Consider the following 114,287-nt stretch of genomic DNA (forward strand, 5'->3'; position numbering starts at 1 on the left):
GGCTCGCGGCCGCGCACAGTCGATCACCGACGAGCGCACACCCTATCGACCGGACGTGCGGCGTACGTCGCCGAGATCGGCCCCACCGGGCAGGCGCACGGGCGCGCGTCGAGGCGGGCCGATTCGCTTCTCCGGTATGACCTTTCCACTCACACGAGCGGCGCCCTGGAGAAACCGCTGATCACGTCCACGAAGAGGTCGCCCCACCCACCGTAGGTGCCGGCTTCCGCCTGACCGGCGGAAGCTGGTTCTCGTACTGCGACGCCACCATCGTGACGTCGGCGGGAAGTCTCGACATCGACCACATGGTGCCGCTCGCCGAAGCGTGGGGCATCGGCGCATCGGCGTGGAACCCGCAGCGCCGCGAGCGTACGCAAACGACCAGGGCGCCGCGGCCTCGCTCGTCGCCGTCATCGCTCGCTCCAACCGCAGCACGGCCGACCAGGACCCACTCGCCGACATACCGACCCGGGCCGCCGCTCCCGTCGCCGGGGCGGGAGCGACGACCGTGGGTAAAGTGGCGGCATGTACACGCGGGGGCGCAGGCTCAGATTCACGGCGGTGTCGGCGATGGTCGTGCTGGCCCTGACCGGCTTCTCGTCGGGCTGCGGTCACGGGAGCCGCAGTGATGACAGTGGAGGCCCGCACGGCAGTTCGTCCAGCGGCTCGTCCAGCAGTGCCGCGTATGACTCGGGGGCCAGTACCGGTGGCAGCGGTGGCGATACGCCCACTCACCGTTCCACCCCCACGCCCTCCCCCAGCGAGACCGCCCCGCCCTTGAAGGACGGAACCGCGGTCCTCATCAGCTGCGCGAGCCCGGACGACCCGTACGCAACAGTCGAAGTCAGGAATCCGAACGGACGCGACGCCGTCTTCACTGTGAAGATCAACTTTAAGGACGAGCGCGGATCCACCATGATCGACACCGGAGATCAAGTGTCGGTGCCCGCGAAGGACACAACAACCTACCGCGTGGCCATGGCCAGCACAGGGCGCCTGGACGAGATCGCTCGTTGCGAGGTCAATCCACGGGCCACTGCCGACCGGTGACGGCCACCGGGCTCACCCCGTCCGGCAAGCGCCTGGGCACGGTAAGAACCAGCTCCGCAGCAAGGCCGTGGTGATCGTCCACGACGGCCGCTAGGGGGTGTCGTATGGCTCACCGGGCGGACCAGAGGAAGATGCCAGCGATGTGGAGTCCGGCCAGGTAGATGCTGGCGCTCGCCACCGACACTGCCCAGGCCAGGTCCTCATCGGCGTCGGCCTGGGCCATCAGCGTGGTGAAGACCCGTTCCCAGGTGCAGTGCCCACTGCACATCAGTCGACGGCATGACGTGACAACGACAAGCAGCGCTGCCAGACGCTGCCCTTAGCTAGGTGGTGTGGGGGCGAGGCCAGGGGCGGCGTGTCCCGCGCTCTCCTCACTGCGAGCCCTCCCTCATTGCCAGTCCTCCGGGCGCTCCACCTGCTCCAGCCGCAGCACCGGGCCCGTACGGCTGTAGCGGCGGATCTGCGGCAGGGGCGGGTAGTAGGCGTGGACGGAGATGGCGTGCTGGTCGGGGGACTCGTTGAGGACCTCGTGGACGTGGTGGCGCCCGAAGGCGCGGCCCTTGCCGGCCGGCAGTCGGCGTTCCCGGTCGACGTCGTCCGCCAGTTCCAGGGTCCGCCAGCCGTCGGTGGGCAGCCGCGCGGCGAGCGAGTTCTCCTTCAACTCACCCCGCGCGGTGAGGAAGGCGCCCACCGACTCGGCGTGGTCGTGCCAGCCCGTTCCCGTGCCGGGCGGCCAGCCGATCAGCCAGGCCTCGCTGCCGCCCGGCCCCTCGAGGCGCACCCAGGTGCGGCCTTCGGGGTCGAGGGGGAGTGAGGAGATCAGCTCGGCGTCGGCGGCCGTCTGCTGGACGAAGGCGAGGAGGTCCGCCTGCGTGGGCGGGGCGGCCGGACCGGCCACGGAGGGTGAGACGGATCGAGAGGCGGAGGCAGCCCCGGAGGCAGAGGCAGCCCCAGAGGCAGCCCCGGAGACAGAGAGAGACACGGCACCGTCCTGAAGAGGGTTCGCTGGAGCGCGCGACGGCAGAAGGGCGGCGCGCGCGGGAAGGAAGGGATGCGAATTCAGCAGGACGTGCGACACACGCAGCCCGCGTAGCGGACGAGGTCCATATGGACCCTCCGCCACAGGCGCACATCGGTGTCGGTCATGCTCCGGAGTACAGCACGACGTTGCAGGCCGGTCAACTCGCTGTCACCATGTGGACCACAGGGTGACAGCCTGTGCGGTTGGCTCCCCTCCTTCGCCTACTTCGCCCCGGAACCCGCCGTGGCCGTCGCCCTCACCGGGCCGCCCAGCGTCGCCTCCGCCGCCGCGTACAGGTCGGCCGGACGCACCCCGCTCAGCGCCGTCACCAGGTGGCCGTCGGGCCGGATGAGCAGGACGGTGTGGGCGGCCGCGCCCGGGTAACTCTCCGCGACCAGAAGCTCGGCGGGATGCGGCAGCGCCGTCACCGCCGCCGAGAGCCGGGGCATGATCCCCGCGGACACCCAGTGCCTGCGCTCCCACACCCCCGTGCCCGGTGCGATCAGAACGACGAGCAGCGCGCCGCGCCCGAGCCGGTCGCGCAACTGCACGAAGGAGCCGTCCTCCGCCGTCACCCGTACGTCCTCGACCGGGGCGCCGGGCGGAGTGTCCACGGGGACCTCCGCCTCCAAGGGCGCGGGCGCGAGCGGGGAGTCGGCGTACGTACCGGGCGTGCCCAGGGGACCGCGCCCGAGGTGACCGTCGGTGAGCAGCGCGTCGTTCCCTCGGGCCGAGCCGGGGACGTACGCCCGCAGGCCCCCGCCGCCGCGCAGCAGGGGCAGCGCCTGGTCGGCGGCGCGCAGCCGGGCGGAGACGAGCGCGCGCCGCTCCGTCTGGTAGCTGTCGAGGAGTGCCTCGTGCGGCCCGTGGTGCCAGGCCGCGGCCAGCTTCCAGGCGAGGTTGTCGGCGTCCCGGAGGCCCTCGTCGAGGCCCTGGGTACCGAGCGTGCCCAGCAGGTGCGCCGCGTCCCCGGCGAGGAAGACCCGGCCCTCGCGCCAGCGGCGGGCGAGCCGGTGGTGCACGGTGTGGACGCCGGTGTCGAGGAGCTCGTACGGCGGGGTCGGACCCTCGCTCCAGCCCGCCAGCGTCTCGCGGACGCGGGCGACCAGCAGCTCGGGCGTGACCAGGTCCTTGCCGGGCGGGAGCAGCCAGTCCACGCGCCAGACCCCGTCCGGGAGCGGGCGGCCGGTGATCTCGCCTGCGAAGGGAACGGACGTCCGCCACGGCGGCATCCGGTGCAGCAGCGCCTCGTCGGTCCAGGGAAGTTCCGTGCGCAGCGCGGCGACGGCGTGCCGCTCCACTGCCGTACGGCCGGGGAAGCGGATGTCCAGCAGCTTGCGCACGGTCGAGCGGGGACCGTCGCAGCCGACCAGGTAACTGCCGCGCCACCAGGTGCCCTTGGTGCCGCGGGTGTGGGCGTTGATGCCTGAAGGTTCCTGCTCGATCGTGTCCAGGCGGCTGTCCACCGCGATTTTGACGAGCCGTTCGCCGGCGAGGGCCGCGCGCAGTGCCCCGGTCACCACGTGCTGGGCGATGTGCAGGGGCGCCGGATCGGTGTCGTCGAACATGACCTCGCGCATCACCTGCCTGCGCCGCATCGACCGCCATCCGGCCCAGCGGAGGCCGGCCTCTCCGAGCGGGACTCCGGTCAGCCGCTCCAGCAGGGCGGTGGTGTCCTCGCGCAGGACGACCGTGCGCGCGAGCCGCGGCTCGTCCTTGCCCGGCCCCTCGTCGAGCACGACCGAGGGCACCTCCTGACGCGCCAGAGCCAGCGCGAGCGTGAGCCCGACGGGGCCCGCTCCGACGATGATCACCGGATCCACGGTGTGGCGCCCCCTGCCTGTGGTGTCGTCATCGGGGACATGGGTGAGCAAAGGGTTGGAGCAGGGTGCACGATCACAGAACGTATGCAACCCATTGCCGGTTCCCGCGTCAAGCGACGGACGGGCCGGTGTCTACGCGGCGCTTCACGAGTGCCACGGGTGAATCCACCCCTCGTCGCGCCTCGGCGCCGCCCCTGGACGCTTTCGGGAGCGGAGAAGCGAAAGCGGTACTTCGAATTCCGATTTAATAACCTACCGTGATGCAAAGCGAGTTCGCCGACCCGTGCGCAATTGTCACTCAGTGACTGAATTGCATACCAATGGCCGCCGTGTCGCATCGGCGGGTTCGAGGGTTTCTTTAAAACATCATTGCCATAAGCACAGCCGTTCCATAGGATCACTTCCGTAGGCCAAGCGCGCGATTGTGCCTACAACGGGGTGGCCTCTCGTCGCACTTTCTTGTGCGGGCAAGGCCTCCGGGTCAGACCAATCCGGACACAAAAAGGGGAAACAAATGCTGAAGAAGATGGCAGGCAGTCTGGGGGGCCGGCTCCTCGGTCGTCTGGTTCCGTCCACCACCGCGGACGCCGACCAGTTCGAGTGCACCTACGAGTACCGGTGCGTCTTCCCGTACTGCGGTTCGGTGCGCCTCTCCAGGCAGCGTCGTCAGGTGTGTGCCGAAAGCACCGGCGGTCCCAGCAAGGGCCCGTGGGAGCGGATCGGCTGCTGCTGACCGGCTCCAGCTCCTCCTGATATACGGTTCGGTCGGCCTGCGGGGGGAATCCGCAGGCCGGCCGAACCGGCCATGAGGCCCTCCTGTGATGCGTTGGAATCGAACACCTCAATGACCTATGTAGAACTCGGGCTGCGGCTGTCTCTCGTGGGCGTTTTCCTGGCATCAGGACTGGCAAAGGCTCGTACGATCGATGACGTCGTCCTGATGTGGACAAGACTCTTCGAGCGCGTGTGGCCGGCGAAGAAGGGCTGGGCCCCGCAATCGGCGTGGGGACTCGTCGTCGTCGAAGTGACGACAGGAATTGCCCTCCTGTTCCAGGGAACGACTCGGGTCTTCTCACTGCTCCTCGCCGTCGGCCTGCTCGCGGGCTTCACCGTGCTCGCCCTTTTCTCCGCGCGCAATCTCATCAAACTTCACTGTGCATGCTTCGGCCGGGCCAGTACGCCCCTGGGCTGGCGCCATGTCTGGCGTAATTCCACTCTTCTGGCCTTCGGTGGCACAGCTCTTTTCCTCGCACCTGACAACGCCGGGAAGGCGCTGAATGTCGGGGGAGTGGGTGTTTCTGTGGCAGCGGCTGTCGTCGTGACACTCATCGCCTTCTTCTACGACGAGATAACAGATCTACTCAGTGGCAACTGGTAGTGGCCGGGCGTTGCTGAGTGAAAACGAAAACGGGGTGTTCCTGACATGGGGTTCCTGGTCGCGGCCGTTGTGCTGCTCGGCGCATTGACCGTATTGAATCTCTTTTTGACCATGGCGGTCATGCGTAGGCTCAAGCAGAAGGATTCCGGCCCCGCTCCGGACGGGTCGGACATTCCTGATCTTCCGATCGGTAGCCGCATCCCCGACTTCCGTGCCGAGTCGACGTCAGGAACCGTCGTCGCCACCGGGGACCTGCTCGGCTCGGAATCCGTCTTCGCGTTCTTCGACACCGGCTGCGCGGTGTGCAAGACGACCATCCCGAAGCTGATCGACCACGCGGATGCCCACGGACTGAAGGCCGATCAGGTGATCGCCGTCGTCGGCGGCCGGGAGTCCGCCGCCGCTTATGTCGACGGACTGGAAGGGGCCGCGACGGTCATTCTGGAGGACTCACTCGGGCCGGTCGCCTCGGCCTTCTCGATTCCGGGCTTCCCTGCCTTCGTGGTCGTCGACGGCGACGGCCGGGTGGTCCGCGCCGGGACGCAGAGCTCCCTCACCGCGAAGGCCTGATGTGGCCATCCGGTCTGCTCTGCGGTTTCTGAGCGATGTCCGCACCCTGGCCGGCCGTGCCGTGCACGCCCTCGGACTGACGTGGCGGGCGGGACCGGTCACGATGTCGCTGTACCTCGTGACCATCGTGGCGCAGGGCACCGTGCCCGCCTGTCTGGCGCTGCTGACCAAGTGGCTCATCGACGGTGTCCAGCACGCGACGAGCGGCGAGAGCGTGCCGGCGCCCGTGCTCACACCTCTGCAGGCGGTTGTCTGCATCGGCGTGCTGACCGCCGTCCAGGCCGCCCTGCCGCCGATCGGGGAGTACCTGAAGTCACGGCTGCAGCGCGGCGTGAGCCTGCTGGTGCAGTATCGGTTGTACTCGGCCGTCAGCCGGTTGGAGGGGCTCGCCCGATTCGAGCAACCGGAGTTCCTCGACCGGCTGAGGATGGCGCAGCAGGCCGCCGTGACCGCGCCCGAGCAGGTCGTCGCCTCCTGTTTCGGACTGCTCCAGGCCGGCCTGACGGTCGTCAGCTTCCTGGGCGTCCTCGTCGCCATCAGCCCGTTGATGGCGCTCGTCACGGTGCTCGCGGTGCTCCCGGCGCTTTTCCTTCAGCTGTCGATCAGCCGCCAGCGCTCCGACATGATGTGGGAGATGAGCCCCCGGACCAGGCGGCAGCTCTTTTATCAACGCCTGCTCTTCGACTTGGACGCGGTGAAGGAAACCCGCCTCTTCGGGACCGGCCGATTCCTGCTGGAGCGCATGCGTGATGAAACGAAGGAGATCAACCGGGCCGAAGAACAGCTCGACCGCAAAACGGTCGCGCGGCATGTTCCCCTGTCCACGCTCAGCGCTGTGGTCGCGGCCTGCGGTCTCGTCTGGATCGTCATGGCGGCGACCAGAGGTGAGTTCAGCATCGGTGATGTGTCCGCGTTCATCGCCGCGGTCGCGGGTGTGCAGAGCGCACTCGGCGGCGCCATCGCCGATGCCACTGCCGCCTATCACTCACTCCTGATCTTCGGGCACTACCAAGAAGTGAGCAACGGTGAGTCCGACCTGCCGAGACCCGCTGAGCCGCGAGAACTCCCGTCGCTGCGGCGCGGTATCCGGCTCGAGGACGTCTGGTTCCGTTACCGGGACGACGGACCGTGGGTACTGCGCGGCGTCACGCTGACCATTCCCTACGGCCACTCACTCGCCCTGGTCGGTCTCAACGGAGCCGGCAAAAGCACGCTCGTGAAGTTGCTGTGCCGCATGTACGACCCGACGAAGGGGCGCATCACCTGGGACGGTGTGGACATCCGTGATGTCGAGACGGCCGATCTGCGCGACCGCATCAGTGCTGTCTTCCAGGATTTCACCTGTTACGACCTGTCCGTATCCGAAAACATCGCCATCGGCGATCTGAAGTTCCTCGACGATCAGCAGGAAATCCGTGCGGCTGCCGAAGAAGCAGGAATCCACGCCCACGTCGCCGGCCTTCCCCGCGGCTACCAAACCATGCTGTCGAGGGTCTTCTATCAGGAAGACGAGTCGGGTGAGCAGGAGCATGGCGTCACGCTGTCCGGCGGGCAGTGGCAGCGTATCGCCCTGGCCCGGGCGCTGATCCGCAGCAGGCGGGACCTGCTCATCCTCGACGAGCCCAGTTCGGGTCTGGACGCGGCTGCCGAGCAGGAAGTCCATGAGCAGCTGCGGAAGTACCGAGCCAATGCCACGAGTGTGCTCATCTCACATCGTTTGGGCAGTGTTCGGCATGCCGACACAATCGTCGTCATCCAGCACGGACAGGTTGTGGAAGAGGGCACCCATGATGATCTGATGGAACAGCACGGGGAATACTCGCGACTCTTTTCCCTTCAGGCGTCGGATTACGTGGATTCCACGGCTTGACGAGAGAGACGGTGATGAGGGGTGCTCTGGTTGGTGGTCGTCGCAATGTCCCTGCTGGTGGCCGCGATCGGTGTCTTCTGGATTCAGCGCAGCTTTGTCGCGGTCACAGTGAACGGCCTCAGTATGAGCCCCACATTCGAGACCGGAGACCGGGTGCTGATCCGCCGCGGCACTCGGGGGCTGCGAAAGGGGCGCATCGTCGTCGTGGTACGCCCCGACATCGAAACGGGGTGGGGGAGGAAACCTCTGGTGGACCGCGATGTGCAAGTCCATCGCTGGTATATCAAGCGTGCCGTCGCACTGAGCGGTGAGCGGTATCCGGAACAGGTGAAGAAGGACGGCGTGGTGCCGGACGGTCACATCATGGTGATCGGAGACAACCCACGCAGCGTCGATTCCAAACAGCACGGTCCGTGCCCCACACACCAGATACTGGGGGTCGTCGTACGCAGGCTGGCGCGGTCGACGGCTACATGAATGCGCTCGGGGACTTGATCGACTTCGCTCATGCGACCGTCGCACGACAGCATTGAGCCCGGCAGTCGGAGGGACTGCCGGGCTCCACGCGTTGAGGGTTGAGGCGGGGCTTCAGCGACGCGTTGGTCAGGACCCCTTGTGCAGGTCCTCGTGCTCGCCGGGAGCAGCCAGTTCGTCGACGGCGCCGGCACCGACCACCGCACCGGTGGACTTCCGGCCGCGCCGCAGCCGGGCCTCCAGCCAGGCGGCGAAGGTCGTGAGGGAGAAGTTGAGCGCGATGAAGATGACGGCCACCACCGTGAAGCTGGCGATGGTGTTGCCGTAGTAACCGATCATCGTGTTGGCCGAGGACAACAGCTCGGGGAAGGTGAGCACAGCGCCACCGAGCGCGGTGTCCTTCACGATCACCACGAGCTGGCTGACGATGGCCGGGAGCATCGCGGTGACCGCCTGCGGCAGCAGGATGACCCGCATCACCTGCCCCTTGCGCAGGCCGATGGCCATCGCGGCCTCCGACTGGCCCTTGGGCAGGGAGAGGATGCCCGCCCGGACGATCTCCGCCAGGACCGCGGCGTTGTACAGCACGAGTCCGGTGACGACCGCGTACATGGGGCGGTCGTCGGGGTCGACGGTGAAGTACTGGGCGAACAGGGCGTTCCCGAAGATCATCAGGACCAGCACCGGGATGGCCCGGAAGAACTCCACCACGGCGCCGGCCGGCACACTGATCCAACGGTGGTCCGACAGGCGGGCGATGCCGAAGACGGCGCCGAGCGGCAGCGCGATGACCATGGCGAGAGCCGCGGCCTTGAGAGTGTTCTTCAGACCGGGCCAGATGTACGTGGACCAGGCCTCGGTGCCGCTGAAGAACGGCTTCCACAGAGTCCACTCCAGCTGGTTCTTCTCGTCGAGGCTGGTGTAGACCCACCACGCCACCGCCGCGAAGGCGGCCACGAAAATCACCGTGAGGAGCACGTTGCGCCGCTTGGCACGCGGCCCCTGGGCGTCGTAGAGAACGGAACTCATCGCTTTACCGCCACCTTCTTGCCGACCCAGCCGAGGATCAGTCCGGTCGGCAGCGTCAGGCACACGAAGCCGAACGCGAAGACCGCGGAGATCAGGATGAGCTGGGCCTCGTTCTCCACCATCGTCTTCATGAGGGTCGCCGCCTCGGCGACGCCGATCGCCGCTGCCACCGTGGTGTTCTTGGTCAGCGCGATCAGCACGTTGGCCAGCGGACCGACGGAGGATCGGAAGGCCTGCGGCAGGACGACCAGCCGCAGCACCTGGGAGAAGCTGAGACCGATGGCGCGGGCGGCCTCTGCCTGCCCGACGGGCACCGTGTTGATGCCGGACCGAAGCGCCTCGCACACGAAGGCCGAGGTGTAGACGATCAGCCCGAGCACCGCCAACCGGAAATTGACCGTATCGATCTTGTCCGAGCCGAGGCTGACCTCCAGGGTGTTGTGCAGCCCCAGCGAGGTGAACAGGATGATCACCGTCAGCGGGATGTTCCGCACGATGTTCACGTAGGCGGTTCCGAAACCGCGCATCAGTGGCACCGGGCCGACGCGCATGGCGGCCAGCAGGGTGCCCCACACCAGGGAGCCGACGGCGGCGAGCAGAGTGAGCTGCACCGTCGTCCAGAAGGCCCCCAGCAGGTCGTAACCCTCAAGAAAGTCGAACACGATCTCCCGTGCTTCCGCGTGTAGGGACGCCCCGGTGTGCCGTCCCCGGGGACGGCACACCCCTCAGGCGATGCTTCAGCTCTTGACGTCGCCGATCTTGGGCGCCGGCTCGGACTTGTATTCCGCCGGACCGAAGTTCTTCTCCACGGCCTGCTGCCAGGACTTGTCGGCGACCATCTCCTCAAGGGCCTTGTTGATCTTGGCCTTGAGGTCGCTGCCCTTCTTCACGCCGATGCCGTAGTTCTCGTTGGACATCTTCAGGCCACCGAGCTTGAACTTGCCCTTGAACTGAGCCTGGGCGGCGTAGCCGGCGAGGATCGAGTCGTCCGTGGTCACCGCGTCGATGGCGCCGCTCTGCAGACCACTCAGGCAGGCGGAGTAGGTCGGGTACTTCTGCAGCTGGGCGTCGGGCGCCAGCTTGTCCTTGATGTTCTGCGCGGACGTCGAGCCGGTCACCGAACACAGCTTCTTCTTGTTCAGGTCCGCCGCCGACTTGATCGAGTTGTCGTCGGAACGCACCAGGACGTCCTGGTGCGCCAGCAGGTACGGGCCCGCGAAGTCGACGAGCTTCTCGCGCTTGGGGTTGATCGAGTAGGAAGCGGCGATGAAGTCGACGTCACCGCGCTGGAGCATGGTCTCGCGGTCCTGGCTCTTCGACTCCTTCCACTCGATCTGGTCCGCGCTGTAGCCCAGCTTCTTGGCGACGTACGTGGCGACGTCGACGTCGAAGCCCGAGTAACCCTGCGGCGTTTTCTGGCCGATGCCGGGCTGGTCGAACTTGATGCCGATGGTGATGGTCTTGCCACCGCCGGAGGAGCCGGAGCCGCTGTCGTCCTTCTTGTCGGAACCGCACGCGGTGGCGGTCACGGCGAGGGCGAGTACGGCGGCCGAGGCGGCGGTGACCTTGCGGAGCTTCATGGTGAACATCCTTTGAGTGATGACGATCCGGTCCGTCAGGAGCGGGTGACGCAGGTCGACAGGGGCGCGAGGTGCGCTGTCAGTGGTGCAGGATCTTCGACAGGAAGTCCTTGGCACGGTCGCTGCGCGGGTTGCTGAAGAACTGGTCGGGCGCGGCCTCTTCGACGATGCGGCCGTCCGCCATGAACACCACGCGGTTCGCGGCCGAACGTGCGAAGCCCATCTCGTGGGTGACGACGACCATGGTCATGCCGTCCCGGGCGAGCTGCTGCATGACCTCGAGGACCTCGTTGATCATCTCCGGGTCGAGCGCCGACGTGGGCTCGTCGAAGAGCATGACCTTCGGGTCCATGGCCAGGGCACGCGCGATGGCGACGCGCTGCTGCTGGCCGCCGGAGAGCTGCGCGGGGTACTTGTCGGCCTGGGTGCCCACGCCGACCCGGTCGAGCAGGGAGCGAGCCTTCTCCTCGGCCTGCTTCTTGTCGGCCTTGCGGACCTTGATCTGGCCCAGCATCACGTTCTCGAGCACGGTCTTGTGCGCGAACAGGTTGAACGACTGGAAGACCATGCCGACGTCGGCACGCAGCCGGGCCAGCTCCTTGCCCTCCTGGGGCAGGGGCTTTCCGTCGATCGAGATCGCCCCGGAGTCGATCGTCTCCAGGCGGTTGATGGTGCGGCACAGAGTGGACTTACCGGACCCGGAAGGTCCGATGACCACGACGACCTCGCCACGCGTGATCGTCAGCTCGATGTCCTGGAGAACGTGCAACGCGCCGAAGTGCTTGTTGACGCTCTTCAGGACGACCAGGTCGCCGGTAGGGGCCGCGTCCTCCTTGGCCACCGATACTTTGGTCATCGCTCTAAGGCTCCGTCCTCCTCGGTTTCGCAGGACAGTAGTAACCCCGTACGACCAGCGTCATTACATCTGAGGGGAATCTGAGCATCACGATCCGATAGCAATCGGACACGTGTCGTAGCACTTGTGACCTGGGCGCAACCCGTGCGCATATCGGCCGGGTAACGGAAGTCTCCCGGAACCGGAACCCACTTGACGACGTCGTCGTCAATCAGCGTGACTTCGAGAGTGCACGCGCGCGCGTGCACGCGTTTTGTACATAACGACACCATACGGCTGATGAATCGGAGGGGGCCGGGATGCGACTGCTCCTCGTCGAGGACGACAACCACGTCGCCGCGGCTCTGTCCGCGATCCTGAAGCGGCACGGCTTCGAGGTCACCCACGCCCGCAGCGGCGAGGAGGCCCTCCAGGCGCTGGTCCCGGAAGGCCCCGGCTTCGGCGTCGTCCTCCTCGACCTGGGCCTGCCCGACCAGGACGGTTACGAGGTCTGCGGCAAGATCCGCAAGCGCACCGCCACTCCGGTGATCATGGTCACCGCGCGGTCCGACGTGCGCTCCCGCATCCACGGCCTCAACCTCGGCGCCGACGACTACGTGGTGAAGCCGTACGACACCGGGGAACTGCTCGCCCGGATCCACGCCGTCAGCCGGCGCACCCTCCACGAGGACCCCGCCGCGGCCGTCGACACCGCGCTGCGCCTCGGCTCCGTGCTCATCGAACTGCCGACGCGCCAGGTCACCGTGGACGGTTCGGTCGTCCAACTGACCCGCAAGGAGTTCGACCTTCTCGCCCTCCTCGCCCAACGCCCCGGCGTGGTCTTCCGCCGGGAGCAGATCATCAGCGAGGTGTGGCGCACCAGCTGGGAGGGGACCGGGCGCACCCTGGAGGTGCACGTCGCGTCCCTGCGCGCCAAGCTGCGCATGCCGGCCCTGATCGAGACCGTGCGGGGCGTGGGCTACCGGCTCGTCGCCCCGGCTGCGTAAGGTCGGTCCGGCCCGATCGGGTCGGAGGGAAGGCAACGGCGTCCGATGAACACAGGTGAGCGGGGATAGGGCGGAAACGGCTTGCGCACACGTCTGCTTCCGCTGCTCATCGTCCTGATGGCGGCCGTGCTGCTCGCCCTGGGGGTCCCGCTGGCCGTCAGCGTGGCCGGGGCGCAGCAACAGAAGGTGGTCGTCGACCGGATCGACGACACCGCGCGGTTCGCCGCCCTCGCCCAGTTCGTCACCGACACGCCGAGCGAGTCCGCCGGCACGCCCACGGACGAGCGCCGCGAGACCCTGAGCCGCGAACTGATCAGCTACTACGAGGTCTACGGCATTCGCGCCGGTGTCTTCTACCGCAGCGACACGCCCATGGCTCACGCGCCGACGGACTGGTATCTCCCCGAGGAGGGCGAGGTGCGGGACGCTTTCGACGAGGCGTTCCTCAGCCGTCGTAGCCATGACCCCAAGCAGGTGTGGCCCTGGCAGCGCGGCCGTCTCGTCGTCGCTTCGCCCGTCATCCGGGACGGTGACGTCGTCGCGGTCGTCGTCACCGACTCGCCCACGGGACAGATGCGTTCGAGGATCCTGCAGGGCTGGCTGGTCATCGGGGCGGGTGAGATCGCCGCGATGCTGCTGGCCGTCGGCGCGGCCCTCCAGCTGACCGGATGGGTGCTCAAACCCGTACGCGTACTGGACGCGACGACCCATGACATCGCCACCGGGCGCCTGAAGTCCAGGGTCGCGGTGGCGAGCGGGCCGCCGGAACTACGGCGGCTGGCCCGGTCGTTCAACGAGATGGCGGACAACGTCGAGGACGTGCTGGAGCAGCAGCGCGCCTTCGTCGCCGACGCCTCGCACCAGTTGCGCAACCCGCTCGCGGCGCTGCTGCTGCGCATCGAACTGCTCGCCTACGAACTCCCGGAGGGCAACGAGGAGATCGCGTCCGTCCAGAACGAGGGCAAGCGACTGGCGCAGGTGCTGGACGACCTGCTCGACCTGGCGCTGGCCGAGCACACCGAGGCCGACCTGCGGGTCACCGACATCGGCGCGCTGACCGCCGAGCGCGTCGCGGCCTGGGCACCCACCGCCGAGGCCAAGGGTGTCCGTCTGGTGGGCGACTGCCCGCCCACCACCGCCTGGGCCGACCCGGTCACGCTGTCCAGCGCCCTGGACGCGGTGATCGACAATGCCGTGAAGTTCACGCCCGAGGGCCAGAGTGTCGAGGTGGGCGTCGCGTCCAACGGCACGACCTCGACCGTCGTCGTCACCGATCGCGGGCCGGGCCTCACCGACGAGGAGTTGGCCCGCATCGGCGACCGCTTCTGGCGCAGCGGCCGCCACCAGAACATCAAGGGCTCCGGACTCGGTCTCTCCATCTCGCGGACCCTGCTCGCGGCGGGCGGTGGGTCCATCACGTACGACCACAACGAACCGCAGGGGCTGCGGGTGACCGTGCGGGTGCCGAGGTCGGCGCCCGTGGCGTGAGCGGGGGCGGGTCCTTCGAGGCGGCCGCGGTGCTCCTACGGCTTCACGGAGCGGTAGTAGCTCCGGGCGCCCTTGTGCAGTTGGAGCGGGTCGGTGTAGATCGCCGTGCGCAGATCGACGAGCTGTGCGGAGTGGACGTGCTGTCCGATGCCGTCCCGGCTCCTGATCACGGTCCGGGTCACCCATTCGGTGAGCCGGGGGTCCATGTCCGCGCGCGTGATCAGCAGGTTGGAAACCGCCATGGTCGGCACGGCGACGCCGTTCTGGATGGTGGGGTAGGCCGACTCCGGCATGTTGGTGGCCCGGTAGTACCGCGTGGCGTCGCCCTGCTTGTGGAGCTTCGCGACGACGGAGGCCTCGATCGGCACGAACCGGAAGGAGAAGCTGTTGGCAAGCGTTCTCACCCCGGCCGTCGGCAGGCCCCCCGACCAGAAGAACGCGTCGATCTCGTCCCGCTGCAGCCGGCCCGGCGCCGTGCCGATACCGTCGCCCTCCGGCTTGATGTCCTTCTCCGCGTCGATGCCCACCGCGCCGAGCAGCCGGTCGGCGATCAGCCGTACACCGGACTCGGGCGGCCCTATCGCCACCCGCTTGCCCCGCAGGTCCGCGAGGGACTTGATGGCGGAGTCGCGTGGCACGACGAGCTGTACGTAGTCGTCGTAGAGACGGGCGACACCGCGCAGTTTGTCGGCGCCGGGCCCGTGCTTCAGCTCGTACGTCTCCACCGCGTCGGCCGCCGTGATCGCGAAGTCGGCCTCGCCGGCCGCCACGCGCGCGACGTTCTCCTGCGAGCCGTCGCTGGTCTGGAGCTTCACCGTCAGATCTGGCATGTCCTTGCCGAGCTCGTTGCGCAGCCGCCGGCCGTAGTCCTGGTAGACGCCGCGCGGTGTCCCCGTCATGACCGTGATCGTCCCGCTCGGCGGGTCCTCGCCCAGCGGCAGCAGCCACCACAGCAGCAGTCCGAGGGCGACGAAACCGGCGGCCGCACCCTGCAGGGCCCGGCGCCTGCCGATGCGGGGGAAGGATCTGGACATGGGCGCGATCCTGCCAGCCGGGGCGGGCTGCTGACCAGGGGAGGCGGGTCTCACCCGGCCCCGGCGGTGCGACGGCACTGTCACAGGCGCTCGCTACAGTCGGGGGCATGAGTTCCTCGCCGACCTCGCCGACCTCGCCGACCTCGCCCCCCTCGCCCGCGTCCCTGGTCCGTCAGTTCCACCTCGCCTTCGGGCTCGACGCCCGCAGTACGCCCACCGAGGTGTCCCCGGCTCTCGCCGCCCACCGCGGGGAGTTGCTCGCCGAGGAGGCCGCGGAGGTCGCCGAGGTGTCGGTGGACGGCCCGCTCGACCGGCTCGCGCACGAACTGGCCGACGTGGTGTACGTGGCGTACGGCACGGCCCTGGTCCACGGGATCGACCTCGACGCGGTGATCGCCGAGATCCACCGCTCCAACATGACCAAGCTGGGCCCCGACGGCCGGATAGCCCGCCGCGCCGACGGCAAGGTCCTCAAGGGGGAGCACTACGAGGCACCGGACGTGTCGGCCGTACTGCGCCGCCAGGGGTGGGTGGGCGACAGCGCGCGGTGAGACGCGGCGGCGGGCGGTGGCCGACGAGGCGACGCCGCCCGCCCCCGCGTGTGGTCAGTCCTTGACGGAAGCCTCGGTTGGTCAGTCCTTCACAGAGGCCTCGGTGCGTGAACCGGCTGATTCCGTGGGCGGCGGAGCAGGGGTCGCCGCGTCCGTCGTACCGGCCGCGCGTCGCCGTGCCCACCAGGCGGCGAGCGGCTCCGTGTATCGCGCGGTCAGCGGGCCCACGACGACGAGGATCAGCACGTAGGCGGTGGCCAACGGTCCCAGGGACGGCTCGATGCCGGCCGTGACGGCGAGACCGGCGATGACGATCGAGAACTCGCCGCGTGCCACCAGCGCGCCGCCGGTACGCCACCGGCCCTTGACCGAGATCCCTGCCCGCCGTGCCGCCCAGTATCCCGTGGCGATCTTCGTCGCGGCGGTCACGACGGCCAGCGCGAGGGCGGGCAGCAGGACGGGAGGGATGCTGGCCGGGTCGGTGTGCAGCCCGAAGAAGACGAAGAACACCGCGGCGAACAGGTCGCGCAGCGGGCTCAGCAGGGTGTGCGCGCCCTCGGCGACCTCGCCGGACAGCGCGATGCCGACCAGGAACGCCCCCACCGCGGCCGACACCTGGAGCTGCTGGGCGACCCCGGCGACCAGGATCGTCAGGCCGAGGACCACGAGCAGCAGCTTCTCCGGGTCGTCGCTGGAGACGAACCGTGAGATGACCCGCCCGTAACGCACCGCCACGAACAGCACGAGGCCCGCGACGCCCAGCGCGATCGCCAGGGTCACGCTGCCCGCGGCGAGACCGACACCGGCCACCAGCGCGGTGACGATGGGCAGGTACACCGCCATCGCCAGGTCCTCCAGGACGAGGACGCTCAGGATCACCGGGGTCTCGCGGTTGCCCACCCGGCCGAGGTCGCCGAGGACCTTGGCGATGACCCCGGACGACGAGATCCAGGTGACGCCCGCCAGGACCACCGCGGCCACCGGGCCCCAGCCCAGCAGCAGCGCCGCGGCGGCGCCGGGCAGGGCGTTGAGCGCGCAGTCGACCAGGCCGGACGGGTAGTGGGACTTGAGGTTGGAGACCAGGTCGCTCGCCGTGTACTCCAGGCCGAGCATCAACAGCAGCAGGATCACGCCGATCTCGGCGCCGATGGCGACGAACTCCTCGCTCGCGCCGAGCGGCAGCAGTCCGCCCTCACCGAAGGCCAGACCGGCGAGGAGGTAGAGCGGGATGGGCGAGAACTGGAAGCGGGCGGCGACCCGGCCGAGCAGGCCGAGGCCGAGGATGATGGAACCGAACTCGATCAGCAGGACCGCGGAGTGCACGCGATCACTCCCGCCCGAGTATCGCGGCGGCCGCGTCGACACCCTCACGGGTGCCGATGACGATGAGGATGTCACCGCCCGCCAGGCGGAAGTCCGGCGCCGGCGACGGAATCGCCTCCGCCCGGCGCAGCACCGCCACCACCGACGCCCCGGTCTCCGTACGCATCCGGGTGTCGCCCAGCACCCGCCCGTTCCAGCGGGAGGTCGCGGCCACCTCGACGCGCTCCGCGACCAGTCCCAGGTCCGTGGTGTACAGCAGGCTCGCGCTGTGGTGCGACGGCTTCAGCGCGTCGATCAGCGAGCCCGCCTCGGCGCCGGTCAGCCGCAGCGACTGGGCGCAGGAGTCGGGGTCGTCGGCCCGGTACACGCTCACCGTGCGGGTCCCGTCCCGGTGCGCCACCACGGACAGGTGGCGGTGTTCGCGCGTCACGAGGTCGTACTGGACCCCGATACCCGGCAGCGGCGTCGCCCGGAGGCGTGGAGCAGACACGTTTCTTCCCCTTGCTCGTCGTTCATGTGACCGTCGTTCACGTGACGCGCCGTCCGTCGACGCGTCGTTCATGTGACGCGCCGTCCGTCCGACGCGTCGTTCATGTGACGCGCCGTTCGTCCGACGCGTCGTGCGTCCGACGCGCGGTCGATACGACGCGTCCTTCATCGGGTGCCCGGAGTCGCCATGCTGCCATCCCCCCCGTACGGTGACGACATGGGTGTTGTGACGGATGGACGGGGTGGGCGGGCGGAGGAGAGGCTGGTCAGGGCGGTGCCATGGACGAGATCGGCGAGGGCGGAGAAGGGAGGGACCGGGCACGTGTCGCTGTTCTGGCGGATCTTCTCCCTCAACGCCGTCGGCCTGGTCGTGGCCGCGGCCCTGCTCCTCGGCCCGGTCACCGTCTCGACACCGGTTCTGCCGGCCGAGGCGCTGGTCGTCGTCGTGGGTCTCGCCGCGCTGCTGGCCGCCAACGCGGTCGTGCTCCGCGTCGGACTCGCACCGCTCGGGCGGCTGGGCCGCGCCATGGCCACGGCCGACCTGCTGCGCCCGGGAACGCGTCCCGTGGTCGCCGGTCCGGTGGAGACGGCCGAGCTGATCACGACGTACAACGCGATGCTGGACCGGCTCGAGACGGAGCGCGCCGCCAGCGCCGCCCGGGCGCTGTCCGCGCAGGAACGTGAACGCCGGCGCATCGCGCGGGAGTTGCACGACGAGGTCGGCCAGACCCTCACCGCGGTCCTCCTCCAGCTCAAGCGCGTGGCCGACCGGGCCCCCGAGACCCTGTGCGACGAGGTTTCCCAGGCGCAGGAGGCCACCCGCGCCGGCCTCGACGAGGTCCGCCGCATCGCCCGCCGCCTGCGCCCCGGCGTGCTGGAGGAACTCGGCCTGCTCAGCGCCCTGCGCTCGCTCGCCGCGGAGTTCTCCGCACCCGGGCTGACGGTGCGCCACGACCTCGCGGGGGACCTGCCCGCGCTGACCGGGGAGACGGAACTGGTGATCTACCGCGTGGCCCAGGAGGGCCTCACCAACACGGTCCGGCACGCCGGCGCCGACCGTGCCGAACTCCGGCTCGGGACGGTCCCGGGCGGCGTCGAACTTCTCGTCCGTGACAACGGCAGGGGCCTCGACGGCGCGAGCGACGGCGCCGGCCTCACCGGCATGCGCGAACGCGCCCTCCTGATCGGCGCGGCGCTCACCGTGGAACCGGCACCGGGACGGGGCACGGACGTACGCCTGCGCATACCGACCGGGGGCGGACGATGAACCCGTGCGCCACCCGCATGTCCCCGCGGACCCGCATGTCTCCACCGACCCGCATGCCCGCACGGACCCGCGTGTCCCCGCGCACAGCCGCCGGGAGCCCGCTGTGACACCCGACTCCCCGATACGCGTCCTGCTCGCCGACGACCACACCCTCGTACGCCGAGGAGTGCGCCTGATCCTCGACGGGGAACCGGACCTGACGGTCGTGGCCGAGGCCGGGGACGGGGCGGAGGCCATCGAACGCGCCCGGGCCGGGGACATCGACCTGGCCGTCCTGGACATCGCCATGCCCCGCACGACCGGACTGCAGGCGGCCCGCGAACTCTCCCGACGCCTGCCCGGCCTGCGGATGCTGATCCTCACGATGTACGACAACGAGCAGTACTTCTTCGAGGCCCTCAAGGCCGGCGCCAGCGGCTACGTCCTGAAGTCCGTCGCCGACCGCGACCTGGTCGAGGCGTGCCGCGCGGCCGTACGCGACGAGCCCTTCGTCTACCCGGGCGCGGAACGCACCCTCGTCCGCTCCTACCTGGACCGCCTCCACCGCGGCGACGGCCTGCCCGAACGCGCCATCACCGAGCGCGAGGAGGAGATCCTCAAGCTCGTCGCCGAGGGCCACACCTCCCGCGAGATCGGCGGGCTCCTCCACATCAGCGCCAAGACGGTCGAACGCCACCGCGCCAACCTGCTCCACAAACTCGGCATGCGCGACCGCCTGGAACTGACGCGGTACGCGATACGCGCGGGCCTTGTGGATCCCTGAGTCTCACCATCCGGCGACGTCGTCCCCCGACGGACGCGTCGCCCCGGTGTCCGCCAGACACGCGAGATACAGCGCCATCGTGGCCCGATGCTCGCGCAGGGGCCGCCCCGTGAGCTGCTCGATCTTGTTCATCCGGTAGACGACGGTGTTGCGGTGGATGTGCAGGGCCGCGGAGGCGCGGACGAGGTTGAAGCCGGACTCGCACCAGGCGGTGATCGTGTCGCGCAGCGCCGGCCAGTCCGGCTGGGCGCGCAGCTCGGCGGTGGTGAGGTCGAGCAGGCGGTTGCGGGCCGACTGGCTCACGGCGGCCATGACCTGGTGGACGCGCAGGTCGGAGATCAGATGGACGGGGGAGTGGCCCGGCAGCCGGGCGCCCAGGCGGAGCGCGTCGCAGGCGTCCTGGTAGGAGTCGTGCAGGGAGCGGACGGAGGTGCCCGGCTCGCCGACGCCGGCGTGGGCGGTGAGACCGTCCTGGGCGGCGATGACGTCGGTGATCCGTCGGCAGTCGGCGGCCAGGGAGGCGGGGGAGGCCTGTGCCGGGAGCCGGTGCAGGACGCCGATCCAGCCGGGGGCCGTGCCCGCGACGATGTCCTGGGGGTCGGCGAAGACCTCGCGGACCGTGCGGATCAGTTCCGAGCGGATCAGCGCCATGTCCCGGGTGGGGGCGCCCGGGCGCCGGGCGGCACCCTCGGGCACGGTCACCTCGAACGCCACCGCGACCCGTCGCAGCCGCAGGTCGAAGCCGAGTTCGGCGGCCCGGAACACCAGGAAGTCGCTCTCGACGACCTGGGGGTCGTACGAGGCGATGTCGGTGAGCAGTTTCTCAGCGGCGCGCTCCGCGAGCAGGCGGGAGCGCAGCATCACGGACTCCCGCAGCAGGATCTCCGTCTGGCGTTTGACCAGGAGCCCGAAGCGGCGCACCTGGGCGGGGGTGCCGGTGATGCCGACGGTCCCCACCGCCTGCCCGTCGGTGATCAACGGCAGGGTGACCCCGGGGCGCACACCCCGCAGCAGCTGCGCCTGGGACGCGCTGTGCGTGGCGGGTTCCTTGGTGCGGATGACCTCGACGGACGCCTCGTGGAAGGTGCCGACGCGGCTGCTGTCGCCGCTTCCGATGACCATGCCGTCCCCGTCGGTGATCAGCACGTTGAAGCCGATCACGGCGGAGGTGTCCGCGGCGATCTCCTGCGCGAGGGACGGGCTCAGCACGGCGTCCTCCTGTAAGGGGAACCAGGGTGAAACGGGCTGGGGCTGGACGCACCGTACAGGTGATCGAACGGTTTCGGCCCCAACTTCGTACGAAGTGACCGGTGACGCCCGGCGGGCGGGTCCCTAGCGTTTGGGCCCATCACATCCCCGCCGGGGGCACAGCGCGGTGAAACGGCGGGTTCCTTCAGCACCAGGACGGAAGGCCCAAGCCGATGATCCGTGTGCGTTCCCTCGTGTGCAGTTCGTTCGCGATCCTCCTGCTCTCCTCGGTCGCCGCCTGCGGTTCCGGCGGCGGCGACAACGCCCCGAAGAACGTGTCGGCGAGGACCGCGGCACTGGGCACCCTCACGCCCGGCGTGATCAAGGTGGCCGTACAGCCGTACGCCCCCTACACCAGCGTCCAGGGCGACAAGATCGTCGGCCTGGACGGCGACATCCTCACCTACGTCGCCAAGAAGCTCGGCCTCACCATAAAACCCCAGGTCACGGACTTCGCCGGGATGCTCGCCGGGGTCCAGTCCCGTCGGGTGGACATCACCATCGGCGGTGTCGCCTGGAGCGCCGACCGGCAGAAGCAGGGCCTGTTCACCGACCCGCCCTACTACTCGCCCCCCGCGATGGCCGTGCGCGACGGCAAGACGTACAAGACGGTTGACGACCTCAAGGGCCTGAACCTGGGCACCGTCGAGGGCTACGTCTGGGTCAAGTCCATCCAGTCCGTGCCCGGCGCCAAGCTGCACGCCTACCCGGACGCCACCGGCGTCTTCGACGACCTCGGCGCGGGTCGCGTCGACGTCGGTTTCCTCGACCCGCTGATCATCATCGCGGCCCAGAAACAGCGGCCCGAGCTGAAGATCAGCACGGAGTACCTGACGCCCCCGACCGCCGCCCAGGTCAAGGCCGAGCCCGCCTACCAGTACTTCCAGCCGTACCAGACCGGCTTCTACCTCCCGAAGCAGGCGACCAAGCTGGAACAGGCGATCTCCGCGCAGATCGACGCCATGTACAAGAACGGCGAGATGGCGAAGCTCGTCGAGAAGTACGGCGGCGACCCGGAGCAGTTCCTGAAGCCCGCCGCCGACGTCGCCACCGCCCGCCGCGGCGTGGACCGGCCCCAGGACTGGACACCGCCGTCCGTCGGACAGTCCGGGCAGTCCGGTCAGTGAGGGGATGACATGTCCGGTCTCTATCTGTCCGCCGTCTTCCAAGTCCCCTGGTCCGACTACCGCGGCGACCTCGTCGACGCCCTCGGCCGCACCCTCTCCTACACGGCCGTCAGCTTCGTGGGCGCCGTACTGCTCGGCCTGGCCGTCGCGCTGCTCAGGCTGAGCCGCGCGTGGCCCGCGCGTGCTCTCGCCGCCGTCTACACCGAGGTGTTCAAGAACGTCCCCCTGCTGGCCATCATCTTCCTGACCTACTTCGGCCTGGCCTCCACCGGGATCCGGCTCGACGTGTTCACCGCCGGCTGCCTCAGCCTCGTCGTCTTCTACGCCGCCTACCTGTCCGAGATCTTCCGCTCCGCGATCAGCGGTGTGCACGCCGGACAGACCGAGGCCGGACAGGCGCTGGGCCTCGGCCGGGTCGGCATCTTCGGGCACGTCGTCCTGCCGCAGGCCGTCCGGCAGGCCCTGCCCGGCACCAACACCATGCTCGTCGACCTGCTGAAGTCGACCTCCCTGCTCGTCACCGTCTCCGCCGCCGAGCTGATGTCCGAGGGGCGGCTGATCACCTCGGCCACCTTCCGGGCGCTGGAGGTGTACCTCGTCATCTCCGCCCTCTACTTCACGCTCTGCTACCCGCTCTCCCAGCTCCTGCTGCTCCTGGAGCGCAAGGTACGGGCGGGCGTCCCCCTGTCCCCGTGGCGACGACGGCGGATGCGGGCGGCCCGGGAACTCCTCGCGGCCGAACTCGGCGCGGGTATCACAACGGACACCGAGCGGAAGGAGGCGGCGGCATGACCGAGCCCGTCACCAAGGCGGCGGCCGCCCCACCGGCCCGCACGGACGCGGTCGTACGCATCCAGGGGCTGCGCAAGTCCTTCGACGGCCGACTGGTGCTCGACGACGTGAACCTGGAGGTCGGCCGCGGCCGCATCGTGAGCGTCATCGGGCAGAGCGGTGGCGGCAAGACCACCCTGATGCGCTGCGTCAACCTGCTGGAACTCCCCGACCGGGGCACGGTCGAGGTGGCCGGCGAAGTGGTGCACAGCGGAGGCCGCACCGTCTGCCGCGACCTGCCCCGGCTGCGCCGCACCGTCGGCATGGTCTTCCAGCGCTTCCACCTGTTCCCGCACCTCACCGCCGTCGAGAACGTCGTCCTGGCCCAGCGCAAGGCCGGCGTCCCCGAGCGGGAGGCGCTGGACGTGGCCGTCGCGCTGCTGCGCCGGGTCGGCGTGGCCCATCGCGGCCTCGCCCGGCCCGACCAGCTCTCCGGCGGGGAACAGCAACGCGTCGCCATCGCCCGGGCCCTCGCGCTCAGGCCCGAGGTGCTGCTCTTCGACGAGCCCACGTCCTCCCTGGACCCCGAGGCCACCCGGGAGGTCCTGAGCGTGATGCGGGAACTCGCCGCGGACGGCATGACCATGCTGCTGGTCACCCACGAACTGCCCTTCGCCCGTGAGGTGTCCGACCACGTCGTCTTCGTCGACGGCGGCCGCATCGTCGAGGAGGGCGCCGCGCGGGACGTCCTCGACCACCCCGCCCAGGCCAGGACACGGGAGTTCCTCTCCTCCTACGGGTCTGCGTCATGACCGCCGCACTCGGCGGCGAGGGGCCGGTCGTCGTGGTCGGGGGCGGCGTCGTGGGGCTGTGCACGGCGTACTACCTGGCGGAGGCGGGCCTCCCGGTGGAGGTCGTCGAACGGCGCGGCCTTGCCTCGGGAGCGTCCCGGGGCAACGCGGGCTGGATCTGCCTCAGCCACTCCACACCGGTCCCCGCCCCGGGCGTCCTGCGCTACGCCCTGCGCTCCCTGGGGCGCCCTGACTCACCGCTGTACCTACGGCCCCTGCCCGACCCGGCGTTCGTACGGTGGCTGTGGCGGTTCTGGCGCAGCAGCACACCGGCCGCCTTCCGACGCGGCTACGCGGCGATCGCCGAGCTGAACCACGACACCTTCGACCTCTTCGACGGCCTGCGCGAGGCCGGGGTGGACACGACCCTCACCCGCCCCGGCATGGTCCACGCCTTCCTCTCCGCGGCCGAGGCCCGCCACCACCTGGCCCTCCAGCGTCAGATGGCGGACGGCCGCTACCCGCTTCCCGACGACATCGTCACGGGCGACGAGGCCCGACTCCTGGACGACGCGCTGTCGCCCCGGGTGCGCGCGGCCTACCTCGTCGAGGGGGAGGGCGTCGTCGACCCGGAGGCCTTCGCCCGCGGCCTCGGTGACGCGCTCACCGCGGCGGGGGTGAAGGTCCGTGAGAACGCGGAGACCCTCGGGTTCCGCACCGCCGGGGGGCGCGTCACCGCGGTCCGCACCACACAGGGCGACCTGCCCTGCGCGGCGGTCGTCATCGCGGCCGGCACCCGCTCCTCGCAGCTGCTGGGCGCCCTGGGACATCCGCTGCCCCTCCAGGCAGGCAAGGGCTACAGCTTCTCGGTGGACCTCGACCCCGCGCCCCGCCACACGCTCTACTTCGGCGAACGCAGAACCGTGGCCTCCCCGCTCGGCGCGACCACGCGCATCGGCGGCACGATGGAGCTGAGCGGCAACAACAACCGCCTGGACTGGCGCCGCGTCGTCGCGGTCGCCCTCGCCAGCCGGCACTACCTGGGCCGCTGGTTCGACGACCCCGACGACCTGGTCGGTCTGATCCGCGATCCCTGGGTCGGGGGGCGGCCCTTCCTCCCCGACGGGCTCCCGGTCATCGACCGCGTCCCCGGACACGGCAACGCCTTCGCCGCCACCGGCCACGGCATGCTCGGCGTCACCCTGGGCCCGGTCACCGGCCACAAACTCGCCGCGTACGTCCGCACCGGCCACCGCCCCCGTGCCCTCACGCCGTTCCGCTTCGAACGAGGGCGCTGGTGACTTGGGGTGGCCCCGATCGGATGCGGGCGACCGATGAGTTTCCGGCGGGCTCGCGGTCCCCCCTACGTAAGGAACCACACCCGGGAGGCGATCATGTTCGGTTCGACGAAGGCGTTCAGCGGGTTCTCGGTGGACGACATCGACGCGGCCAGGAAGTTCTACGCGGAGACGCTCGGGCTGCGGGTGTCCGAGGAGAACGGTCTGCTGACCCTGCACATCGCGGGCGACCGGAACGTCCTGGTCTACCCCAAGCCCGACCACACCCCGGCGACGTTCACGATTCTCAACTTCCCCGTCGACGACATCGAGGCGGCGGTCGACGAACTGAGCAGGAGGGGCGTGAGCTTCGAGCGCTACGACCAACTCAAGGCCGACGAGAAGGGCATCTTCCGCGGCGGCGGCCCGCTGATCGCGTGGTTCACCGACCCGGCCGGCAACGTGCTCTCGGTCATCGAGGTGTCCGCGTAGGCCATCCGCGCAGCAGAGAAGGGGAACCCCGGCGGGACCGCCTACGGTGGAGACATGAGCGAGATCGTCGTCTACGAACTCGACCAGCCGGCGGCCACGCGGCCCACCCCCGGAACACCGAGCGGCGCGGAGCGGCCCGTCCGCAGGGTGCACGCGGCACCCGCCGCCCCGGGCACGCCCGGTACGACGGGACCGCGGACCCTCTGCGGCAAGGACACCTTCGCCATGGAGACGGTTACTGACTGGAAGCCCTCCGAACACCCCGGAGGGCCCTGGTATCCGGCGGAACACGCGTCCGTGGTCTGCTCCGACTGCGACGCCGTGATGGAGATCTGACCAGGTTCGCGGGCCATCGTGCCCCGCTGCGACAGGTCGGTGACAAGCGGTGACGGAGGGCTCGGGAGACTGGGCGGAGGCCTGCTCGGGACCGCCTACTCTTGAGGAATGACCAGCAGCAGCGACCGGAGTCTCGTGGTGGACGTTCAGGGAACCAAGACGTACGAAGTGCGCACCTACGGGTGCCAGATGAACGTCCATGACTCCGAGCGATTGTCCGGGCTGCTCGAGGACGCCGGGTACGTGCGCGCGCCCGAGGGGGCGGACGGTGACGCGGACGTCGTCGTCTTCAACACCTGCGCGGTCCGCGAGAACGCCGACAACCGGCTGTACGGCAACCTCGGCCGCCTCGCCCCGATGAAGTCGAAGCGTCCCGGCATGCAGATCGCCGTCGGTGGCTGTCTCGCGCAGAAGGACCGCGACACCATCGTGAAGAAGGCGCCCTGGGTGGACGTCGTCTTCGGCACGCACAACATCGGCAAGCTGCCGGTGCTGCTGGAACGCGCGCGCGTGCAGGAAGAGGCGCAGGTCGAGATCGCCGAGTCGCTGGAGGCATTCCCGTCGACGCTGCCGACGCGCCGCGAGAGCGCGTACGCGGCCTGGGTCTCCATCTCCGTCGGCTGCAACAACACCTGCACCTTCTGCATCGTCCCGGCGCTGCGCGGCAAGGAGAAGGACCGCCGCACCGGCGACATCCTCGCCGAGATCGAGGCCCTGGTCGCCGAGGGCGTCTCCGAGATCACCCTGCTCGGCCAGAACGTCAACGCCTACGGCTCCGACATCGGCGACCGCGAGGCGTTCAGCAAGCTGCTGCGGGCCTGCGGAACGATCGAGGGCCTGGAGCGCGTCCGGTTCACCTCCCCGCACCCGCGTGACTTCACCGACGACGTCATCGCCGCGATGGCCGAGACGCCGAACGTGATGCCGCAGCTCCACATGCCGCTCCAGTCCGGCTCGGACACCGTCCTGAAGGCGATGCGCCGCTCCTACCGCCAGGAGCGCTACCTCGGGATCATCGAAAAGGTCCGCGCCGCCATCCCGCACGCCGCGATCACCACCGACATCATCGTGGGCTTCCCCGGCGAGACCGAGGAGGACTTCGAGCAGACCCTCCACGTGGTCCGCGAGGCGCGGTTCGCGCAGGCCTTCACCTTCCAGTACTCCAAGCGGCCCGGCACCCCCGCCGCCACCATGGAGAACCAGATCCCCAAGGAGGTCGTCCAGGCGCGCTACGAGCGTCTCGTCGCCCTCCAGGAGGAGATCTCCTGGGACGAGAACAAGAAGCAGGTCGGCCGCAAGCTCGACCTCATGGTCGCCGAGGGCGAGGGCCGCAAGGACGGCGCCACCCACCGCCTCTCCGGCCGCGCCGCCGACAACCGCCTGGTCCACTTCACCAAGCCGGAGCAGGAGGTGCGCCCCGGCGACATGGTGACCGTCGAGGTCACCTACGCCGCCCCGCACCACCTCCTCGCCGAGGGCGCGGTCCTCGACGTGCGCCGTACGCGCGCGGGGGACGCGTGGGAGAAGCGACACGTCGAAAAGGCAGCGACGGCGCCCGAGCCGGCCGGAGTCATGCTGGGCCTGCCCAAGGTCGGCGTGCCCGCGCCGCTCCCGGCCGCCACGGGCAGCGCCTGCGGCTGCGACTGAGGTCCCCTCCGGGGCTGCCGCCGGTGCCGGACCGGACCTGCGGCTTTCGGTTCGGTTGCCTGCGGGATCGCGTACGGGGTTACCCTGCCGATCATGCTTGTCGCCGCCGCAGTCTGCCCCTGTCCGCCCCTTCTCGTGCCCGAGGTCGCCGCGGGGGCCGCGCCCGAGCTGGACGCCGCGCGTGCCGCCTGCACGGACGCGCTCGGGGTGCTGGCCGCCGCCCAACCCGACCGGCTCGTCGTCGTCGGCCCCGCCGAGGAGAGCCGACGCGGCACCCACCCGGAGGGCGCGCGGGGCTCGTTCCGCGGTTTCGGCGTGGACCTGGACGTACGGCTGGGCCGGGACGACCCGGGCGGCGCGTCCGAACGCGAGCTGCCGCTCTCGCTCGCCGTGGCCGCGTGGCTCCTGGAACGCACCGGCTGGTCCGACGCCCCGATCGAGGGACTCGGCGTCGGCGAACCCCTCGAGCCCGAGCGGTGCGCCGAGGTCGGCCGGGAGATCGGCGCGCGTGCCGGACGGGTGGCCCTGCTGGTGATGGGCGACGCCAGCGCGTGCCGGACGTTGAAGGCGCCGGGCTACCTCGACGAACGTGCGGCACCCTTCGACGCGGAGGTGGCGCGGGCACTGGGCGCCGCCGACATCGAGGCCGTCGCGGCACTGGACCCCCACCTGGCCCAGGAGCTGAAGGCATCGGGGCGCGCCGCCTGGCAGGTGCTCGCGGGAGCGGCGGAGGGCGCGGAACTCTCCGGCGCGCTCCTGTACGAGGACGCGCCCTACGGCGTGGGGTACGTGGTGGCGGCCTGGTCGTAGCGGGTCCGGCGCGCCCCGACACCGGAACGGCGGACGGCCGCGAGCCCCGGTGGGTCGCGGCCGTCCGCCGATCGATGTGTCGTTCAGGAAGTCGGCGGTGGTGAGTCCGGCGGTGTGGTGGCGCCGCCCCTCGTCGTGTCACCGTCCTTGTGCGCGAGCCGGTCCATGGCGCCCTTGGCCTTGACGGTGCCCGTCTGGATCTTGCCGCTGTGCTTGTGCTTGGTCTTGTCGTCGACGACTTTCGCGGCCTTGTCGAGGCCGTGGTGCACTCGCCCCTCGTGGCGCTGCGCGAGGTCGGAGACCTTGCCCTTGGCCGGGCCGAGCTTGGCCTTCATGCGGTGGAACAGACCCATGGCTCGCCTTCCCACGCGGGGACCGTCAGGTACGGGCGCCCTCGTCGGTCTCGCTGTCGGCCGCCTCATCCGCCGACTGCTGCTTGGGGATCTCGACGCCGTCGGTGGCCGGGACCGCCGGGGTCTCGGAGGCTTCCTCCGAAGGGCCCTCGGACTCGGACCCGGCCTTGTCCTTGGCCGGCTCCTTCGCCCCGGTCGGCCTCTGCTCGCCGGCTTCGGCCTTCTCCTCCGTGGACTCGGCCGCCGTAGGGGCCGCCTGAGCCTCGGAGGTCTGCGCCTCCTCGGTCGACATCGCCTCCGTGACCTTCGACTCCTCCGAGGCCTTCGACCTCCGGAAAAGTCGCGCAAAAACGCCCATATCAACTCCATACGTTACTCGTGCGGACGAAGTCCCGCGTCGCCCGGTGCGTTCGGTTGCGCCGCCGGGGTCGCCGCCCCTGCGAACCGGCGGCGGGAAACCTCGCAACGGGCAACGACCTCGGGCCCGTGCCGTCACGTAACTCGTTCGAGGCAGTGCGTGACGTTTGGGAGACTGGTGCGGTGAGCAGTGCACCCCCCACCCCCCGTGTCATCGCCGTCGTCGGACCCACCGCGGCCGGAAAGTCCGATCTGGGCGTATTCCTGGCCCGGCAACTCGGCGGCGAGGTCGTCAACGCCGACTCCATGCAGCTCTACCGAGGGATGGACATCGGAACCGCCAAGCTGACGCCCGAGGAGCGCGGCGGCGTCCCGCACCACCTCCTGGACATCTGGGACGTGACCGTCACGGCGTCCGTCGCCGAGTACCAGCGGCTCGCCCGGGAGCGGATCGACGCACTGCTCGCCGAGGGCCGCTGGCCGATCCTCGTCGGCGGCTCCGGCCTGTACGTCCGCGGCGCCGTCGACAACCTCGAGTTCCCCGGCACCGACCCCGAGGTCCGGGCCCGGCTGGAGGAGGAGCTCACGCTCCGCGGCTCCGGCGCCCTGCACGCCCGCCTGGCCGCCGCCGACCCCGAGGCCGCGCAGGCGATCCTGCCCAGCAACGGCCGCCGGATCGTCCGCGCCCTCGAAGTGATCGAGATCACCGGCATGCCCTTCACCGCCAACCTCCCCGGCCACGACTCCGTCTACGACACCCTGCAGATCGGCGTCGACGTCGCCCGCCCCGAGCTCGACGAGCGCATCGCGCGCCGCGTCGACCGGATGTGGGAGGCCGGACTGGTGGAGGAAGTGCGCTCCCTGGCGGCGCACGGGCTGCGCGAGGGGCGTACGGCCTCGCGCGCGCTCGGCTACCAGCAGGTGCTGGCCGCGCTGACGGGGGAGTGCACGGACGACGAAGCGCGCGCCGAGACCGTCCGTGCGACCAAGCGCTTCGCGCGCCGCCAGGATTCGTGGTTCAGGCGCGATCCGCGGGTGCACTGGTTGAGTGGGGCGGCGGCGGATCTCACGGAACTTCCTCACCTCGCTCTGGCATTGGTCGAACGACCGGTTACAGCCTGATCACGTCATGGCATCGGGACGCTCAGGCCGCCATTCGTGCCTCCGGTGCCGTGCCATCATCGAGCTTCGATCGACCAAGTGGAGTCCGAGTTGGGAGGGCGCGTGGCGATGGAGGCCGGCCCTCGCGACACCGCACAGGACACCGAGCCCGTCACCATCAGTGGTGGTGAACTGGAGCCGGAGGACGTGCGTCTGAGCCCTGACGGGCCCGACGACACCCAGGGCGGTGTGACCGCCGACGGTCCCGAACCCGAGGAGATGTTCGTCGGCGGGCCCGAGGTCGAGGTCGAGCTGCGCCCGCAGCGCCGACTGCGGATCTGGCAGCTCGCGCCCATCGTGGCCCTGGCGGCGATCGGCTCCCTGATGTTCGCCTTCCCGCTGGCCTTCGACTTCGGCGACAGCGGCGCCGTGATCGCCATGCTGGGGCTGCTGATCAGTTCCTGTGCGGCCGGCTGGGGAATGATGGCCGCACGCCGCGTTGGTTACACGTGGCCCGGCCTGCCCCAACGGGGCTCCGGACGCCGCCCCGACTGGCGGGTCGTGCTGGCGTACGTCGTCCTGGTCGCCGCGGTGGTCGTGCTGGCCGTGTGGCGTGTGGCCCGGCTGCGCTGAGCGCTTGGCTCCGTCCGGCCCGTACGGCTGCCGTTCCCGTCGCACTCCCTGGGGTTGCCGCCCCTGTCGTACCCGCCCCGTACGATCGAGGCATGAGCACGCGGATCGCCTTCCTCAAGGGGCACGGCACCGAGAACGACTTCGTGATCGTCCCGGACCCCGACAACGCCATCGACCTGCCGCCCGCCGCCGTCGCCGCCCTGTGCGACCGCCGCGCGGGCATCGGCGGTGACGGACTGCTGCACGTGGTGCGGTCCGCCGCGCACCCCGAGGCCAGGGAGATGGCGGCCGAAGCGGAGTGGTTCATGGACTACCGCAACGGCGACGGCTCGATCGCGGAGATGTGCGGCAACGGCGTGCGCGTCTTCGCGCGCTACCTCCAGCACGCCGGGCATGTCACCGAGGGGGACATCTCGGTCGCCACGCGCGCAGGCGTGAAGAGCGTGCACATCGCCAAGACCGCATCCATCAGCGGCTCCGCCGCGGGTGACGTCACCGTCGGCATGGGCCGGGCACGCCTCCCCGAAGGGGACGTCACGGTGAGCGTCGGCGAGCGCAGCTGGCCCGCGCGGAACGTGAACATGGGCAACCCGCACGCCGTGGCCTTCGTCGACGACCTCGACCACGCCGGTCACCTGTACACCCCGCCGCCGTTCAGCCCGGCCGCCGCCTACCCGGACGGGGTGAACGTCGAGTTCGTCGTCGACCGCGGCCCGGCCCATGTCGCGATGCGCGTGCACGAGCGCGGCGCCGGTGAGACCCGCTCGTGCGGCACGGGCGCGTGCGCCGTCGCGGTGGCCGCCGCCCGCAGGGACGGTGTCGACCCGACCGCCACCGGAACCCCGGCGACGTACACCGTGGACGTCCTCGGCGGACGCCTGGTGATCACCGAGCGGCCCGACGGCGAGATCGAGATGACTGGTCCCGCGGTGATCGTCGCCGAAGGTGAGATCGCCCCCGAATGGCTGGAAAAAGCGGTTGTTTGACCGGGGCGGCGGCTTGGGATCCCAGGTTCCGGCGCCCCTGAGGTACAGCAAGACGACCTCCGGGCCCCGGACGAGGGTTCGACAGGGCGTAAGGTCTCAAGTCATATGGCGCAAAAGCGTAAACATCAAAACCGTCGCTCGATTGGGTGATCCGTTTCACGCTCGGCGAGAGGCGGTCAGTCGCACGTGATGGGCTCGGTAGCATCAAGCACCGGCCCGGACGGGGGAATCGTTGCCATCCCCTGAGCCGTGTCCGCCATGGGGCACCCCGTTCGCCGGTCCACGCAGCCGGAGGTGCCCATGAGTGCGGAGGCCACGAATCCCGCGAGCCCAGGCCCGGTAGCAGGCGCGATGACGCCGGCCGTGCCCCGACGCAAGGCCCGCGCCAGGATCGACCTGCGCCGCCTGGGGCGGGTCGCGCTGCTCGGCGCGCCCTCCCGTGACCGGCTGCCCGACGCGATCGGCCATGTCGTCGAGGCCCACCGCGCCCACTATCCGGACGCCGACCTCGAACCGCTGCGCCGCGCCTACGTCCTGGCCGAGTCCTCGCACCGCGGTCAGATGCGCAAGAGCGGTGAGCCGTACATCACGCACCCGCTCGCCGTGACCCTGATCCTCGCCGAGCTCGGCGCCGAGACGACCACCCTGACGGCGTCCCTGCTCCACGACACGGTCGAGGACACCGACGTGACGCTGGATCAGGTGCGGGAACAGTTCGGCGAGGAGGTCCGCTACCTCGTCGACGGCGTCACGAAGCTGGAGAAGGTCGAGTACGGCGCGGCCGCCGAGTCCGAGACCTTCCGCAAGATGCTCGTGGCCACCGGCAGCGACGTCCGCGTGATGTCGATCAAACTCGCCGACCGGCTGCACAACATGCGCACCCTCGGCGTGATGCGCCCCGAGAAACAGGCCCGCATCGCCAAGGTGACCCGGGACGTCCTCATCCCGCTCGCCGAACGGCTCGGCGTCCAGGCGCTCAAGACCGAACTGGAAGACCTCGTCTTCGCGATCCTGCACCCCGAGGAGTACGAGCACACGCGCGAGCTGATCGCGGAGAACGCCTCCCGCGCGGACGACCCGCTCGCCGAGTTCTCCGAGGCGATGCGCGCGGTGCTGCGCGACGCCGACATCCCGGCCGAAGTCCTGATCCGTCCCCGCCACTTCGTCTCCGTCCACCGCGTGTCCCGCAAACGCGGCCGGCTGCGCGGAGCGGACTTCGGGCGCATTCTCGTGCTGGTGAACGAGGACGCGGACTGTTACGCCGTGCTCGGAGAGCTTCACACCTGCATGACGCCGGTCGTCTCGGAGTTCAAGGACTTCATCGCCGTCCCCAAGTTCAACCTCTACCAGTCGCTGCACACCGCGGTCGCCCGGGAGGACGGCCAGGTCGCGGAAGTCCTCATCCGGACCCACCAGATGCACAAGGTCGCCGAGGCCGGCGTCGTCGCGCTGGGCAATCCCTACGCTCCTCCTTCGGAGGAGCAGACCGTGTCGAGCGACGGCGAGCGCATCGACCCCACGCGCCCCGGCTGGCTCTCCCGCCTCCTCGACTGGCAGAAGGCCGCCCCCGACGCCGACACCTTCTGGTCCACCCTCCGCGAGGACCTCGCCCAGGACCGCGAGATCACCGTCTTCCGGCCCGACGGCGGCACACTGGGCCTGCCCGAGGGCGCGACCTGCGTGGACGCCGCCTACGCGCAGTACGGCGAGGACGCGCACGCCTGCATCGGCGCGCGGGTCAACGGTCGCCTGGCGACGCTCAGCACCGTCCTGAAGGACGGCGACACCGTCCAGCTCCTCATGGGCCAGGACCCTGCCTCCGAGCCCTCCAGGGAGTGGCTGGAGCACGCCCACACGCCCGCCGCCCGGATCGCCATCCAGCGCTGGCTCGCGACGCATCCGGCGCCGACGGGGACGGACACGGAGGAGACCGCGTCGGATCCGGACGCGACGCCGGCCCCGGCGCACGCGACGGCCGGGACACCCTTCAGGACGACCGAGGCACCCGACGGCTCCGCCGCGCGACCCGGCACCGCGAACGTCGTCGTCGACCAGCCGGGCGCCACCGTCAGGCTCGCCGGCTGCTGCACGCCCGTACCGCCGGACGAGGTCACCGCCTTCTCCGTGCGCGGGGGCGTGGTGACCGTGCACCGCGTGGAGTGCGCCGCGGTGGCGCGGATGAAGAACGCGGGGCGCGCGGAGGTCGGCGTGCGCTGGGGGGACAGCTCCCAGTGCCGGGTCACCCTGATCGCCGAATCGTTCGGCCGCCCCCACCTGCTGGCCGACCTCACCGAGGCCATGGCCCTGGAGGGCGCCGAGATCGTCTCGGCCACGGTCGAACCCCCGAGCCAGCAGCGCGTGCGCCACACCTACACCGTGGAACTCCCCGACGCGGCGCACCTCCCGGCCCTGATGCGGGCCATGCGGAACGTACCGGGCGTGTACGACGTGGGCCGGGCGCAACATCACGCGGCGATGTCGTGAGCGCGTAAGGGCGTGGACGTGGGTGTGTGCCGTCGTGGACCCGCAGCGCGGAGCAACCCTTTCGGGTGGGCCGGGCGCGCGTCGTCACCGTGAGGCACGCGCGCGCTGGTAGCCGTGGTCCATGCCGTTCACCCCTCGCATCCAGCGCACCCAGGCCCGCCGGAACCACAGGCACCTGAAAGCAGCGCTCCTCGCCTCCGCCGTCTCCGTCTGCCTCGTCGCCGCCAGTGCCCCCGTGGCCCCGCTCGGCGTCGGCGACCGGCTCTTCCCGCACCTCGGCAACCCCGGATACGACGTCGCGTCCTACGACCTCTCGTTCACCTACCCGGGCGCCAACGACAAGCCGCTCCAGGCCGTCACCACCATCGACGCCCGGACGACCACCGAGCTGGAGCGCGTCAACCTCGACTTCGCCCACGGCAAGGTCACCTCGGTGGAGGTCGACGGGGAGTCCGCCTCCTTCGCCGGAGCGGGTGAGGACCTGGTGGTGACGCCCGTTCGGCCGTTGGCGGAGGGGAGCCGGCTGCGGATCACCGTGCGTCACACCAGCGACCCCGTGTCCGCCAAGGACCGCGACGGCGGCTGGGTGCGCACCGCGGACGGCCTCGCCATGGCCAACCAGGCCGACGCCGCCCACCTGGTGTTCCCGTGCAACGACCACCCCTCCGACAAGGCGATGTTCACCATCCGGGTCACCGCCCCCGACGGCTACACGGCCGTCGCCAACGGGCTGCCGGCCGGCGTCGACCGGGACGGCGGAGCCACCACCTGGACGTACCGCACCCAGCACCCCATGGCCACCGAGCTCGCCCAGGTCTCCGTCGGCCGCTCCAGCGTCCTGCACCGCAGCGGCCCGCACGCCCTGCCCGTACGGGACGTCGTGCCCAGGAAGGACCGCAAGGCCCTCGAGCCGTGGCTGAAGAAGACGCCGGACCAGATCGCCTGGATGGAGAGCAAGGTCGGCCCGTACCCCTTCGAGACGTACGGGCTGCTCATGTCCGACGCCTCGACCGGCTTCGAGCTGGAGACGCAGACCCTGTCGCTCTTCGAGAAGGGGCTGTTCACCGAGCCCGCCTACCCCGCCTGGTACGTCGAGTCGATCATGGTGCACGAGCTGGCCCACCAGTGGTTCGGCGACAGTGTCAGCCCGCGCACCTGGTCCGACCTGTGGCTCAACGAGGGGCACGCCACCTGGTACGAGGCCCTCTACGCGCAGGAGAAGGCGAAGAAGCCGATGGAGGCGCGGATGAAGGCGGCGTACGGCGCCTCCGACCGCTGGCGCGCGGCAGGCGGACCGCCCGCGGCGCCCAAGGCGCCCGACCCCGGCCACAAGATCAGCATCTTCCGGCCGAACGTCTACGACGGTGCCGCCCTCGTCCTGTACGCCCTGCGCCAGGAGATCGGCCACAGGTCCTTCGAGCAGCTGGAGCGGGCCTGGGTGAGCCGCCACCGGGACGCCACGGCGAGCACGGCCGACTTCGTGGCGCTGGCCTCCACCGTCTCCGGACACGACCTGCGCGGGTTCTTCCAGGACTGGCTGTACGCCGAGAAGACCCCGCCCATGCCCGGCCACCCCGACTGGAAGCCGGTCGCCGCCAAGAAAGCACACGCCAAATAACACGGTGACGAGACGCCCCGTCCCGTGCGACCATCTTCAGGTCGGCGCGGCACGGGACACGGGAATCTCCCGGGGTACTCGTGCGTTGAGCACAATGAACCGCCGCATCGGAATCCCCATCGACGTAAGGACCCAATGACCTCCTCTTCTTCCCCTTCCCAGGACACCAAGCGCTTCGCGCACGCCTACCCCGAAGGTCTTCGGGCCGATGCCCTGATGGAAGAGGACGTCGCCTGGAGCCACGAGATCGACGGAGACCGGGACGGCGACCAGTTCGACCGCTCCGAGCGCGCGGCACTGCGCCGCGTCGCGGGCCTCTCCACCGAGCTCGAGGACGTCACCGAGGTCGAGTACCGCCAGCTCCGCCTGGAGCGGGTCGTGCTCGTGGGCGTCTGGACCTCGGGGACCGTGCAGGACGCGGAGAACTCCCTCGCGGAGCTCGCCGCCCTGGCGGAGACCGCGGGCGCACTCGTGCTCGACGGCGTGATCCAGCGCCGCGACAAGCCCGACGCGGCCACCTACATCGGTTCCGGCAAGGCCGACGAGCTGCGCGACATCGTCCTCGAGACGGGCGCGGACACCGTCATCTGTGACGGTGAGCTCAGCCCCGGCCAGCTGATCCACCTCGAAGACGTCGTCAAGGTCAAGGTCATCGACCGTACGGCCCTGATCCTCGACATCTTCGCCCAGCACGCCAAGTCCCGAGAGGGCAAGGCGCAGGTCGCGCTCGCGCAGATGCAGTACATGCTGCCGAGGCTGCGAGGCTGGGGTCAGTCGCTGTCGCGTCAGATGGGCGGCGGCAAGGGCGGCGGCCTCGCCACCCGTGGTCCCGGTGAGACCAAGATCGAGACGGACCGGCGTCGGATCCGCGAGAAGATGGCGAAGATGCGCCGGGAGATCGCGGAGATGAAGACCGGCCGCGAGATCAAGCGCCAGGAGCGCAAGCGCCACAAGGTGCCGTCGGTCGCCATCGCCGGCTACACCAACGCCGGCAAGTCCTCGCTGCTCAACCGCCTCACGGGCGCGGGCGTGCTCGTCGAGAACGCCCTGTTCGCGACCCTCGACCCGACCGTGCGCCGGGCCGAGACCCCGAGCGGCCGGCTGTACACGCTGGCCGACACCGTCGGCTTCGTCCGGCACCTGCCGCACCACTTGGTCGAGGCGTTCCGCTCCACCATGGAGGAGGTCGGCGAGTCCGACCTGATCCTGCACGTGGTGGACGGCTCGCACCCGAACCCGGACGAGCAGCTGGCCGCCGTGCGCGAGGTGATCAGGGACGTCGGCGCCACCGACGTACCCGAGATCGTCGTGATCAACAAGGCCGACATGGCCGACCCGCTGATGCTCCAGCGGCTGCTGCGGATCGAGAAGCGCGCCATCGCCGTCTCGGCCCGCACCGGCCTCGGCATCAAGGAGCTGCTGACGCTCATCGACGACGAGCTGCCGAGGCCGTCGGTCGAGATCGAGGCGCTCGTGCCGTACACCCACGGCAAGCTGGTCGCCCGTGCCCACGACGAGGGCGAGGTGATCTCCGCCGAGCACATCGCGGAGGGCACGCTGCTCAAGGCGCGGGTGCACGAGGAGCTGGCGGCGGATCTCGCGCCGTACGTCCCGGCGCCGGCTGTCTGATCCAGCAAGCGTGAAGCCCCCCTCCGCCGGTCGCGGAGGGGGGCTTCGGCAGGTCAGGCGTGGGTGTCACCGACCGCCGTAGGTCTTGCTCATGTTCTCGTAGAGCGCCTCGGCGCCCCGGCCCAGCTGCGGGCCCGCGAGCCAGGTGTTGTCGGCCGGGCCGATGGAGGTGTTGGAGACCAGCTTGGTCTTGCCGTCCACCACCCGGAACCAGCCGCCGCCGGAGGAACCGCCGGTCATCGTGCAGCCGATGCGGTACATGGTCGGCAGGCTCGTGCTGAGCGACAGCCGGCCCGGCTGGTCGATGCACCGGAACATCTTCAGACCGTTGTACGGCGGCGCCGCCGGGTAGCCCCAGGCGCCCATCTTGGTGACCTCGGCGGCGGACGGCGCCGAGAAGTCCACGTCCAGCGCCCCGCCGAGCGTCTCCTCCAGTGACTTGGACCCGTGCTCCGGCTTCACGTGCAGCACGGCGTAGTCGTACGCGGCACCCGCGCCGCCCGTCTCCGAGCCGCCCTGGATCCACTCGTTCGAGGTCGACGCCCAGTCGGCCCACCAGTTGCCGTAGGGAGATATCTCCCTGGTGGTGGCGTTGCGCAGCTGCGCCTCGGACTTGCCGAGGTCGTTGAAGGCGGGGACGAAGACGATGTTGCGGTACCAGCCGCCCTCGCCACCGGCGTGCACGCAGTGGCCGGCCGTCCAGACGAGGTTGGACTTGCCCGGGTGGTTCACGTCCTTGATGACCGTGCCGGAGCAGACCATCGCGCCCTCGGGCGAGTCGAAGAAGACCTTGCCGACCGGGGCCGCGTTCTCGTGATACGGCGTCTTCTCCGCCGCGGCCTTCACAGGGGCCGGCTCCGGGTCACTGACGCCCTGGTCGGCCGCCGCGTCCTTCGTGGAGACCGTCTTGTTGGCCTCCTTCGCGGATGTCATCCGGTCGGGCTTCCAGAGCCCCTCGATCACCGGGTTGACGAAGTCCTTGGCCTCACTGAGCCACTTGTCCTTGTCCCAGTCCTTCCAGCCGCCGTTCGCCCACTTGTCGACATCGATGCCGTGCTCCTTGAGCTTGCCCGCGATGTCGGCCGGGACCTTGACCTTGCCGTTGCCGGCGTCGGCGGCCTGGGAGGTGGTGGCACCGGGCTTGTCGCCGGCCTTGTCCTCGTCACCGCCGCCACAGGCGGTGGCGGTGAGCGCCAGGGCCGCGACGAGGCCGGTGGCGGCGAGGAGGGTGTGCCGCCGGCCGCGCGTGGGCGCGACGGGCGTACGTGTGGAACGCATGGTGCGAATTCCCCCGTTGGAACGCGTGAATGTCATGTGCTTGTCAGGTGGAGAGAGGCCTCCGGGCGGAGACCGCCGGAAGCAACACCCCACTATGCCCGGCGAATTCGGGACGAACAGCGGTGAGGTGGTGAAGGTTCCCGTGAGACACGGGCTCCCGTCGGCCGCCTCACCGCCGCCGGACCGCTACTTGGCGAACTTGTCGCTGACCGAGTCGTACACACCCTTGGCCACGTCACCCAGCCGCGGGCCCGCGAGCCAACCCGCGTCCACCGGGCCGATGGAGGTGTTGGACACCAGCGCCGGCTTGCCGTTCGAGCCCGTGGCGACCCAGCCGCCGCCCGACGAACCTCCGGTCATCGAGCAGCCGATGCGGTACATCGTCGGGTCGGACGTGGTGAGCGAGAGCCGGCCCGGCTTGTCCTGGCACTGGAACATCGTCTCGCCGTCGTAAGGCGGCGCCGCCGGGTAACCGGTCGCCGTGATGCTCTCGACCTTCGGCACCGCGGGGGCCTTGAAGTCCACCGGCAGCGCCGAACCGACCGTCTCCTCCAGCGACTTGCCGTTGCCGCCCTTCTCCGGCGTCACATGCAGGACGGCGTAGTCGTACGAGGCGCCGTCGCCGCCCGTCTGCCCGCCCTGCTCGATCCACTGCTGAGAGGTCTTCGCCCAGTCACTCCACCAGACGCCGTACGGAGCGACATCTTCCTGCGTGGCGTTCTTCAGCTGCGCGACCGTCTTCGCCGAGTCGTTGTACGACGGCACGAAGGCGATGTTGCGGTACCAGCCGCCCTTCTTGCCCGCGTGCACGCAGTGGCCCGCCGTCCAGACGAGGTTGGACTTGCCGGGGTGGGCCGGGTCCTCGACGACCGTCGCCGAGCACACCATCGTGCCCTCGGGGGAGTCGAAGAACACCTTGCCCGCCTCGGGGACGTTGGCGTGGTACTGGGCCGGAACGGCCTTCGCCTGCACCGGCGCCGGTTCCGGGTCGGTCACACCCTGGTCGCCGGAGATGTCGCTGTCGTCGACACTCTTGTCCGGGTCCTCGGCCTCACGCATCCGGTCCGGGTCCCACAGGCCCTCGATGATCGGGTTGACGTAGTCCCTGGCCTCGCGCAGCCAGTCGTCCTTGTCCCAGTTCTTCCAGGCACCGTTCTTCCACTTGTCGAGGTCGATCCCGTGCTCTTTGAGCTGTTCCTTGATGTCGTCCGGGATCTTGATCTTCCCGTCACCGGTGCCCGCGGCGGCGGTGGCGGAGGCCTGGCCGTCCGCGTTCGCGTCGTCGCCCGACTCGCAGGCGGTGGCGGTGAGCGCGAGCGCCGACGCGAGGGCTATGGCGGTCAGCACGGGGGAGGTGCTGCGGCGCGCGTTCCTCCCTCGACGAGCGGTGGACGACGGCCGTATGGATCGCATGATCTGACTCCCCCTGGGGTGAACCGACTTGACGCCGGGGCCATGGGCCGCCGACGGAACTCAGGATGATCTCACGCCGAGTTCAGGCCGGCCTCACGACCACCGGGAACGGCAACACACGATATGCGTTCGCTGTGAGGGACTTCCGATGGAACGGCAACGGTTCCGTCACGGGAAGGATCTTGAAACAACCCGTAACCCGGTGAGCCGTCGGGGGTTGTAGCGGTGGGGTGCCTGCTGTCCGGGGCGGGGCGGAGTCGTGGGTGAGGGAGCAGCCGTGGCCGTGACCGAGGGGAGCCCGCGGCGCCAGCCGGCGCGGGAGCCGACCGCGCGCACCTACCCGCGCGCCCTGCCGATCGTGCCGGTGCGGGCCCGCGGACTGACCATCGAGGGTGCCGACGGCCGCCGTTACCTCGACTGCCTCTCCGGCGCCGGAACACTCGTCCTCGGCCACAACCACCCCGTCGTCCTGGAGGCGATCCGCGAGGTCCTCGACTCCGGCGCCCCGCTGGACGTCCTCGACCTGGCGACGCCCGTCGAGGACGCCTTCGTCACCGAGCTGTTCCACACCCTGCCGCCCGGACTCGCGGGGCACGCGCGCGTACGGTTCTGCGGACCCGCCGGTACGGACGCGGTGGAGGCCGCCTTCGACCTGGTCCGGGCCGCCACCGGCCGCACCGGCGTCCTGGCGTTCACCGGCGCCCACCACGGGACGGGCGGCGACGGGGCGTTCGACACACGAGGCGCGCGCCTGCCGTATCCGCAGGACTACCGCTGCCCGTTCGGTGTCGGCGGCGCACGGGGGGCCGAACTCGCCGCCCGCTGGACCGAGTCCGTCCTCGACGACCCCGACTCCGACGTTCGCCACCCGGCCGGGATCATCCTCGAACCCGTCCAGGGCGAGGGCGGCGTCATCCCCGCACCGGACGCCTGGATGCGGCGCGTGCGGCGGATCACCGAAGACCGGTCCATTCCGCTGATCGCCGACGAGTCACAGACGGGCGTGGGGCGGACCGGGGCGTTCTGGGCGGTGGAACACAGCGGCGTCACACCTGACGTGATGGTGCTCTCCAAGGCCATCGGGGGGAGCCTGCCGTTGGCCGTGGTGGTGCACCGGGACGACCTCGACGTGCGGCGAACGGACACCTCCGCGGGCCCTTCCACGGGCACCTCGCCGGGCACGTTCCGTGGGAACCAACTCGCCCTGGCCGCCGGTACGGCCACACTCGCCCACGTCCGCACGCACCGTCTCGCCGAGCGGGCCGCGGGACTCGGTTCGCGGATGCTCGGCCAACTGAGGGAGCAGACGCGGGAGTTTCCCTGGGTGGGGGAGGTGCGGGGGCGAGGGCTGATGATCGGGGTCGAGGTGGTGGATCCGGATGCCGAGCCCACGTCTCGGCCGGGTTCCCCGCGCGCGTCTCGGCCCGGCTCCCCGCCTCGATCCGGTGGCCCGCTCCCGCCCGTCGGCCCGGTCGAGGCCGAGTGCCCGGCACAGCCCACGCGCGCGCCTCACCCCGCCGCGCCCCTACTCGCGGCCGCCGTGCAGCGGGAGTGTCTGCGAAGGGGCCTGATTGTGGACGTCGGCGGCCGACACGGCAGCGTCGTCCGCCTGCTTCCGCCGCTGACCATCACCGACGAGCAGGCGGCCGCGGTCCTGGACCGGCTCGTCGACGCGCTCGCGGCGGTCCGCGGACACCGGGACGGCCGGCCGCGAGCCCGAGCGGACACACGTACGCCCTGCCCCGGCGGCCGTGCCGCGGGGTCACCCCGTTCGTCGTCACCCGAGCCAGAAGCACTCCCCGAGGAACCGTCTTGAACTTCACCCCCACGCACGACGACCGTTCCCAGACCACGCCTCCGGGGCCCTCCGCCCCCCGGACGGTGCCCGCTCCGGCCGTCCGGCAGCAGGCGGGAGCACCGGAGGCGGAGCGGCCGCAGGGTCCCGTGACCGATCTCCTGGAACACCTCGACCCGTACACCACGGCCCAGGCCGCCGCCGTGGAGAACCTGCTGCGCTGCTGGGTCCGCGAGGCCGGACTGCCCGCCCCCGGCGACGGCACCCTCCGCATCCCGCTGCCCGCCAGCGGCACGGCCCTGCGGGTCCCCGTCCACTACTGGTCCCCGACCGGGTGGCACCGCTTCGGTCTCCCGCACCTCGCCGACGCGCCCCCGCAGTCACCGCCGGCCGACGCGGTGATGGTGGCGGCGCTGCTCGCGAGGGAGACGGCCGGCGAGTCCCGTGAACGTACTTCCGCGGCCGCCGGCACATCGGCCACCACAACCGCCCCCGGTCACGGCCCCGACCTCGTCGCCCGGGTCGCCGACTCCCTCCGCCGTACCGTCACCTTCATCAGCGAGCGCAGGGAACGCCCCGCCGACGGCCCCGACCTGTTCCTCGCGGCCGAACAGGCACTCGTACTCGGGCACCCGCTGCACCCGACCCCGAAGAGCCGCGAAGGGTTCTCCGAGGCGGAGGCACGGCTGTACTCGCCCGAGTCGCGGGGCTCCTTCCCCCTGCGCTGGCTGTCCGTCGCCCCGTCTGTGCTCGCCACCGACTCGGCCTGGACCGAGCGCGGGCGCGCCGTCCCCGCCGCCCAGCTCACGGCACGACTCGCCGGCGACGGTCTGCCACCGCTGCCCGACGGCTACGCCGCCCTGCCCCTGCACCCCTGGCAACTGCGCGAGGTCCGGCAGCGGCCCGATGTGGCGGCCATGCTCGACGCCCGCCTGCTCCGCGACCTCGGCGCGCAGGGCCCGCCCTGGCACGCCACCTCCTCCGTACGCACGGTGCACCGGTCCGGCGCCCCCGCCATGCTCAAGCTGTCCCTGGGCCTGCGCATCACCAACTCGCGCCGCGACAACCTCCGCAAGGAACTCCACCGCGGTGTCGAGGTGCACCGCCTGCTGCGGGCCGGTCTGGCCGAGCGGTGGCGGGCCGCGCACCCGGGCTTCGACATCGTCCGCGACCCGGCCTGGCTCGCCGTGGACGGACCGGACGGCACGCCCGTGACCGGGCTCGACGTGATGATCCGGCACAACCCGTTCGCCCCGGCCGACGACGTCTCCTGCGTCGCCGGACTCGTCTCCCCGCGGCCCCGGCGACAGTCGGCCGTGCTGCGTTCCCGGCTGACCGAGGTCGTCACCCGCCTCGCCGCCCGCACCGGACGCCCCCGCGGAGCGGTCGCCACCGAGTGGTTCCTGCGCTACCTGGAGCAGGTCGTCCGCCCCGTGCTCTGGCTGGACGGCGAGGCGGGGATCGCCCTGGAGGCGCACCAGCAGAACACGCTGCTCCTGCTGGACGGCGAAGGATGGCCCACCGGCGGCCGCTACCGCGACAACCAGGGCTACTACTTCCGCGAGTCCCGGCGCGCGGAGCTGGCCGCCCGGCTCCCCGGCATCGGAGAGCGCAGCGACACCTTCGTCTCCGACGAGGTCACGGACGAACGCTTCACGTACTACCTCGCGATCAACAACGTGCTCGGCCTCATCGGCGCGTTCGGATCCCAGGGCCTCGCCGACGAACCGCTGCTGCTCGCCGCGTTCCGCCGCTTCCTCGAGGCCGCCGCCTCCGGTCCCGACCGGCTGCGCAGCACCCTGCCCGCCCGGCTGCTCGACTCACCCGTCCTGCGCTGCAAGGCCAACCTGCTGACGCGCCTGCACGGCCTCGACGAACTGGTCGGTCCGGTGGACACACAGTCCGTCTACGTCACCGTCGCCAACCCGCTGCACAGCTGACCGGCACAGCTGAACCGGCCCCGATCCCGCCCGAGGACCATGCCCCACCCCGCCTCCAGAGAGGAGAGCCACCGTGCCTCCCACGGCCGACTCGGACAGCCCGACCAGCTCCACCAGCTCGGACAGTGAGGACACTCTCGACCTGCAACTGCCCGAGGAGTTCCTCGCGCTCATCGAGGAGGAGCGGAAGGGGCAGCGGGAGGAGGAGTACGCGTCCTCCTTCGGCGAGCTGCTCGACCACGTCGAGCGCTGGGGCCCGGTCCGCACCGCCGTGGGCAGGTTCCACCTCGTCCCGGTCAGCGTCGAGCGCGACCTCCCCCTCGTCCACAGGTGGATGAACGACCCCGCCGTCGCGGCCTACTGGGACCTGGCAGGCCCGCTGAGCGCGACCGAGGAGCACCTGCGCGCCCAGCTCGAGGGCGACGGACGCAGCGTCCCGTGCCTCGGCGTTCTGGAGGGCACGCCGATGAGCTACTGGGAGGTCTACCGCGCCGACCTCGACCCGCTGGCCCGCCACTATCCCGCTCGGCCGCACGACACCGGGCTCCACCTCCTGATCGGCGCCGTCGCCGACCGCGGCCGGGGTCTCGGCGGCACGCTGCTCAGGGCCGTCGCCGACCACGTGCTCGCCCGCCGGCCCGCCTGCGCCCGGGTCGTCGCGGAGCCGGACCTGCGCAACGTCCCCTCCGTCGCCGCGTTCCTCGGCGCCGGCTTCCGGTACGACGCCGAAGTCGACCTGCCCGGCAAGCGGGCCGCCCTGATGGTCAGGGACCGGTCCCAGCGCGATCTGCTGTGATGGCCCGCAGACGTGTGCGCGTCCCGTACCGACCCGACCGATCAGATCCCGCCCCGATCCGATCCCACCGAGAAGCCCAAGGTCTTGATCCCACCCCGCGCCTCCGCCGTGATCACCCGTTTGTCAGTCCCGGGTCGTAGGGTGGTCGCGCTATGACGAAGCCCTCACTCCCCGAACTCCTGCATGCTGCCGTCACCGCCGTCGGCGGCACGGAGCGCCCTGGCCAGGTGACCATGGCCGAAGCCGTCGCGGAGGCCATCGACGACAGCTCCCACCTTCTGGTGCAGGCCGGCACCGGAACCGGTAAGTCGCTGGGCTACCTCGTGCCCGCGCTCGCGCACGGGGAGCGGGTCGTCGTGGCGACGGCCACGCTCGCCCTCCAGCGCCAGCTGGTGGAGCGGGACCTGCCGCGCACGGTCGACGCGCTGCACCCGCTGCTGCGCCGCCGCCCGGAGTTCGCGATGCTCAAGGGCCGGTCGAACTACCTGTGCCTGCACCGCCTGCACGAGGGCATGCCGCAGGACGAGGAGGAGGGCCTGTTCGACCAGTTCGAGGCGGCCGCGCCCACCAGCAAGCTGGGCCAGGACCTGCTGCGTCTGCGCGACTGGTCGGACGAGACCGAGTCCGGTGACCGCGACGACCTCACCCCGGGCGTCTCCGACCGGGCCTGGGCCCAGGTGTCGGTGTCCTCACGGGAGTGCTTGGGCGCCACCAAGTGCGCGTACGGCGCCGAGTGCTTCGCCGAGACGGCCCGCGAGCGCGCCAAGCTCGCCGAGGTCGTCGTCACCAACCACGCGCTGCTCGCGATCGACGCCATCGAGGGCGCGCCGGTCCTCCCGCAGCACGAGGTGCTGATCGTCGACGAGGCGCACGAGCTGGTCTCACGCGTCACCGGTGTCGCCACCGGCGAGCTCACACCGGGGCAGGTCAACCGCGCGGTCCGCAGAGCGGCGAAACTCGTCAACGAGAAGGCCGCCGATCAGCTCCAGACCGCCGCCGAGGGCTTCGAACGACTGATGGAGCTGGCGCTGCCCGGCCGTCTGGAGGAGATCCCGGAGGACCTCGGCTACGCCCTCATGGCGCTGCGCGACGCCGCCCGCACCGTCATCTCGGGGATCGGCGCGACCCGCGACAAGTCCGTCCAGGACGAGGACGCCGTCCGCAAGCAGGCGCTGGCCTCCGTGGAGAGCGTGCACGACGTGGCGGAGCGGATCGTGAACGGCTCCGAGTGGGACGTCGTCTGGTACGAGCGGCATGACCGCTTCGGCGCCTCGCTGCGCGTCGCGCCCATGTCCGTGTCCGGTCTGCTGCGGGAGAAGCTCTTCACGGACCGTTCGGTCGTCCTGACGTCGGCGACACTGAAGCTCGGTGGCGACTTCAACGGGGTCGGAGCCTCCCTGGGCCTCGCCCCGGAGGGTACGGAGGGCGACGACGTCCCGCAGTGGAAGGGCGTCGACGTCGGCTCGCCGTTCGACTACCCCAAGCAGGGCATCCTCTACGTCGCCAAGCACCTGGCGCGTCCCGCCCGCGACGGCGACCGCGCGGACATGCTCGACGAGCTCACCGAACTGATCCAGTCGGCCGGCGGCCGCACCCTGGGCCTGTTCTCCTCGATGCGGGGTGCTCAGATCGCCGCGGAGGAGCTGCGCTCCCGGATCCCCGAGTTCCCGATTTTGCTCCAGGGCGAGGAGACCCTCGGTGAGCTGATCAAGAACTTCGCGGCGGACCCGCAGACGTGTCTCTTCGGCACGCTGTCGCTGTGGCAGGGCGTCGACGTCCCCGGCCCCAGCTGCCAACTGGTCGTCATGGACAAGATTCCGTTCCCGCGCCCCGACGACCCGCTGATGAGCGCCCGCCAGAAGGCGGTGGAGGAGGCCGGGGGCAACGGCTTCATGGCCGTCGCCGCCACGCACGCGGCGCTGCTCATGGCCCAGGGCGCCGGCCGCCTCGTACGGGCGTCCGGGGACCGCGGTGTGGTCGCCGTGCTGGACCAGCGGTTGGCCACGGCCCGGTACGGGAGCTATCTGAAGGCGTCCCTGCCCGACTTCTGGTACACCACGGACCGCAACCAGGTCCGCAGGTCGCTGGCGGCGATCGACGCGGTGGCGAAGCAGACGGAGGCCAAGGCCGAGTAAGGACCACGGGTTACCGGGGCTAGGGCCTGTTGCGAAAGTGGCGCCTGCCGCGCGACGCCCGGCACGCACTCTCGCCGCACCGCCCGAAAGCCCGAGTACGCCCAGTACGAGGGCTTCCGGGCGGCACGCCGAGAGCACGCACCGGACGCCGCGCGGCCGCCCTTCGGGCGACGACGCCACTTTCGCAACAGGCCCTAGGCACAGCACAGGGCCCCGGAACCGGCGCAGGGATCCCGGGGCCCAGTCTGGGGGCGGGTCGGTGTGGCCCGCCCGCCCGTGTTCTCAGACGCGGCGCAGAACGGCCACCACCTTGCCGAGGATGGTCGCGTCGTCACCGGGGATCGGCTCGTAGGCCGCGTTGTGCGGGAGGAGCCAGACGTGGCCGTCCTCGCGCTTGAAGCGCTTGACGGTGGCCTCGCCGTCGAGCATGGCGGCGACGATGTCGCCGTTCTCCGCGACCGGCTGGCGGCGTACGGTGACCCAGTCGCCGTCGCAGATCGCGGCCTCGATCATCGAGTCACCGACGACCTTCAGGACGAACAGCTCGCCGTCACCCACGAGCTGCCGGGGGAGCGGGAACACGTCCTCGACCGACTCCTCGGCGAGGATCGGGCCACCGGCGGCGATCCGGCCGACCAAGGGGACGTACGACGCGGCCGGCTTGCCCGCGGTGTCGGTGGGCTGCACGGAGGCCGCCTGGTCGGAGCCGCGGACCTCGTAGGCGCGCGGCCGGTGCGGGTCCCGGCGCAGGAAGCCCTTGCGTTCCAGTGCCATGAGCTGGTGTGCGACCGAGGAGGTGCTGGACAGGCCGACCGCCTGACCGATCTCCCGCATGGACGGCGGGTAGCCGCGCCGCTGCACGGAGTCCCTGATGACCTCGATCACCCGGCGCTGCCTGTCGGTGAGTCCCGAACTGTCCGCCCGGATGCCTGGAGGTCGGCCAGGCAGTGAGCGCTTGTGCGCCTCGGGATTCGTGGCTTCGTTCATCGCATGCACCGGCTCGAGTCGGCCCTGGGAGCGGTCCTGGGCAGTGATGGTGGCACTGTCTGCGGTGGTGGTCACGTCGGCCCCTCTCGATGGTCTCCCTGCAGCACAACGGTAGTTGCTTTCGAAAGGTTGCGCCAAACACACGTTCGAGTGAAAAAACGCGTTTCACCTGTACTGAGCATGTGTCCGGGTGTATGGCTAACGCGCCGCCTGGCGGACAAAAGGGCTGATTGTTGTACCCTTCACCGCCGGGTTGGTTGAACCTCGTAGGTTGTCGCCTCAGTCTGCCATCCGGCGTACCGCCGGCCGGGGACCGGCCCCCGCTCCGTGCGGGAGTCGCACGTCTTCTCCCTGTGGCGCCCACGGTATCTCCGTATGTGGCGCGGCGATACGGCCGTGCGGTCGCGCTCAGTGAGCGTCCGGTGTGCTCCGCGGGACGGCTTGGGCCGGTGGCACATGCCCATCCTTGTGCGACACGCGCGCATGGCATGGATGTATGAGCCAATCCCCACATGTAGTGGTTGCATTGCGGCAGTGGCCCAGAAGTTGTGGTCCCCCGGGTCTTCGCACCCCAGGAGATCGCCTATGCTTGGGGCTGCTTCGAGGGGCCCAAGAGGCCTCTGGGGCTAATGAGTCTGCTGTGAGGAGGTTGGGAGTCCATGCACTGCCCCTTCTGCAGGCACCCCGACAGCCGCGTCGTCGACAGCCGTACGACCGACGACGGCACGTCGATCCGCAGGCGCCGCCAGTGCCCTGACTGCTCCCGTCGTTTCACGACCGTGGAGACGTGCTCGCTCATGGTGGTGAAGCGGTCCGGAGTCACCGAGCCGTTCAGTCGTACCAAGGTCATCAACGGTGTGCGCAAGGCATGCCAGGGACGGCCTGTCACGGAGGACGCACTCGCCCAGCTCGGCCAGCGGGTCGAGGAGGCGGTGCGGGCCACCGGAAGCGCCGAGCTGACCACCCACGACGTGGGACTGGCCATACTCGGCCCGTTGCAGGAGCTCGACCTCGTCGCCTATCTGCGATTCGCCTCCGTCTACCGGGCGTTCGACTCGCTCGAGGACTTCGAGGCGGCGATCGCCGAACTCAGGGATCAGACGGGACGCCTCGCCGCGGACGACGACGACCGCGAGGACGCGGGTGCGGGGAGCCGGGAGGACGACGGCGGGACCGGGGAGACCGTGGAGGTCCCCGAGCCCGCCCACGCCGCCGACTGACCGACGGGCCGGAACCGGGATTCAGGTCCGGATCCGGCCGGGCGGCGGCGACGAAGACCTGTTGCGGGTCGCAGCGTGAGGGGGCCCGCAACACCAGACAGAACACCGTGTCACGGGAACAACGTGGCACTTCAGGGCGTTTTCGCCCGTACAGGGAGGCGGCATGACAGAGACGGCGAGCGGTCCGGCAAGGGGTACCCGGGCGAAGGGCACCAAGGCCACCAAGGGACTGCGTGTCGAGCGCATCCACACCACCCCCGGAGTGCATCCGTACGACGAGGTGGCCTGGGAGTCCCGTGACGTCGTCATGACCAACTGGCGCGACGGCTCGGTCAACTTCGAGCAGCGTGGCGTCGAGTTCCCCGACTTCTGGTCGGTGAACGCGGTCAACATCGTCACCAGCAAGTACTTCCGCGGTGCCGTCGGCACCCCGCAGCGTGAGGTCAGCCTCAAGCAGCTGATCGACCGCATCGTGAAGACGTACCGGAAGGCCGGCGAGGACCACAAGTACTTCGCATCGCCCGCCGACGCGGAGATCTTCGAGCACGAACTGGCCTACGCCCTCCTGCACCAGATCTTCAGCTTCAACAGCCCCGTCTGGTTCAACGTCGGCACGCCCCAGCCGCAGCAGGTCTCCGCCTGCTTCATCCTGTCCGTCGACGACTCCATGGAGTCGATCCTCGACTGGTACAAGGAAGAGGGAATGATCTTCAAGGGCGGCTCCGGTGCCGGCCTGAACCTCTCCCGCATCCGCTCCTCCAAGGAGCTGCTGTCCTCCGGCGGCAACGCCTCCGGCCCGGTCTCCTTCATGCGCGGCGCCGACGCCTCCGCCGGCACCATCAAGTCCGGCGGCGCCACCCGCCGTGCCGCCAAGATGGTCGTCCTCGACGTGGACCACCCGGACATCGAGGACTTCATCGCCACCAAGGTGAAGGAAGAGGAGAAGATCCGCGCCCTTCGTGACGCGGGCTTCGACATGGACCTGGGCGGCGACGACATCACGTCCGTCCAGTACCAGAACGCCAACAACAGCGTCCGCGTGAACGACGAGTTCATGACGGCCGTCGAGAACGGCACCGAGTTCGGCCTGCGCGCCCGCATGAACGGCGAGGTCATCGAGAAGGTCGACGCCAAGGCGCTGTTCCGCAAGCTCGCCGAGGCCGCGTGGGCCTGTGCCGACCCGGGCATCCAGTACGACGGTGTGATCAACAACTGGCACACCTGCCCCGAGTCCGGCCGGATCACCGCGTCGAACCCGTGCAGCGAGTACATGCACCTGGACAACACGTCCTGCAACCTCGCCTCGCTGAACCTGATGAAGTTCCTCAAGGACGACGGCAAGGGCAACCAGTCCTTCGAGGTCGAGCGCTTCGCCAAGGTCGTCGAGCTCGTCATCACCGCGATGGACATCTCCATCTGCTTCGCGGACTTCCCGACCCAGAAGATCGGCGAGAACACCCGCGCGTTCCGTCAGCTCGGCATCGGCTACGCCAACCTCGGCGCCCTGCTGATGGCGACCGGCCACGCCTACGACTCCGACGGCGGCCGCGCCCTCGCCGGCGCCATCACCTCCCTGATGACCGGCACGGCGTACAAGCGCTCCGCCGAACTGGCCGCGGTCGTCGGCCCGTACGACGGTTACGCCCGGAACGCCGACGCCCACAACCGCGTCATGAAGCAGCACTCCGACGCCAACGGCATCGCCGTGCGCATGGACGACCTGGACTCCCCGGTGTGGGCCGCCGCCACGGAGGCCTGGCAGGACGTCCTGCGTCTCGGCGAGAAGAACGGCTTCCGCAACTCCCAGGCGTCCGTGCTCGCCCCGACCGGCACCATCGGCCTCGCGATGTCCTGCGACACCACCGGTGTCGAGCCCGACCTCGCCCTGGTGAAGTTCAAGAAGCTGGTCGGCGGCGGCTCGATGCAGATCGTCAACGGCACCGTCCCGCAGGCCCTGCGCCGCCTGGGTTACCAGGAGGAGCAGATCGAGGCGATCGTCGCCCACATCGCCGACCACGGCAACGTGATCGACGCGCCCGGTCTCGCGCACGAGCACTACGAGGTGTTCGACTGCGCGATGGGCGAGCGGGCCATCTCCCCGATGGGCCACGTCCGCATGATGGCCGCGATCCAGCCGTGGATCTCCGGCGCCATCTCCAAGACGGTCAACATGCCGGAGACGGCGACCGTCGAGGAGGTCGAGGAGATCTACTTCGAGGCCTGGAAGCTGGGCGTCAAGGCGCTCGCCATCTACCGCGACAACTGCAAGGTCGGCCAGCCCCTCTCCGCGAAGACCAAGGAGAAGGAGAAGGCCGAGATCACGGAGAAGACCGAGGACACGATCCGTACCGCGGTCGAGAAGGTCGTCGAGTACCGCCCGGTCCGCAAGCGCCTCCCGAAGGGACGTCCCGGCATCACCACGTCCTTCACCGTCGGCGGTGCCGAGGGCTACATGACCGCCAACTCCTACCCGGACGACGGTCTCGGCGAGGTCTTCCTCAAGATGTCCAAGCAGGGCTCGACGCTCGCGGGCATGATGGACGCCTTCTCCATCGCGGTCTCCGTCGGCCTCCAGTACGGCGTGCCGCTGGAGACGTACGTCTCGAAGTTCACCAACATGCGCTTCGAGCCGGCCGGCATGACGGACGACCCGGACGTGCGGATGGCGCAGTCGATCGTCGACTACATCTTCCGCCGCCTGGCGCTCGACTTCCTGCCCTTCGAGACGCGTTCCGCGCTCGGCATCCACTCCGCCGAGGAGCGTCAGCGCCACCTGGAGACGGGTTCGTACGAGCCCGCCGAGGAGGACGTGGACGTCGAGGGCCTGGCCCAGTCGGCGCCCCGCGCCCAGGAGCTGAAGGCCGTCGCCACCCCGAGGGCCGAGGCCGAGGCGGCCAAGCCCGCTCCCCAGCAGGCCCACACCAGCGCCGAGCTGGTGGAGATGCAGCTGGGCATCCAGGCCGACGCCCCGCTGTGCTTCTCCTGCGGTACGAAGATGCAGCGGGCCGGGTCCTGCTACATCTGCGAAGGCTGCGGCTCGACCAGCGGCTGCAGCTGATCGACCGACCCGGTGAGGGCGGTGGAGCCGGTTCTCGGCTCCACCGCCCTCGGCGTTTCTGTGTCGGCTCGCCCGCGCGGGCCGCGGTCAGGGGCGGGGCCGCCCCATGACCCTCGCGAAGTCGGCCGGGGCGTCCTCGTAACCGTGGACCCCGGGGCGGAAGGACCACTCACCGGCCTCGTCGCGCACGAACTCCGCGATCGTCGCGGCCGTCGCCCCCAGAGCGCCACCGAAGTCGTCCTCGGCCAGGACCGTGTAGCCCTCACGGATCCGGATGGCCGGGTTGAGGACGTCCACGAACGCCCGCCGTCCGGAACGCTGCTGGATGACCACACCGACGACCACGCGCGTGTACCGCGCGTCCAGCCGGCCGAGCTCCACGGTCATGACCTCGTCCCAGCCGAAGCCCTTGCCGTCCGGGCTGTCCCGGTTGAGCGTGATGGTGCCGTCGGGGGAGCGGCTGTCGAAGTGCACCACGTAGGCCGGGTCGCCGTACGGATCGCCCGCCAGGTAGGGCGCGGCGACGACGTCCAGGTCCGTGGGCGGCTGCCCCGCCGGACTCGGATCCCACTTCAGTGAGATCTCCACCTTGCTGATCCCCTTGCTGATGCCGCTCACAGGCCTCCCCTTACCCGTCTCCCCGTTCACCCCCGGCCCGAACTGCCGGACCGTCTGGGCCGGTTGTCCATCCTGCCACGCACACGCGCGCGTGTGCGTGCCCGCTCTCGGCCGGAGAGTGACCAGCGCCACGCCCGCTGGCCTTACGATGGCGCGGTGCTGGTCAAGTGGATTCGCTGCACCGTGGTGGACCGCCGCGGCTTCGAGCGGGGGCAGCGAAAGTGGGCGGGGCTTCCGGGGGAGCCGGGTTTTCGGGGACAGGGCGGGGGCTGGAGCAGGGGCCGGCCCTCCGTGGCGCATGTCTTCGCCTTCTGGGAGAGCCGTGCCTTCTACGACTCCTTCATGGCCCGCTCCCACGACCGGCTCGCCGCGGCCCAGTCGGGCACCTTCAAGGACGCCCAGGTCAGACTGTTCGACTACCGCTTCGACGTGAAGACCGGCTTCGAGCCGCGCTTCACGGACGCCGACCTGCTCCGAGTGGCCCTGTGCCGCGTCCACGAGGAACGCGCCGAGCACTTCACCCTGATGCAGGAGAAGGTCTGGAACCCGGCGATGGCCGGCTCGCCCGGCATGATCCGCGGACTGTTCGCCGAGGCGCCGGGGCACGAGTTCCTGGTGCTGTCGATGTGGCGCTCCGAGGCCGAGCACGGCAAGTACCGCACCGAGCGGGTGGAACGGCTCGCCCTGCGCGCCCAGACGGAGGCCGACATCGCCTCCCTCACGGGCGACATCGTGGAACTGGAGCCCACCTGGACGGTGTGATCCGGACAGTCCGGACGTGTTTTCGCGCGTTCCCGTGTGCCCTGTGGTGCAGGAACTGTGTGACCTACGCCGTATGGAAGCCGTACGAGTGCTCCAGGACCCGTCAACCGATCTAGGGTTTCGGCATGGCACGACCACGGCGCATCGTCCTTGTCCGGCACGGGGAGTCAACGGGCAATGTTGATGACACCGTCTACGAGCGTGAACCCGACCACGCCCTGGCGCTGACCGCGCGGGGCCGGCGGCAGGCCGAGGAGACCGGCAAGGAGTTGCGGGAGCTGTTCGGCCGGGAGCGCGTCAGCGTGTACGTCTCCCCGTACCGCCGTACGCACGAGACCCTCCAGGCCTTCCACCTCGACCCCGACCTCATACGCGTGCGCGAGGAGCCGCGGCTGCGCGAGCAGGACTGGGGGAACTGGCAGGACCGTGACGACGTACGGCTGCAGAAGGCCTACCGGGACGCCTACGGTCACTTCTTCTACCGCTTCGCCCAGGGGGAGAGCGGGGCTGACGTGTACGACCGGGTCGGTGGGTTCCTGGAGAGCCTGTTCCGCAGCTTCGAGGACCCCGACCATCCGCCGAACGTGCTCCTGGTGACCCACGGCCTGGCCATGCGGCTGTTCTGCATGCGCTGGTTCCACTGGACGGTCGCCGAGTTCGAGTCGCTGGCGAACCCGGGGAACGCCGAGATGCGGATGCTCGTTCTGGGGGAGGACGACAAGTACACGCTGAACCGGCCGTTCGCACGCTGGCGAGACCCGGAGCCCTATGGGATCACCGGATAGAGTGGCAGGGCGATGACCGCTGACTCCTCACCCGACGGGCGCCTGGACCGCGCCCTCGCAGCCCTGCGCGGACTGGCGGTGGGGGACGCGCTGGGCTCGCAGTTCTTCGTTCCCGCGAACTATCCGCTGCTCAAGCGGCGTGAGCTGCCGCCCGCGCCCTGGCAGTGGACGGACGACACGGAGATGGCCGCTTCGGTGGTCGCGGTGCTGGCCACCCACCACCGCATCGACCAGGACGCGCTGGCCCGCTCCTTCGCCGAGCACCACGACTTCGACCGCGGGTACGGCCCGGCGGTCAACCGGCTGCTGCGGCTGGTCCGGGAAGGCGGCGACTGGCGCGAGCTGGCCTCCGCCCTCTTCAAGGGGCAGGGGTCCTGGGGCAACGGCGCGGCCATGCGGATCGCGCCCCTGGGCGCCTGGTACGCGGACGACCCGGAGCAGGCGACGCATCAGGCGGAGATCTCGGCCTACCCCACGCACCAGCACCGCGAGGCCGTGGTCGGCGCCATGGCGGTCGCCGCCGCCGCTTCCCTGGCCGCGGCCCCCGGCGGCCCGCCCAGGGCCGAGGCACTGCTCGACGGCGTGATCGCGCTGGTCCCGAAGAGCGCCGTCGGCGCGGGTCTGCGACGCGCCCGCGACATGCTGGACTACGACGACGCCTCCACCGTGGCGGCCGTCCTGGGCTGCGGACGGCGTACGAGCGCCCACGACACCGTGCCCTTCGCCCTGTGGTCGGCCGCGCGTGCCCTCGGTGACTACGAGGAGGCGTTCTGGACGACCGCCCAGGTGGGCGGGGACGTGGACACGACCTGCGCCATCGTCGGCGGGGTGCTCGCCGCGGGGAAGGCGGGGGCGCCGCCCGCCGCGTGGGTGGAGCGGACCGAGACACTGCCGGAGTGGGTGCCGGGGTCCGTCTGACACCCCACCGACCGCCTTGGAAACTCTCTGTGCTCGGCGGGAACTCTGCGTGACCGGCCGTCCGTTGTCCTGGCAACCGCTGTGTGACGGCTGAGTGCTCACCAGCGGGGACGGGGTGTGAGCGGAGTCGGGGGGTGGTGTCGATGCGTTTCTGGCTGGTTGTCGCCGTGCTGGCGGCCGTATGGGGCATGCAGTCGGGCGTGGGGCCGGCGACGGGCAGGGTGTCCGGCGGCCGGCCGCCATCCCCCTGGAGGCGCACGGGCCGGCCCGGCCGCCGTGGACGCACCCCCGTGGCGCCCTACGACAAGCCCTTCGGGCCGGTCCGCTGCGCTGCCCCTGTCCTTCCGTCAGCCGGCCATCGGACCCGCCGTGCCGGACAGGGCTTCCAGGTCGCTCTTGCGGACCCGGATCACCACCCAGGCGGTGACCAGGGCCAGCGCGGCCATCGCGGCGGCGGGCACGAACGCCGAGGAGATGCCGTGGGCGAGCACCTCGTGCCCCCAGGGGGCGGGCAGCTGGTGCGTCCGTGCGAACTCCGCCTTCTGCTCCGCCGAGGCATGGGCGAGGAAGTCCGGGAGTTGCTTCTCCGCCTCGTTCTTGCCGGCCGTGCCGAAGACCGTCGTCAGGATGGACAGCCCGAGCGAACCACCCACCTGCTGCGTGGCGTTGAGCAGTCCGGACGCGGCGCCCGCGTCCTGCTGCGCGACCCCGGCGACCGCGGTGACCGTCACGGTCACGAAGTTCAGTCCCATGCCGAAGCCGAACACCAGCATCGGACCGAGCACCCCGCCGGCATACGAGCTGTCCGGGCTGATCAGGCTCTGCCAGGCGAGCCCGACGACCACCAGCGCCGAGCCCGCGAGCAGGAAGGGCTTGGGGCCGAGCGTCGGCAGGAACCGCTGCGACAGCCCCGCGCCGACCGCGATCGCGACCGTGACGGGAAGGAAGGCCACACCCGACTTGATGGGGCTGTATCCCAGCACGTTCTGCACGAACAGCACGATGTAGAAGAACATCCCGAACATCGCAGCGGCGAGGCTCAGCATGATCACGTAGGTGCCGGAGCGGTTGCGGTCGGCGAACATCCGCAGCGGGGTGATCGGCTCCTTGGCCCGCATCTCGGTGAACACGAAGGCCAGCAGCAGCACCAGCGCGACCCCGAAGGACCCGAGGGCCAGACTGTCGCGCCAGCCCTCCTCCGCCGCGCGGATGAAGCCGTAGACCAGGGACGCCATGCCCAGCGTCGACGTCAGCGCACCCGCGATGTCGAAGCGGCCGGGGTGTCGCTGGGACTCGCTGATGTAGAGCGGTGCGAGCGCGGCGATCAGTACACCGATGGGCACGTTGACGAAGAGCACCCAGCGCCAGTCGAGCCACTCGGTGAGCATGCCGCCCGCCAGCAGGCCGATGGCCCCACCGCCCGCCGAGACGGCCGCGAAGACGCCGAAGGCGCGGTTGCGTTCCGGGCCTTCGGGAAACGTGGTGGTGATGAGCGCCAGGGACGTGGGCGAGGCTATCGCGCCTCCCACGCCCTGCAGGGCCCGCGCGGCCAGCAACTGCCAAGGCTCCTGGGCGAGTCCGCCCAGCAGCGAGGCGAAGGTGAAGAGCAGGATGCCCGCCATGAACACTCGTCGGCGGCCGAGGATGTCCCCCGCCCGGGCGCCGAGCAGCAGCAGGCCGCCGAAGGTGAGCGTGTAGGCGCTGACGACCCAGGTGAGGTCGGTGGTGCTGAAACGGAGTGCGTCTTGAATGTGCGGCAGAGCGATGTTCACAATCGTCGCGTCCAGCACCACCATGAGCTGGCAGGCCGCGATGACGGTGAGAGCGATGCCGGGATGACCCTCCCTGCGGGCCGCACCTGGCTTCTGATCATTGATCAACTGAGAGGTTGTCACTATGGGTCCCCCACAAGTGCGTTAGTGAACGCTCGCGTTCACTGTCGCGTCAACGGTAGTGACTCCCCAGTAGTGAACGCAAGCGTTCACTCGCATTGTCGCCATGGGGCGCGTCGCCGTGCGGCGCGTCCCCGATCCCCGGAACACCCCCTCCCTCTGCTCGCTGGAGACGCCCAGATGGTTACTTCACGCTGGACGGCCGCCCCCGCTCGGGCGGCCTCCCCCCGCCGGCGTGGCGCCGTGCTCGAACGCGCGATTCTCGATGCCGCGCTCGAGCAACTCGGTACGGTCGGTTGGAACGGCCTGACGATGGAGGGCGTCGCCGCGGGCGCCCAGACCGGCAAGGCCGCGGTGTACCGGCGGTGGCCGTCCAAGGAGGACCTCGTCGCCGACGCGTTGGAGGCCGGGCTGCCGCGACTGGATACGGCGCCCGACCTCGGGAGCGTCCGTGCGGACCTGCTGGAGCTGTGCCGTCAGGCGCGCGACGCGATGTTCTCGCGCCCCGGCTTCGCTCTGCGATCAGTCATTCACGAATGCGACCCCAGTCAGGTGGAGCGGTTCCACAACGTGATCTTCGGAGGGGTGGTCGAGCCCACCGTCAGGCTTCTCCGGGAGGTCATCAACCGCGGAATCGAGCGTGGAGAAGTGCGATCCGATGCGGTGAACGGCTATGTCTGCGACGCCATCCCGGCCATGATGATGTACCGCTCCAAGATTTGTGCGAGCGAATGGAGCGACCAGGATCTCGCGGAGATGATCGACCAGCTGATGCTGCCGCTGCTGCGCCCCTGACCGAGACGGAGCGCAGCCGATGAACGCCCCTGTGGCTGCTGGGGGAAGCCGGGTGTCGCGCGGGGTTCCCGGCGGCGTACGCTAAGGGCGCCATGCCGTACGAACCACCTACCCACACCGTCGAGCGCTCCCTCCGAGCCACGACCGGAGCGAAGATCATTGCCGGTGTCGACGAGGTGGGGCGCGGTGCGTGGGCCGGTCCTGTCACCGTCTGCGCGGCGGTCACCGGACTGCGCCGACCCCCCCAAGGCCTCACCGACTCCAAACTCCTCACCGTGAAGCGGCGCAACGAACTCGCCGTGGAACTGGAGAAGTGGGTGACGTCGTACGCCCTGGGCCACTCCTCCCCGGAGGAGATCGACAGCCTGGGGATGACGGCGGCGCTGCGGCTCGCCGCGGTGCGCGCACTGGACGCCCTGCCCGTCCGCCCCGAGGCGGTGATCCTCGACGGCAAGCACGACTACCTCGGTGTCCCCTGGAAGGTCCGCACGGTCATCAAGGGGGACCGGTCGTGCGTGGCGGTCGCGGCGGCCTCGGTGATCGCCAAGGTTCAGCGCGACAAAATGATGGCCGAACTGGGTATCGACCATGCAGACTTCGGTTTTGCGGACAACGCCGGGTATCCGTCGCCCGTGCACAAGGCCGCACTGGAGACGCGGGGCCCCACCCCGTACCACCGGTTGTCGTGGGCGTATCTTGATGCGCTGCCCCAGTGGCGGCACCTCAAGAAGGCCCGCACCTGGGCGGACGGAAGCGTTCCGGAGATCGAGGGTCAGCTCGGCTTCGATTTCTGACGATTCCGCTCGCACTGATGTGCCACCCACTGGCGCGAGCCGCACCAATGTTTGATAAATAACATCCCATGCCTCTCATTCCCGAGGAGCCTCAGATTCACGAGAGTGCCCAGGGTCCCCGCGCCACTCCGGCCAGTGGCCGAACCGCGCCGACCCCTCGCCCCGTACCCGGCCCCCGCCCCGCGGCGCCGCCGCGCCCCGGTCGCCCCGGCCCTGTGCGGCCCGCGCCGCCGGTGCAACGCGCGCCGCGCGACGGGGTCGCCGCCAAGCCCGAGTCCTCGGGCCCGGCCACTCCGGCCGCTGCCACCCAGACCTCCGCGACCCCGCAGGTTCAGCTGATCCCCGCCTCGGCCGAGGGTGCCCTCGACGCCGCCGAGGAAGCGGTGGACCTGCTCCTCGACTCGGGGCGTGCCCCCGGCGAGGTGCTGGTGATCACCACCGGCGAGCAGCACCCGTGGGCCACCCACGAGCTGTCCTTCGGTGAGACCTCCTACTGGGCCCAGCACGACGCCCGCGACGACGTGTTCTACGCCGACGCCGCTGTCGTCGGCCGGGCCACCTCCCGCCCCGTGGTCGTCGTCGCCCTCAATGGCGGCCCCGACACGGTGGCTGCGGCCGCTCTGCCCCTGGCCCTCGGCCGGGCCGGCGCCCTGCTGATCGTCTGCGGTGACCCGCAGCAGATCAACGCGGTGCTCGGCGCGGGCGTCTGAGCCGATTCCGTAGGCCCGGGCGCGGGGGTGCCCGGGGTGACGGGGGTGCCGCCGTGGGGGTGTCTGCACGGCGGTGCTTTTGGCATGCGCGGACGGTGGGGGCGTAGGCGCCGACGTGTTCGGCGTGCAGGCGGGCCGCCGTCGGGCCTGAGCGCGCCCGCCGGGACGAGACCGCGACGCGCCCCGCGATGCCGCCTGGCGTGGTGTGGAGCGGTGGTGCGGTGCGGCCGAAGGGGGCGTACGGCACGGCTCAGGCGGTCATGTGGCTGGCTCGGACGGTCGTGTGCTTGGCGCGAGGGCGGTTCGTGCGCGCCGTAGCCGGCGGGAGGGCCGTACGGCGAGCCCATGGGAGGCCGGGGCCCATGCCGCACGCAAGGCGGCCCTGTCATCCACCGCAGGCGCCGACGAGGTCCGGAGCGCCCGCGGGGCTCCGGTGGCCTCTCAGCGGGCGGCCGCCCGGCGCAGCACCTCGGAAGCGGCACCGCCGGTGCGGGGCAGTGGCGGCGGTGCCTCGGATATCGCGAAGGGCTCCGGCGAGGAGTCCGTGTTGGGGCTGCGGCCGCCACGGCCCTCGCCCAGGACCTGCCAGCCGTCACGGGTCAGCGTGATGTACGCCCCGCAGCGCAGCCCGTGCAGTGTGCACGCGTCCCGCAGGCCCCACATCCACGCGCCGTCCTCCTCCGTCCAGCGCTGGTCGCCCTCACGGCAGTACAGCAGCACGGCGGTGCGCACCGGGGTGCGGCGCCGCAGATCGTGGGGGATCACCCGGCGCAGCTGGGCCAGCAGCGCGTTGCGGGACATCCAGCCGTCCGCAGAAGACGCGCGCCGGACGAACGAGGCGCTCGCCCGGACCCGTTCGTCCTGGTCGAGCACGGCCACGATCGCCGTCGCCGGCTTGGGGTGATGCCGTGAGTGCAGCCCGCTGACGACTTCCCGGGGGTTGCGCAGCAGCGGGATGCCCGCGGCGGCCCACTCCGCGGGCTCGAGCAAGCGGTTGGCGGAAGCGGCGGACGCGGACGTAGACAGCGATGCCGCCGAGGACGGCGCGAATCCGAAGGTCACGTTCCTCCCTTCGGCTACGGCCCACACAGCGGGCGGGTCGGATTCGGGGGAGCGCACACCGCAGCAGAGCCCTACGTCATCAACGGACGGGCCTCGCGGGGAGCGGACCTCAATTCTTCCTGTCGAACTGGGATGCGGCAACGAGCAATTGGGGCCACCGACGGTTATGCGGTGGTGCGTGGCTTATATCCCTACCCCGCGGTCGACCAGGCACGCATCGGCCGGCAGCGCACGGCGCGTGCGTGCCCGCAGCGCCGACCGGCCGCCCACGCGTCGCGTCCGCCGTGAACCACAGTAGACGCATGGACCCCTGGCGATCCCTGCGTCACGCTGAGTGAGCTGGCCCGCGCCCGGCGGTTCGGGTTGCATGGAGGCATGGACAACCTGGAGCTCCGTACTGAAGCCGATGCCGTCCTCGCTGAGCTGGTCGGTGCCCCGGGGGGTTCGGCCCGGCTGCGGGAGGACCAGTGGCAGGCGGTGTCGGCCCTGGTGGAAGAGCGTCGGCGTGCCCTGGTGGTGCAGCGCACCGGCTGGGGCAAGTCGGCGGTGTACTTCGTCGCCACCGCGCTGCTGCGCCGGCGTGGATCCGGCCCGACGGTGATCGTCTCGCCCCTGCTGGCGTTGATGCGCAACCAGGTCGAGGCGGCGGAGCGGGCCGGGATCCGGGCGCGCACCATCAACTCGGCCAACCCGGAGGAGTGGGACAGCATCCACGACGAGGTCGAACGCGGCGAGACGGACGTTCTCCTCGTGAGCCCGGAGCGCCTCAACTCCGTGGATTTCCGGGAGCAGATGCTGCCCCGGCTCGCGGCCACGACCGGCCTGCTGGTGGTCGACGAGGCGCACTGCATCTCCGACTGGGGGCATGACTTCCGGCCGGACTACCGCCGACTGCGGGCGATGCTCGCCGAGTTGTCGGCCGGGGTGCCGGTGCTGGCCACCACCGCGACCGCCAACGCGAGGGTCACCGCGGATGTGGCCGAGCAGTTGGGTACCGGCGCCGGTGAGGCCCTGGTGCTGCGTGGCCCGCTGGAGCGGGAGAGCCTGCGGCTGGGTGTGGTCCGGCTGCCGGACGCCGCGCACCGGTTGGCCTGGCTGGCCGAGCACCTGGACGAGCTGCCGGGATCCGGGATCATCTACGCGCTGACGGTGGCCGCGGCCGAGGAGGCCACCGCCTTTCTGCGGCAGCGCGGTTTCCCGGTGGCCTCGTACACGGGGCGCACGGAGAACGCGGACCGGCTGCAGGCCGAGGTCGATCTGCTGGAGAACCGGGTCAAGGCGCTGGTGGCGACCTCGGCGCTCGGGATGGGTTTCGACAAGCCGGACCTGGGCTTCGTGGTGCACCTCGGCTCGCCGTCCTCGCCGATCGCCTACTACCAGCAGGTGGGACGTGCGGGCCGCGGGGTGGAGCATGCCGATGTGCTGCTGCTGCCGGGCAAGGAGGACGAGGCCATCTGGCGCTACTTCGCCGACACCGCCTTCCCGCCCGAGACCCAGGTCCGCCAGACCCTCTCCGCCCTCGCGGACGCGGGCCGGCCGCTGTCCGTGCCGGCCCTGGAGGCCGTGGTCGATCTACGGCGCACCCGTCTGGAGACCATGCTGAAGGTGCTCGACGTGGACGGCGCGGTCAAGCGGGTGAAGGGTGGCTGGATCTCGACCGGCGAGCCGTGGGTCTACGACTCCGACCGGTACGCCTGGGTCGCGCGGCAGCGCGCTGCCGAGCAGCAGGCCATGCGCGACTACGTGAGCACGTCCCGGTGCCGGATGGAGTTCCTGCGGCTCCAGCTGGACGACGAGGGCGCGGTGGCGTGCGGCCGGTGCGACAACTGCGCCGGGGCGTGGGCCGATTCCTCCGTCTCGGCCGAGACGCTCACGGGGGCGGCGAAGGAACTGGACCGCCCGGGCGTGGAGGTCGAGCCGCGCCGGATGTGGCCGACGGGGATGCCCGCCCTGGGCATCAACCTCAAGGGCCGCATCCCGGCAGGGGAGCAGTGCTCCACCGGGCGTGCCCTGGGGCGGCTCTCGGACATCGGCTGGGGCAACCGGCTGCGCCCCCTGCTGGCCGAGAACGCGCCCGACGGTCCGGTACCCGACGACGTCCTGCGGGCGGCGGTCGCCGTCCTCGCCGACTGGGCGCGCTCCCCGGGCGGTTGGGCGCCGAACGTTCCGGACGCCTCCGCCCGTCCGGCCGGAGTCGTGGCCGTGCCGTCCCTGACCCGCCCCCAACTGGTCGGCTCCCTCGCCCAGGGCATCGCGAACATCGGCCGCCTCCCCCTGCTGGGCACCCTGACCTACACGGGGCCGAACGGCGCGCACGCCGCCCGCCGCAGCAACTCCGCCCAACGCCTCCGCGCCCTGTCCGGCGCCTTCACCGTCTCCGACGAACTGTCCGCCGCCCTGGCTGCCTCGCCCGGCCCCGTCCTGCTGGTGGACGACTACACCGACTCCGGCTGGACCCTCGCCGTCACGGCCCGCCTGCTCCGCCAGGCAGGCAGCGACCGGGTCCTCCCACTGGTCCTTGCAGCGGCCGGCTGAAGCCCGGAAGCCTGAAGGGTCCACGCCTCGGCGACACACGAGAGTAACGCCGGAAAAGGGGCTCTGACCTTCGGGAACGGAGCGTTTTCCGCGCACAAAGATGCGTCAGCACGTCGTTGACCGGTGATTCTCGGCGGGGCCAGAGTGATGGGGACATCGGATTCCGATCACCTGATTCCGATCACCTGTTTCCGGTCAGCGAACCTGCGTGCAGGAGGACGCGATGCTCCCGACAGACACCCGTGAACCCACCGAGGCGGCGGGCCGGCGTGAACTCTTCTTCCAGCGCTGCCGCTGGTGCGGTACTCCGGCCTACCGGCGCTCGTTCTGCCGTGCCTGCGGGTCCCTGGCTTTCGACCGGGAACGCAGCGCGGGCGTGGGAGTCGTCGTCCGCCGTAACGGCCACGCCCAGCAGAACACATGGTTCGTCGCGATGGACGAGGGCTTCAACCTGCTCTGCCAGGTCACCGGGACGGCGCCGTTCGTGGTGGCGGTGGATGCGCGGGTGGCCCTCGTAGGGGCCGTCGCGCCCTGCGGCGAGGGCCTTCCCGTCGTCGAAGTCACCCGCCCGGCAACGCCCCTGACGCCCTGGTGGTGACGGGAACCGGCTCCGGTGGAGTCGCGGTCGGGCGGAACGATCACTGAGGAGGGCGCGTGAGCACGCAGGACAACGCACCGGACCGACGGGCCGGTGCACCCGACGGGACGGGGCGGGGCGCGGGCGCGCTGGGCGCCCTGCGTATCGCCGACTTCTCCCGGGTTCTCGCGGGGCCCTACGCCACCATGCTCCTCGCCGACCTCGGCGCTGACGTGATCAAGGTCGAGCGGCCGGGAACCGGGGACGACACCCGGGCCTGGCACCCCCCGGCGGACCACGACGGCACGTCGACGTATTTCCTGAGCGTCAACCGGAACAAGCGGTCGGTCGTCCTGGACCTGACCACAGAGGCCGGCCGCGAACAGGCACGGGCCCTGGTCGCCGAGTCCGACGTGGTCGTGGAGAACTTCCGCCCCGGCACGATGGAGCGGCTGGGCCTCGGCCACCAGGAGCTCCGTGCCCGGCATCCGGCACTGATCTACTGCTCGATCAGCGGTTTCGGCAGCGGCGAGGGCGCCGCGATCCCCGGATACGACCTTCTCGTCCAGGCCGTCGGCGGCCTGATGAGCGTGACCGGCACCATGGACGGCGAACCGGTGAAGGCGGGTGTGGCCCTGGTCGACGTGATCACCGGACTGCACGCCTCGCTCGGCATCCTCGCGGCCCTCCGGCACCGGGACGCCACCGGGGAAGGGCAGCTCGTGGAGGTGAACCTGCTCGGCTCGCTGCTGTCGGCCCTGGTCAACCAGGCCTCGGCGTACGCCGTCGCCGGTGTCGTCCCAGGGCGCCTGGGCAACGCACACCCGAGCATCGCCCCGTACGAGACCCTCCCGACGGCGGACCGCCCGATCGCCCTCGCGGTGGGCAACGACAAGCAGTTCGCGGCGCTCGCCGAGGTCCTCGGGGACCCCGGCCTGGCGTTCGAGGACCGCTTCCGCACCAACGCCGACCGGGTCGCCCACCGCGCCGAGCTGCGGGAGATCCTCACCCGGCTGCTGAGCACCGAGGGCGCGGACCGCTGGTCGACCGTCCTGCTGGCCGCAGGAGTGCCGGCCGGGCCGGTCAACGGCATCGACGAGGCGTTCGCCTTCGCCCAGCGGCTGGGCCTGCCCGGCATCGTCGAGATCCCCGCCGCGGCGGCCGACGGAGACAGCGGCAAGCCCTCCCGCCAGGTCGCCCATCCCATCACCCTGAGCGGAACACCCGCGCGGTACCCGCTGCCCCCGCCACGGCTGGGCCAGCACACCGAGGAGATCCTCCGTCCCCCGAACCCCTGAGCCCCGAACCCCCGAAGACCCGAAGACCCAAACATGATCACAAGGAGCCCCCTATGAGCGGCAGGCCGATGAAGGACCCCCTCGAACTGCTCGACATCGCTTCCGTCCTCACCGACGAGGAGCGCGAGATCCAGGCCACCGTCGCGAAGTTCCTCGCCGACCGGGTACGCCCGCACATCGGCGAGTGGTTCGAGAACGCGCACTTCGCCCGCGAACTGGCGCCCGAACTCGGCAAGCTGGGCGTCCTCGGTATGCACCTCGAAGGCTATGGCTGCGCAGGCACCAACGCCGTCAGCTACGGCCTCGCCTGTCTGGAGCTGGAGGCCGCCGACTCCGGCTTCCGCAGCTTCGTGTCCGTGCAGGGCTCGCTGTCGATGTTCTCCATCTGGAAGTGGGGCTCGGAGGAACAGAAGCAGGAGTGGCTGCCCCGGCTCGCCGCCGGTGAGGCGATCGGCTGCTTCGGCCTGACCGAGCCCGACTTCGGCAGCAATCCGTCCGGGATGCGCACCCGGGCCGTGCGTGACGGTGGGGGAGACTGGATCCTGAACGGCTCCAAGATGTGGATCACCAACGGCGGCATCGCCGATGTGGCCACCGTCTGGGCGCAGACCGAGGACGGCGTCCGCGGCTTCCTCGTACCACGCGGGACGCCCGGGTTCACCACGCAGGACATCAAGCAGAAGATGTCGCTGCGTGCGTCCATCACCTCGGAGCTGTACTTCGACAACGTACGGCTGCCCGACTCGGCCCGGCTGCCGCACGCCGAGGGCCTGCGCGGTCCGTTGTCCTGCCTGAACGAGGCCCGCTTCGGCATCCTGTTCGGCGCGGTCGGCGCGGGCCGCGACTCGCTCCAGGCGGCCATCGAGTACGCCGACTCCCGCGTGCAGTTCGACAAGCCGATCAGCGCGTTCCAGCTCACCCAGAAGAAGCTCGCCGACATGACCGTGTCCCTGGGCAGTGCCGCACTGCTCGCCGTCCATCTGGGCCGGCTCAAGGACCAGCACCGCATCCGCCCCGAGCAGATCAGCGTCGGCAAGCTCAACAACGTCCGCGAGGCCATCGCCATCGCGCGGGAGTGCCGCACCATCCTCGGCGCCAACGGCATCTCCCTGGAGTACTCGCCGCTGCGCCACGCCAACAACCTGGAGTCCGTCCTGACGTACGAGGGCACCAGCGAGATGCACACCCTGGTCGTCGGGCAGGCGATCACGGGTCAGGCGGCGTTCCGCTGACGGGCGGGATCTGAGGCCGAAGGAGACGGCGGCCGCCCAGGCCGCCGTCTCCTTTCATGGGCCCCGGCTCCGCGCTCGACGCCGTCCGCAAGCTGCTGGCGACGGGCGGTGACCGGGGCCCTCCACATCTGTGAGGGTGCAGGTCTCAGCCGGCCGTCGCCGTGGCGGCCGCGGCCTCCCGCAGGCGGTGGATCACGCCGCGTACGGCGGGTGAGCGTTCGCCCCTGCGGTAGGCGCCCACGAGCCGGGTGGTCAGCGGTACGTCCGCGAGAGGGCGGTAAGCCACTCCGGGGATGTGGACCCGCCGCAGTGAATCGGGGACCAGGGAGACCGCGAGTCCGCCGCCCACCAGGGTCAGCGCCGCGATGAAGTCCCGTACCGGGGGAGCGCACAGCGGGGTGAAACCCCCGCGCTCCGCCACTTCCAGGATCTGGTCGCGGCAGCCGTACTCCTCGTCGAAGTGCGGGGCCACGAAGCACTCGTCGCGCAGGTCCGCCGCCGGTACCGCCTCGTACGCCGCCAGCGGCGCCCCTGCGGGCAGGGCGAGGACGACCTCTTCGGTGAGCAGGCAGGTGGCCATGACCTCGGGTGGGTACTCCGGCCGCCAGCGCAGGAAGCCGACGTCGATGTCCCCGCAGGCCAGCGCCTCCAGTTGGGCCGGTGTCTCCAGCTCGCGCACCTGCACCGTGAGTTCCGTGCCGGGGGCCGCGCAGCGGGTGAGGACGTCGGTCAGCACCCCGGAGAACGCGGCCGAGGCGACGTACGCGATCTGGGCGTGCCCCAGTTCACCGCGCCCGGCCCGCCGGCCGACCGCCTCGGCCCGGGCGACCTGCGCGAGGGTCAGTCGCGCTTCGTCGAGGAACAGCTGCCCGGCACTGGTGAGCGCCGGGCGGGTGCGTCGGCCGCGGTCGATCAGTCGCACACCCAGGTGCGACTCCAGCGCCCTGATCTGGGCGCTGAGCGCCGACCGCGCCAGATGCAGACGATCCGCGGCCCGCGCGAAGTGCAGTTCCTCCGCGACGGTGACGAACGATTCCAGCCAGCGCAGTTCCATCGGCTCCTCCGTTCTGCCGGGCATGCGCCGACGAGCGCACAGGCTGAGCGCACGGGCCGAGCCCACAGGCTGTGCGCCGACGAGCGCACAGGCTGAGCGCACGGGCCGAGCCCACAAGCCGTGTGCACAGATCGAGCGCACAGGCCGTGTGCACGGCCCTTGAGATGAAACACCCCACGGCGGTGTCAGGGCAGAACAGGACCGCCGTGGGGTGGGTTCGCGTGCGGTTCACCCGGATCCACGGTTCAGGGGATCACGACGTAGTTGCTGAACCCGCCGTCGTGGTCCGTCGCGCGTCCTGAGATCGCCTCGTTGACCTTGGACAGCGGGAAGGGCTTGGTGATCAGGTACGACAGGTCCAGGGCTCCCGTCTCCACCATGTCGGCGATCTCCTGCCCCTGCGCGGTGGTGAACCAGTTGGAGCCGATCAGCTGGACCTGCTCGTCCATGAGCCACTTCACGTCCACGGGCAACCGGTCTGCCACGCCCCCCACGTTGACCACCTTGCCGCCCCGGCGGACACCCTGCATGGAGTCCAGCATCGTCTCCACGGGGGCCTTGGCGCCCAGGGCGCTGATGACGAAGTCCGCCCCCTCGCCCCCGGTACGGGACTTCGCCCACGCGCCGGTGGAGCCCTCGCCCAGCCGCATGACCTCGATCCGGTCCGGGGCCAGTTCCTTCACACGCTTGAGGAGTTCCTCGTTGCGGCCCGTTCCGAGGACCCTGGAGACGCCCGAGGCCAGCGCGAGAAGGGTGGAGGCCACACCGAGGGTGCCGGTGATCCCGTCGATCAGCGCGACCTGGCCGGGGCCGGCCGACGCGTGCTTGAGGGCTCCGTAGGACGTGCCGATGTAGCCGAGCTTGCCGGCCTGCTCGAACGTCATGTTGTCGGGGATGTTGACGATCGAGTACTGCGGCGCCGTCATGTACTCGCAGAAGCCGCCGTACGGGTAGAGGTCGAAGATCCGCTGGCCGTCGCGGGACGTACTGAAGTAGCCGTTGAGGGTGAAGTAGCGGCACCGGCTGAGCTCGCCGCCTCGGCACACCTGGCAGCTGCCGCAGGACCGCAGCGGGCTCACGTACACCCTGTCCCCGGGCTTGGTGTTGAGGACCGCCTCGCCGACCGCCTCGACCACGCCCGCGGGGTCCAGACCGAAGATCGCGGGAAGCTCGGGCAGCGGCTGGTGCGGGTACCACGTGGGCCAGTTGTTGATCACGTTGGCCATGTTCGGCACGATCCCGCACGCCTTGACCCGCACCAGCACGTCGGTCGGCCGCGGAGTGGGCACGTCGATCGTGTCCACCGACATCGGCTCACCGAGCGCGTGAAGTCGTGCAGCGAGCATTTTCGCCATTGAAATACTCCTCGGAATTCCTTGCAAAAAACGCGCGGGGCGGGATCAGAAAGGGTTGGCGTAACCGGACTCGAGGTCGATGTCCAGCAATCCCATGATGCGGACGCCGGAGTTGTACCAGGCGATGGACAACGACAGTTCGACCATCTGCTGGTCCGTCAGATGTGCGGCGGCGGCACGCCACGTCTCTTCGGAGACGTCGACCTTGAGGGTGGATTCCCTGGCGAGGCGCATGACCGCCTTCTCCGTCGCGTCGAACAGACCGGACGACTCGAAGTCGGCCACCGCCGCGAGCTGTTCCTCCGTGAGCCCGGCCTTGAGCCCGTGCGACTGGTGGTGCGCCACCTCGTACGCGGACCGGGTCGCGTGCCCCACGGTCAGAATGGCCAGTTCACGCAGCTTGGGGCTCAGGTCGGCGGCCCGCAGCGAGTTGGCGTAGGTCAGGAAGGCGTCCAACTGCGTCGGCGCGTTGGTCAGGGCGAGGAAGATGTTCGCCGTCGGTACCTTGCGTTCGGCTTCGAGCCGGTCGTACAGAGGCTTCAGCGCCTCGTCCGCGTCCTCGCGGCGCAGGTAGGGAACTCGTGCCATGGCGTCTCCTCGGGGTGCGGAGGGGTGGAGAGGGGTGTGGAGGGGAGGGGTGTGGAGGGGAGGGGTGTGGAGGGGTGTGGAGCGAGGGGTCAGCGGGCGGACTGTTCGAGCAGGTACTGCTCGAGCGTCATCGGCTTCGGGAGCTCGGCGGGCGGCGTCTGCGGCGTCCCCACGAAGGGCGACGCCTCGAAATACCACTTCTCCAGGGCCGGGAAGCCCCAGCGGACGTTGGTGCTGAGCGACCCCGCGTCCCAGCGCACGGGCTCGATCTCGGTGTCGATCGTCTGGTAGTGGGCGTTGAAGACCTCCACGCGGTGCCCGTCGGGGTCGCGGAGGTAGGTGAAGAGCATGCCGCCCGGACCGTGACGTCCCGGTCCCCGCTCGACCCCCTCGCCGTAGCCGAGGATGCCCGCCCAGTCGCAGGCGGTGAAGATGTCGCGGCTCTCGGAGACGGTGTACGCGAAGTGGTGCAGGGCGGGACCGGTGTTCTCCACGAGCGCCAGGTCCAGGGTGGTGCCCTTGCGGTACATGAACGAGCCGAGCAGCTTGTCGCCGTGCGCCAGGTACTCGGAGTTCCGGAAGCCGAGTTCGCCGTAGAACGCGGTCAGCTCGTAGGTGTTCGGCGCGAAGGTCTGGAAGTGGTCCAGCCGCTGCGCGTGGGCACCCTTGTGGTGCTCGAAGCTGATGTGCAGCCTCGGCCGCGTCTCCATGTGCGCGCAGAGTTCGAGCGGGGTGCCTATTGGGTCGGTGACGTGCAGGGTACGGCTCTGGTACGGCAGGTCGACCCATTCCGCGGGCAGCCCTCGCTCGCGGAACCAGGCGTAGGCGATGTCGAGGTCCTCGTCGAAGAAGACCCGGAAACCGATCCTCCTGCACGAACCGGCGCCCTCCTCGTCCAGCTCCAGCACGAGGCTGTGATGGCAGGCCTCGGCGAGACCGCGGAGGTAGCAGGTGCGCTCGTCCTCGTCGCTGACGACGAGTCCGAGGGCGTTCACATAGAAGTTCCGGCTCTCGGCGAGATCGGCCACGGTGAGCCGCACATGGCTGGTTCGGGTGATGTTGAAACTCGGGCGCAGATTGACGGGTGGCAGCATGCTGGTCTCCGTGCTCCGGACAGCTCAGGATTTCGATGACTTTAGTACTTCGATGACCGCTACGGCCTGGGTGGAATTTCTACGTCTCGGACGTGGAAGGTGTGGAAGGGGTGGAAGGCGCGGAATCGGCGAATGTGAAGGCGGACCAGCCGCTGAATTCCGCGGATTCCCCGAGGGACTCCTCGATGCGCAGAACCTCGTTCCACTTGGCCATGCGTTCCGAGCGTGTGAACGAGCCCACCTTCAACTGGCCCGCGTCCCATCCGACGCTCAGATGGGCGATGGTGACGTCCTCCGTCTCTCCGGAGCGGGCCGAGACGATCGTGCCGAAGCCGGCGTCCTTTCCGGCGCGCAGGGCCTGGAAGGCCTCGGTCACGGTGCCTGCCTGGTTGGGCTTGACGAGGACGGCGTTCGCCGCACCAGCGGTGGCCGCCGCCTCGACCCGCTTGGCGTTCGTGACCAGGTAGTCGTCGCCGATCACCTGGCAGTGCCGGCCGTGCCGCCGGGTGAACTCCACCATGCCCTCGTGGTCGTCCTCGCCCACCGGATCCTCGACCGAGAGGATCGGATACCGCTCGATCCAGCCGCCCAGCATGTCGATCAACGCCTCGGTGTCCAACGTACGGTCGTCCAGCGCGAGCGTGTACCGCCCGCCGCCGCCGAACTGCGAGGCGGCGACGTCCAGGGAGATGCCGACCTGGGTGGCGGGTGTGAAGCCCGCGGTCTCGATGGCCAGGGTCAGCGTCTCCAGAGCCTCCTCGTTGGAGTCGAACGCGGGCCAGAAGCCACCCTCGTCGGCCACGCCCTGGGCCTTCCCCGCCTTGCGCATCAGGCTCCCGGCCGCCCGGTAGATCTCCGCCGTCCAGTCCAGTGCGTCGGAGAAACTGCGGGCTGCGGGGCAGACCACCATGAAGTCCTGGACGTCGACGCGCCGGTCCGCGTGGGCGCCGCCGCCGAAGATCTGGATCTCCGGCAGCGGGATACGCACCGGGTGACCGCCCGCCACGTGCTGCCACAGCGGTACGCCCGCCGACGCTGCGGCGGACTGCAGTACCGCCATGGACGTCGCCACGATCGCGTTGCCCCCGAGACGGCTGCGGTCGGGAGTTCCGTCGAGGTTGACGAGCAGCCGGTCGACAGCTTCCTGGTCGGTCGCGTCTCGGGTCAGAAGGGCGGGCGCGATCTCGTGGTTCACCGAGCCGACCGCGCGGTGCACGTCGAGTCCGCCGAAGCGGCTGCCGCCGTCGCGCAGGTCGAGCGCCTCGCCCTGGCCCGTCGAGGCCCCCGCCGGCGCGATGGCCCGGCCGACCGAGCCGTCCGCGAGGTGGGCCTCGACCTCGACCGTCGGCCGACCTCGCGAGTCCCACACCCTGCGGCCGTGGAGCTTCGCGATCCGCGTGTCTGTCATGGCGGTGCAACCTTTCGGAGTTCGGACGATCGGGGTGGTGCGGGGTCAGGGGGTGGTGCGGGGTCTCGGGGTGGTGCGGACTCTCGGGGCGGTGCGGACTCTCGGGGCGGTGCGGGGTCCGTGCCTCCCGCAGCGGTACGAAGTCCTTGGCACGAGGTGCGGTGAGGGTCCCGCGGTGGTGCGAGCGTGGGGGGATTGCCGCGCTGCGGCCCCCGATCGGTGGGCCGGTGGGCGGTGGCCGGTGGGCCGACGGGCCAGTGGCGACGGGGCGAGTGAAGTGTCGTACGGCTCTCTTCGACCTCGCCGCGCGCAAATGCTAACGATAGCGCAATCATGCGTAGTGTCGGTGTTCGCGTCAAGAGGGAGGTGGTGTCTCCCTTCCGGGCGGTGGGCGGTGGGTGGCACCCCCTTGGTCGGTTTGCCGGCTAATGCTATCGTTCGCATGACCCGGCACGCTCCGGCGAGAACTCCGGCGGACCTTCGCTCTTCCTGAACGGACGGACAGCGCAGGCAGGCGCGGGTCCGCCGGGCAGGACTGGGGGGAGGAAGGGGGGCTAAACCGGACGGAGTTCCCCTACGTCCAGGAAGGCGCCCGGAGTGCATCGCTCCGGGCGCCTGTGTCTGTCTCTGTGCCTACGTCGCCCCCGTGCCTGCGTGGCCGCCCGTGTCCACCTTCAGTCGGACGTTGACGCTGCCCGTCCGGCGCGTGGCGCGGTGCTGCCGCGCACGATCAGGGAGCCGGGGGAGAGGGACGTGTACGGGCCGTCGTTGCTCGGCTTGGTCTTGAGCCGGCGCATCAGCCACAGTGCGCAGCCGGTGGCCATCTCCTGGATCGGCAGGCCGATCGTGGTGAGCCCGGGCCCCCACCAGGAGAAGCCGGGCTCGTCCCCGAACCCGACCACCGACAGTTCTCCGGGGACCTTCACGCCGTGTTCCGACAGCTCCTCCAGGACGCCGAGGGTGAGCTGGATCGATCCCAGTACGAGGGCGGTGGGTGCGTCGGGTCCCTGGAGCAGCCGGCGTACTGCCAGCCGGCCGTGGTCCACGGACGACGGCGGGCCCAGCTCCGTGATGCCGGCCGTGTCGGGCAGGCCGCCCTCCTGCAGGGCACTGCGGAAGCCGCGCAGACGCTCCGCGCCCGTGGGCAGTTCCTCGGGGCCGCCCAGGTACGCGATCCTGGTGTGTCCCTGGGCCACGAGGTGGGCCGTGGCCTGCCGCAGCGCCTCGTGGTCGTCCACGCCGAACCACTGGGAGCCGAGCGAGGGGTGGCGGCGCAGCAGTTGCAGGTGTGGCACGGCCCGCAGGAGCTTGACGGACTCGCTGTGCGGGCGTGCCGTGGGCACGATGATGACGCCCGCCACGCGGTTCGCGGAGAGCTCCCGCAGGTGGCGCAGCTCCACCATCCGGTCGTCGTCGGTCTCCGAGAGCATCAACTGGAAGCCCTCGGCCTCCATGTTCTTGGACAGCTCGTGCGCGATGGTCGAGTAGAAGCTGTTGCGAATGTCCGGGATCACCAGCGCGACCACGTTGCTGGACGCGCCCCGCATCATCCGTGCCGCGCGGTTGGCCACGTAGCCCATCTCGGAAGCGGCCTGGCGGACCCGGAACTTGGTCTCCTCGCTGATACGCGGGTCGTCGGCGAGTGCCCGGCCGACCGTCGAGACGGAGACGCCGAGGCGTTCGGCGATGTCCCTGGTGGTGATCACGTAGCGGGCCCCCTCGAGCTGCCTGATCCTGGTGCGGTCACTGTCCGTATGCCAACGATAGCACTGCCGTTGCGCTCCGTGGCCGGGGCGGTGGAGCGTCAAGTCTGCGCTTCTGCACTGTGCTAACGTTAGCACTGCTGGATGGGCCGTGCAGTCGACCCCGGCTGCCCAATTGCGGAGGTCTCCTTTGCGGATCGTCAGGTATGCCGTCGGCAGTGCGCATTTCTATGGGGAACTCGAATCCGGGGACACCCGGATCGTCAGATTCGAGGGCGATCCCTTCACCGGGTCGGCTCCCTCGGGTCAGGTCGACGAAGTCGGCGACGTGGTCGTTCTCCCGCCGCTCGAGCGGCCCCGGATCTTCGGATTCGCCTACAACTACGCCTCGCACATCGACGAAACCGACCGCCAGGTCCCGGAAGTTCCCGTGTGCTTCATGAAGCCGAGTACGGCGGTGATCGGGCCGGGGGACGCCATCGTCTATCCGGCCGATGGTGAACTGGTCCATTTCGAAGGTGAGTTGGTCGTCGTCATCGGAAAGGAAGCCCGCCATGTGAAGCCTTCCGAGGCTCATGAATACATTCTCGGCTACACATGCGGAAATGACGTCAGCGACCGCATCGTCCAGCGCAAGGAAAGCAAGTTCGGAACCCTCCTGATCGGGAAGGGGCAGGACACCTTCGCGCCCCTCGGGCCGGTCATCGCGACCGAACTCGACCCGTCCGCACTCTCGCTGACGACCCGTGTGAACGGGACCGTCACCCAGTCTGCGACCACGGCCGACCTGCTGCTCGCCGTTCCCGAGCTGGTCAGCTACCTCAGCCGCTACCTGACGCTGCTGCCCGGTGACGCGATCATGACGGGTACGCCTGCGGGGGTCGGGCCGATCCGCCCCGGGGACGAGGTCGAGGTCGAGATCGAGGGCATCGGCGTACTGCGCAACCCGGTCGTGGCGGAGAGCGTCTGAGCCCGGGCGTCAGCCGGCACTCATCAGGGGCCTGTCCATCGCTCGGCGGTGGGCAGGCCCGTGCTGCTCGTCCGGTACACACCACAGGCCTGCCTTCCGCTCGGCGGTCGGCAGGCCCTGTCACTCGTCCGGCACACACCAGGGGGCCTGCCCTCCGCTCGGCGACGGGCAGGCCCCGCGGTGTATCCGCACAGGCCCTAGCGAGCCGCGTTGTTGAACTGAGACGGGCGGACGAAGGACAGGGCGGCGACGCCGACCAGCGGCAGGAAGGTGACCTGCAGGAGCCCGGCCCGGCTCCAGCCGAAGGAGTCCACCAGGGCGGCGAACAGCAGCCCCGAGAACGCAGCCGTTCCGTAGTAGCTGGTGACGAAGAGGCCGGAGGCGCGTCCGATCTGTTCGGGGCGGACGGCCCTCTGTATCGCGCTGTTGGTGTTCGGGTAGATGAAGCCCAGTCCGAAGGCTCCCATGAGGAAGGCGTACACGCACTGCACGCCGACTCCCGCCTGCGTCTCGTAGATCCCCACGCTGATCACCGAGACCGCCAGCAGGCTCATGATCAGCAGGCTGCGCTGGTTCACGCGGTCGCCGAGCCAGCCCCCGAGGACGGCTGTCATGCCGCCGAAGCCGAGAAGGCTCATGGCGAGTGCGGCCTGCTCGGCGGTGTAGTGGTGCGAGGTGATCAGGTACGTCGGGTAGAGACCGAGGAAGCCGTAGATGGCGACACCGCTGACCACCGAGTGGACGGCCAGCGCGATGGTGTTGCGGTTGTAGGCGGAGGTCGGCATGTACTCGTACGTCCTGGTCGCGACCGTCTTCTCCACGGAGTGCTCGGTCAGGCCGGTCCTCACGAGGAACAGGGAGGCGGCGGCGATCAGCAGGCCGGCCGTGCCGAACAGGTAGAAGGGCGAGTGCCAGGTGCCGTGCATGCTCATGAGCCGAACGCCGATCAGCGGGGCGATGAACACGCCGACGGAGTAGCCCACGCCGATGACGCCGAAGGCCAGGCCCCGCCGATGGGTGAAGAAGGCGCCGATCGCGGCGAAGATGGCGGCGGACTGCATGCCCTCCCCGAAGCCGGAGATGACCCGGTACACCGTCATGTCGGCGAAACCGGTCGCCAGCGGCGTCGCCATGGTGCCCAGCGAGTAGATCACGATGCTGACGAGCAGCACCGTCTTGCGGCGGAAGCGGTCCAGCAGGTAGCCCGCGGGCAGGCCGGCCAGGGCCATGCCGAGGGTGAAGTTGGTGGCCAGCAGTCCGCCCTGCTCCAGCGAGAACCCGTACTCCGCACGGATGTTGGGCAGAAGCGGGGGGAAGACCTGGCGGTCCATCGCGTTGACCATGTAGGAGAGGACCACCAGCAGGAAGCCCGCGCCGATCATCCCCTTGGAGAGGGGCGCGCGGTTGCTGTCCTGGATGTCGTCGGCGGGAACTGCTGGGGTGTCGACTTGCGCTGCGTGAGTCATAGCGGCTCCTGAGGAGGAATGGGCCACGGCTGGCCGCGGGAATGCCCAGCCGTACGGGGCCGTACGGGGCCGTACGGACAAGGCGAGAAGCGGTGAGCTGAACACGGACTCGGGCCGGTGACGGTGGCCGTGAGGTGATACGTGGCCGGCCGGGCCAGTGGAATGTGAGGCGACGGGCCGCCGTGCGGTCGGACACCGCATGCGGAATTCAGCCGGTATATCGCCCGTCGGGGACGTCCGTGGCTATGACGTCGTCGACAGCCGGACGCCGCGCGGACACTTGTCGGCCACGCGGTCGGCGTTGGCCAAAACCATGGAGGGAAGTCACTGGCGCGTCAAGATGCGGACAGTGGATTTCTTCGAGGGGCGTCGATTTCAGCTTCGATGGTTGTCGATTTCAGGGTGCCGGCGATCGAGCGTGCGCCAGGGCTCTTGACGTGTCGAAGCTCGGGAGTGCTATCGTTAGCATCGCGTGGCTGTGACAGAGTGATGCGACGTGCCCCGGCATCTCGTGACCCGTTCCAGGGACGTCCCGCGGCGCCTCCACCGACCACAAGTCGGCGAGCGCCGGCACCCGACCCGAGCCCAGCGACCCTCTCCACCCGCCCCCCGCGGCCGACGGCCGCATCGGACATGCCGTCGGCCGCCCTTCCCGGATGACGACCAAGCCCGCTGACATGACGATCAAGCCAGCTCACCGGACGCGACGGGGCGGGACGCCCGGCAGCCGGCCGGCTGCCGCACGATTCTGCGAGGACGACCTGCCATGAAACCACCGAGCCGCCCAGGCACCGTGCTGCTCACCGACTACGCCTGGCCCGACGACTGCGTCGAGCGATCCGTCATCGAGGGCGCGGGCCACACCCTGGTGACCGGCCCCGCCGAGCCCGCCTCCGCCGAGGCGATCGAGGAGCTGGTCGCCGAGCACCGGCCCGCCGGGATCCTGACCTGCTGGGCGCCCGTGTCCGCCACCGCGATCGGCACCTCGCCGGATCTGCGGATCGTGGCCCGGCTCGGGGTCGGCCTCGACAACATCGCCGTGGACGCCGCCACGGAGCGGGGGGTGTGGGTCACCAACGTCCCGGACTACTGCGTCGAGGAAGTCTCCGACCACGCCGTCGGCATGGTGCTGGCCTGGACGCGGGGCCTGGCCGTGTTCGACCGGGCGGTCCGTGCGGGCCGCTGGGATCCCGCGAGCGCCCGGCTGCGCCGGTTGTCGACGCTGACCTGCGGCATCGTCGGATACGGGCGCATCGGGCGCGCCACCGCGCGCAAGCTCGGCGCGTTCGGCTGCCGGATCCTGGCCCACGACCCGCACCCGCCGAAGGACACCCCCGGAGTGGAGAGTGTGGGCCTGGAGGAGCTGCTGCGCCGCAGCGACGTGGTGATCCTCCATGTGCCGCTCCTGCCCGGCACTCACCACATCATCGGTGCCGAGCAACTGGCGACCATGAAGCCGGGCGGCTTGTTGGTCAACGTCAGCAGGGGCGGCCTGGTGGACACCGACGCGGTCACCAAGGCACTGGACAGCGGGCACCTGGACGGCGCCGCCTTCGACGTACTGGAGAGCGAACCCCACGTCCCCGCCGAGCTACTGGCCCAGCCCGGCGCGCTGCTCACCCCGCATGTGGCCTTCTCCTCCGACGCCTCGGTGGCGGAGCTGCGCCGCCGGGCCGCGGAGGAGGTCGTACGGATCTTGGCGGGCGAGGCGCCGGCGCATCCGTGCAACAGCGTTGATGGGCTGCATGCTGGATCGGGTGACCGGCGATGAACGTGGCATCCGAGGCGGCGAGTCCGGATTCTGGGCCGGTGAGTTCGGGCCCTGGACCTGGGCCGGTGAGTTCGGATTCTGGGCCGGTGGGTTCGGATCCTGCAGCGGTGAGTCTGGGCGCTGGGCCTGCGCGTCCGGACCCGGCACCTGCGCGTCCGGACTCGGCACCTGCGCGTCCGGACCCGGCACCTGCGCGTCCGGACCTTGCGCCCGTGAGTCCGGACCTCGCACCGGTGAGTCCTGACCCCGCGCTGTCCGACTTCCTGACCGCGCACGGGCTCGCGGCGCCCGGCGAAGTCGCGCACTGGACGCCGTTGGCCGGGGGTGTCTCGTCCGACCTGTGGCGGGTGGACCTGCCGGGACGCTCCCTGTGCGTCAAGCGGGCCCTGGCCCGACTGAGGGTCGCGGCCGAGTGGGAGGCGCCGGTGTCGCGCAACGCCTACGAATGGGCGTGGATGCGCTTCGCCTCCCGGCACGGCCCCGACAGTGTGCCCGAACTCCTCGCCCACGATCCCGGAGCCGGCCTCTTCGCGATGTCGTATCTGCCCCCGGAGCGCTACCCGATGTGGAAGGCGCAGTTGCTCAACGGCGAGGTGGAGGTGGCGACCGCGGCGGCCGTCGGGGAGGTGCTCGGCGCCCTGCACGCGGCGAGCGCGGGTGACGCGGCCCTTGCCGCGGAGTTCGCCACCGACGACAACTTCCATGCCCTGCGTATCGAGCCGTATCTGCTGGCGACCGCAGCGGCGCATCCCGCTCTGGGCGACATCCTCCAGGGCCTCGCCGACCGCACGGCCGGCACACGTCTGGCGCTGGTGCATGGCGACGTCAGCCCCAAGAACATCCTCGTCGGCCCGTCGGGACCCGTGCTGCTGGACGCCGAGTGCGCCTGGTACGGAGACCCGGCCTTCGACCTCGCCTTCTGCGTCAACCATCTGCTCCTCAAGAGTCTCGTGGTGCCCGGACGCCGTGCCGAACTCCTGCGGTCCGCCCACGTGCTCGCCGAGGAATACGTCCGGCACGTCGACTGGGAACCCCGGCCGGACCTGGAGGCCCGGGCCGCGTCGCTGCTGCCGGCGTTGCTCCTCGCGCGGGTGGACGGCAAGTCCCCGGTGGAATACCTCACCGACGACCGGCTCCGGCTGTTCGTACGCACGGTGGCGTCGGCTCTCCTTCGGGCGTCGGCAGCCAGCGTGAAGGGCGTGCTGGATGCCTGGGAACGTTTCGTCGTTTCGACCTTTTGATGTCCCGGCGGATCCGACGGACCGCCCGAGGAGGGGAGGGACCCATGCGCAGAGTCGTCACGGGCCATGACGAGAACGGCAGGTCGGTCGTCGTGAGCGACGGCCCCGTCCCGCGCAGTCGGGAGTTCACCAGTCTGCCGGGCTGGGTGTCCCGCCTGCCGTGGGCCACCGACCCCGGCGAGCAGGTCAGCCGGACGGGCGAGGACCCCACGCCGAAAGTCACCAGCCTGCTCCCGGCGCCCGGTGGCACCCGGTTCATCGTCCTGACCTTCCCGCCGGATACCGCGATGGCCGACCCGGAGTTCGACCCCGTCGCTTTCGACCGGGAGCAGCGGGCCGACTCGCCCGGGATTGCCGAACTCATCGAGCCCGACGGCATGCACACGACGCCGACCGTGGACTACGGCATCGTGCTGCAGGGCGAGGTCATCCTCGAACTCGACGACGGCCGCTGCACCCGGCTCTCGGCAGGTGACGTCGTGATCCAGAACGGCACCCGCCATGCCTGGCGCAACCGCAGCGGCCGACCGGTCACGATGGCTTTCGTGCTGGTCGGCGTCGCCGATGGCGCTGATGTCGCCGATGCCTCCGGTGTCGCCGGTGCGGAGCATGGTGACAGCGAGGTCGCCAGTCAATGTGGGTGACGTGTCTCTGACTTGAGTTATCCACAGGGCTAAGCGGAATCTTGCGATCCGCGAGATCGTCAGCGCATGACGAATCACGGCGAAACCACTGGATCCTTCGAAGACGGCGACATTGCCGGATGTGACGGACAAGACCCGTACGAGGGGCACGGCACCCACCAGATCACCCTGCGCACCCCGGCCGAACTGGCCGACGCCCTGCCCTACCTGCTCGGCTACCGCCCCGAGGACAGCATCGTCCTGGTCGCCCTGCACGACAGGGACGGCCGCGGCAGGTTCGGCGGCCGGGCCCGGCTCGGCATTCCCGCGAACACGGACGACTGGGCTTCCGTGGCCCGCCAGTTGGCACACGGCCTGGTGACGGGTAGCGAACGCCGAGGGGCTCGGCCGGAACAGATCGTCGCCTACGTCTGCCAGGAACCGGCCAAGGGCGAGTCGGGGCGGCAGGTCATGGAACGACTGCGACCGCTGGCCCAGCGGCTGCGTGTCGAGTGCGGTGCCCTCGACGTGCCGGTCATCGAAGCGCTGTGCATCTCCGACGGCCGCTTCTGGTCCTACTGCTGCGGCAGCGAGAGCTGCTGTCCCAACGAGGGGACTGCCATGGGCCTCCCGGGCACCTCCGTCCTCGCCGCGGCCGCCACCTACGCGGGAATCCAGGTCCGCGGCACCTTGCGGGAGCTGCGCGCAAGGCTGATCCCCTGGGAGACGGCCGCGGCCCTGGAACAGCAGGCCGCCCTGGACACCGCCAACCGGGCGCTGGTCCCCAGGATCCTCGACGACACGAGCCGCGCGGAAGTGGCGGAGGAGACGGTGAAACTGGCCGAACTCGTCATGCGGCGCCTCGCCGAAGCCCCGCTCGTCTCCGGCCCGCTCCTGGCGGACCGCCGCGACGACGAGTTGATCGGGTACGACGAAGCCGCGACGCTGATCCTCGGCCTGCAGGACCGCATGACCCGCGATCGCGCGGCCGAGTGGATGGAGGGCGACGAGGCAGGCCCCGCCCTACGTCTCTGGCGGTCTCTTGCCCGCCGCTGCGTGGGCGCCTACGGCGAGCACGCCGCAGCTCCTCTCGCCCTGGCCGGCTGGGTGGCCTGGTCGACGGGCGACGGCATCGAGGCGAGGGAAGCCCTCGCGATGGCACTGGGCGCAGACCCGGAGTACCTCTTCGCCCGCCTTCTCCACCAGGCGTGCAACGAGGGCGTGGACCCGGAATCCATCCGCCGCTGTCTGCGCGGCGAACGCGACGCGAGGGCGGAGCGGACGGAGGAGAGCCAGGGCGCCGCCAGGAAGGAAGACGATGAAAGCGCGGAAGGAGAGGAAAGCGAGAAAGAAGAGGAGGGAGAGGAAGGAGAGGAAGGAGAGGAAGGAGAGGAAAGCGGGGAAGGGCAGGAGGGGGATGGCATTGCATCGGTGAGGATTCCCGAGCCGGTGTCCCGAGAGGCCTCTCGTCGGCGTCGTCGGCTACGCGCCACGGGCACCGGCGCCTCCATCCACGCCCCGAGCGGTGGCAAACGTGAGCCCGGGCCGGACGCCCTCCGACCCCGCACGCCGGCGTCAGGCCGTACGCGTCCCACCACCACGCGGACGGGGGCCGCGCGTGCTCGTAGTACGGGCAAGGGCGCGGTACGGCGCCGAGACGCCCATGCAGGAGGCGCCAACCCCGCAATCGGTGGCGGCGAGCGGGAGGTGTGAGCCGCCCCGGACAGGGAGGAGCGGCCGGAGCCCGGATCGGCGCCACACGGGTTCCATCCCGCGGCCGCACAGGCTGTCGCACCCTGCGGCCTCACACGTCGACCGTCTCGACCACGGGACAGGCGCAGGCAACCCGCCGTAGCGACACTCCCCGGCCATTCGGAGGGGCTGCCCAGTGGTGCCCGTGACCCCGGGGAGCCCCGTTCCGTTCACCTGAGTGGCGGAGCGCCCGGCCGTGGTGTGTCGCCACCCGCCCCCGTCCTGCCGGGGCCTTCGACCCGGCGCCGACCACGCCAGAGGCACACAGAGCGCAGGAGAAGCCCTCGTATGCATCAGCCGACCTCGCCCGCCACTGCCGACGACGACCGCCCCACCATCAACCAGGCCTCGCCGCCTCGTCAGCCCGTCGCAGGCCTGCCGACTGCTGCGGGCAGTGCCGGCCACTACGACCCGACCGCGCCGCCCCGGCCCACCGGGGCTGCACAGGGCCGACCTCCCCTGGCAGGCGTGGCCCATAGCGGGCCCTTGCTCCCGATCCCCGGCACTGCCCAGAGCAGTTCTCCACGCCAATCCACGGGCACTGCCCAGGACAGTTCTCCGCGCCAACCGCCGAGCGTTGACCAGGACAGCCCTCCGCGCCGACCCTCAGGTACTGCCCGGGGCGGGCCCCCGCTCCCACCCTCGGGCATTGCCCAGCACAGCTCTCCACGGCAACCCTCGCGCACTGGCCAGGGCGACTCTCCGCGCCAACCGCCGGGCGTTGCTCAGCACAGCCCTCCACACCAACCCGTCGCCACCAGCCAAGACAGCCCCCCACAACAGCCCCTCGACATCGACCAACACCGCCCACATCAGCCCGCCCACACCGGCCAAGGCTCTTGTCCACCCCAACCCACCCGCACCGCTCCAAAGAACAGGGCCTCGCCCCACCCGGCCCCCCGACCGTCCAACGCCCCACCCCTCACCCCTACACGGACGTCACCCTCCTTCCCGCCCACCGATCAGACGCGACGCCCACCCATCACCTCCCCCCGAAGCACCCAGCCCAGGACCACAGCCCCGGCCGCAGGCGCAACCGCAGCCCTTCGCCGTTCCGCCGAGCTGCCCCCTGTCCACTCCGCCATGATCTGCGTCGCCCTGCCCGGGCTCGCGATCTCCACCCAGGAAGGTCAGCTGACCGGCCAAGGGCTGGAAGGCTTCTACCGGGCGGGACGCCGTGTGCTCGCCCGGTGCCAGGTGCGCGTGGCGGGGCGCGAGCCGCTTGCCGTCCAGGCCCGGATGACCGCTTCGGACCAGGCCCGCTTCGTCGGCACCCTGCGTACCTCCCCGCACACCGGACCGGACCCCGACCTCGTCGTCGAGCGGATCCGTCACGCGGACGGCATGGAGCGGATCACACTGCACAGCGCGGCCCCGCGCCCTCTGCGCCTGCCCGTCGAGGTGGCACTCGGTACGGACCTCGCCGACCTGGGCGCGATCGCGTCCGGCCACACGGGACCCGAGCTGCCCGCGAGCGTCCATGACTCCGGTCTGCGCTGGTCCGGCCCCAGCGGGTCCTCGTCCGTCACGGCGGACCCACCGCCCGCCGACGCGCTGGCCTCCGCCGGCCTGCTGCGCTGGGATGTGGAACTGCCTCCGGGCGGCAGCACGACCGTGGAGCTACGGGTACGCCCGGACGGCGCGGGCCCCCTCCGATCCATGGGCCGCGCGGCGACCAACCCCCTGACCCCCGCCGGTTCCACCGCACCCACCGGAGCGACGGGCGACGACCCACGCGTCCAGGCATTCCTGCGGACCAGCGTCGAGGATCTCCAGGCACTGCTGTTGCGCGACCCGGCACACCCCGCGGACACGTACCTCGCGGCCGGGGCTCCCTGGCGGTGCGGTCTCGCCCCGGCGGAGGCCCTCGCCGCGGCCCGGATGACGCTGCCCCTCGGTACACGGCTGGCCGCGGGCACACTGCGCACCCTCGCCCGCACCCAGATCTCCCACCCGGACCCCCGATCCGGCATGATCCCGGGACCACGACGGGACGCCGGCGCACATCTGCCACCGGGATGCACGGGCACGGAGGCCACGCTTCTGTTCCCCGTACTCCTCGCCGAGGCCCGCCGCTGGGGGCTTTCGGAGCCCGAGACGCAAGAGCTGTTGCCGACGGCCGAGCGCTGTCTGAGCTGGTTGAGGACCGCCGCGGCCGACGGTCCGTATCTACGCGATCCGCAGCCCGGCGGCCCCGCCCGGTGCGAGACACAGGCCCACGCCCACCGCGCGGCATTGCTCGGCGCCGACCTGCTCGACGCCTGCGGTCGGCCGGGCAGTGCCGAGCTGCGGCAATGGGCCCGGGCACTCCGGACGGCCTTTCGCGTGGACTTCTGGATCGACGACCTCGGCGGCGGCCGGCCGGCGGCCGCCCTCGCTCCCGACGGACGTCCCGTACCGCACCTCGGCGCGGCTGCCGCCCATCTCCTCGACACCGGCCTGCTGGGCGGGGGTGAACGCGCACCCGGACTGCTCGACAAGGTGCAGACCGAACAACTGGCGAGGCTGCTCGGCAGCCCGGTCCTGGACTCGGGGTGGGGTCTGCGCGGACTGGGTGTGAAGGAGCCGGGGCACAACCCGTTCGGACACCGCGTCGGCGCCGTACGCGTGCAGGAGACAGCCGTCGCCGTCGCGGGCCTGGCCGATGCCGGATACGAGAAGGAAGCGGGTTCGCTGCTGCGTGGCGTACTGGCGGCGGCCGAGGCCTTCGGTCACCGGCTGCCGGAGATGTACGCGGGCGAGCAGCGCACCGACGGGAGTACTCCGCTGCCCCACCCGGCGGCCTGCCGCCCCGCCGCCACCGCGGCGGCCGCGGGAGTGCTGCTGCTGACCACCCTCGCGGGTATCCGCCCCGACGCCCCGGCCGGGACGGTCACGCTTCGACCCATGCGCAGTGCCCCTCTGGGCGAGATCGGCCTGACGGGCCTACGGGTCTCGGGTGCGCCCTTCTCCGTACGGGTGAGCCGACTCGGCCTGGCCATGGTGGAGGAAGCCGCCGACGGCCTGCAATTGGGGGTGTGACCTCGTACGACGCGCCGAAGAGAGCAGGGCGGAGAGCAAGGGTGAGGCGCAGGACGACACAAAGGAGGTCAGCCACCTGCGCGGCTTACGAAGGGAGTGTTTATCGTCAGGCAGACGACTATGATCGCCGCATGCCCTACGACCCGTCAGCCTTTCCACCTTTCGCCGTCACTGTGGACCTGGTCGTGCTGACCGTGCGCCGCCATGCCCTGTGCGCGCTGGCGGTACGCAGGGGGGAGCCACCGTTCCAGGGGCGCTGGGCGCTCCCGGGCGGTTTCGTACGGGCTGACGAGGACCTGGCGCAGGCAGCCGCACGTGAGCTGGCCGAGGAGACCGGCCTGCGCGCCCACGACCCCTCCGTGCCCGTCCCGGAATACGGCGCCCACCTCGAGCAACTGGCCACATACGGCGATCCCAAGCGGGACCCCCGGATGCGCGTGGTCAGCGTCGCCCATCTGGCGCTCGCTCCCGACCTGCCCGCGCCCAGAGCGGGCGGCGACGCCAGCAACGCGCGCTGGGCACCCGTCGAGGAACTGCTCCAACAGGGCGGTTACGGCCGTGACGGCGAACCGGTCGCCCCGCTCGCCTTCGACCACGCCCAGATCCTCGCCGACGGGGTGGAACGCGCCCGCTCCAAGATCGAATACTCCTCCTTGGCCACGGCGTTCTGCCCCGCCGAGTTCACGGTCGGGGAGCTGCGCCGCGTGTACGAGGCGGTATGGGGCGTCGCGCTCGACCCACGCAACTTCCACCGCAAGGTGACGGGAACGCCCGGCTTCCTGGTCCCCACCGGCGGCACCACCACGCGCCAGGGCGGCCGCCCCGCCCAGCTCTTCCGCGCCGGTGGCGCCACACTGCTGAACCCTCCGATGCTGCGCCCCGAAGTGTGACTCCCGGCCTCGGCCGACCAGCCGCGCGGTACCCGCAAAACAGGACATAGCGCGCTATCTTGCTTCGGGTGATCCAGGCCATCGGACTGACCAGCACCCCCCGCAAGGAGCTTCCGCCCGTCGTCGACGACGTCTCCTTCGAGGCGCACGCGGGCCACGTCACCGCACTGCTCGGAGCGCCGGGCGCGGGCAAGACCACGGCGTTGAGGCTCATGCTCGAACTCCAACAGGGCCGTGGCGTCACCTACTTCAGGGGTCGCCCCCTGCACCGCATCGCCCACCCGTCCCGCGAGGTCGGGGTGCTTCTCGGTGACGTCCCCGGTCACCCGGCCCGCACGGTCCGCGGCCACCTCCGCATGCTGTGCGCGGCCGCGGGCGTACCGGTCCGACGGGCCGACGAGGTCCTTGAAGCAGTCGGCCTCGTCAGCCTGGGCGAGGAACGCCTCGGCGCGCTCTCGCGCGGCATGGACCGTCGGCTCGGCCTGGCCTGCGCTCTGCTCAGCGACCCGCACACCCTCGTGCTCGACCATCCCGCAGACGGTCTCTCCGCCCGCGAAAGCCGCTGGTTGCACGGCATGCTGCGCGCGCACGCGGCGCACGGCGGCACGGTCCTGCTGACCACGCCCGACCCCAAAGAAGCCGCCCGCACCGCCGACCGGGTCGTCACCCTGGAACAGGGCAGACTCGTCGCCGACCAAGCGGTCACCGACTTCGCCCGCACCCGCCTCCGCCCCCGCGTCGCCGTCCGCACCCCGCACGCCGCCCGCCTCGCCGCCCTGCTGACCAAGCAGGCCCGAGCTTCCCGTCTTTCCGTCGAGGTCGTCCAGGAGGACGGCAACCGCCTCTCCGTCTACGGCACCACCTGCGCCGCCGTCGGCGAAACCGCCTTCCGCCACGGCATCCTCGTCCACCAACTCGCCGACGAGATCGGAGACATGGGGCCAGGCGCGCCCGTAGAGCTCCCTGGCCATCCGCATCGTCATCCGGAGACGCGAGCAAACGACTCGAACCGCCCGCGCCCGACGACGGAGGCGGACACCCAAGGCCCCCTATCTCCCGGCGTCGCCGAGACGGTAGCGGACGACCGGGACTCTCTGGGCCCCGGCGTCGCCGACGCGGCATCGGACGCTCGGGACTCTCTGGGCCCCTGCGCCGAGACGGTAGCGGACACCCCAGCCCCTGTACGCCCCTGCGTCGCGGAGACGGACGCGAACCTCTTTGACCGCCTGCACCTCACCGCTCAGCCCGGCTCGGGCCCTGACCACCTACGCCCCGCTGCCACCGAGAGGGAAGCGGACGTCTCTGACCACCAGTGCCGCACTGCCCTGCCCGGCTCAGGCCTCGACCGCCCCGGCCCCACTGCCGCCCAGAGCGAAGCGGACGTCTCCGACCGCTCGTGCCTCACCCCTCAGCCCGCCCCAGGCCCCGACGGTCCCTGCTCCGCTAGCGTCCAGAGGGAAGCGGACGTCTCTGACCGCTTGTGTCTCACCGCCCCGCCCGGCTCGGGCCCCGACCGTCCAAGCTCCACTGCCGCCGAGACGGAAGAGGATGTCCCCGACCTCCTGCGCCAGGCCGCCGTATCAGACGCCCCGGATCACCTGCGCCCCGCCGCCGCAACGGACCGCCCCGCCGAGCCGGAACCGACCAGGGCGACGTCGACGGTTCACGGCGGCGAGTGGCCCGGGCCTGCTGATCCCCCGACGCTCGCCGAGCAGCCCCACGGCCTCACCGCTGAGCCGAGCCCCCACCACCCTGTCGAGGTCGATGCCCGCGCAGATGCCGATGCCCATGCCGACGTCGGCGCCAACGCAGGCGATCCCGACCTCACCGACCCGGGCCTACCAGCGCGCTCCCTCGCCCCGACCGCACATCCGCTGAGAACGACCGACCCGCACCCTGCTCCCCGCACCCTCCGTCCCCCCGCAGCCCACTCGCTCGACCTCGCCGCTCTGCCCCCGCTGCCTCCCCCCATCTCCGTCCGCCCCGCCCCCAGCCCCCTGCGCCCACTCCGCTACGAACTCCGTCGAGTCGCCGGCATCAGCACCGCTTACCTCACGGCCGCCGCGGTGCTCGTCACCTCCGCCCTCACCGCCGTACTGCTGGCCCGTGTCGGGCATACTCCTCAGCCACGCCTGCTGGCCGCGTGGCCGCGGGAGCTGCCCCTGCCGCCGGCGGCGTTCGGCGCCGGGCTCCTGGGCGCGCTGGCCTTCGGTGACGAGTTCCGCCACCCCGCGTTGGCGGCTGACCGGGGCACCGTGCCCCGCCGACTGGGGCTGCTCGCCGCCAAGCTCCTCGTCACCGGTGCCACCGCGCTGCTGCTGGCCTCCCTCACGGTCGGCTGCGACGCCGAAGTGCTGTACCTCGTCTACGGACGGGAGCTCGCTCAGGTTCCTACGGACTGGGTTTCACTCAGTGCGAGTTGGACCGGACTCGTGATCGGGTGCGCCTGGGCCGGAGTGCTGGCCGCGGGAGTCTTCCGGTCCACCACGGCCGGGCTCGCCGCGGTGCTGGCCGTGCCCGTCGTCGTCGTACCCCTCGTACAAAAGGTCTTGGAGGGACCGTCCGTACGGACCGCCGCAGGCATTCCCATGAGACTTCGAGAGGTGTTGCTGCTGCAGTGGCCCTTCGGGGGAGAGCGCTATCTGTCGGGTGTGGCGAGGGTCGTCGCCCAACCCGTCGGCGGGGCGCTGACGTTGTCGCTGACCGCCCTGCTCTGCGCGTATCTGCTCACGACCCTGCGAGGCAGGGTCCGGTGACGTGATCCGTGCCCTTCGGTTCCCGGCCTGCACGCGGCCTGCACGCAACTCCCCGTAGAACGCTCGTTTCTTTCCGATAAGGCGTCAATTGCGACGGCGTGAGCGATCACCCTTTCGTGTGCTTTTCACCAAAGACCTCAAGGGAGTTGGAGCCAGCGCCGACAAAGGATCCGTGAGTACCCTTGCGCACACCATGATGACCGCCGCCCGCTCCGCCGACTCCGGTCTGGCCGGCCCGGGCGAACTCGATCGCTACCCCTACGCGGAGGGCCCCGTCGGCGACCGCGTCGGAGCTCCCTCCTGGGAGAGCGCGGACCCCGAACTGGGCCGGGTCGGCCGGCGCGCCGCGGGCAGTCGCGGCCGCGGGCTGCACGGCCAACTCGTCCAGCAGCTGGGCCAGATGATCGTCTCGGGCGACCTGGGTGCCGACCGGCCGCTGGTCCCCGAGGAGATCGGCCAGCGGTTCGAGGTGTCCCGCACCGTCGTCCGTGAGTCGCTCCGCGTCCTGGAGGCCAAGGGCCTGGTCAGTGCCCGCCCGAACGTCGGCACGCGCGTGCGCCCCGTCAGCGACTGGAACCTCCTCGACCCGGACATCATCGAGTGGCGCGCCTTCGGGCCGCAGCGCGACGACCAGCGGCGCGAGCTGAGCGAGCTGCGCTGGACGATCGAGCCGCTCGCCGCCCGGCTCGCCGCCGGGCACGGGCGGGAGGACGTGCAACAGCGGCTTGCCGACATGGTCGAGATCATGGGGCACGCCCTGGCGCAGGGTGACGCGCTCACGTTCTCCCGCGCGGACGCCGAGTTCCACTCCCTCCTCATCCAGGTCGCGGGCAACCGCATGCTGGAGCACCTGTCCGGGATCGTGTCGGCCGCCCTCCAGGTCTCCGGCGGCCCGGTCACGGGCTGTGACCGTCCGAACGAGGCCTCCCTCGCGCACCACGCCCGGATCGTGGACGCCCTGGCCGCCGCCGACGGCGCGGCCGCCGAGGCGGCCATGCGCCAGCTGCTCATGGTCCACCTCGAGGTGGAGCGCGTGGTCCCCGCACCACGCGAGCACTGACCGCGCGCCGCGGGCGGCACGGCCGGGAATGTCTCCCCCTCCTGTGGAATCCCCCGGTCGGCCGGCCGTCCTCCGTCGGACCCCGCAGGAGCCCTCGGGTTGCTGCGGGGTCCGACGGTGCGATGAGATGGTGCATTCCTTGGAGTGATCCAGGTCAACAGCATGGCCGACCCACTCTGTCCATGTCTGACCGTTTTTGATTGCTTACGGGGTGTGACTCGGGCCACGCAGATTGGGCGTAACGCTCACGCGGGCAGTGCGATGACCTAAGAGGTGACAGTCGCGGAGGGAATACGGACGCCGTTCAAGGCGCTGTGCATCTTCCCCGGCCCCCGCCCGCGCCGTCGGCCCATCACCAAGGCCGGTGGTCGGCTCCTGTCCGTCTTGGACGGGGCCGGAAGCCGTTTTCCAACGTTCCGAGAGGTTGTTCGTGTCGGCCAGCACATCCCGTACGCTCCCGCCGGAGATCGCCGAGTCCGTCTCTGTCATGGCGCTCATTGAGCGGGGAAAGGCTGAGGGGCAGATCGCCGGCGACGATGTGCGTCGGGCCTTCGAAGCTGACCAGATTCCGGCCACTCAGTGGAAGAACGTACTGCGCAGCCTCAACCAGATCCTCGAGGAAGAGGGTGTGACGCTGATGGTCAGTGCCGCGGAGCCAAAGCGCACCCGAAAGAGCGTCGCAGCGAAGAGTCCGGCCAAGCGCACCGCCACCAAGACGGTCGCGGCGAAGACGGTGACCACCAGGAAGGCCACCGCCAGCACGGCTGCCCCGGCAGCGCCCGCCGACCCTGCCGCGGTCGACCCCGCCGAGGAAGCCTCGCCCGCCAAGAAGGCCGCTGCGAAGAAGACGACCGCCAAGAAGACGGTCGCGAAGAAGACCGTCGCCAAGAAGACGGCGGCCAAGAAGACCAGCGCCACGAAGGACGACGCCGAGCTCCTCGAGGAAGAGGTCCTCGAGGAGACTCCGAAGGCCGGCGAGGAGCCCGAGGGCACCGAGAACGCGGGCTTCGTCCTCTCCGACGAGGACGAGGACGACGCGCCCGCCCAGCAGGTCGCCGCAGCCGGCGCCACCGCCGACCCGGTCAAGGACTACCTGAAGCAGATCGGCAAGGTCCCCCTGCTCAACGCCGAGCAGGAGGTCGAGCTCGCCAAGCGCATCGAGGCCGGTCTGTTCGCCGAGGACAAGCTGTCCAACGCCGACAAGCTGGCTCCGAAGCTCAAGCGTGAGCTGGAGATCATCGCCGAGGACGGCCGCCGAGCCAAGAACCACCTGCTGGAGGCCAACCTCCGTCTGGTCGTCTCGCTGGCCAAGCGCTACACAGGCCGCGGCATGCTCTTCCTGGACCTCATCCAGGAGGGCAACCTCGGTCTGATCCGCGCGGTCGAGAAGTTCGACTACACCAAGGGCTACAAGTTCTCCACGTACGCCACCTGGTGGATCCGTCAGGCGATCACCCGAGCGATGGCCGACCAGGCCCGCACCATCCGTATCCCGGTGCACATGGTCGAGGTCATCAACAAGCTCGCGCGTGTGCAGCGCCAGATGCTCCAGGACCTGGGCCGCGAGCCCACTCCGGAGGAGCTGGCCAAGGAACTCGACATGACCCCGGAGAAGGTCATCGAGGTCCAGAAGTACGGCCGTGAGCCCATCTCGCTGCACACCCCGCTGGGCGAGGACGGCGACAGTGAGTTCGGTGACCTCATCGAGGACTCCGAGGCCGTCGTCCCGGCCGACGCCGTCAGCTTCACGCTCCTGCAGGAGCAGCTGCACTCCGTCCTCGACACCCTGTCGGAGCGCGAGGCGGGCGTCGTCTCGATGCGCTTCGGTCTCACCGACGGCCAGCCGAAGACCCTCGACGAGATCGGCAAGGTCTACGGCGTGACGCGTGAGCGCATCCGCCAGATCGAGTCCAAGACCATGTCGAAGCTGCGCCACCCGTCGCGTTCCCAGGTGCTGCGCGACTACCTCGACTAGGTCGCATCAGAACGACCCCGAAGGCCCGGCTTCCGTCAGGAGCCGGGCCTTCGGCGTCGGGCGAGGGTGCGGGCCCGGGCGCAGTGAATCACTCTGGGTTTCCCACGATCACCCCAGAGTGAGGAGCGGGCATGCGTCGTTCCCTTGTCCGGGCGTTGACCCGGCCGCTGGCCCTGGCGGCCGCGGCGGCGGTCATACCGTTGGCGTCAGCCGTCCCTGTGGCCGCCGACAGCGTCGTCGTCGGTGGATTCCCGGTGGACATCTCCGAAAGCCCCTGGACGGTCGCGCTGTCCAGCCGTGACCGGTTCGGGGGTATGCGGTCGGGACAGTTCTGCGGAGGTGTGGCGGTCGGCCCGACCACTGTGCTCACAGCGGCCCACTGCCTGGGCGAGGACGTTCTGGGCGCGCCGCCGGACCGCGTGCGCGACTTCAAGGTCATCACCGGGCGTACGAACCTGCTCTCGGGCCACGGGCAGGAGATCCCGGTGCGCAGCACCTGGGTCAATCCGAGCTACGACCCATTCAGCAACGCCGGGGACTTCGCCGTCCTCACTCTTGCCGAGCCGCTCCCGCCGACGGCGGTGATCCGCATGGCCGCCGCGGGTGATCCCGCCTACGAGCCAGGGGTGGGAGCGGCGGTCTACGGCTGGGGGGACACCACGAGCGCCGGTGACTACGCGCCCAGCCTGCTAGCCGCACGCGTGCACGTGCTGCCCGACGCCCTGTGTGAGAAGGCGTACTCGGGCGGCGCCGAAGGCACGTACCTCGCCACGGCCATGGTCTGCGCCGGGGAGGTGGCAGGTGGCCGGGACGCCTGTCAAGGGGACAGCGGGGGGCCGCTCGTGGCCCAGGGGCGGCTGATCGGGCTGGTGTCATGGGGGAGCGGCTGCGGATGGCCGGGGAGCCCCGGCGTCTACACGCGCGTGTCCGACGTCGTGCGGGCGCTGAGCCCCGACGAGAGGGTGCGACGGCCGCAAGGAGTGCCTCAGGGCGCCTGAACGGTCCTGACCACGGTGTGAGTACGGGCGGCCGCCCCTGGGAGCAGGGGCGGCCGCCCGTGTGCCGGCCTGTGCCGAGCTGGCTCGTCGTGGTGCGAAGCGTCAGCGCTCTTCTTCGGTGGCTGATGCCGGAACGGACGTCAGCCGCTCCGTCTCGTCCTGTATCTCAGCGGCGATCTTCTTGAGTTCCGGCTCGAACTTGCGGCCGTGGTGGGCGCAGAAGAGCAGTTCTCCGCCGCTCACCAGGACAACCCGCAGGTAGGCCTGGGCGCCGCAACGGTCGCAGCGATCAGCGGCCGTCAGCGGGCTCGCGGGGGTCAGAACAGTAGTCACGTCGCCTCTTCTCTAGCTCGACGAGCTGTCGTACCAGGGTCAACATCCAACCAGCCCCAAAACGTTCCCGCTCGTGGCTTCTCCTCGAAAAAAATCCTTCGAGGCGGCCGTCTGCTGCCGGTTTGGCGGCGAATGTGCCGTATTGCGTGTCTGTCGTGTCTTACGGTTTCGCGCTGTCGGTCAGGTGTCAGTCCACCCGGCTGGATTGCCGGTTTGTTCATGAGGACGTGCCCGGAGCCTAAATGGTTCATGCCCCGAAGGGAACGTGATATGTACTTCACTCCAACGAGGGATCGAACGTGTATGCGACTCTGGACTAGGCTCAGGTCAGACGAGGGTGGCGTTACAACGGCTCTACCAGGCCTCGGTACCCTCTGAACGGCTACCGATGCCGCGCCCTTACCCAGAAGGGCCCACTCTGAAATTCAGCGAGGAGCGAACCGCGTGACCGCCGATACGTCCGTGCCGTCCACAGCGCTGCTGGCAGGAGCAGACCGGGACGGTTCCAACTACACCGCGCGGCACCTGCTCGTCCTCGAGGGCCTCGAGGCCGTACGCAAGCGCCCGGGGATGTACATCGGCTCGACCGACAGTCGAGGTCTGATGCACTGCCTGTGGGAGATCATCGACAACTCCGTGGACGAAGCCCTAGGTGGCTACTGCGACCACATCGATGTGATCCTTCACGACGACGGCTCCGTGGAGGTGCGTGACAACGGTCGCGGCATCCCGGTCGACGTCGAACCCAAGACCGGCCTCTCCGGTGTGGAGGTCGTCATGACCAAGCTGCACGCCGGCGGCAAGTTCGGCGGCGGCAGCTACGCGGCCTCCGGCGGTCTGCACGGTGTGGGCGCCTCCGTGGTGAACGCACTCTCCGCGCGCCTGGACGTCGAGGTCGACCGCAACGGCCACACCCACGCCATCAGCTTCCGGCGGGGCGTCCCCGGTGCCTTCGCCACGACCGGCCCGGACGCGAAGTTCGAGGCGGGTGGCCTGCGCAAGACCAAGAGGGTTCCCAAGACCCGCACCGGCACGCGCGTGCGGTACTGGGCCGATCGTCAGATCTTCCTCAAGGATGCCAAGCTCTCCTTGGAGAACCTGCACCAGCGTGCCCGCCAGACCGCGTTCCTGGTGCCCGGCCTGACGATCGTCGTCCGTGACGAGTACGGCCTCGGAGAGGGCGGCAGCAAGGGCGAGGAGTCCTTCCGCTTCGACGGCGGCATCAGTGAGTTCTGCGAGTACCTGGCCTCGGACAAGCCGGTCTGCGACGTGCAGCGCTTCTCCGGTCAGGGCACGTTCCGCGAGACGGTCCCCGTCCTGGACGAGCACGGCCAGATGACCCCCACCCAGGTCACCCGTGAACTCGGTGTCGACATCGCCCTGCGCTGGGGTACCGGCTACGACACGACCCTCAAGTCGTTCGTGAACATCATCGCCACCCCCAAGGGCGGCACCCATGTCGCGGGCTTCGAGCAGGCCATCGCGGCCACCATGAACGAGGTGCTGAGGGCCAAGAAGCTGCTGCGCGTCGCCGAGGACGACATCGTCAAGGACGACGCCCTGGAAGGCCTCACCGCCGTCGTCACCGTGCGACTCGCCGAGCCGCAGTTCGAGGGGCAGACCAAGGAGGTACTCGGTACCTCGGCGGCCCGACGCATCGTGGCGCAGGTGGTCTCCAAGGAGCTCAAGGCGTTCCTGACCTCCACCAAGCGGGACGCCGCCGCGCAGGCCCGCGTGGTCATGGAGAAGGCCGTCGCCGCGGCCCGTACGCGCATCGCCGCCCGTCAGCACAAGGACGCACAGCGCCGCAAGACGGCCCTGGAGTCGTCCTCGCTGCCTGCGAAGCTCGCGGACTGCCGCAGTGACGACGTCGACCGCAGCGAGCTGTTCATCGTGGAGGGGGACTCCGCGCTCGGCACCGCCAAGCTCGCCCGGAACTCCGAGTTCCAGGCGCTGCTGCCGATCCGAGGCAAGATCCTCAACGTCCAGAAGTCGTCCGTGACGGACATGCTCAAGAACGCCGAGTGCGGCGCGATCATCCAGGTCATAGGGGCCGGGTCCGGGCGGACCTTCGACATCGACACGGCCCGCTACGGCAAGATCATCATGATGACCGACGCCGATGTGGACGGGTCCCACATCCGGTGCCTGCTGCTCACGCTGTTCCAGCGCTACATGCGTCCCATGGTCGAGGCCGGCCGGGTCTTCGCCGCGGTGCCGCCGCTGCACCGCATCGAGCTGATCCAGCCCAAGAAGGGGCAGGACAAGTACGTCTACACGTATTCGGACCGTGAGCTGCGCGACAAGCTCATGGAGTTCCAGAGCAAGGGCATCCGGTACAAGGACTCCATCCAGCGCTACAAGGGCCTCGGTGAGATGGACGCCGACCAACTGGCGGAGACCACGATGGACCCGCGCCACCGCACCCTGCGCCGGATCAACTTCTCCGACCTGGAGGCCGCCGAGCAGGTCTTCGATCTGCTGATGGGCAACGACGTGGCGCCGCGCAAGGAGTTCATCTCCAACTCGGCGGCGACGCTGGACCGGTCGCGCATCGACGCCTAGCCGCGGCGACCGGCTGCACGGGGCCCTCTGGGCCCCACCGGTTCCTCAGCCGGCAGCAGAGGTGTCCTTCCGCTCGTGCCTCTCCACCCGTGGGTGGAGAGGCACGAGCGGTCGAGGATCCACCCCTGATCCACCCCGGCTCCGATCTATGGACCTGCGCGTTTCCGTAGCGTCGAAGGCGTCGGCGGCACTCGTCGTCGGCATCCCCTTCCGCTCACGGAGGCTTAGATGTCCGGGCTGGTCAACGCGTTGCTGATCGTGGCCGTGGTCGCCCTGGTGGTCGTACGGCAGTTCCGCGCCCGCAGGATCGACGTGGACCGGCGCTGGTGGCTCGTCCCCGCGATCCTGGCGGTCATGGCGCTGCGCGAGCCCGGCCTGCTCGACGCCCATCACCGCACCGAGTCGCTGCTGCTGGTCGGTGCCGAGCTGCTCGTCGGCCTGGCCATCGGAGCGGGCTGGGCCTGGACCACCCGGATATGGGTCACGGCGGACGGCGCCGTCTGGAGCAAGAGCACCAAGGCGAGTGCGGCCGTCTGGCTCGTCGGCATCGGACTGCGCGCGGGTCTGTTCGCGTGCGGCGCGCTGACCGGCGTCCATCAGGACAGCTCGGCCCTGATGCTGGGACTCGCCGGCACCCTGCTGGTCCGCTCCGGAATCATGGTCTGGCGGGGGCATGCGCTGGGCCCGGCCCCGGTGGCACGTACGGCGTACGGTGACACCCTGGCCCCGCTCGCGCGGAGGGAGGGTGTGTGAGGGGGAACGCCTGGACACGCTGGCCTTCCCGGGAGGCGCTGGGCCGCGAGGGCATCTCGGGCGCGCGGCGCATGGTCGGCCGGGCCGTGCGCCTGCTGGTCGTCGGCCTGTTGCTGTGGGGCGCCTTCCACGACAGCCGCGTCCACGGGTGGGTGGCCGGCGCCGGTGTGGGGGGAGTGATCGTCGCCGGGGCGCTGACGTGGGCCTTCTTCCGGACCACGCTCGAGCACCGGCTGGGGCCCTCGCTGGCGATTCTCTTCTTGCTGTTGGGGTTGGCGGCCGCGGCCCACGCCGCGGGTTTCGGGACGCTTCCACTGGTCGTGTGGTGCGGATGTGCGATCGCGGCGCTGGAGCGGATGCCCCTCGCGGTGGCGCTGCCCGTCGCCTCGATCGCCTTCGCGGGGTTCGCCGTCGTCGACGACGGCACCCTGCTGGGCACCGTCGCCTCCGTCGGCGGTATGGCCCTCGCCGGGTACACCCTGCGTCTGGACGCCGAGGCCCGCGGCACTGCCCAGCGGTTGCTCGCTCAGGAGCGTGCGGCCCGTGCGGCGGAGGCGGAGTCCGCCGCGCTGGCCGAGCGCGCCCGCATCGCGCGGGAGATCCACGACGTACTGGCCCACAGCCTCTCGGCGCAACTGGTGCATCTGGAGGCGGCGAGGCTGCTGATCGAGCGCGGGGCTGAGCGGGAGCACATCCTCGAAAGGGTCGTGGCCGCCCGTGGCATGGCTCGCGACGGCCTTGCCGAGACCCGGCAGGCGCTGTCCGCGCTGCGTGGCGAGCTGACCCCGCTGGAGGAGTTCCTGAGCGGGCTGGTCGACTCGGCGGCGGACGGTGCCGATGTCGCCATTACGGGTGAATGCAGACCGCTGTCGGCCGAGGCGTCGCAGGCCGTGCGCAGGGTCGCCCAGGAAGCCCTGACGAACGTCCGCAAGCACGCCCCGGGCGCCAAGGTGCGGGTACGGCTGGACTACGGCGCGCACGAGGTGACGCTGGACGTGCGGGACTCGGGAGGCGCACCGGGCGACCTCGCCGGCGCGGGGGCCGGGTACGGTCTGCTGGGCATGCGGGAGCGTGCCGAACTGCTGGGAGGTTCGCTGCGGGCCGGCCCGGGCGAGGAGGGGTTCGTGGTGACGTTGAAGGTGCCGGCATGACGGAGGAGGGGAGGAAGCCCGCGCGGGTTGTAGTGGCGGACGACCAGACGGTCGTGCGAGAGGGCATCGTGATGCTGCTGGGTCTGCTGCCCGGCGTCGAGGTCGTCGGAGCCGCCGGTGACGGGGACGAGGCGGTGAGGCTCGTCGCTGAACTGGCCCCGGACGTGGTGCTGATGGACCTGCGGATGCCCCGCTGCGACGGAGTGGAGGCGACGCGGCGGATCCGGACGGAGTACCCCGGGACCCAGGTCGTGGTGCTCACGACCTACGCGGACGACGACTCGCTGTTCCCCGCTCTGAAAGCCGGGGCGCGTGGTTACCTCACGAAGGATGCGGGCGGCGACGAGATCGTGCGGGCCGTGCACAGCGTGCTGTCGGGGGACGCCGGGCTGTCGCCCAGCATCCAACGGCGGCTGCTGGAGCGCCTGTCGGAGCCCGGGCCCCGGTCGGCCGGGCCCCCGGAGCCGCCGGACGGGCTCACCGTGCGGGAATCCGAGGTGCTGGTGCTGATCGCCGAGGGCCTCAGCAATCAGGAGATCGCCCGTAGGCTGCATGTCTCCACAGCGACCGTGAAGACCCACATCAACAACCTCTTCGCCAAGACGGGACTCAAGGACCGGGCGCAGGCCGTGCGTTACGCCTATGCGAAGGGGCTGGTGCGGCCACCAGCGGGTGACGTCACCTGATGGGGTGAAGCGCGTGGGGAAGAAGAGGTGGGGATCTTCCCGTTCTGTCCATCCTTGGGCATGCAGTCAAGCAACGGTCGCGCCCGCCGCGGCGGGGGTGGGCCCGACAGTTCCGTCGAGGACCAGACAGATCAACACCCGGCCACGGCCGAGGCGTCCACAGACGTGCGGTACGAGGACCCCTGGTACGACGCACTCGCCTCGGGCTGGGGCGAGTCGGTCGCTGACAACAGGCTCACTGCGGCCGTCACTCAGCCGCGGCCGGGGCGGGCGGGTGGGGAAGTGGCCGACGTCTACCTCGAGGTGCAGCGGAGCGCCGCCTTCCAGGAGGTGCGCACCCGGTACCGGAGGTTCGTGCTGCCCTCGTTCGTTGTCTTCTTCACCTGGTACGTGGGGTACGTGGTGACGGCGACCACCGCGCCCGGGTTCATGGCGCGGCCCGTGGCGGGCGCGGTGAACGTGGCGATGCTCGCCGGACTCGGACAGTTCCTCAGCACCTTCCTGCTCACCTGGGGCTATGCCCGGCACGCCAGGCTCCGCAGGGACCGGGCCGCACTCGAACTGCGCTGGGACACCCAGGAACTGGCCCGCGGCGCCCGAGGCGGTGCGTCGTGACCGACCGCCATCAGACGCTGGCCTTGCTGCTGTTCAGCGGGTTCGTCGCCGTGACCCTGGGGATCACGACCTGGGTGAGCCGCAACAGGCGAGGTTCGGCGGAGGAGTTCTACGCGGGTGGGCGGCTCTTCTCGCCGATGGAGAATGGTTTTGCCATCGCGGGTGACTACATGTCGGCCGCCTCCTTCCTGGGTATCTCCGGGCTGATCGCGCTCTTCGGCTACGACGGGCTGCTGTACTCGGTGGGCTTCCTGGTGGCCTGGCTGGTGGTGTTGTTCCTCGTCGCCGAACTGGTGCGCAACTGCGGACGGTTCACGCTCGCCGACGTGGTCGCGGCCCGGATGAGGGAGCGGCCGGTGCGAATCGCGGCGGGAACTTCCTCCATCACCGTGTCCGTTCTGTATCTGGTGGCGCAGATGGTGGGCGCGGGTAGCCTGGTCGCGCTGCTCCTCGGCCGGACGGGCGGGGCGGCGCAGGCCTGGGCGGTCATCGGCGTCGGGGCGCTCATGGTGATCTATGTGTCGTTGGGAGGGATGCGGGCCACCACGTGGATCCAGATCGTCAAGGCGGTCCTGCTGCTCGGCGGCACCATCGCGCTCACGGTGCTCGTGATGATGCGGTTCCACGGCGACTTCGACCGACTGCTGCTGACGGCGGCCGAGCGCAGTGGTCATGGGGCGGCGTTCCTGGCTCCTGGGCTGAGGTACGGCGGTGACTGGACCGCGCGCTTCGACTTCATCAGCCTTGGGCTCGCCCTGGTGCTGGGCACGGCTGGGCTGCCGCACATCCTCTCCCGTTTCTACACCGTGCCCACCGCGCAGGCCGCACGGCGTTCGGTGGTCTGGTCGATCGGGCTCATCGGGGGCTTCTACCTGATGACGATCGTCCTCGGCTTCGGAGCGGCGGCCATCGTCGGTCCCGACGCGGTCCGCGGTTCGAACGCGGCGGGGAACACGGCGGTCCCCCTGCTCGCCCTCGACCTGGGCGGCGGCGCCGACTCCACCGGCGGAACTGTGCTGTTCTCGATCGTCGCCGCCGTCGCCTTCGCCACCATCCTCGCGGTGGTGGCCGGATGCACCCTCGCCGCCTCCGCATCGGTGGCCCACGACCTGTACGCGTCACTGCGGCGCGCGGGTACCGAGCCGCGCAGTGAGGTGGCCGTGGCGCGGATGGCGGCGGTCGGGGTCGGGGGCGTCGCGATCGCCCTCGGCCTGCTGGCCCGCGACCTCAACGTCGCCTTCCTGGTGGGCCTGGCCTTCGCGGTCGCCGCGTCCGCCAACCTGCCGGTGCTGCTCTACTCGCTCTTCTGGCGCGGCTTCACCACACGCGGTGCCGTGTGGGCCGTGTACGGCGGGCTGATCCCGGCCGTCGTGCTCGTGCTGCTGTCGCCGGTGGTGTCGGGCAGTCCCGAGTCCCTCTTCCCGGCCGTGGACTTCCAGTACTTCCCCTTGGAGAACCCCGGCCTCGTCTCGATCCCGCTGGGCTTCGTCGCCGGCTGGCTCGGCACGGTCACCTCGGCGGAGGCCCCGGACGAGGCCAAGCACGCGGAGACCGAGGTGCGGTCCCTGACGGGGGCAGGAGCGGTGTAGCGGGCGCCGGTGTCATTCTCGTGGCGCCGGTCCGCCCGGGGCAGGCAGCGGCTGCTAGGGCGCCACCCAGGCGTAGCGGTGCTCCGGGCGGCCGGTGTCGCCGTACTTCAGGGAGAGGCGGAGGCGGCCGGCTTGTTCCAGGTGGCGCAGGTATCTCTGGGCGGTGGAGCGGCTCAGGCCGGTCTCGGCGGCGACCTCGTGAGCGGAGAGGGGGTGGTCCGCGCTGTGCAGTACCGCGCAGATCAGGTCGGTGGTCGGCTCCGAGTGGCCGCTCGGCAGCCCCGGTGACGACGGTGCCGGGGTGGTGCGCAGGGCCCCGAAGATCCGGTCGACCGTCTCCTGGCCGGCGATGCCGCGGCCGCCGACCCGGTCTACGGTGCGGCGCAGGGCGGCATAGGAGTCGAGACGGCTGCGCAGCGCCGCGAACGTGAACGGTTTCACCAGGTAGTGCAGGGCGCCCAGGCGCATGGCGGCCTGCACGGTGGTGACGTCATGGGCCGCCGTGATCATGATGACGTCGGTGCCGTGGCCCTGCTCCCGCATGCGGTGGACGAGCTGGAGACCCGTCTGGTCGGGCAGGTAGTGGTCGAGCAGGACCAGATCGATGGTGCCGCGTTCGACGGTGGCCAGGGCCTGGGCGGCGCTGTGCGCGCGGGCGGCCACCCGGAAGCCGGGAACCTTGCCCACGTACTTGGCGTTTATCTCAGCGACGCGGAAGTCGTCGTCCACGACCAGGACGTCAATCATCGGGCCTCTTTCCCTCAAGCCCAGGCGCGAAAAGCCCGTGTTTCGGCTCCGTTGTTGTAGCGCGAGCAAAACGAGCACAACAGGCCGTTGCAAGCAAAAGAAGCGCATGTGCCCACAAGGCTGCTGTCGTGGCCCGGGTCACACCTACTGTCCCCGGCCATGAGCGCAGACACCAGCCCCGCCATCGAGTTGCGGGGCGCGAGCAAGATCTTCAAGACCCCGTCGGGGGGTCTGCACACAGCCGTCAGGGGCCTGGACCTCACGGTCCGACGCGGCGAGTTCGTGGCCGTCGTGGGGCCGACCGGCTGCGGTAAGTCGACCACGTTGACGCTGGTCAGCGGCCTGGAAGAGCCCTCCGAGGGCGAGGTTCTGGTCACCGGGCAGCCGGTCCGGGGCGTCGGCGACAAAGTCGGCTTCGTCTTCCAGCAGGACGCCACCTTCCCGTGGCGCACGGTCCTGTCCAACGTCATGGCGGGCCCCCGTTTCCGCGGTGTGCCGAAGGCCGAGGCGAAGCAGAAGGCCCGCGAGTGGCTGGCCCGGGTCGGCCTCACCGCTTTCGAGGACCGCTACCCGCACCAGCTCTCCGGTGGCCAGCGCAAGCGCGTCGCGCTCGCCGCGACCTTCGTCAACGACCCCGAGATCCTGCTCATGGACGAGCCGTTCTCGGCCCTGGATGTCCAGACCAGGGCGCTGATGTCGGACGAGTTGCTGGAGCTGTGGGAGGGCACGGGCGCGTCGGTCGTCTTCGTGACCCACGACCTGGAGGAGTCCATCGCGCTGGCCGACAAGGTCGTCGTGATGACGGCGGGCCCCGCCACCGTCAAGCACGTCTTCGACATCGACCTGCCCCGGCCGCGCAAGGTCGAGTCCGTCCGCCTGGAGCCGCGCTTCATCGAGATCTACCGCGAGATCTGGGAGTCCCTCGGCGAAGAGGTCCGCATCACCCGCGAGAGGGGTGCCGCTCATGTCGCATGAGGTTCTCAGCACACCGGTCGTCGACACGGTCAAGCCCCCGAACCGCGCCCAGTCACGTGCCCGCGCGGCCCGCAGACGCAAAGCCGTCGTCACCGCCGCCCGCGTGCTCCTCCTGATCGGCGTCCTGGGCCTGTGGGAGCTGCTCGCCCGGACCAAGACGATCGACCCGTTCAACTTCTCGATGCCCTCGAAGATCTGGGACCAGATCTACACCTGGGTCATGCACGGCACCGCGCTCGGCTCCCTGGGCGAACAGATCTGGTACACGCTGCACGAGGCACTGCTCGGATGGGTCATCGGTGTCGTCGCCGGTGTCGTGTGCGGCATCGCCCTGGGGCGGATCACCTTCCTGGCCGATGTCCTTGGTCCATACATCAAGGTGCTCAACTCGATCCCCAGGATCGTGCTGGCACCGATCTTCGTGATCTGGTTCGGCCTCGGGCCCGCCTCCAAGGTCGCGTCGGCCGTGGTCCTGGTGTTCTTCCCGGTCTTCTTCAACGCCTTCCAGGGCGCTCGCGAGGTCGACCGCAATCTGGTCGCCAACGCCCGCATTCTCGGTGCCAGCGACCGTCGGGTGACTCTTCAGGTGGTCATCCCCTCGGCCACCTCGTGGATCTTCACCAGCCTCCACGTGAGCTTCGGCTTCGCCCTCATCGGCGCCATCGTCGGCGAGTACATCGGCGCGACCAAGGGCATCGGACTGCTCGTCGCGCAGTCGCAGGGCACCTTCAACGCGGCCGGTGTGTACGCCGCGATGGTCATCCTCGCGGTTGTCGCGCTCGTCGCCGAGGGGCTGTTGACGTTCGCCGAGAGCCGCATCTTCCGGTGGAAGCCGTCGGGTTCCGACAGCTGACCCCCTCGACCGAACTCCCTCTCTGCTCGCTTCTCCCCACCCCCTCGCTTCTCCAGGTGCCTCTTCTGCCGGCACCGCCCTCTCACAAGGACGTGAACCGCCATGCGCAAGCCCGCCAGATACGCCGCCCTGGCCGCCGCCGGACTGCTCGCTCTCTCCTCACTCACCGCCTGTGCCAACGACGCGGCGAGCACCGCGTCCACCGGTTCCGGCAGCAAGGGTGACGGCAAGGGCACGAAGGTCAAGATCATGGTCGGTGGCCTCGACAAGGTCATCTACATGCCCGCGATCCTCACCCAGCGGCTCGGCTACTTCGACGCCGAGGGCCTCGACGTCGAGCTGCTCAGCGAACCGGCCGGCGTGCAGGCCGAGACCGCGCTCGTCTCCGGTCAGGTGCAGGGCGCGGTCGGCTTCTACGACCACACGCTCGACCTCCAGGTGAAGGGCAAGGCCGTCGAGTCCGTCGTGCAGTTCTCGCACGCACCCGGCGAGGTGGAGGTCGTCTCCAACAAGGCGGCCGACGACATCACCTCGCCCAAGGACTTCAAGGGCAAGAAGCTCGGCGTCACCGGCCTCGGCTCCTCGACCGACTTCCTCACCAAGTACCTCGCGGTCAAGAACGGCGTGCAGGTGAGCGAGTTCACGCCGGTCGCGGTGGGCGCCGGCCCGACTTTCATCTCGGCGCTCCAGAAGGGCGCCATCGACGGCGGCATGACGACCGACCCGACCGTCGCGACGATCCTCTCCAAGCGGGCGGGCAAGATCCTCCTCGACATGCGCACGCCCGCCGGCTCGCTCGAGGCGCTCGGCGGGCCCTACCCGTCGTCAAGTCTGTACATGCAGACGGACTGGGTGAACAGCCACAAGGACACCGTCCAGAAGTTGGCCAATGCATTCGTCAAGACGCTTCAGTGGATGTCCACCCACAGCGCCTCCGAGATCGCCGACAAGATGCCCGCCGACTACTCGCAGGGCAACAAGGTCCTCTACGCGTCGGCGATCAAGAGCACCCTGCCGATGTTCACCAAGGACGGCGTCATGCCCAAGGACGGTCCCGAGACCGTCGAGAAGGTCCTCAAGGCGTTCAACCCGAACATCAAGAACGCCAAGGTGGACCTGAGCAAGACCTACACGACGGAGTTCGTCCAGAAGGCGGCCGGCTGACCGCCGCTCCCCGACGTACGGCCCTCACGCGCGGGTCGCCCACACGTAACGGTGTTCCGGGCGGCCCGCGTCGCCGTACTTGAGGGTCAGCCGAGCCCTTCCCGTGCGCTCCAGGAGCTTCAGATAGCGCTGGGCGGTCTGACGGCTCACCCCGGTCCGGTCGGCGATCTCCTGGGCCGACAGGGGCCCGTCGGCGTTCATCAGGGACTGCCGCACGAGTTCCGCGGTGGTGGGGGAGTGGCCCTTGGGCAGCCCGGGCTCCGAAGAAGCGGACAGCGCGCCGAAGATGCGGTCCACATCGGCCTGTTCCGCCTCGCCGCCGCCGTCCAGGGTGCGGCGCAGCTCGGCGTACGCCTCCAGCTTGGCCCGCAGACCCGCGAAGTTGAACGGCTTGACCAGGTACTGCAGCGCCCCGTGCCGCATCGCCGCCTGCACCGTGGAGACGTCCCGCGCGGCCGTCACCATGATCACGTCGGTCTGGTGGCCGCGGCGGCGCATCTCCTGAACCATCTCCAGGCCCGTCTCGTCGGGCAGATAGTGGTCCAGGAGGATCAGGTCCAGTCGGGGCAGTGCCTCCAGCTGCCGCAGCGCCTCGGCCGCACTGTGCGCCTCGGCGGCGACGCGGAAACCCGGCACCTTCTCGACGTAGGCGGCGTTGACCTGGGCGACCCTGGCGTCGTCGTCCACGACCAGGACCTCGATCATCGCGTCTCCTCCTCGGCAGCGTGCTTCACGGGGGCGGTCAGTGCGGGTTCCAGGGCCGCTTCGGTCAGCGCCTCGGGCAGGACGACACTGAACTCCGCGCCGCCGCCGTCCGCTTCGGTGACGGCGACGCTGCCACCCTGCCGCTCGGCGAGCCTGCGCACCAGGGAGAGCCCGATCCCGCGCTTGCCGTGCGCCGGCGGCTTCTTGGTGGACCACCCTTCGGTGAAGACCAATTCTCGCTGCTCGGCGGGGATTCCGGGGCCCGTGTCCCGCACCCGCAGGACGGCGGTACGTCCCTCGGCGCGCAGCTCGACCTCCACGCGCGCGTGCGGGGTGCCCGCGACGGCGTCGAGCGCGTTGTCGACCAGGTTGCCGACGACCGTGACCAGTCCCCTGGGGTCGATCAGCCGGTCCGGGAGCCGGGTGCGGTCCGAGACCCACAGGGCGACGCCCCGCTCGGCCGCGACGGTCGCCTTGCCGACGAGCAGGGCGGCGAGCAGCGGGTCCTCGATCTTCTCGGTGACCTGTTCCGCGGTGGCCCGGTGGTCGCCGACCACCTCTCCGACGAACTCCACGGCGTCGTCGTACATCTCCAGCTCGAGCAACCCGAGCAAGGTGTGCATGCGGTTGGCGTGTTCGTGGTCCTGCGCGCGCAGGGCGTCGATGAGCCCGTGTGTGGAGTCGAGTTCCCGGCCGAGCTGTTCCAGCTCGGTGCGGTCGCGCAGGGTGGCGACGGCGCCGCCGTCGTCGGTGGGCATGCGGTTGGCGACCAGTACCCGCTGCCCGCGCACGGTCAGCAGGTCCGTGCCGCTCACCCGGCCCGCCAGGACGTCGGCCGTGCGTCCCTCGCCGAGCGCCTCGTCGGGGGAGAGCCCGACGACCTCGTCGCCGATGTGCAGCAGACGTTGGGCCTCGTCGTTGAGGAGGCGGATCCGGCCGGCGCGGTCCAGGGCGACGACGCCCTCCCGGATGCCGTGCAGCATCGCCTCCCGTTCCGCCAGCAGCCCCGAGATGTCCGAGAAGGCCAGGTCCCGGGTCTGCCGCTGCACCCGACGGGAGATCACCCACGCGGCCAGGGCGCCCACGGCCAGCGCACCGCCGGCATACGCGAACAGCCCCGGGATGGCGTGGATCAGACGGGCCCGGACACTGTCGTACTCGATGCCGACCGAGACCGCACCGATGATGTGGTCCTCGCTGTCGCGCAGGGGCACCTTGCCGCGGGCGGAGCGGCCCAGGGTGCCGCTGTCGATCTGCATGACCTCCTTGCCGGCCAGGGCCTGGCTGGGGTCGGTCGAGACGATGCCGCCGATCTGCTTGGTGTCCGTGTGCGACCAGCGCACCCCGCGCGTGTTCATCACGACCACGTACTCGGCTCCACTGGCCTTGCGGATCCGCTCCGTCTCCCGCTGCACGGGCCCGTCGACCGACGGACGCGTGTGCTCGAGGTCCTCGGCGATCTGTGGCATGGCCGCGGTGGTCTGCGCGATCGCGAGGGCACGCCGCATCGCCTGGTCGTCCAGCTGGTGACTGAGCGGTGCGAGGAACAGACCGGTCGCGAGCACCACGACTCCCGCGGCGATCGCCAGTTGCATCAACAGGATCTGCGAGAACACCCGGCGCGGCATGCCCAGGCGAAGGCGGCGGGCAGGGGGAGTGGGGCTCATACCCACGACGGTACGTGGGGGTGTGGGCCTAGCCGTAGGGGTGTGGCGTGGATCTCTTGGCGCTGCGCGGCCGTGGTGCCCGAAGGCGTCAGCTCGCCAGCGCGGTGGCCGCCAGTTGACGCACCTCCACCACATCCATCCGCCCGGGCGTCCCCAGCACCGAGGCTCCGCAGCTCTCCGGGCGCGGCGGCAGGGACGCGCCCTGCGCCACGACGACCTGCCAGTGGCGCCCGTCCGCGTGGGCGACGGTCACCTCCCAGCGCGGTGCGGCGCCGACCGTCCGTACGACGCTCAGCGCGTCCGCCGCGTCCTCGCCGACCGCCCCGCGCACGGCCAGCTCGGCCGCCTGACCGGGCCGCTCCCAGGTGGAGCGCCCGCGGCACCCCTCCAGGACGAGCCGGCCCTCCTGCACACCGTGCAGGACCTCCTTGACGGTGTGCGCCGCGGCCCGGCCGTATGCGTAGCCGTACGGCAGGACGAGCACCGTCGGTGAGAAGCGGTGGCCGCCCAGATGGGTGACCTCCCAGACGCCCGTCACCCCGGACGTGGCGAGCTCGGCGGCGAGCGGCCGACCGAGGAGGGCGCAGCAGCGGTCGCGCTTGCCGTTGGTGCAGACGAGGGCGAGCGGGGCGCCCGTGTGGGGGCCGCCCCGCAGAACGGTGTCGAAGGAGCCGCGGTCACCCCTGCCGAGCGCGGCGAAGTCGAGGTTCAGCAGCTGTCGCGGGTCGGTGATGGTCGCGCCGTGCAGCCACACCCGCCCCGGGGTGGTGTGGGCCGCGTACACCCGGCGCAGGTGCGGTGTGCCGAAGTCCGCGTGCCGCCCGGGACGGCGGATGAGCGCGATGCGTACGCCCGTGTCCTCGGCGGCTGCCTCCAGGGCGCGACCCAGCGCGGGGTCCAGGTGGCTCGAAGTGAGCGCCTTGGCACCCCAGGGGCCGGGCTGTTCCAGGAGCAGCCAGGTACGCGCCGTCGCCGCGGTTCCGGAAACGGGCTCGTCAAGGTCTTGCGAGACGGTCGCACACGCACTCACAAAGGTGAGCCTAACCTGATTTACGACAGGGTGCTTCCGGCCCCGCCGCTGCTCTACTCCGCGAGGGGCTGGGACGCCTCCGGTGACACCGGCGAGGGCAGTGGCTGGGGTGGCGTCGGGCCCACGTAGTGCCCGCTCGGGCGCATGCGCAGCGGGCGTTCGCCGTACTCCTCAAGGGCGTGTGCGATCCAGCCCGCGGTCCGGGCGACCGCGAAGATCGTCTCGCCGGCCGTGGAGGGCATGCCGGAGGACACCGTCAGGACGGCGAGGGCCAGGTCGACGTTGGCGTGCAGCGGTGTGTGGCGGGCGGTGGTGTCCACGATGTCCCGGGCCGCGGCGAGCGCGGGCACGGCGTGGGGGATCTCCGCCAGGAGGGCGAACAGGGCACGCGCGCGTGGGTCCTCGGCGGGGTAGAGCCGGTGCCCGAGTCCGGCGATGCGGCGCCCGGCCCGCAGTTCGTCCGCGATCACGGGGGCCGCGTCACCGCGGTCGAGTACCTCGAGCAGCAGCCGGTGGGCGAGCCCGCTGGCCGCGCCGTGCAGGGGGCCTTCGATCACGCCGAGCCCGGCGGAGACGGCCGCGTAGGCGTGCGCGCGGGCCGACGCGGCGACGCGGACCGCGAGGGTGGAGGCGGCCAGGTCGTGGTCGACGAGCAGGCAGAGGGCGACGTCCAGGGCGCGCAAAGACGCCTCGTCGGCGGGCCGCCCGCTGAGCCGTGCCCACAGGCGGTGGGCCAGCGGGCCTTCGTCCCGGTGGCCGCGCCGCTGCGTCGGCAGGGAGGCCACGAGCGTGGGGATGAGGGTGCGCGCGGTGCCGAGCACGGCCTCCTCGGACAGGTCGAAACGCAGTGGATCCGCCGCCGCGGCGGCGATCGCCGCGACCCGCAACCGGTCGGTGGGGCCGGTGTGTTCGGGCAGCGCGTCGACCGCGCGGCGAGCGACCGCCACCGAGGCCTCGGGCGCGGTGAAGGCGATGCCCGGGCGCAGCCGACCGGTCCACAGCCACTCGGCGATCTCCTCGTAGGAGTTCCGCGCGGCCAGCTCGGTCGCGTCGACACCCCGGAAGTAGTACCGGTCCTTCTCGATGAGAGTGATGCGTGTCCTGACGGCGAGTTCTCCGCCGGGCTGCGGGCTCCCGCCGCTTTCCCGCCTGTTGCGCCGGGCGAGTGCCTCCACCTCCTGGGCGTCGAAGGTGCTGCCCCGCCCGCCGGGCACGCGTCGGCTGCTGAGCTGACCCCGACTCACGTATGCGTACACGGTCTCGGGTTTCACGCCGAGCAGTTCGGCGGCCTCCTTGGTGCTGAGCCGTCGTTCCGGGTGGCCGGAGCCGGGTTCCTGGTCGCGCATGAGGGTCACCGTATCCATCCCGCAGACATATTGATTCAATCAATATTGACAGTAATCGAGTCAAGCATGGACAGTCGAATCAAGTCCAGGGAGGAAAACATGTCCGTCAACAGGTCGGCAGCCACTGTTGTCGACGTTCCGCGAGGACTCGCGGGCGTCGTCGTCACCGACACCGAGGTGGGTGACGTCCGAGGGCTCGAGGGCTTCTACCACTACCGTCAGTACTCGGCCGTCGAACTCGCGCAGACCCGCGGCTTCGAGGACGTCTGGCACCTGCTCGTCCACGGCGAACTGCCCGACGCCGCACGTGCCGCCGCCTTCGCCGCCGAGACCGCGGCCCTGCGCCGCCTGCCCGACGAGGTACGCGCCGCCCTGCCCGGCATAGCGGCCGCCGGGCGGGAATCCGGCCCGCTCGCCGGGATGCGCACGGCGCTCTCGCTGCTGGGCGCGGCGAAGGGCTTCCGTCCCGTGTACGACATCGACGCCGGCCGGCGTCGCGAGGACACCGTGGTCGCTGCCGCGGCCGTACCGACGCTGCTCACCGCGCTGCACCGGCTGGGCCGAGGACTCGACCCCGTGGAGCCGCGCGAGGACCTCTCGTACGCGGCGAACTATCTGTACATGTTGACCGGCACCGAGCCGGACCCTCAGCAGGCTCGGGCCGTCGAGCAATACTTGATCTCAACCATTGATCATGGATTCAATGCGTCAACCTTCACGGCCAGGGTGATCGCGTCGACAGGCGCTGATGTCGCGGCCTGTCTCGTGGGCGCGGTCGGAGCCCTCTCGGGCCCCCTGCACGGAGGAGCGCCCAGCCGTGCGCTGGACACCCTGGACGCGATCGGCACCCCCGACCGCATCGACCCCTGGATTCGGGAACGTATCCTCGCGGGCGACCGCATCATGGGCTTCGGTCACGCCGTCTATCGCACCGAGGACCCCCGCTCCCGCCTGCTCCGTGAGATCGCCCAGCACTTCGGCGGCCCCCGCGTCGACTTCGCCGTCGAGGTGGAGCGGCAGGTCGAGGCCATCCTCGCCGAGCTGAAGCCCGGCCGTGAGCTGCACACGAACGTCGAGTTCTACGCGGGCGTCGTCATGGAACTGTGCGGGCTGCCCCGCGAGATGTTCACGCCGACGTTCGCGGCGGCGCGGGTGGTGGGCTGGAGCGCCAACATCCTGGAGCAGGCGGAGGACAGGAAGATCATCCGTCCGGTGGCGCGCTACGTAGGGCCGGGAGCGCCGGCGGCGGTGCCGGCGGGCTGAGGGCGGCCCGGCAAGTGTGAGGTCCGGCACCTGAGAGGTGCCGGACCCGGGAACCGCTACGGCGGTGGTGGTGTCGGATGCTGGTCGTCCGGTGGCCGGTTGTCAGAACGCGACTTGATCGCGTTCACGATCGCCGCGATGCCGGCGAGAAGTCCGCCCAGGGCGCTGACCAGCCCCGTTATGGCTCCGATGTTGTCCATGGCGTCACTTACGCGTCCGGGATGTCGGCCTTGGCGCGAATCAGGGTCTCCCGACTCACGACGACAATGCGTTCGTAGTCGGCACGCGAGGCGTCTTCCGGCAGCTCACCGTCCAGCTTCTCGGTGGCTTCGGTGCCGATGACGGCGAAGTTGCCATCGCTGAGTTCGAACACATCGGGGCAGTTGGCTCCCGAGTTACTGCCACGGGCACTCGGAGGCACACCGATGCGGCGCACGATCTTCAAGGGGTACCGGTCCTTCGGAAAGGGTTGGGGCACAGCGGTTGGCAGCACGTTACTGGGGTTCGAAAGGAGCTCGTGGCGCCACGGGCAAAAGTCACTCAGCTGCTTCTGTGCGACGGACGGGTTGACTCACACGCACCGTCCTGGGGCCTCTCGCGTCAGTCGGACGGCGGGTTGCCGACCACCCACCACTCATCCGTATCCGCCTCATCGAGATCCATGACGAGGCCGTCGACCATGCGTCCGATGACGGCCTCGTCCGACGACTCATTGAGGGTCGCGCGCTGGCCCTGTGACGCTTCCCAGTACTCACGGAACAAGGGGCTCTGGAAGAACTCGCGCAGATACCTGTACAGCTCCTCGCGGTCCAGGATCCCCGCCCGGTAGAGGTGGAAGAGGTGGACATACCACGCGTTGGCGTAGAAGAACTGACGGCGCTTCTCCACCGGGATGCTCTTGTCGTACGTATCGATCACCGCGGCGAGGGAAGGGTCGTCGATCGCCCTGGCCAGCAATTCCCAGTGCATACGCTGCTGATGTGCCAGTGCCTTGCGCCTGATCGCCAACTCCTCCAGCTGCAGGCGTCGTTCCTCCAGGCGTGCCGCTTCGAGGCGCGCCGCTTCCGCCCGTCGCTGACGTGCCGCGACCGTTATCGTGGCGGTGGCGAGTAACAGGCTGAGCGCGGCAGAGCCCACCCTCCCTGCTGCGTTCCTCTGTGTGGCCATGTCAACCCCCGAATCAGGCGGCCGTCCGCCGGTCGTCGGGGTGCGGTTCGACTGAGGGGGACCGGCGAGTGGGCGGCGCTTGCCGTCTCCCAGGGTGCCGAGCGGCTCTGGTCGGCGGGGAGGCGGAGAGGAGGCGCACGGAAGGAAGTGAGGGTCGCACGCTTCGGCGCCATGCCCAACGTCTGCCCCACAAGTGCTGCTAACAATCGTTCACTTCGCGGTGATTCTTCCGGCTCGTATCCTGGGACGGCATTGAATCCTCGTACGTGCGCCGGGACCGCGAGCCGGTGCACGCGTCGGTGTGAGAGAGGTCGCGCGTGGGGCACAGCAGTCCGCAGGTTCCGGTCGTCGTACTCGCCGGATTCCTCGGCTCCGGGAAGACGACTCTGCTCAACCACCTCCTCCACCACAGCGGCGGCAGCCGCATCGGAGCCCTAGTCAACGATTTCGGTGCCATCGAGATCGACGCCATGGCCGTGGCCGGCGCCCTCGGCGACTCGACCGTGTCCCTCGGCAACGGATGCCTGTGCTGTGCCGTCGACGTCGGTGAACTCGACGTCTACCTGGAGCGGCTCGCCAACCCCGCCACCGGCATCGATGTCGTCGTCATCGAGGCCAGCGGACTCGCGGAGCCCCAGGAACTGGTGCGCATGGTGCTCGCCAGCGAGCATCCCGGGATCGTGTACGGAGGGCTCGTCGAGGTCGTCGACGCCGCCGAATTCGACGACACCCGCGCCCGGCACCCCGAGATCGACCGGCATCTCGCCCTCGCCGACCTCGTCGTCGTCAACAAGCTCGACCGGGCTGCCGACGCCGAGCGCGTCCTCGGCCTCGTCCGGTCGCTCACGGACCGGGCCCCGGTCGTCCCCGCCCGGTACGGCCGGATCGACCCCGAGTTCCTCTTCGACTGCCGGCCGAGCGAGGAGCGCATCGGCCAGCTCTCCTTCGACGATCTCCACCAGGACTCCGGCGACGATCACGCCGGCCACCTGCACACCGCGTACGACAGTCTGTCCTTCGTCTCCGAGACGCCGCTCGACCCGCGCCGGCTGATGACATTCCTGGACAGCCGGCCCGAAGGGCTCTACCGGATCAAGGGGTACGTCGACTTCGGACCGTACGACGTGCGCAACCGCTACGCCGTCCACGCCGTCGGGCGGTTCCTCCGCTTCTACCCGGAGCCCTGGGCGGCCACCGACCCACGCCTCACGCAGCTCGTCCTCATCGGCTCCGACCTCGACGCCCCCGCCCTCGGCAAGGAACTGGAGGCGTGCACGAGCGACGCCCCGCACGCCGACGAACACGGCATGTGGGGCGTCCTGCGCTACGTACGGGACCCCGACGACGGCCGGGAAGGCCACCCGTACGAAGACGTACAGGTGGATCCCGACGACGAGGTCCTCGCCGACTAGACCGGGCCGGCCACCACCCACACCGTCTTCGCGAGCGACACGCCGGAACCGTCCCGGCGCGGGTCCATCTCGGGCAGTTCGGCGGGCGTGCCGTTCTTCTGGGCCGCCCGGGCGGGCGCATGGCCGGCCCAGGCCAGTGACAGACAGTCCTCGCCCTTCAGGAACCGCTGGCAGCGCACACCGCCGGTCGCGCGGCCCTTGCGCGGATACTGGTCGAAGGGGGTCAGCTTCGCCGTGGTCTGGACGGAGTCGTCCAGCGTGCCCCGCGAGCCCGCGACCGTGAAGACCACCGCGTCCGCCGCCGGGTCCACCGCCGTGAAGGAGATGACCTTGGCGCCCTCGGCGAGCTTGATGCCCGCCACGCCACCCGCCGGCCGGCCCTGCGGGCGGACCTGGGAGGCCTGGTAGCGCAGCAACTGGGCGTCGTCCGTGATGAAGACCAGGTCCTCCTCGCCCGTGCGCAGCTCGACCGCGCCGACGATCCGGTCACCCTCCTTGAGGGTGATGACCTCCAGCTCCCCCTTGTTGGACGGGTAGTCGGGGACCACGCGCTTGACGACGCCCTGTTCCGTGCCCAGGGCGAGGCCGGGGGAGGACTCGTCGAGCGTGGTCAGGCAGACCAGCGTCTCGTCGCCCTCCAGGGAGACGAACTCCGTGAGCGGGGCGCCGCCCGAGAGGTTCGGGGCGGAGGCGGTGTCCGGGAGCTGGGGCAGGTCGATGACGTTGATCCGCAGCAGGCGCCCCGCCGACGTGACCGCTCCCACCTCACCGCGGGCCGTCGCCGGCACCGCGGAGACGATCACATCGTGCTTGACGCGCCGGGCGTCGGCGTCCTCCGTGAAGGGCTCGCCGTTCGCGGTGCGGGCCAGCAGGCCCGTGGAGGACAGCAGGACGCGGCACGGGTCGTCCGCGACCTGGAGCGGCACGGTCGCCACCGGGGCGCCCGAGGACTCCAGCAGCACCGTACGCCGGTCGGTGCCGAACTTCTTGGCGACCGCGGCCAGTTCGGCGGAGACCAGCTTGCGCAGCTCCGCGTCCGACTCCAGGATCCGGGTCAGCTCCGCGATCTCCGAGTTGAGCCGCTCCTTCTCCGCCTCCAGCTCGATGCGGTCGTACTTGGTCAGGCGGCGCAGCGGGGTGTCCAGGATGTACTGGGTCTGGACCTCCGACAGCGAGAAGCGCTCCATCAGGCGCTCCTTCGCCTGGGCGGAGTTCTCGCTGGAGCGGATCAGCCGGATGACCTCGTCGATGTCGACCAGCGCCGTGAGCAGGCCCTCCACCAGGTGCAGACGGTCGCGCCGCTTGCTGCGGCGGAACTCGCTGCGGCGGCGCACGACGTTGAAGCGGTGGTCGAGATAGACCTCAAGAAGCTCCTTCAGGCCCAGCGTGAGCGGCTGGCCGTCCACCAGCGCCACGTTGTTGATGCCGAAGGACTCCTCCATCGGCGTCAGCTTGTAGAGCTGCTCGAGAACGGCCTCCGGCACGAAGCCGTTCTTGATCTCGATGACCAGGCGCAGGCCGTGCGCACGGTCGGTGAGGTCCTTGACGTCGGCGATGCCCTGGATCTTCTTGGAGCCGACGAGGTCCTTGATCTTGGCGATCACCTTCTCGGGACCGACCGTGAAGGGCAGCTCCGTCACGACGAGGCCCTTGCGCCGCGCGGTGACGGTCTCCACCGCCACCGTCGCGCGGATCTTGAACGTGCCGCGGCCCGTCTCGTACGCGTCCCGGATGCCGGCCAGGCCCACGATCCGGCCGCCGGTGGGCAGGTCCGGGCCGGGGACGTGCCGCATCAGGGTGTCGAGGTCCGCGTTCGGGTGGCGGATCAGATGGCGGGCGGCGGCGATGACCTCGCCCAGGTTGTGCGGCGGCATGTTCGTGGCCATGCCGACCGCGATGCCCGACGCACCGTTGACCAGGAGGTTCGGGAAGGCGGCGGGCAGGGCCACCGGCTCCTGCTCCTGGCCGTCGTAGTTGGGGTTGAAGTCGACCGTGTCCTCGTCGATCGACTCGGTCATCAGGCTCGTCGCCGCGGCCTGACGGCACTCCGTGTACCGCATGGCCGCCGGCGGGTCGTCGTTGCCCAGCGAGCCGAAGTTGCCGTGCCCGTCGACGAGCGGCACCCGCATCGAGAAGGGCTGCGCCATGCGCACCAGAGCGTCGTAGATCGACGCGTCGCCGTGCGGGTGGAGCTTGCCCATCACCTCGCCGACCACGCGGGCGCACTTCACATAGCCGCGGTCGGGGCGCAGGCCCATCTCGTTCATCTGGTAGACGATGCGGCGATGGACCGGCTTGAGGCCGTCCCGGGCGTCGGGCAGGGCGCGGGAGTAGATGACCGAGTACGCGTACTCGAGGAAGGAGCCCTGCATCTCGTCGACGACGTCGATGTCGAGGATCTTCTCCTCGTACGAGTCGTCGGGCGGCGGGGTCTTCGTGCTGCGGCGGGCCATCGCTGCCGGCTCCTCCTGATTCATGGTCGTTCACCCACGGGGCGCGCCCCATCGGCTCACTCATGGTTGAAGCGTTTGACGGGATCTGATGCGGACCATTGTGGACCGTGGCACTGACAACACGTGCCGGGACCCGGTGCGCAACGCTCGGCCCGGCGCCGAGAGGCGCCGCGTGCGCCCACCGGGGCGGCCCTGCGACAGGACTGCCCGCAGGCTACGCCATCGCCGCCCGCAACCGGCTTCTCGCTCTCGGCGTACGACCTCCGGGAACTTCGC

Annotated in this window: 100 protein-coding genes and 1 pseudogene; 64 read left to right on the forward strand and 37 right to left on the reverse strand. The window is 70.4% G+C overall.

Features of this window, described 5'->3' with window-relative positions; translation table 11 throughout:
• Positions 1 to 191 precede the first annotated feature (191 nt).
• Together ACGFNV_RS17335 and ACGFNV_RS17340 are read left to right on the forward strand one after the other, a co-directional pair.
• A pseudogene (locus tag ACGFNV_RS17335) lies at positions 192 to 466 on the forward strand (HNH endonuclease); the annotation flags it as partial.
• Between the two features lie 59 nt (positions 467 to 525).
• Positions 526 to 1,050 (forward strand): hypothetical protein, encoded by a 525-nt coding sequence (locus ACGFNV_RS17340; protein ID WP_393623341.1) that lies wholly within the window; start codon positions 526 to 528, stop codon positions 1,048 to 1,050.
• Positions 1,051 to 1,159: 109 nt separating this feature from the next.
• On the opposite strand, the gene ACGFNV_RS17345 is transcribed toward ACGFNV_RS17340, so the two are convergent.
• From ACGFNV_RS17345 to ACGFNV_RS17360, 4 genes are all read right to left on the reverse strand, one after another.
• Entirely contained in the window at positions 1,160 to 1,318 is a 159-nt protein-coding gene (locus ACGFNV_RS17345) for a hypothetical protein (protein WP_393623343.1), read from the reverse strand.
• Between the two features lie 120 nt (positions 1,319 to 1,438).
• Positions 1,439 to 1,948, reverse strand: a complete 510-nt coding sequence (locus tag ACGFNV_RS17350; protein WP_393623344.1) for a cysteine dioxygenase — start codon at positions 1,946 to 1,948, stop codon at positions 1,439 to 1,441.
• 161 nt (positions 1,949 to 2,109) lie between these two features.
• Positions 2,110 to 2,196 carry a putative leader peptide gene (locus tag ACGFNV_RS17355; protein ID WP_355611620.1) on the reverse strand — a complete coding sequence of 29 codons (87 nt, stop codon included), beginning with the start codon at positions 2,194 to 2,196 and terminating at the stop codon, positions 2,110 to 2,112.
• 96 nt (positions 2,197 to 2,292) lie between these two features.
• The gene (locus tag ACGFNV_RS17360; protein WP_393623346.1) at positions 2,293 to 3,894 is read right to left on the reverse strand and encodes an FAD-dependent monooxygenase; all 1,602 of its coding nucleotides are present in this window, start codon (positions 3,892 to 3,894) and stop codon (positions 2,293 to 2,295) included.
• A gap of 514 nt (positions 3,895 to 4,408) precedes the next feature.
• Here ACGFNV_RS17360 and ACGFNV_RS17365 point away from each other — a divergent pair.
• The 5 genes from ACGFNV_RS17365 to ACGFNV_RS17385 all read left to right on the forward strand — a co-directional run bounded on the left by ACGFNV_RS17365 (position 4,409) and on the right by ACGFNV_RS17385 (position 8,189).
• Positions 4,409 to 4,627 carry a hypothetical protein gene (locus ACGFNV_RS17365; RefSeq protein ID WP_393623347.1) on the forward strand — a complete coding sequence of 73 codons (219 nt, stop codon included), beginning with the start codon at positions 4,409 to 4,411 and terminating at the stop codon, positions 4,625 to 4,627.
• A gap of 93 nt (positions 4,628 to 4,720) precedes the next feature.
• Positions 4,721 to 5,272, forward strand: a complete 552-nt coding sequence (locus ACGFNV_RS17370; protein ID WP_393623349.1) for a MauE/DoxX family redox-associated membrane protein — start codon at positions 4,721 to 4,723, stop codon at positions 5,270 to 5,272.
• A 45-nt stretch (positions 5,273 to 5,317) separates the two neighbouring features.
• Positions 5,318 to 5,842, forward strand: a complete 525-nt coding sequence (locus ACGFNV_RS17375) for a peroxiredoxin family protein (protein ID WP_393623351.1) — start codon at positions 5,318 to 5,320, stop codon at positions 5,840 to 5,842.
• Positions 5,843 to 5,945: 103 nt separating this feature from the next.
• Positions 5,946 to 7,712, forward strand: coding sequence for an ABC transporter ATP-binding protein (locus ACGFNV_RS17380; RefSeq protein WP_393623353.1), 1,767 nt, complete (start codon positions 5,946 to 5,948; stop codon positions 7,710 to 7,712).
• Between the two features lie 45 nt (positions 7,713 to 7,757).
• The gene (locus ACGFNV_RS17385; RefSeq protein WP_393623355.1) at positions 7,758 to 8,189 is read left to right on the forward strand and encodes a S24/S26 family peptidase; all 432 of its coding nucleotides are present in this window, start codon (positions 7,758 to 7,760) and stop codon (positions 8,187 to 8,189) included.
• A gap of 126 nt (positions 8,190 to 8,315) precedes the next feature.
• Here the strand turns inward: ACGFNV_RS17385 and ACGFNV_RS17390 are convergent, their stop codons facing one another.
• The 4 genes from ACGFNV_RS17390 to ACGFNV_RS17405 form a co-directional block, all read right to left on the reverse strand.
• A complete protein-coding gene (locus ACGFNV_RS17390; RefSeq protein ID WP_393623357.1) occupies positions 8,316 to 9,215 on the reverse strand; it encodes an amino acid ABC transporter permease in 900 nt (299 codons plus the stop codon).
• Positions 9,212 to 9,877, reverse strand: a complete 666-nt coding sequence (locus tag ACGFNV_RS17395) for an amino acid ABC transporter permease (protein ID WP_393623359.1) — start codon at positions 9,875 to 9,877, stop codon at positions 9,212 to 9,214. The genes ACGFNV_RS17390 and ACGFNV_RS17395 overlap by 4 nt, the downstream gene beginning before the upstream one ends.
• A gap of 75 nt (positions 9,878 to 9,952) precedes the next feature.
• Positions 9,953 to 10,795, reverse strand: a complete 843-nt coding sequence (locus tag ACGFNV_RS17400; RefSeq protein ID WP_393623361.1) for a glutamate ABC transporter substrate-binding protein — start codon at positions 10,793 to 10,795, stop codon at positions 9,953 to 9,955.
• Between the two features lie 79 nt (positions 10,796 to 10,874).
• A complete protein-coding gene (locus ACGFNV_RS17405; protein ID WP_393623363.1) occupies positions 10,875 to 11,651 on the reverse strand; it encodes an amino acid ABC transporter ATP-binding protein in 777 nt (258 codons plus the stop codon).
• A gap of 299 nt (positions 11,652 to 11,950) precedes the next feature.
• On the opposite strand from ACGFNV_RS17405, the gene ACGFNV_RS17410 reads away from it, so the two are divergent.
• The gene (locus ACGFNV_RS17410) at positions 11,951 to 12,637 is read left to right on the forward strand and encodes a response regulator transcription factor (RefSeq protein ID WP_393623364.1); all 687 of its coding nucleotides are present in this window, start codon (positions 11,951 to 11,953) and stop codon (positions 12,635 to 12,637) included.
• Between the two features lie 81 nt (positions 12,638 to 12,718).
• A complete protein-coding gene (locus ACGFNV_RS17415) occupies positions 12,719 to 14,125 on the forward strand; it encodes an ATP-binding protein (protein WP_393623366.1) in 1,407 nt (468 codons plus the stop codon).
• Positions 14,126 to 14,160: 35 nt separating this feature from the next.
• Here the strand turns inward: ACGFNV_RS17415 and ACGFNV_RS17420 are convergent, their stop codons facing one another.
• Complete coding sequence (locus tag ACGFNV_RS17420) at positions 14,161 to 15,159, reverse strand: TAXI family TRAP transporter solute-binding subunit (protein ID WP_393623368.1); 999 nt, start codon at positions 15,157 to 15,159, stop codon at positions 14,161 to 14,163.
• A 107-nt stretch (positions 15,160 to 15,266) separates the two neighbouring features.
• On the opposite strand from ACGFNV_RS17420, the gene ACGFNV_RS17425 reads away from it, so the two are divergent.
• Entirely contained in the window at positions 15,267 to 15,710 is a 444-nt protein-coding gene (locus ACGFNV_RS17425) for a MazG nucleotide pyrophosphohydrolase domain-containing protein (RefSeq protein ID WP_393623370.1), read from the forward strand.
• Positions 15,711 to 15,791: 81 nt separating this feature from the next.
• On the opposite strand, the gene ACGFNV_RS17430 is transcribed toward ACGFNV_RS17425, so the two are convergent.
• Both ACGFNV_RS17430 and ACGFNV_RS17435 read right to left on the reverse strand, forming a co-directional pair.
• The gene (locus ACGFNV_RS17430; RefSeq protein WP_393623371.1) at positions 15,792 to 17,033 is read right to left on the reverse strand and encodes a cation:proton antiporter; all 1,242 of its coding nucleotides are present in this window, start codon (positions 17,031 to 17,033) and stop codon (positions 15,792 to 15,794) included.
• Between the two features lie 4 nt (positions 17,034 to 17,037).
• On the reverse strand, positions 17,038 to 17,523 hold the full coding sequence (locus ACGFNV_RS17435; protein ID WP_133932754.1) for a TrkA C-terminal domain-containing protein: 486 nt from the start codon (positions 17,521 to 17,523) through the stop codon (positions 17,038 to 17,040).
• Positions 17,524 to 17,844: 321 nt separating this feature from the next.
• On the opposite strand from ACGFNV_RS17435, the gene ACGFNV_RS17440 reads away from it, so the two are divergent.
• Entirely contained in the window at positions 17,845 to 18,789 is a 945-nt protein-coding gene (locus ACGFNV_RS17440) for a sensor histidine kinase (protein ID WP_393623374.1), read from the forward strand.
• Between the two features lie 103 nt (positions 18,790 to 18,892).
• On the forward strand, positions 18,893 to 19,552 hold the full coding sequence (locus ACGFNV_RS17445; RefSeq protein WP_393624052.1) for a response regulator: 660 nt from the start codon (positions 18,893 to 18,895) through the stop codon (positions 19,550 to 19,552).
• Between the two features lie 3 nt (positions 19,553 to 19,555).
• Here ACGFNV_RS17445 and ACGFNV_RS17450 read toward each other — a convergent pair whose 3' ends face one another.
• Entirely contained in the window at positions 19,556 to 20,761 is a 1,206-nt protein-coding gene (locus ACGFNV_RS17450; RefSeq protein WP_393623376.1) for a CdaR family transcriptional regulator, read from the reverse strand.
• A gap of 212 nt (positions 20,762 to 20,973) precedes the next feature.
• On the opposite strand from ACGFNV_RS17450, the gene ACGFNV_RS17455 reads away from it, so the two are divergent.
• The 8 genes from ACGFNV_RS17455 to ACGFNV_RS17490 all read left to right on the forward strand — a co-directional run bounded on the left by ACGFNV_RS17455 (position 20,974) and on the right by ACGFNV_RS17490 (position 28,051).
• A complete protein-coding gene (locus ACGFNV_RS17455) occupies positions 20,974 to 21,927 on the forward strand; it encodes a substrate-binding periplasmic protein (RefSeq protein WP_393623378.1) in 954 nt (317 codons plus the stop codon).
• 9 nt (positions 21,928 to 21,936) lie between these two features.
• Positions 21,937 to 22,719 (forward strand): amino acid ABC transporter permease, encoded by a 783-nt coding sequence (locus ACGFNV_RS17460; RefSeq protein ID WP_393623380.1) that lies wholly within the window; start codon positions 21,937 to 21,939, stop codon positions 22,717 to 22,719.
• A complete protein-coding gene (locus ACGFNV_RS17465) occupies positions 22,716 to 23,510 on the forward strand; it encodes an amino acid ABC transporter ATP-binding protein (protein ID WP_393623382.1) in 795 nt (264 codons plus the stop codon). The genes ACGFNV_RS17460 and ACGFNV_RS17465 overlap by 4 nt, the downstream gene beginning before the upstream one ends.
• Positions 23,507 to 24,790: an NAD(P)/FAD-dependent oxidoreductase gene (locus tag ACGFNV_RS17470; RefSeq protein WP_393623384.1), complete on the forward strand. Its 1,284-nt coding sequence runs from the start codon at positions 23,507 to 23,509 to the stop codon at positions 24,788 to 24,790. Before ACGFNV_RS17465 ends, ACGFNV_RS17470 begins: the two co-directional genes overlap by 4 nt.
• Before the next feature lie 93 nt (positions 24,791 to 24,883).
• Positions 24,884 to 25,258, forward strand: coding sequence for a VOC family protein (locus ACGFNV_RS17475; RefSeq protein ID WP_393623386.1), 375 nt, complete (start codon positions 24,884 to 24,886; stop codon positions 25,256 to 25,258).
• Between the two features lie 54 nt (positions 25,259 to 25,312).
• Positions 25,313 to 25,594, forward strand: coding sequence for a hypothetical protein (locus ACGFNV_RS17480; RefSeq protein WP_393623388.1), 282 nt, complete (start codon positions 25,313 to 25,315; stop codon positions 25,592 to 25,594).
• Positions 25,595 to 25,702: 108 nt separating this feature from the next.
• On the forward strand, positions 25,703 to 27,241 hold the full coding sequence (gene miaB / locus ACGFNV_RS17485; protein WP_393623389.1) for a tRNA (N6-isopentenyl adenosine(37)-C2)-methylthiotransferase MiaB: 1,539 nt from the start codon (positions 25,703 to 25,705) through the stop codon (positions 27,239 to 27,241).
• A gap of 93 nt (positions 27,242 to 27,334) precedes the next feature.
• Positions 27,335 to 28,051: a class III extradiol dioxygenase subunit B-like domain-containing protein gene (locus ACGFNV_RS17490; protein WP_393623391.1), complete on the forward strand. Its 717-nt coding sequence runs from the start codon at positions 27,335 to 27,337 to the stop codon at positions 28,049 to 28,051.
• A gap of 83 nt (positions 28,052 to 28,134) precedes the next feature.
• On the opposite strand, the gene ACGFNV_RS17495 is transcribed toward ACGFNV_RS17490, so the two are convergent.
• Both ACGFNV_RS17495 and ACGFNV_RS17500 read right to left on the reverse strand, forming a co-directional pair.
• Positions 28,135 to 28,404 (reverse strand): antitoxin, encoded by a 270-nt coding sequence (locus ACGFNV_RS17495; RefSeq protein ID WP_393624054.1) that lies wholly within the window; start codon positions 28,402 to 28,404, stop codon positions 28,135 to 28,137.
• A 25-nt stretch (positions 28,405 to 28,429) separates the two neighbouring features.
• On the reverse strand, positions 28,430 to 28,762 hold the full coding sequence (locus ACGFNV_RS17500) for a hypothetical protein (protein ID WP_393623393.1): 333 nt from the start codon (positions 28,760 to 28,762) through the stop codon (positions 28,430 to 28,432).
• Positions 28,763 to 28,944: 182 nt separating this feature from the next.
• On the opposite strand from ACGFNV_RS17500, the gene miaA reads away from it, so the two are divergent.
• The 6 genes from miaA (at position 28,945) to hflX (ending at position 37,212) form a co-directional block, all read left to right on the forward strand.
• Positions 28,945 to 29,883 carry a tRNA (adenosine(37)-N6)-dimethylallyltransferase MiaA gene (miaA, locus tag ACGFNV_RS17505; protein ID WP_393623395.1) on the forward strand — a complete coding sequence of 313 codons (939 nt, stop codon included), beginning with the start codon at positions 28,945 to 28,947 and terminating at the stop codon, positions 29,881 to 29,883.
• 108 nt (positions 29,884 to 29,991) lie between these two features.
• Positions 29,992 to 30,495, forward strand: coding sequence for a hypothetical protein (locus ACGFNV_RS17510; protein ID WP_393624056.1), 504 nt, complete (start codon positions 29,992 to 29,994; stop codon positions 30,493 to 30,495).
• 92 nt (positions 30,496 to 30,587) lie between these two features.
• A complete protein-coding gene (gene dapF / locus ACGFNV_RS17515) occupies positions 30,588 to 31,481 on the forward strand; it encodes a diaminopimelate epimerase (RefSeq protein ID WP_393623397.1) in 894 nt (297 codons plus the stop codon).
• A 300-nt stretch (positions 31,482 to 31,781) separates the two neighbouring features.
• Entirely contained in the window at positions 31,782 to 33,965 is a 2,184-nt protein-coding gene (locus tag ACGFNV_RS17520; RefSeq protein WP_393623399.1) for a RelA/SpoT family protein, read from the forward strand.
• Positions 33,966 to 34,086: 121 nt separating this feature from the next.
• Positions 34,087 to 35,583, forward strand: coding sequence for a M1 family metallopeptidase (locus ACGFNV_RS17525; RefSeq protein ID WP_393623401.1), 1,497 nt, complete (start codon positions 34,087 to 34,089; stop codon positions 35,581 to 35,583).
• Between the two features lie 135 nt (positions 35,584 to 35,718).
• The gene (gene hflX / locus ACGFNV_RS17530) at positions 35,719 to 37,212 is read left to right on the forward strand and encodes a GTPase HflX (protein WP_393623403.1); all 1,494 of its coding nucleotides are present in this window, start codon (positions 35,719 to 35,721) and stop codon (positions 37,210 to 37,212) included.
• 66 nt (positions 37,213 to 37,278) lie between these two features.
• Here hflX and ACGFNV_RS17535 read toward each other — a convergent pair whose 3' ends face one another.
• Positions 37,279 to 38,490: a trypsin-like serine peptidase gene (locus tag ACGFNV_RS17535; RefSeq protein WP_393623405.1), complete on the reverse strand. Its 1,212-nt coding sequence runs from the start codon at positions 38,488 to 38,490 to the stop codon at positions 37,279 to 37,281.
• A 186-nt stretch (positions 38,491 to 38,676) separates the two neighbouring features.
• A complete protein-coding gene (locus ACGFNV_RS17540) occupies positions 38,677 to 39,903 on the reverse strand; it encodes a trypsin-like serine peptidase (RefSeq protein WP_393623406.1) in 1,227 nt (408 codons plus the stop codon).
• 277 nt (positions 39,904 to 40,180) lie between these two features.
• Between ACGFNV_RS17540 and ACGFNV_RS17545 the strand changes: the two genes are divergently transcribed.
• The 4 genes from ACGFNV_RS17545 (at position 40,181) to ACGFNV_RS17560 (ending at position 46,569) form a co-directional block, all read left to right on the forward strand.
• A complete protein-coding gene (locus ACGFNV_RS17545) occupies positions 40,181 to 41,719 on the forward strand; it encodes an aminotransferase class III-fold pyridoxal phosphate-dependent enzyme (RefSeq protein WP_393623408.1) in 1,539 nt (512 codons plus the stop codon).
• Positions 41,716 to 43,638 (forward strand): IucA/IucC family protein, encoded by a 1,923-nt coding sequence (locus ACGFNV_RS17550; RefSeq protein ID WP_393623409.1) that lies wholly within the window; start codon positions 41,716 to 41,718, stop codon positions 43,636 to 43,638. The genes ACGFNV_RS17545 and ACGFNV_RS17550 overlap by 4 nt, the downstream gene beginning before the upstream one ends.
• A gap of 73 nt (positions 43,639 to 43,711) precedes the next feature.
• Positions 43,712 to 44,434: a GNAT family N-acetyltransferase gene (locus ACGFNV_RS17555; protein ID WP_393623411.1), complete on the forward strand. Its 723-nt coding sequence runs from the start codon at positions 43,712 to 43,714 to the stop codon at positions 44,432 to 44,434.
• A gap of 152 nt (positions 44,435 to 44,586) precedes the next feature.
• Complete coding sequence (locus ACGFNV_RS17560; RefSeq protein WP_393623413.1) at positions 44,587 to 46,569, forward strand: ATP-dependent DNA helicase; 1,983 nt, start codon at positions 44,587 to 44,589, stop codon at positions 46,567 to 46,569.
• A gap of 282 nt (positions 46,570 to 46,851) precedes the next feature.
• Here ACGFNV_RS17560 and lexA read toward each other — a convergent pair whose 3' ends face one another.
• On the reverse strand, positions 46,852 to 47,631 hold the full coding sequence (gene lexA / locus ACGFNV_RS17565; protein WP_133932795.1) for a transcriptional repressor LexA: 780 nt from the start codon (positions 47,629 to 47,631) through the stop codon (positions 46,852 to 46,854).
• 584 nt (positions 47,632 to 48,215) lie between these two features.
• Between lexA and nrdR the strand changes: the two genes are divergently transcribed.
• A complete protein-coding gene (gene nrdR, locus ACGFNV_RS17570) occupies positions 48,216 to 48,776 on the forward strand; it encodes a transcriptional regulator NrdR (protein ID WP_133932796.1) in 561 nt (186 codons plus the stop codon).
• A 163-nt stretch (positions 48,777 to 48,939) separates the two neighbouring features.
• Positions 48,940 to 51,834, forward strand: a complete 2,895-nt coding sequence (locus tag ACGFNV_RS17575) for a vitamin B12-dependent ribonucleotide reductase (RefSeq protein ID WP_393623415.1) — start codon at positions 48,940 to 48,942, stop codon at positions 51,832 to 51,834.
• Between the two features lie 87 nt (positions 51,835 to 51,921).
• Here the strand turns inward: ACGFNV_RS17575 and ACGFNV_RS17580 are convergent, their stop codons facing one another.
• Positions 51,922 to 52,452, reverse strand: coding sequence for a TerD family protein (locus ACGFNV_RS17580; RefSeq protein WP_393623417.1), 531 nt, complete (start codon positions 52,450 to 52,452; stop codon positions 51,922 to 51,924).
• Positions 52,453 to 52,608: 156 nt separating this feature from the next.
• Here ACGFNV_RS17580 and ACGFNV_RS17585 point away from each other — a divergent pair, with 156 nt between their 5' ends.
• From ACGFNV_RS17585 to ACGFNV_RS17595, 3 genes are all read left to right on the forward strand, one after another.
• On the forward strand, positions 52,609 to 53,214 hold the full coding sequence (locus ACGFNV_RS17585; protein WP_393623419.1) for a YdbC family protein: 606 nt from the start codon (positions 52,609 to 52,611) through the stop codon (positions 53,212 to 53,214).
• A gap of 125 nt (positions 53,215 to 53,339) precedes the next feature.
• On the forward strand, positions 53,340 to 53,999 hold the full coding sequence (locus tag ACGFNV_RS17590; RefSeq protein WP_393623420.1) for a histidine phosphatase family protein: 660 nt from the start codon (positions 53,340 to 53,342) through the stop codon (positions 53,997 to 53,999).
• A 12-nt stretch (positions 54,000 to 54,011) separates the two neighbouring features.
• Positions 54,012 to 54,917: an ADP-ribosylglycohydrolase family protein gene (locus tag ACGFNV_RS17595; RefSeq protein WP_393623421.1), complete on the forward strand. Its 906-nt coding sequence runs from the start codon at positions 54,012 to 54,014 to the stop codon at positions 54,915 to 54,917.
• A 347-nt stretch (positions 54,918 to 55,264) separates the two neighbouring features.
• Here the strand turns inward: ACGFNV_RS17595 and ACGFNV_RS17600 are convergent, their stop codons facing one another.
• The gene (locus ACGFNV_RS17600; RefSeq protein ID WP_393623422.1) at positions 55,265 to 56,812 is read right to left on the reverse strand and encodes an MFS transporter; all 1,548 of its coding nucleotides are present in this window, start codon (positions 56,810 to 56,812) and stop codon (positions 55,265 to 55,267) included.
• 177 nt (positions 56,813 to 56,989) lie between these two features.
• On the opposite strand from ACGFNV_RS17600, the gene ACGFNV_RS17605 reads away from it, so the two are divergent.
• The 3 genes from ACGFNV_RS17605 to ACGFNV_RS17615 all read left to right on the forward strand — a co-directional run bounded on the left by ACGFNV_RS17605 (position 56,990) and on the right by ACGFNV_RS17615 (position 59,108).
• Positions 56,990 to 57,604 carry a TetR/AcrR family transcriptional regulator gene (locus ACGFNV_RS17605; protein ID WP_393623423.1) on the forward strand — a complete coding sequence of 205 codons (615 nt, stop codon included), beginning with the start codon at positions 56,990 to 56,992 and terminating at the stop codon, positions 57,602 to 57,604.
• Between the two features lie 92 nt (positions 57,605 to 57,696).
• Positions 57,697 to 58,398 carry a ribonuclease HII gene (locus ACGFNV_RS17610; RefSeq protein ID WP_393623424.1) on the forward strand — a complete coding sequence of 234 codons (702 nt, stop codon included), beginning with the start codon at positions 57,697 to 57,699 and terminating at the stop codon, positions 58,396 to 58,398.
• Positions 58,399 to 58,466: 68 nt separating this feature from the next.
• Entirely contained in the window at positions 58,467 to 59,108 is a 642-nt protein-coding gene (locus ACGFNV_RS17615) for a hypothetical protein (protein WP_393623425.1), read from the forward strand.
• 441 nt (positions 59,109 to 59,549) lie between these two features.
• Here ACGFNV_RS17615 and ACGFNV_RS17620 read toward each other — a convergent pair whose 3' ends face one another.
• Positions 59,550 to 60,170, reverse strand: a complete 621-nt coding sequence (locus ACGFNV_RS17620) for a hypothetical protein (RefSeq protein ID WP_393623426.1) — start codon at positions 60,168 to 60,170, stop codon at positions 59,550 to 59,552.
• A gap of 375 nt (positions 60,171 to 60,545) precedes the next feature.
• Here ACGFNV_RS17620 and ACGFNV_RS17625 point away from each other — a divergent pair, with 375 nt between their 5' ends.
• The 4 genes from ACGFNV_RS17625 (at position 60,546) to ACGFNV_RS17640 (ending at position 65,812) form a co-directional block, all read left to right on the forward strand.
• Positions 60,546 to 62,705, forward strand: coding sequence for a DEAD/DEAH box helicase (locus tag ACGFNV_RS17625; protein ID WP_393623428.1), 2,160 nt, complete (start codon positions 60,546 to 60,548; stop codon positions 62,703 to 62,705).
• A 223-nt stretch (positions 62,706 to 62,928) separates the two neighbouring features.
• Positions 62,929 to 63,303, forward strand: coding sequence for a Zn-ribbon domain-containing OB-fold protein (locus ACGFNV_RS17630; RefSeq protein ID WP_393623430.1), 375 nt, complete (start codon positions 62,929 to 62,931; stop codon positions 63,301 to 63,303).
• A gap of 56 nt (positions 63,304 to 63,359) precedes the next feature.
• The gene (locus tag ACGFNV_RS17635) at positions 63,360 to 64,580 is read left to right on the forward strand and encodes a CaiB/BaiF CoA transferase family protein (protein WP_393623431.1); all 1,221 of its coding nucleotides are present in this window, start codon (positions 63,360 to 63,362) and stop codon (positions 64,578 to 64,580) included.
• A gap of 53 nt (positions 64,581 to 64,633) precedes the next feature.
• Positions 64,634 to 65,812 carry an acyl-CoA dehydrogenase family protein gene (locus ACGFNV_RS17640; protein ID WP_393623433.1) on the forward strand — a complete coding sequence of 393 codons (1,179 nt, stop codon included), beginning with the start codon at positions 64,634 to 64,636 and terminating at the stop codon, positions 65,810 to 65,812.
• 145 nt (positions 65,813 to 65,957) lie between these two features.
• Here ACGFNV_RS17640 and ACGFNV_RS17645 read toward each other — a convergent pair whose 3' ends face one another.
• The 6 genes from ACGFNV_RS17645 to ACGFNV_RS17670 all read right to left on the reverse strand — a co-directional run bounded on the left by ACGFNV_RS17645 (position 65,958) and on the right by ACGFNV_RS17670 (position 73,017).
• Complete coding sequence (locus ACGFNV_RS17645) at positions 65,958 to 66,890, reverse strand: LysR substrate-binding domain-containing protein (protein ID WP_393623435.1); 933 nt, start codon at positions 66,888 to 66,890, stop codon at positions 65,958 to 65,960.
• Between the two features lie 221 nt (positions 66,891 to 67,111).
• Positions 67,112 to 68,212: an alcohol dehydrogenase catalytic domain-containing protein gene (locus tag ACGFNV_RS17650; RefSeq protein WP_393623436.1), complete on the reverse strand. Its 1,101-nt coding sequence runs from the start codon at positions 68,210 to 68,212 to the stop codon at positions 67,112 to 67,114.
• Positions 68,213 to 68,266: 54 nt separating this feature from the next.
• On the reverse strand, positions 68,267 to 68,809 hold the full coding sequence (locus ACGFNV_RS17655) for a carboxymuconolactone decarboxylase family protein (protein ID WP_393623438.1): 543 nt from the start codon (positions 68,807 to 68,809) through the stop codon (positions 68,267 to 68,269).
• An 89-nt stretch (positions 68,810 to 68,898) separates the two neighbouring features.
• Positions 68,899 to 69,903, reverse strand: a complete 1,005-nt coding sequence (locus ACGFNV_RS17660) for a VOC family protein (protein WP_393623440.1) — start codon at positions 69,901 to 69,903, stop codon at positions 68,899 to 68,901.
• A 79-nt stretch (positions 69,904 to 69,982) separates the two neighbouring features.
• Positions 69,983 to 71,311: a phosphopyruvate hydratase gene (gene eno, locus ACGFNV_RS17665; protein WP_393623442.1), complete on the reverse strand. Its 1,329-nt coding sequence runs from the start codon at positions 71,309 to 71,311 to the stop codon at positions 69,983 to 69,985.
• Between the two features lie 674 nt (positions 71,312 to 71,985).
• Positions 71,986 to 73,017 carry a LacI family DNA-binding transcriptional regulator gene (locus ACGFNV_RS17670; protein ID WP_393623443.1) on the reverse strand — a complete coding sequence of 344 codons (1,032 nt, stop codon included), beginning with the start codon at positions 73,015 to 73,017 and terminating at the stop codon, positions 71,986 to 71,988.
• 187 nt (positions 73,018 to 73,204) lie between these two features.
• On the opposite strand from ACGFNV_RS17670, the gene ACGFNV_RS17675 reads away from it, so the two are divergent.
• The gene (locus ACGFNV_RS17675) at positions 73,205 to 73,984 is read left to right on the forward strand and encodes a fumarylacetoacetate hydrolase family protein (RefSeq protein ID WP_393623445.1); all 780 of its coding nucleotides are present in this window, start codon (positions 73,205 to 73,207) and stop codon (positions 73,982 to 73,984) included.
• Positions 73,985 to 74,181: 197 nt separating this feature from the next.
• On the opposite strand, the gene ACGFNV_RS17680 is transcribed toward ACGFNV_RS17675, so the two are convergent.
• Positions 74,182 to 75,450: an MFS transporter gene (locus ACGFNV_RS17680; RefSeq protein WP_393623446.1), complete on the reverse strand. Its 1,269-nt coding sequence runs from the start codon at positions 75,448 to 75,450 to the stop codon at positions 74,182 to 74,184.
• Between the two features lie 766 nt (positions 75,451 to 76,216).
• On the opposite strand from ACGFNV_RS17680, the gene ACGFNV_RS17685 reads away from it, so the two are divergent.
• The 10 genes from ACGFNV_RS17685 to ACGFNV_RS17730 all read left to right on the forward strand — a co-directional run bounded on the left by ACGFNV_RS17685 (position 76,217) and on the right by ACGFNV_RS17730 (position 91,537).
• Complete coding sequence (locus ACGFNV_RS17685; protein ID WP_393623447.1) at positions 76,217 to 77,221, forward strand: C-terminal binding protein; 1,005 nt, start codon at positions 76,217 to 76,219, stop codon at positions 77,219 to 77,221.
• Between the two features lie 212 nt (positions 77,222 to 77,433).
• A complete protein-coding gene (locus ACGFNV_RS17690) occupies positions 77,434 to 78,462 on the forward strand; it encodes a phosphotransferase family protein (protein ID WP_393623449.1) in 1,029 nt (342 codons plus the stop codon).
• Positions 78,463 to 78,506: 44 nt separating this feature from the next.
• Positions 78,507 to 79,106, forward strand: a complete 600-nt coding sequence (locus ACGFNV_RS17695) for a cupin domain-containing protein (RefSeq protein WP_393623451.1) — start codon at positions 78,507 to 78,509, stop codon at positions 79,104 to 79,106.
• Positions 79,107 to 79,172: 66 nt separating this feature from the next.
• Complete coding sequence (locus ACGFNV_RS17700; RefSeq protein ID WP_393623453.1) at positions 79,173 to 80,798, forward strand: DUF4192 domain-containing protein; 1,626 nt, start codon at positions 79,173 to 79,175, stop codon at positions 80,796 to 80,798.
• A gap of 1,122 nt (positions 80,799 to 81,920) precedes the next feature.
• Entirely contained in the window at positions 81,921 to 83,858 is a 1,938-nt protein-coding gene (locus ACGFNV_RS17705; protein WP_393623455.1) for a glycogen debranching N-terminal domain-containing protein, read from the forward strand.
• Between the two features lie 131 nt (positions 83,859 to 83,989).
• Positions 83,990 to 84,748 carry an NUDIX hydrolase gene (locus ACGFNV_RS17710; protein ID WP_133932823.1) on the forward strand — a complete coding sequence of 253 codons (759 nt, stop codon included), beginning with the start codon at positions 83,990 to 83,992 and terminating at the stop codon, positions 84,746 to 84,748.
• 68 nt (positions 84,749 to 84,816) lie between these two features.
• Positions 84,817 to 87,504: an ATP-binding cassette domain-containing protein gene (locus ACGFNV_RS17715; protein ID WP_393623457.1), complete on the forward strand. Its 2,688-nt coding sequence runs from the start codon at positions 84,817 to 84,819 to the stop codon at positions 87,502 to 87,504.
• 172 nt (positions 87,505 to 87,676) lie between these two features.
• Positions 87,677 to 88,564, forward strand: a complete 888-nt coding sequence (locus tag ACGFNV_RS17720) for a FadR/GntR family transcriptional regulator (RefSeq protein ID WP_393623458.1) — start codon at positions 87,677 to 87,679, stop codon at positions 88,562 to 88,564.
• 430 nt (positions 88,565 to 88,994) lie between these two features.
• Positions 88,995 to 90,539, forward strand: coding sequence for an RNA polymerase sigma factor (locus ACGFNV_RS17725; RefSeq protein WP_393623460.1), 1,545 nt, complete (start codon positions 88,995 to 88,997; stop codon positions 90,537 to 90,539).
• Positions 90,540 to 90,670: 131 nt separating this feature from the next.
• Positions 90,671 to 91,537: a serine protease gene (locus ACGFNV_RS17730; RefSeq protein WP_393623461.1), complete on the forward strand. Its 867-nt coding sequence runs from the start codon at positions 90,671 to 90,673 to the stop codon at positions 91,535 to 91,537.
• 102 nt (positions 91,538 to 91,639) lie between these two features.
• On the opposite strand, the gene ACGFNV_RS17735 is transcribed toward ACGFNV_RS17730, so the two are convergent.
• A complete protein-coding gene (locus tag ACGFNV_RS17735) occupies positions 91,640 to 91,870 on the reverse strand; it encodes a hypothetical protein (RefSeq protein WP_133932828.1) in 231 nt (76 codons plus the stop codon).
• Positions 91,871 to 92,314: 444 nt separating this feature from the next.
• Here ACGFNV_RS17735 and ACGFNV_RS17740 point away from each other — a divergent pair, with 444 nt between their 5' ends.
• From ACGFNV_RS17740 to ACGFNV_RS17765, 6 genes are all read left to right on the forward strand, one after another.
• Positions 92,315 to 94,435, forward strand: coding sequence for a type IIA DNA topoisomerase subunit B (locus ACGFNV_RS17740; protein WP_393623463.1), 2,121 nt, complete (start codon positions 92,315 to 92,317; stop codon positions 94,433 to 94,435).
• 228 nt (positions 94,436 to 94,663) lie between these two features.
• Positions 94,664 to 95,188 carry a DUF1453 domain-containing protein gene (locus tag ACGFNV_RS17745; protein WP_393623464.1) on the forward strand — a complete coding sequence of 175 codons (525 nt, stop codon included), beginning with the start codon at positions 94,664 to 94,666 and terminating at the stop codon, positions 95,186 to 95,188.
• Complete coding sequence (locus ACGFNV_RS17750; RefSeq protein ID WP_393623465.1) at positions 95,185 to 96,339, forward strand: sensor histidine kinase; 1,155 nt, start codon at positions 95,185 to 95,187, stop codon at positions 96,337 to 96,339. Before ACGFNV_RS17745 ends, ACGFNV_RS17750 begins: the two co-directional genes overlap by 4 nt.
• The gene (locus ACGFNV_RS17755) at positions 96,336 to 97,025 is read left to right on the forward strand and encodes a response regulator (protein ID WP_393623467.1); all 690 of its coding nucleotides are present in this window, start codon (positions 96,336 to 96,338) and stop codon (positions 97,023 to 97,025) included. The genes ACGFNV_RS17750 and ACGFNV_RS17755 overlap by 4 nt, the downstream gene beginning before the upstream one ends.
• A 60-nt stretch (positions 97,026 to 97,085) precedes the next feature.
• Positions 97,086 to 97,640: a DUF485 domain-containing protein gene (locus ACGFNV_RS17760; protein WP_393623469.1), complete on the forward strand. Its 555-nt coding sequence runs from the start codon at positions 97,086 to 97,088 to the stop codon at positions 97,638 to 97,640.
• The gene (locus tag ACGFNV_RS17765) at positions 97,637 to 99,229 is read left to right on the forward strand and encodes a cation acetate symporter (protein WP_393623471.1); all 1,593 of its coding nucleotides are present in this window, start codon (positions 97,637 to 97,639) and stop codon (positions 99,227 to 99,229) included. Before ACGFNV_RS17760 ends, ACGFNV_RS17765 begins: the two co-directional genes overlap by 4 nt.
• A gap of 54 nt (positions 99,230 to 99,283) precedes the next feature.
• Here the strand turns inward: ACGFNV_RS17765 and ACGFNV_RS17770 are convergent, their stop codons facing one another.
• On the reverse strand, positions 99,284 to 99,976 hold the full coding sequence (locus ACGFNV_RS17770; RefSeq protein WP_393623473.1) for a response regulator: 693 nt from the start codon (positions 99,974 to 99,976) through the stop codon (positions 99,284 to 99,286).
• A gap of 159 nt (positions 99,977 to 100,135) precedes the next feature.
• Between ACGFNV_RS17770 and ACGFNV_RS17775 the strand changes: the two genes are divergently transcribed.
• The 3 genes from ACGFNV_RS17775 to ACGFNV_RS17785 all read left to right on the forward strand — a co-directional run bounded on the left by ACGFNV_RS17775 (position 100,136) and on the right by ACGFNV_RS17785 (position 102,968).
• Positions 100,136 to 100,951 (forward strand): ABC transporter ATP-binding protein, encoded by an 816-nt coding sequence (locus ACGFNV_RS17775; RefSeq protein ID WP_393623475.1) that lies wholly within the window; start codon positions 100,136 to 100,138, stop codon positions 100,949 to 100,951.
• A complete protein-coding gene (locus ACGFNV_RS17780) occupies positions 100,941 to 101,804 on the forward strand; it encodes an ABC transporter permease (RefSeq protein WP_393623477.1) in 864 nt (287 codons plus the stop codon). The genes ACGFNV_RS17775 and ACGFNV_RS17780 overlap by 11 nt, the downstream gene beginning before the upstream one ends.
• Positions 101,805 to 101,906: 102 nt before the next feature.
• Positions 101,907 to 102,968 (forward strand): ABC transporter substrate-binding protein, encoded by a 1,062-nt coding sequence (locus ACGFNV_RS17785; RefSeq protein WP_393623479.1) that lies wholly within the window; start codon positions 101,907 to 101,909, stop codon positions 102,966 to 102,968.
• 24 nt (positions 102,969 to 102,992) lie between these two features.
• Here the strand turns inward: ACGFNV_RS17785 and ACGFNV_RS17790 are convergent, their stop codons facing one another.
• The 4 genes from ACGFNV_RS17790 to ACGFNV_RS17805 form a co-directional block, all read right to left on the reverse strand.
• Complete coding sequence (locus tag ACGFNV_RS17790) at positions 102,993 to 103,673, reverse strand: response regulator (RefSeq protein WP_393623481.1); 681 nt, start codon at positions 103,671 to 103,673, stop codon at positions 102,993 to 102,995.
• Positions 103,670 to 105,340, reverse strand: a complete 1,671-nt coding sequence (locus ACGFNV_RS17795) for an ATP-binding protein (RefSeq protein ID WP_393623483.1) — start codon at positions 105,338 to 105,340, stop codon at positions 103,670 to 103,672. The genes ACGFNV_RS17790 and ACGFNV_RS17795 overlap by 4 nt, the downstream gene beginning before the upstream one ends.
• Positions 105,341 to 105,428: 88 nt before the next feature.
• Positions 105,429 to 106,370, reverse strand: a complete 942-nt coding sequence (locus tag ACGFNV_RS17800; RefSeq protein ID WP_393623485.1) for a sucrase ferredoxin — start codon at positions 106,368 to 106,370, stop codon at positions 105,429 to 105,431.
• A 53-nt stretch (positions 106,371 to 106,423) separates the two neighbouring features.
• The gene (locus ACGFNV_RS17805; RefSeq protein WP_393623486.1) at positions 106,424 to 107,716 is read right to left on the reverse strand and encodes a citrate synthase; all 1,293 of its coding nucleotides are present in this window, start codon (positions 107,714 to 107,716) and stop codon (positions 106,424 to 106,426) included.
• Positions 107,717 to 107,815: 99 nt separating this feature from the next.
• Here ACGFNV_RS17805 and ACGFNV_RS17810 point away from each other — a divergent pair, with 99 nt between their 5' ends.
• A complete protein-coding gene (locus tag ACGFNV_RS17810) occupies positions 107,816 to 108,979 on the forward strand; it encodes a citrate synthase/methylcitrate synthase (RefSeq protein ID WP_393623488.1) in 1,164 nt (387 codons plus the stop codon).
• 56 nt (positions 108,980 to 109,035) lie between these two features.
• On the opposite strand, the gene ACGFNV_RS17815 is transcribed toward ACGFNV_RS17810, so the two are convergent.
• The 3 genes from ACGFNV_RS17815 to ACGFNV_RS17825 form a co-directional block, all read right to left on the reverse strand.
• Positions 109,036 to 109,179, reverse strand: a complete 144-nt coding sequence (locus ACGFNV_RS17815) for a hypothetical protein (protein ID WP_393623490.1) — start codon at positions 109,177 to 109,179, stop codon at positions 109,036 to 109,038.
• A gap of 8 nt (positions 109,180 to 109,187) precedes the next feature.
• Positions 109,188 to 109,424: a hypothetical protein gene (locus ACGFNV_RS17820; protein ID WP_393623492.1), complete on the reverse strand. Its 237-nt coding sequence runs from the start codon at positions 109,422 to 109,424 to the stop codon at positions 109,188 to 109,190.
• A gap of 155 nt (positions 109,425 to 109,579) precedes the next feature.
• A complete protein-coding gene (locus tag ACGFNV_RS17825) occupies positions 109,580 to 110,116 on the reverse strand; it encodes a DUF6082 family protein (protein ID WP_393623494.1) in 537 nt (178 codons plus the stop codon).
• 347 nt (positions 110,117 to 110,463) lie between these two features.
• Here ACGFNV_RS17825 and ACGFNV_RS17830 point away from each other — a divergent pair, with 347 nt between their 5' ends.
• Entirely contained in the window at positions 110,464 to 111,558 is a 1,095-nt protein-coding gene (locus ACGFNV_RS17830) for a CobW family GTP-binding protein (protein WP_393623496.1), read from the forward strand.
• Here ACGFNV_RS17830 and ACGFNV_RS17835 read toward each other — a convergent pair.
• A complete protein-coding gene (locus ACGFNV_RS17835) occupies positions 111,555 to 114,011 on the reverse strand; it encodes a DNA topoisomerase (ATP-hydrolyzing) subunit A (protein WP_393623498.1) in 2,457 nt (818 codons plus the stop codon). The two genes, ACGFNV_RS17830 and ACGFNV_RS17835, sit on opposite strands and share 4 nt — an antisense overlap.
• Between the last annotated feature and the right edge of the window lie 276 nt (positions 114,012 to 114,287).

Origin of the sequence: Streptomyces sp. NPDC048751, from assembly GCF_043198595.1 — a bacterium.
GTDB lineage: Bacteria > Actinomycetota > Actinomycetes > Streptomycetales > Streptomycetaceae > Streptomyces.

Excerpts from the sequence above, each read along its gene's own strand:
- ACGFNV_RS17660 (WP_393623440.1), bottom strand. The coding sequence starts at position 69,903 with ATGCTGCCACCCGTCAATCTGCGCCCGAGTTTCAACATCACCCGAACC.
- ACGFNV_RS17380 (WP_393623353.1), top strand. The coding sequence starts at position 5,946 with ATGTCGCTGTACCTCGTGACCATCGTGGCGCAGGGCACCGTGCCCGCC.
- ACGFNV_RS17610 (WP_393623424.1), top strand. The coding sequence starts at position 57,697 with ATGCCGTACGAACCACCTACCCACACCGTCGAGCGCTCCCTCCGAGCC.
- ACGFNV_RS17465 (WP_393623382.1), top strand. The coding sequence starts at position 22,716 with ATGACCGAGCCCGTCACCAAGGCGGCGGCCGCCCCACCGGCCCGCACG.
- ACGFNV_RS17535 (WP_393623405.1), bottom strand. The coding sequence starts at position 38,490 with ATGCGTTCCACACGTACGCCCGTCGCGCCCACGCGCGGCCGGCGGCAC.
- ACGFNV_RS17605 (WP_393623423.1), top strand. The coding sequence starts at position 56,990 with ATGGTTACTTCACGCTGGACGGCCGCCCCCGCTCGGGCGGCCTCCCCC.
- ACGFNV_RS17650 (WP_393623436.1), bottom strand. The coding sequence starts at position 68,212 with ATGCTCGCTGCACGACTTCACGCGCTCGGTGAGCCGATGTCGGTGGAC.
- ACGFNV_RS17795 (WP_393623483.1), bottom strand. The coding sequence starts at position 105,340 with ATGAGCCCCACTCCCCCTGCCCGCCGCCTTCGCCTGGGCATGCCGCGC.
- ACGFNV_RS17745 (WP_393623464.1), top strand. The coding sequence starts at position 94,664 with ATGTCCGGGCTGGTCAACGCGTTGCTGATCGTGGCCGTGGTCGCCCTG.
- dapF (WP_393623397.1), top strand. The coding sequence starts at position 30,588 with ATGAGCACGCGGATCGCCTTCCTCAAGGGGCACGGCACCGAGAACGAC.
- ACGFNV_RS17355 (WP_355611620.1), bottom strand. The coding sequence starts at position 2,196 with ATGACCGACACCGATGTGCGCCTGTGGCGGAGGGTCCATATGGACCTC.
- ACGFNV_RS17385 (WP_393623355.1), top strand. The coding sequence starts at position 7,758 with ATGTCCCTGCTGGTGGCCGCGATCGGTGTCTTCTGGATTCAGCGCAGC.
- ACGFNV_RS17630 (WP_393623430.1), top strand. The coding sequence starts at position 62,929 with ATGCTCCCGACAGACACCCGTGAACCCACCGAGGCGGCGGGCCGGCGT.
- ACGFNV_RS17760 (WP_393623469.1), top strand. The coding sequence starts at position 97,086 with ATGCAGTCAAGCAACGGTCGCGCCCGCCGCGGCGGGGGTGGGCCCGAC.
- ACGFNV_RS17470 (WP_393623384.1), top strand. The coding sequence starts at position 23,507 with ATGACCGCCGCACTCGGCGGCGAGGGGCCGGTCGTCGTGGTCGGGGGC.
- ACGFNV_RS17495 (WP_393624054.1), bottom strand. The coding sequence starts at position 28,404 with ATGGGTCTGTTCCACCGCATGAAGGCCAAGCTCGGCCCGGCCAAGGGC.
- ACGFNV_RS17375 (WP_393623351.1), top strand. The coding sequence starts at position 5,318 with ATGGGGTTCCTGGTCGCGGCCGTTGTGCTGCTCGGCGCATTGACCGTA.
- ACGFNV_RS17365 (WP_393623347.1), top strand. The coding sequence starts at position 4,409 with ATGCTGAAGAAGATGGCAGGCAGTCTGGGGGGCCGGCTCCTCGGTCGT.
- ACGFNV_RS17410 (WP_393623364.1), top strand. The coding sequence starts at position 11,951 with ATGCGACTGCTCCTCGTCGAGGACGACAACCACGTCGCCGCGGCTCTG.
- ACGFNV_RS17775 (WP_393623475.1), top strand. The coding sequence starts at position 100,136 with ATGAGCGCAGACACCAGCCCCGCCATCGAGTTGCGGGGCGCGAGCAAG.
- ACGFNV_RS17685 (WP_393623447.1), top strand. The coding sequence starts at position 76,217 with ATGAAACCACCGAGCCGCCCAGGCACCGTGCTGCTCACCGACTACGCC.
- ACGFNV_RS17475 (WP_393623386.1), top strand. The coding sequence starts at position 24,884 with ATGTTCGGTTCGACGAAGGCGTTCAGCGGGTTCTCGGTGGACGACATC.
- ACGFNV_RS17390 (WP_393623357.1), bottom strand. The coding sequence starts at position 9,215 with ATGAGTTCCGTTCTCTACGACGCCCAGGGGCCGCGTGCCAAGCGGCGC.
- hflX (WP_393623403.1), top strand. The coding sequence starts at position 35,719 with ATGACCTCCTCTTCTTCCCCTTCCCAGGACACCAAGCGCTTCGCGCAC.
- ACGFNV_RS17645 (WP_393623435.1), bottom strand. The coding sequence starts at position 66,890 with ATGCCCGGCAGAACGGAGGAGCCGATGGAACTGCGCTGGCTGGAATCG.
- ACGFNV_RS17405 (WP_393623363.1), bottom strand. The coding sequence starts at position 11,651 with ATGACCAAAGTATCGGTGGCCAAGGAGGACGCGGCCCCTACCGGCGAC.
- ACGFNV_RS17700 (WP_393623453.1), top strand. The coding sequence starts at position 79,173 with ATGACGAATCACGGCGAAACCACTGGATCCTTCGAAGACGGCGACATT.
- ACGFNV_RS17815 (WP_393623490.1), bottom strand. The coding sequence starts at position 109,179 with ATGGACAACATCGGAGCCATAACGGGGCTGGTCAGCGCCCTGGGCGGA.
- ACGFNV_RS17625 (WP_393623428.1), top strand. The coding sequence starts at position 60,546 with ATGGACAACCTGGAGCTCCGTACTGAAGCCGATGCCGTCCTCGCTGAG.
- ACGFNV_RS17755 (WP_393623467.1), top strand. The coding sequence starts at position 96,336 with ATGACGGAGGAGGGGAGGAAGCCCGCGCGGGTTGTAGTGGCGGACGAC.
- ACGFNV_RS17560 (WP_393623413.1), top strand. The coding sequence starts at position 44,587 with ATGACGAAGCCCTCACTCCCCGAACTCCTGCATGCTGCCGTCACCGCC.
- ACGFNV_RS17655 (WP_393623438.1), bottom strand. The coding sequence starts at position 68,809 with ATGGCACGAGTTCCCTACCTGCGCCGCGAGGACGCGGACGAGGCGCTG.
- ACGFNV_RS17425 (WP_393623370.1), top strand. The coding sequence starts at position 15,267 with ATGAGTTCCTCGCCGACCTCGCCGACCTCGCCGACCTCGCCCCCCTCG.
- ACGFNV_RS17780 (WP_393623477.1), top strand. The coding sequence starts at position 100,941 with ATGTCGCATGAGGTTCTCAGCACACCGGTCGTCGACACGGTCAAGCCC.
- ACGFNV_RS17615 (WP_393623425.1), top strand. The coding sequence starts at position 58,467 with ATGCCTCTCATTCCCGAGGAGCCTCAGATTCACGAGAGTGCCCAGGGT.
- ACGFNV_RS17785 (WP_393623479.1), top strand. The coding sequence starts at position 101,907 with ATGCGCAAGCCCGCCAGATACGCCGCCCTGGCCGCCGCCGGACTGCTC.
- ACGFNV_RS17835 (WP_393623498.1), bottom strand. The coding sequence starts at position 114,011 with ATGGCCCGCCGCAGCACGAAGACCCCGCCGCCCGACGACTCGTACGAG.
- ACGFNV_RS17500 (WP_393623393.1), bottom strand. The coding sequence starts at position 28,762 with ATGGGCGTTTTTGCGCGACTTTTCCGGAGGTCGAAGGCCTCGGAGGAG.
- ACGFNV_RS17595 (WP_393623421.1), top strand. The coding sequence starts at position 54,012 with ATGACCGCTGACTCCTCACCCGACGGGCGCCTGGACCGCGCCCTCGCA.
- ACGFNV_RS17590 (WP_393623420.1), top strand. The coding sequence starts at position 53,340 with ATGGCACGACCACGGCGCATCGTCCTTGTCCGGCACGGGGAGTCAACG.
- eno (WP_393623442.1), bottom strand. The coding sequence starts at position 71,311 with ATGACAGACACGCGGATCGCGAAGCTCCACGGCCGCAGGGTGTGGGAC.
- ACGFNV_RS17810 (WP_393623488.1), top strand. The coding sequence starts at position 107,816 with ATGTCCGTCAACAGGTCGGCAGCCACTGTTGTCGACGTTCCGCGAGGA.
- ACGFNV_RS17525 (WP_393623401.1), top strand. The coding sequence starts at position 34,087 with ATGCCGTTCACCCCTCGCATCCAGCGCACCCAGGCCCGCCGGAACCAC.
- ACGFNV_RS17520 (WP_393623399.1), top strand. The coding sequence starts at position 31,782 with ATGAGTGCGGAGGCCACGAATCCCGCGAGCCCAGGCCCGGTAGCAGGC.
- ACGFNV_RS17705 (WP_393623455.1), top strand. The coding sequence starts at position 81,921 with ATGATCTGCGTCGCCCTGCCCGGGCTCGCGATCTCCACCCAGGAAGGT.
- ACGFNV_RS17455 (WP_393623378.1), top strand. The coding sequence starts at position 20,974 with ATGATCCGTGTGCGTTCCCTCGTGTGCAGTTCGTTCGCGATCCTCCTG.
- ACGFNV_RS17420 (WP_393623368.1), bottom strand. The coding sequence starts at position 15,159 with ATGTCCAGATCCTTCCCCCGCATCGGCAGGCGCCGGGCCCTGCAGGGT.
- ACGFNV_RS17460 (WP_393623380.1), top strand. The coding sequence starts at position 21,937 with ATGTCCGGTCTCTATCTGTCCGCCGTCTTCCAAGTCCCCTGGTCCGAC.
- ACGFNV_RS17480 (WP_393623388.1), top strand. The coding sequence starts at position 25,313 with ATGAGCGAGATCGTCGTCTACGAACTCGACCAGCCGGCGGCCACGCGG.
- ACGFNV_RS17400 (WP_393623361.1), bottom strand. The coding sequence starts at position 10,795 with ATGAAGCTCCGCAAGGTCACCGCCGCCTCGGCCGCCGTACTCGCCCTC.
- ACGFNV_RS17490 (WP_393623391.1), top strand. The coding sequence starts at position 27,335 with ATGCTTGTCGCCGCCGCAGTCTGCCCCTGTCCGCCCCTTCTCGTGCCC.
- ACGFNV_RS17540 (WP_393623406.1), bottom strand. The coding sequence starts at position 39,903 with ATGCGATCCATACGGCCGTCGTCCACCGCTCGTCGAGGGAGGAACGCG.
- ACGFNV_RS17510 (WP_393624056.1), top strand. The coding sequence starts at position 29,992 with ATGGAGGCCGGCCCTCGCGACACCGCACAGGACACCGAGCCCGTCACC.
- ACGFNV_RS17790 (WP_393623481.1), bottom strand. The coding sequence starts at position 103,673 with ATGATCGAGGTCCTGGTCGTGGACGACGACGCCAGGGTCGCCCAGGTC.
- ACGFNV_RS17345 (WP_393623343.1), bottom strand. The coding sequence starts at position 1,318 with ATGTGCAGTGGGCACTGCACCTGGGAACGGGTCTTCACCACGCTGATG.
- ACGFNV_RS17695 (WP_393623451.1), top strand. The coding sequence starts at position 78,507 with ATGCGCAGAGTCGTCACGGGCCATGACGAGAACGGCAGGTCGGTCGTC.
- ACGFNV_RS17730 (WP_393623461.1), top strand. The coding sequence starts at position 90,671 with ATGCGTCGTTCCCTTGTCCGGGCGTTGACCCGGCCGCTGGCCCTGGCG.
- ACGFNV_RS17710 (WP_133932823.1), top strand. The coding sequence starts at position 83,990 with ATGCCCTACGACCCGTCAGCCTTTCCACCTTTCGCCGTCACTGTGGAC.
- ACGFNV_RS17805 (WP_393623486.1), bottom strand. The coding sequence starts at position 107,716 with ATGCGCGACCAGGAACCCGGCTCCGGCCACCCGGAACGACGGCTCAGC.
- ACGFNV_RS17575 (WP_393623415.1), top strand. The coding sequence starts at position 48,940 with ATGACAGAGACGGCGAGCGGTCCGGCAAGGGGTACCCGGGCGAAGGGC.
- ACGFNV_RS17340 (WP_393623341.1), top strand. The coding sequence starts at position 526 with ATGTACACGCGGGGGCGCAGGCTCAGATTCACGGCGGTGTCGGCGATG.
- nrdR (WP_133932796.1), top strand. The coding sequence starts at position 48,216 with ATGCACTGCCCCTTCTGCAGGCACCCCGACAGCCGCGTCGTCGACAGC.
- miaB (WP_393623389.1), top strand. The coding sequence starts at position 25,703 with ATGACCAGCAGCAGCGACCGGAGTCTCGTGGTGGACGTTCAGGGAACC.
- ACGFNV_RS17770 (WP_393623473.1), bottom strand. The coding sequence starts at position 99,976 with ATGATTGACGTCCTGGTCGTGGACGACGACTTCCGCGTCGCTGAGATA.
- ACGFNV_RS17680 (WP_393623446.1), bottom strand. The coding sequence starts at position 75,450 with ATGACTCACGCAGCGCAAGTCGACACCCCAGCAGTTCCCGCCGACGAC.
- ACGFNV_RS17640 (WP_393623433.1), top strand. The coding sequence starts at position 64,634 with ATGAGCGGCAGGCCGATGAAGGACCCCCTCGAACTGCTCGACATCGCT.